This is a genomic window from Streptomyces boetiae, assembly GCF_031845405.1.
GTDB classification, from domain to species: Bacteria; Actinomycetota; Actinomycetes; order Streptomycetales; family Streptomycetaceae; genus Streptomyces; species Streptomyces boetiae.
The window spans coordinates 114,307-228,448 of sequence record NZ_JAVREN010000002.1 but is presented as its reverse complement, the minus strand read 5'-3'; the positions used below and the strand labels follow the sequence as shown (position 1 = coordinate 228,448).

The 114,142-nt window shown below is 75.9% G+C and carries 95 protein-coding genes and 3 pseudogenes (1 of these 98 cut by a window edge); 44 read left to right on the top strand and 54 right to left on the bottom strand.

From position 1 onward, the window contains the following. Together alc and allB are read right to left on the bottom strand one after the other, a co-directional pair. Positions 1–33, bottom strand: partial view of an allantoicase gene (gene alc, locus RM780_RS02175; protein WP_311628676.1) — the 5' portion only. Its footprint begins 1,113 nt before the window's first position; the window shows 33 of its 1,146 coding nt (coding positions 1–33); its start codon is at positions 31–33; the stop codon falls past the left edge of the window. Beyond that, a complete protein-coding gene (allB, locus tag RM780_RS02170) occupies positions 30–1,430 on the bottom strand; it encodes an allantoinase AllB (RefSeq protein WP_311628675.1) in 1,401 nt (466 codons plus the stop codon). The genes alc and allB overlap by 4 nt, the downstream gene beginning before the upstream one ends. 161 nt (positions 1,431–1,591) lie before the next feature. On the opposite strand from allB, the gene RM780_RS02165 reads away from it, so the two are divergent. Further along, the gene (locus RM780_RS02165; RefSeq protein WP_311628674.1) at positions 1,592–2,419 is read left to right on the top strand and encodes an IclR family transcriptional regulator; all 828 of its coding nucleotides are present in this window, start codon (positions 1,592–1,594) and stop codon (positions 2,417–2,419) included. Positions 2,420–2,770: 351 nt separating this feature from the next. Here RM780_RS02165 and RM780_RS02160 read toward each other — a convergent pair whose 3' ends face one another. Further along, entirely contained in the window at positions 2,771–3,586 is an 816-nt protein-coding gene (locus RM780_RS02160) for a putative protein N(5)-glutamine methyltransferase (protein WP_311628703.1), read from the bottom strand. Positions 3,587–3,653: 67 nt separating this feature from the next. On the opposite strand from RM780_RS02160, the gene RM780_RS02155 reads away from it, so the two are divergent. The 3 genes from RM780_RS02155 (at position 3,654) to aceB (ending at position 6,423) form a co-directional block, all read left to right on the top strand. After that, entirely contained in the window at positions 3,654–4,106 is a 453-nt protein-coding gene (locus tag RM780_RS02155) for a GNAT family N-acetyltransferase (RefSeq protein ID WP_311628673.1), read from the top strand. Next, positions 4,103–4,708 (top strand): nucleotidyltransferase family protein, encoded by a 606-nt coding sequence (locus RM780_RS02150; RefSeq protein ID WP_311628672.1) that lies wholly within the window; start codon positions 4,103–4,105, stop codon positions 4,706–4,708. Before RM780_RS02155 ends, RM780_RS02150 begins: the two co-directional genes overlap by 4 nt. Positions 4,709–4,803: 95 nt before the next feature. Then, positions 4,804–6,423, top strand: a complete 1,620-nt coding sequence (gene aceB, locus RM780_RS02145; RefSeq protein WP_311628671.1) for a malate synthase A — start codon at positions 4,804–4,806, stop codon at positions 6,421–6,423. Positions 6,424–6,718: 295 nt separating this feature from the next. Here the strand turns inward: aceB and RM780_RS02140 are convergent, their stop codons facing one another. From RM780_RS02140 to RM780_RS02115, 6 genes are read right to left on the bottom strand one after another with little or no spacing between them, the layout of a single operon-like run. Beyond that, complete coding sequence (locus RM780_RS02140) at positions 6,719–8,104, bottom strand: 8-oxoguanine deaminase (RefSeq protein WP_311628670.1); 1,386 nt, start codon at positions 8,102–8,104, stop codon at positions 6,719–6,721. A 29-nt stretch (positions 8,105–8,133) separates the two neighbouring features. After that, complete coding sequence (gene pucL, locus RM780_RS02135) at positions 8,134–9,054, bottom strand: factor-independent urate hydroxylase (RefSeq protein ID WP_311628669.1); 921 nt, start codon at positions 9,052–9,054, stop codon at positions 8,134–8,136. Between the two features lie 7 nt (positions 9,055–9,061). Next, a complete protein-coding gene (uraD, locus tag RM780_RS02130; RefSeq protein WP_311628668.1) occupies positions 9,062–9,952 on the bottom strand; it encodes a 2-oxo-4-hydroxy-4-carboxy-5-ureidoimidazoline decarboxylase in 891 nt (296 codons plus the stop codon). Between the two features lie 31 nt (positions 9,953–9,983). Then, a complete protein-coding gene (locus tag RM780_RS02125) occupies positions 9,984–10,352 on the bottom strand; it encodes a helix-turn-helix domain-containing protein (RefSeq protein WP_311628667.1) in 369 nt (122 codons plus the stop codon). After that, the gene (locus tag RM780_RS02120; protein ID WP_311628666.1) at positions 10,349–10,645 is read right to left on the bottom strand and encodes a hypothetical protein; all 297 of its coding nucleotides are present in this window, start codon (positions 10,643–10,645) and stop codon (positions 10,349–10,351) included. Before RM780_RS02120 ends, RM780_RS02125 begins: the two co-directional genes overlap by 4 nt. 32 nt (positions 10,646–10,677) lie before the next feature. Further along, the gene (locus tag RM780_RS02115; protein WP_311628665.1) at positions 10,678–11,037 is read right to left on the bottom strand and encodes a DUF5955 family protein; all 360 of its coding nucleotides are present in this window, start codon (positions 11,035–11,037) and stop codon (positions 10,678–10,680) included. Positions 11,038–11,462: 425 nt separating this feature from the next. Here RM780_RS02115 and RM780_RS02110 point away from each other — a divergent pair, with 425 nt between their 5' ends. After that, positions 11,463–12,089 (top strand): hypothetical protein, encoded by a 627-nt coding sequence (locus tag RM780_RS02110; RefSeq protein ID WP_311628664.1) that lies wholly within the window; start codon positions 11,463–11,465, stop codon positions 12,087–12,089. Positions 12,090–12,143: 54 nt separating this feature from the next. On the opposite strand, the gene RM780_RS02105 is transcribed toward RM780_RS02110, so the two are convergent. The 5 genes from RM780_RS02105 to RM780_RS02085 are packed head-to-tail and all read right to left on the bottom strand — an operon-like array spanning position 12,144 to position 18,241. Further along, positions 12,144–13,253, bottom strand: a complete 1,110-nt coding sequence (locus RM780_RS02105; protein ID WP_311628663.1) for a winged helix DNA-binding domain-containing protein — start codon at positions 13,251–13,253, stop codon at positions 12,144–12,146. Beyond that, positions 13,198–14,406, bottom strand: coding sequence for an XdhC family protein (locus RM780_RS02100; RefSeq protein WP_311628662.1), 1,209 nt, complete (start codon positions 14,404–14,406; stop codon positions 13,198–13,200). The genes RM780_RS02105 and RM780_RS02100 overlap by 56 nt, the downstream gene beginning before the upstream one ends. A 3-nt stretch (positions 14,407–14,409) precedes the next feature. Beyond that, positions 14,410–16,860 (bottom strand): xanthine dehydrogenase subunit D, encoded by a 2,451-nt coding sequence (gene pucD / locus RM780_RS02095; RefSeq protein WP_311628661.1) that lies wholly within the window; start codon positions 16,858–16,860, stop codon positions 14,410–14,412. Positions 16,861–16,862: 2 nt separating this feature from the next. Further along, on the bottom strand, positions 16,863–17,348 hold the full coding sequence (locus RM780_RS02090; protein ID WP_311628660.1) for a (2Fe-2S)-binding protein: 486 nt from the start codon (positions 17,346–17,348) through the stop codon (positions 16,863–16,865). Beyond that, entirely contained in the window at positions 17,339–18,241 is a 903-nt protein-coding gene (locus RM780_RS02085) for an FAD binding domain-containing protein (RefSeq protein WP_311628659.1), read from the bottom strand. Before RM780_RS02085 ends, RM780_RS02090 begins: the two co-directional genes overlap by 10 nt. Before the next feature lie 257 nt (positions 18,242–18,498). Between RM780_RS02085 and RM780_RS02080 the strand changes: the two genes are divergently transcribed. Continuing rightward, positions 18,499–20,298, top strand: a complete 1,800-nt coding sequence (locus tag RM780_RS02080; RefSeq protein WP_311628658.1) for a PucR family transcriptional regulator — start codon at positions 18,499–18,501, stop codon at positions 20,296–20,298. A gap of 27 nt (positions 20,299–20,325) precedes the next feature. Here RM780_RS02080 and RM780_RS02075 read toward each other — a convergent pair whose 3' ends face one another. After that, positions 20,326–21,381 (bottom strand): DUF3533 domain-containing protein, encoded by a 1,056-nt coding sequence (locus RM780_RS02075; protein ID WP_311628657.1) that lies wholly within the window; start codon positions 21,379–21,381, stop codon positions 20,326–20,328. 197 nt (positions 21,382–21,578) lie between these two features. Between RM780_RS02075 and RM780_RS02070 the strand changes: the two genes are divergently transcribed. After that, positions 21,579–22,364: a hypothetical protein gene (locus RM780_RS02070; RefSeq protein ID WP_311628656.1), complete on the top strand. Its 786-nt coding sequence runs from the start codon at positions 21,579–21,581 to the stop codon at positions 22,362–22,364. A 470-nt stretch (positions 22,365–22,834) separates the two neighbouring features. Here RM780_RS02070 and RM780_RS02065 read toward each other — a convergent pair whose 3' ends face one another. Then, positions 22,835–23,611, bottom strand: a complete 777-nt coding sequence (locus RM780_RS02065) for a GntR family transcriptional regulator (RefSeq protein ID WP_311628655.1) — start codon at positions 23,609–23,611, stop codon at positions 22,835–22,837. 159 nt (positions 23,612–23,770) lie between these two features. Between RM780_RS02065 and RM780_RS02060 the strand changes: the two genes are divergently transcribed. Further along, on the top strand, positions 23,771–24,604 hold the full coding sequence (locus tag RM780_RS02060; protein ID WP_311628654.1) for a (2Fe-2S)-binding protein: 834 nt from the start codon (positions 23,771–23,773) through the stop codon (positions 24,602–24,604). Positions 24,605–24,774: 170 nt separating this feature from the next. Further along, on the top strand, positions 24,775–25,794 hold the full coding sequence (locus tag RM780_RS02055) for a DUF2637 domain-containing protein (protein ID WP_311628653.1): 1,020 nt from the start codon (positions 24,775–24,777) through the stop codon (positions 25,792–25,794). Positions 25,795–25,912: 118 nt separating this feature from the next. On the opposite strand, the gene RM780_RS02050 is transcribed toward RM780_RS02055, so the two are convergent. The 4 genes from RM780_RS02050 to RM780_RS02035 form a co-directional block, all read right to left on the bottom strand. Further along, on the bottom strand, positions 25,913–26,398 hold the full coding sequence (locus RM780_RS02050; protein WP_311628652.1) for a methylated-DNA--[protein]-cysteine S-methyltransferase: 486 nt from the start codon (positions 26,396–26,398) through the stop codon (positions 25,913–25,915). Next, on the bottom strand, positions 26,398–27,957 hold the full coding sequence (locus RM780_RS02045) for an AlkA N-terminal domain-containing protein (RefSeq protein ID WP_311628702.1): 1,560 nt from the start codon (positions 27,955–27,957) through the stop codon (positions 26,398–26,400). The genes RM780_RS02050 and RM780_RS02045 overlap by 1 nt, the downstream gene beginning before the upstream one ends. Before the next feature lie 165 nt (positions 27,958–28,122). Further along, a complete protein-coding gene (gene lon / locus RM780_RS02040; protein WP_311628651.1) occupies positions 28,123–30,534 on the bottom strand; it encodes an endopeptidase La in 2,412 nt (803 codons plus the stop codon). 717 nt (positions 30,535–31,251) lie between these two features. Beyond that, on the bottom strand, positions 31,252–32,178 hold the full coding sequence (locus RM780_RS02035) for a helix-turn-helix domain-containing protein (protein ID WP_394812863.1): 927 nt from the start codon (positions 32,176–32,178) through the stop codon (positions 31,252–31,254). Positions 32,179–32,275: 97 nt separating this feature from the next. Here RM780_RS02035 and RM780_RS02030 point away from each other — a divergent pair, with 97 nt between their 5' ends. From RM780_RS02030 to RM780_RS01970, 13 genes and pseudogenes are all read left to right on the top strand, one after another. Continuing rightward, positions 32,276–33,928 carry an acyl-CoA dehydrogenase family protein gene (locus RM780_RS02030; RefSeq protein WP_311628650.1) on the top strand — a complete coding sequence of 551 codons (1,653 nt, stop codon included), beginning with the start codon at positions 32,276–32,278 and terminating at the stop codon, positions 33,926–33,928. A gap of 67 nt (positions 33,929–33,995) precedes the next feature. After that, entirely contained in the window at positions 33,996–34,616 is a 621-nt protein-coding gene (locus RM780_RS02025) for a GNAT family N-acetyltransferase (protein ID WP_311628649.1), read from the top strand. Between the two features lie 338 nt (positions 34,617–34,954). Then, positions 34,955–36,649 (top strand): nitrite/sulfite reductase, encoded by a 1,695-nt coding sequence (locus RM780_RS02020; RefSeq protein WP_311628648.1) that lies wholly within the window; start codon positions 34,955–34,957, stop codon positions 36,647–36,649. Continuing rightward, on the top strand, positions 36,646–36,861 hold the full coding sequence (locus RM780_RS02015) for a hypothetical protein (protein WP_311628647.1): 216 nt from the start codon (positions 36,646–36,648) through the stop codon (positions 36,859–36,861). Before RM780_RS02020 ends, RM780_RS02015 begins: the two co-directional genes overlap by 4 nt. 22 nt (positions 36,862–36,883) lie before the next feature. Further along, the gene (locus tag RM780_RS02010) at positions 36,884–37,606 is read left to right on the top strand and encodes a phosphoadenylyl-sulfate reductase (RefSeq protein WP_311628646.1); all 723 of its coding nucleotides are present in this window, start codon (positions 36,884–36,886) and stop codon (positions 37,604–37,606) included. A gap of 218 nt (positions 37,607–37,824) precedes the next feature. Beyond that, positions 37,825–38,370 (top strand): adenylyl-sulfate kinase, encoded by a 546-nt coding sequence (cysC, locus tag RM780_RS02005; RefSeq protein WP_311628645.1) that lies wholly within the window; start codon positions 37,825–37,827, stop codon positions 38,368–38,370. A gap of 56 nt (positions 38,371–38,426) precedes the next feature. Continuing rightward, positions 38,427–39,365, top strand: a complete 939-nt coding sequence (gene cysD / locus RM780_RS02000) for a sulfate adenylyltransferase subunit CysD (protein ID WP_311628644.1) — start codon at positions 38,427–38,429, stop codon at positions 39,363–39,365. Next, positions 39,365–40,735 carry a sulfate adenylyltransferase subunit 1 gene (locus RM780_RS01995; protein WP_311628643.1) on the top strand — a complete coding sequence of 457 codons (1,371 nt, stop codon included), beginning with the start codon at positions 39,365–39,367 and terminating at the stop codon, positions 40,733–40,735. The genes cysD and RM780_RS01995 overlap by 1 nt, the downstream gene beginning before the upstream one ends. 156 nt (positions 40,736–40,891) lie before the next feature. Next, positions 40,892–42,016 (top strand): ABC transporter substrate-binding protein, encoded by a 1,125-nt coding sequence (locus RM780_RS01990; protein WP_311628642.1) that lies wholly within the window; start codon positions 40,892–40,894, stop codon positions 42,014–42,016. Positions 42,017–42,051: 35 nt separating this feature from the next. Further along, positions 42,052–42,849, top strand: coding sequence for an ABC transporter ATP-binding protein (locus RM780_RS01985; protein WP_311628641.1), 798 nt, complete (start codon positions 42,052–42,054; stop codon positions 42,847–42,849). Beyond that, entirely contained in the window at positions 42,836–43,762 is a 927-nt protein-coding gene (locus RM780_RS01980; RefSeq protein ID WP_311628640.1) for an ABC transporter permease, read from the top strand. Before RM780_RS01985 ends, RM780_RS01980 begins: the two co-directional genes overlap by 14 nt. Beyond that, positions 43,759–44,589: a sirohydrochlorin chelatase gene (locus RM780_RS01975; protein WP_311628639.1), complete on the top strand. Its 831-nt coding sequence runs from the start codon at positions 43,759–43,761 to the stop codon at positions 44,587–44,589. The genes RM780_RS01980 and RM780_RS01975 overlap by 4 nt, the downstream gene beginning before the upstream one ends. 221 nt (positions 44,590–44,810) lie before the next feature. Next, a pseudogene (locus tag RM780_RS01970) lies at positions 44,811–45,005 on the top strand (rhodanese-like domain-containing protein); the annotation flags it as partial. Here RM780_RS01970 and RM780_RS01965 read toward each other — a convergent pair. From RM780_RS01965 to RM780_RS01955, 3 genes are all read right to left on the bottom strand, one after another. After that, entirely contained in the window at positions 45,002–46,042 is a 1,041-nt protein-coding gene (locus tag RM780_RS01965) for an NAD-dependent epimerase/dehydratase family protein (RefSeq protein ID WP_311628638.1), read from the bottom strand. The pseudogene RM780_RS01970 and the gene RM780_RS01965 overlap by 4 nt on opposite strands. 90 nt (positions 46,043–46,132) lie before the next feature. Then, positions 46,133–46,690: a DUF1697 domain-containing protein gene (locus tag RM780_RS01960; protein ID WP_394812868.1), complete on the bottom strand. Its 558-nt coding sequence runs from the start codon at positions 46,688–46,690 to the stop codon at positions 46,133–46,135. Then, complete coding sequence (locus RM780_RS01955) at positions 46,663–47,904, bottom strand: SAV2148 family HEPN domain-containing protein (RefSeq protein ID WP_311628700.1); 1,242 nt, start codon at positions 47,902–47,904, stop codon at positions 46,663–46,665. Before RM780_RS01955 ends, RM780_RS01960 begins: the two co-directional genes overlap by 28 nt. A gap of 138 nt (positions 47,905–48,042) precedes the next feature. Between RM780_RS01955 and treY the strand changes: the two genes are divergently transcribed. After that, the gene (treY, locus tag RM780_RS01950; RefSeq protein ID WP_311628636.1) at positions 48,043–50,469 is read left to right on the top strand and encodes a malto-oligosyltrehalose synthase; all 2,427 of its coding nucleotides are present in this window, start codon (positions 48,043–48,045) and stop codon (positions 50,467–50,469) included. A gap of 34 nt (positions 50,470–50,503) precedes the next feature. Here treY and RM780_RS01945 read toward each other — a convergent pair whose 3' ends face one another. Further along, entirely contained in the window at positions 50,504–51,070 is a 567-nt protein-coding gene (locus RM780_RS01945) for a DUF1707 and FHA domain-containing protein (RefSeq protein WP_311628635.1), read from the bottom strand. 336 nt (positions 51,071–51,406) lie between these two features. Between RM780_RS01945 and RM780_RS01940 the strand changes: the two genes are divergently transcribed. Together RM780_RS01940 and treZ are read left to right on the top strand one after the other, a co-directional pair. Further along, complete coding sequence (locus tag RM780_RS01940) at positions 51,407–52,330, top strand: GNAT family N-acetyltransferase (protein WP_311628634.1); 924 nt, start codon at positions 51,407–51,409, stop codon at positions 52,328–52,330. Positions 52,331–52,432: 102 nt separating this feature from the next. After that, on the top strand, positions 52,433–54,244 hold the full coding sequence (treZ, locus tag RM780_RS01935) for a malto-oligosyltrehalose trehalohydrolase (RefSeq protein ID WP_311628633.1): 1,812 nt from the start codon (positions 52,433–52,435) through the stop codon (positions 54,242–54,244). A gap of 13 nt (positions 54,245–54,257) precedes the next feature. Here the strand turns inward: treZ and RM780_RS01930 are convergent, their stop codons facing one another. Further along, positions 54,258–54,899 (bottom strand): LysE family translocator, encoded by a 642-nt coding sequence (locus RM780_RS01930; RefSeq protein ID WP_311628632.1) that lies wholly within the window; start codon positions 54,897–54,899, stop codon positions 54,258–54,260. Between the two features lie 74 nt (positions 54,900–54,973). Beyond that, positions 54,974–55,570, bottom strand: coding sequence for a helix-turn-helix domain-containing protein (locus RM780_RS01925; protein WP_311628631.1), 597 nt, complete (start codon positions 55,568–55,570; stop codon positions 54,974–54,976). 92 nt (positions 55,571–55,662) lie between these two features. Between RM780_RS01925 and RM780_RS01920 the strand changes: the two genes are divergently transcribed. After that, complete coding sequence (locus tag RM780_RS01920) at positions 55,663–56,640, top strand: NAD(P)/FAD-dependent oxidoreductase (RefSeq protein ID WP_311628630.1); 978 nt, start codon at positions 55,663–55,665, stop codon at positions 56,638–56,640. A gap of 44 nt (positions 56,641–56,684) precedes the next feature. Here RM780_RS01920 and msrB read toward each other — a convergent pair whose 3' ends face one another. The 4 genes from msrB to RM780_RS01900 form a co-directional block, all read right to left on the bottom strand. Next, complete coding sequence (gene msrB, locus RM780_RS01915; protein WP_311628629.1) at positions 56,685–57,092, bottom strand: peptide-methionine (R)-S-oxide reductase MsrB; 408 nt, start codon at positions 57,090–57,092, stop codon at positions 56,685–56,687. A gap of 68 nt (positions 57,093–57,160) precedes the next feature. Further along, positions 57,161–58,588, bottom strand: a complete 1,428-nt coding sequence (murC, locus tag RM780_RS01910) for a UDP-N-acetylmuramate--L-alanine ligase (RefSeq protein ID WP_311628628.1) — start codon at positions 58,586–58,588, stop codon at positions 57,161–57,163. Positions 58,589–58,675: 87 nt separating this feature from the next. Next, positions 58,676–59,143: an indole-3-glycerol phosphate synthase gene (locus RM780_RS01905; RefSeq protein ID WP_311628627.1), complete on the bottom strand. Its 468-nt coding sequence runs from the start codon at positions 59,141–59,143 to the stop codon at positions 58,676–58,678. Positions 59,144–59,264: 121 nt separating this feature from the next. Further along, positions 59,265–60,047 carry a pyrimidine reductase family protein gene (locus tag RM780_RS01900; protein ID WP_311628626.1) on the bottom strand — a complete coding sequence of 261 codons (783 nt, stop codon included), beginning with the start codon at positions 60,045–60,047 and terminating at the stop codon, positions 59,265–59,267. Between the two features lie 75 nt (positions 60,048–60,122). On the opposite strand from RM780_RS01900, the gene zapE reads away from it, so the two are divergent. From zapE to RM780_RS01885, 3 genes and pseudogenes are all read left to right on the top strand, one after another. Next, positions 60,123–61,214 (top strand): cell division protein ZapE, encoded by a 1,092-nt coding sequence (zapE, locus tag RM780_RS01895; protein ID WP_311628625.1) that lies wholly within the window; start codon positions 60,123–60,125, stop codon positions 61,212–61,214. Positions 61,215–61,345: 131 nt separating this feature from the next. Further along, positions 61,346–62,627: pseudogene (locus RM780_RS01890) on the top strand (multinuclear nonheme iron-dependent oxidase). A 5-nt stretch (positions 62,628–62,632) separates the two neighbouring features. Beyond that, positions 62,633–63,541, top strand: a complete 909-nt coding sequence (locus RM780_RS01885) for a TIGR04222 domain-containing membrane protein (protein WP_311628624.1) — start codon at positions 62,633–62,635, stop codon at positions 63,539–63,541. Between the two features lie 175 nt (positions 63,542–63,716). Here the strand turns inward: RM780_RS01885 and hemQ are convergent, their stop codons facing one another. From hemQ to hemE, 3 genes are all read right to left on the bottom strand, one after another. After that, positions 63,717–64,430 carry a hydrogen peroxide-dependent heme synthase gene (gene hemQ, locus RM780_RS01880; protein WP_311628623.1) on the bottom strand — a complete coding sequence of 238 codons (714 nt, stop codon included), beginning with the start codon at positions 64,428–64,430 and terminating at the stop codon, positions 63,717–63,719. 4 nt (positions 64,431–64,434) lie between these two features. After that, positions 64,435–65,838: a protoporphyrinogen oxidase gene (gene hemG, locus RM780_RS01875; RefSeq protein WP_311628622.1), complete on the bottom strand. Its 1,404-nt coding sequence runs from the start codon at positions 65,836–65,838 to the stop codon at positions 64,435–64,437. An 88-nt stretch (positions 65,839–65,926) separates the two neighbouring features. After that, complete coding sequence (gene hemE / locus RM780_RS01870; RefSeq protein WP_394812867.1) at positions 65,927–66,976, bottom strand: uroporphyrinogen decarboxylase; 1,050 nt, start codon at positions 66,974–66,976, stop codon at positions 65,927–65,929. Positions 66,977–67,173: 197 nt separating this feature from the next. Between hemE and RM780_RS01865 the strand changes: the two genes are divergently transcribed. The 6 genes from RM780_RS01865 to RM780_RS01840 all read left to right on the top strand — a co-directional run bounded on the left by RM780_RS01865 (position 67,174) and on the right by RM780_RS01840 (position 74,431). Then, a complete protein-coding gene (locus RM780_RS01865; RefSeq protein ID WP_311628621.1) occupies positions 67,174–67,764 on the top strand; it encodes a DUF3000 domain-containing protein in 591 nt (196 codons plus the stop codon). A gap of 203 nt (positions 67,765–67,967) precedes the next feature. Then, complete coding sequence (locus RM780_RS01860) at positions 67,968–68,627, top strand: helix-turn-helix transcriptional regulator (protein WP_311628620.1); 660 nt, start codon at positions 67,968–67,970, stop codon at positions 68,625–68,627. 132 nt (positions 68,628–68,759) lie between these two features. After that, entirely contained in the window at positions 68,760–70,016 is a 1,257-nt protein-coding gene (locus RM780_RS01855; RefSeq protein ID WP_394812862.1) for an HRDC domain-containing protein, read from the top strand. 422 nt (positions 70,017–70,438) lie between these two features. Further along, a complete protein-coding gene (locus RM780_RS01850) occupies positions 70,439–71,653 on the top strand; it encodes a thiolase family protein (protein WP_311628619.1) in 1,215 nt (404 codons plus the stop codon). Further along, on the top strand, positions 71,650–73,788 hold the full coding sequence (locus RM780_RS01845) for a 3-hydroxyacyl-CoA dehydrogenase NAD-binding domain-containing protein (RefSeq protein ID WP_311628618.1): 2,139 nt from the start codon (positions 71,650–71,652) through the stop codon (positions 73,786–73,788). The genes RM780_RS01850 and RM780_RS01845 overlap by 4 nt, the downstream gene beginning before the upstream one ends. Positions 73,789–74,023: 235 nt before the next feature. Beyond that, positions 74,024–74,431, top strand: coding sequence for a VOC family protein (locus RM780_RS01840; protein WP_311628617.1), 408 nt, complete (start codon positions 74,024–74,026; stop codon positions 74,429–74,431). A 58-nt stretch (positions 74,432–74,489) separates the two neighbouring features. On the opposite strand, the gene dxs is transcribed toward RM780_RS01840, so the two are convergent. The 7 genes from dxs to RM780_RS01805 all read right to left on the bottom strand — a co-directional run bounded on the left by dxs (position 74,490) and on the right by RM780_RS01805 (position 85,204). Continuing rightward, a complete protein-coding gene (gene dxs, locus RM780_RS01835) occupies positions 74,490–76,406 on the bottom strand; it encodes a 1-deoxy-D-xylulose-5-phosphate synthase (RefSeq protein ID WP_311628616.1) in 1,917 nt (638 codons plus the stop codon). 302 nt (positions 76,407–76,708) lie between these two features. Beyond that, the gene (locus RM780_RS01830) at positions 76,709–77,926 is read right to left on the bottom strand and encodes an ROK family transcriptional regulator (RefSeq protein WP_311628615.1); all 1,218 of its coding nucleotides are present in this window, start codon (positions 77,924–77,926) and stop codon (positions 76,709–76,711) included. A 127-nt stretch (positions 77,927–78,053) separates the two neighbouring features. Next, positions 78,054–78,899 (bottom strand): carbohydrate ABC transporter permease, encoded by an 846-nt coding sequence (locus RM780_RS01825; protein ID WP_311628614.1) that lies wholly within the window; start codon positions 78,897–78,899, stop codon positions 78,054–78,056. A 41-nt stretch (positions 78,900–78,940) separates the two neighbouring features. Next, on the bottom strand, positions 78,941–79,948 hold the full coding sequence (locus RM780_RS01820; RefSeq protein WP_311628613.1) for a carbohydrate ABC transporter permease: 1,008 nt from the start codon (positions 79,946–79,948) through the stop codon (positions 78,941–78,943). A 17-nt stretch (positions 79,949–79,965) separates the two neighbouring features. Further along, on the bottom strand, positions 79,966–81,393 hold the full coding sequence (gene ngcE, locus RM780_RS01815) for an N-acetylglucosamine/diacetylchitobiose ABC transporter substrate-binding protein (protein ID WP_311628612.1): 1,428 nt from the start codon (positions 81,391–81,393) through the stop codon (positions 79,966–79,968). 193 nt (positions 81,394–81,586) lie between these two features. Then, positions 81,587–84,307, bottom strand: coding sequence for an aconitate hydratase AcnA (acnA, locus tag RM780_RS01810; protein WP_311628611.1), 2,721 nt, complete (start codon positions 84,305–84,307; stop codon positions 81,587–81,589). Positions 84,308–84,556: 249 nt separating this feature from the next. After that, positions 84,557–85,204, bottom strand: coding sequence for a TetR family transcriptional regulator (locus tag RM780_RS01805; RefSeq protein ID WP_311628610.1), 648 nt, complete (start codon positions 85,202–85,204; stop codon positions 84,557–84,559). Between the two features lie 92 nt (positions 85,205–85,296). On the opposite strand from RM780_RS01805, the gene RM780_RS01800 reads away from it, so the two are divergent. The 5 genes and pseudogenes from RM780_RS01800 to RM780_RS01780 form a co-directional block, all read left to right on the top strand. Then, positions 85,297–86,505 (top strand): cytochrome P450, encoded by a 1,209-nt coding sequence (locus RM780_RS01800; RefSeq protein WP_311628609.1) that lies wholly within the window; start codon positions 85,297–85,299, stop codon positions 86,503–86,505. Positions 86,506–86,633: 128 nt separating this feature from the next. Further along, positions 86,634–86,843 (top strand): DUF2191 domain-containing protein, encoded by a 210-nt coding sequence (locus RM780_RS01795; RefSeq protein ID WP_311628608.1) that lies wholly within the window; start codon positions 86,634–86,636, stop codon positions 86,841–86,843. Positions 86,844–87,088: 245 nt separating this feature from the next. After that, complete coding sequence (locus RM780_RS01790) at positions 87,089–88,618, top strand: helix-turn-helix domain-containing protein (protein WP_311628607.1); 1,530 nt, start codon at positions 87,089–87,091, stop codon at positions 88,616–88,618. Positions 88,619–88,749: 131 nt separating this feature from the next. Continuing rightward, positions 88,750–89,028: a hypothetical protein gene (locus tag RM780_RS01785; RefSeq protein ID WP_311628606.1), complete on the top strand. Its 279-nt coding sequence runs from the start codon at positions 88,750–88,752 to the stop codon at positions 89,026–89,028. 62 nt (positions 89,029–89,090) lie between these two features. Beyond that, positions 89,091–89,279 (top strand): annotated as a pseudogene (locus tag RM780_RS01780) (DUF3099 domain-containing protein); the annotation flags it as partial. 22 nt (positions 89,280–89,301) lie between these two features. Here RM780_RS01780 and RM780_RS01775 read toward each other — a convergent pair. Then, complete coding sequence (locus RM780_RS01775) at positions 89,302–90,591, bottom strand: Nramp family divalent metal transporter (RefSeq protein WP_311628605.1); 1,290 nt, start codon at positions 90,589–90,591, stop codon at positions 89,302–89,304. Positions 90,592–90,726: 135 nt separating this feature from the next. On the opposite strand from RM780_RS01775, the gene RM780_RS01770 reads away from it, so the two are divergent. The 4 genes from RM780_RS01770 (at position 90,727) to argF (ending at position 97,207) form a co-directional block, all read left to right on the top strand. Beyond that, the gene (locus tag RM780_RS01770) at positions 90,727–92,202 is read left to right on the top strand and encodes a 3' terminal RNA ribose 2'-O-methyltransferase Hen1 (protein WP_311628604.1); all 1,476 of its coding nucleotides are present in this window, start codon (positions 90,727–90,729) and stop codon (positions 92,200–92,202) included. Further along, complete coding sequence (locus RM780_RS01765; RefSeq protein ID WP_311628603.1) at positions 92,199–94,763, top strand: polynucleotide kinase-phosphatase; 2,565 nt, start codon at positions 92,199–92,201, stop codon at positions 94,761–94,763. Before RM780_RS01770 ends, RM780_RS01765 begins: the two co-directional genes overlap by 4 nt. A 97-nt stretch (positions 94,764–94,860) precedes the next feature. Then, the gene (locus tag RM780_RS01760) at positions 94,861–96,096 is read left to right on the top strand and encodes an arginine deiminase (protein ID WP_311628602.1); all 1,236 of its coding nucleotides are present in this window, start codon (positions 94,861–94,863) and stop codon (positions 96,094–96,096) included. A 109-nt stretch (positions 96,097–96,205) separates the two neighbouring features. Then, complete coding sequence (gene argF / locus RM780_RS01755) at positions 96,206–97,207, top strand: ornithine carbamoyltransferase (RefSeq protein WP_311628601.1); 1,002 nt, start codon at positions 96,206–96,208, stop codon at positions 97,205–97,207. Between the two features lie 22 nt (positions 97,208–97,229). On the opposite strand, the gene RM780_RS01750 is transcribed toward argF, so the two are convergent. The 13 genes from RM780_RS01750 to RM780_RS01690 all read right to left on the bottom strand — a co-directional run bounded on the left by RM780_RS01750 (position 97,230) and on the right by RM780_RS01690 (position 114,116). Then, entirely contained in the window at positions 97,230–97,940 is a 711-nt protein-coding gene (locus RM780_RS01750) for a YqeB family protein (RefSeq protein WP_311628600.1), read from the bottom strand. Positions 97,941–98,099: 159 nt separating this feature from the next. Continuing rightward, positions 98,100–99,335, bottom strand: coding sequence for a DUF5685 family protein (locus RM780_RS01745; RefSeq protein ID WP_311628599.1), 1,236 nt, complete (start codon positions 99,333–99,335; stop codon positions 98,100–98,102). Positions 99,336–99,858: 523 nt separating this feature from the next. Beyond that, on the bottom strand, positions 99,859–100,752 hold the full coding sequence (gene mmuM, locus RM780_RS01740; RefSeq protein WP_311628598.1) for a homocysteine S-methyltransferase: 894 nt from the start codon (positions 100,750–100,752) through the stop codon (positions 99,859–99,861). Then, positions 100,749–101,672, bottom strand: a complete 924-nt coding sequence (locus RM780_RS01735) for an LLM class F420-dependent oxidoreductase (protein ID WP_311628597.1) — start codon at positions 101,670–101,672, stop codon at positions 100,749–100,751. Before RM780_RS01735 ends, mmuM begins: the two co-directional genes overlap by 4 nt. A 24-nt stretch (positions 101,673–101,696) precedes the next feature. Beyond that, positions 101,697–102,392 (bottom strand): hypothetical protein, encoded by a 696-nt coding sequence (locus RM780_RS01730; protein ID WP_311628596.1) that lies wholly within the window; start codon positions 102,390–102,392, stop codon positions 101,697–101,699. 130 nt (positions 102,393–102,522) lie between these two features. Beyond that, the gene (locus RM780_RS01725) at positions 102,523–103,788 is read right to left on the bottom strand and encodes a type VII secretion protein EccE (protein ID WP_311628595.1); all 1,266 of its coding nucleotides are present in this window, start codon (positions 103,786–103,788) and stop codon (positions 102,523–102,525) included. A gap of 101 nt (positions 103,789–103,889) precedes the next feature. Then, positions 103,890–105,314 carry a type VII secretion protein EccB gene (gene eccB / locus RM780_RS01720; protein ID WP_311628594.1) on the bottom strand — a complete coding sequence of 475 codons (1,425 nt, stop codon included), beginning with the start codon at positions 105,312–105,314 and terminating at the stop codon, positions 103,890–103,892. Positions 105,315–105,323: 9 nt separating this feature from the next. Continuing rightward, positions 105,324–106,568, bottom strand: coding sequence for a S8 family serine peptidase (locus tag RM780_RS01715; protein WP_311628593.1), 1,245 nt, complete (start codon positions 106,566–106,568; stop codon positions 105,324–105,326). A 713-nt stretch (positions 106,569–107,281) separates the two neighbouring features. After that, positions 107,282–108,709, bottom strand: a complete 1,428-nt coding sequence (eccD, locus tag RM780_RS01710; protein ID WP_311628592.1) for a type VII secretion integral membrane protein EccD — start codon at positions 108,707–108,709, stop codon at positions 107,282–107,284. Next, positions 108,706–112,749, bottom strand: a complete 4,044-nt coding sequence (eccCa, locus tag RM780_RS01705) for a type VII secretion protein EccCa (RefSeq protein ID WP_311628591.1) — start codon at positions 112,747–112,749, stop codon at positions 108,706–108,708. The genes eccD and eccCa overlap by 4 nt, the downstream gene beginning before the upstream one ends. A 169-nt stretch (positions 112,750–112,918) precedes the next feature. Further along, a complete protein-coding gene (locus RM780_RS01700) occupies positions 112,919–113,233 on the bottom strand; it encodes a hypothetical protein (RefSeq protein ID WP_311628590.1) in 315 nt (104 codons plus the stop codon). Between the two features lie 46 nt (positions 113,234–113,279). Beyond that, complete coding sequence (locus RM780_RS01695) at positions 113,280–113,621, bottom strand: WXG100 family type VII secretion target (RefSeq protein ID WP_311628589.1); 342 nt, start codon at positions 113,619–113,621, stop codon at positions 113,280–113,282. Positions 113,622–113,774: 153 nt separating this feature from the next. Continuing rightward, positions 113,775–114,116, bottom strand: coding sequence for a hypothetical protein (locus RM780_RS01690; RefSeq protein WP_311628588.1), 342 nt, complete (start codon positions 114,114–114,116; stop codon positions 113,775–113,777). Positions 114,117–114,142 lie beyond the last annotated feature (26 nt).

Sequence of the window (114,142 nt, the reverse complement as noted above, 5' to 3'; positions counted from 1 at the left end):
GGGCGTGTGCCGGGCGGTGTCGCCGGAGGTCATGCGGGGGTCCTCTCCTCGGGGGCGGAGCGCGCGAGGCCCGCGGCCGGGGTGCGCTCCGGGCGCAGCAGCGTCCCCGCGCGCTCCAGGGCCCGGCCGTCCGCGGCGATCAGCCGCCCGCGCAGCCAGGTGGCGCGGACGACGCCGCGCAGGGTGCGCCCGGCATAGGCGGTGACGGGGTTGCGGTGGTGCAGGGCGGCGGGGTCGACGGTGAAGGAGGCCTCGGGGTCGAGGACGGCGAAGTCGGCGTCCATGCCGGGGGCGATGGCGCCCTTGCGGGCGAGGCCGGCCAGGCGGGCGGGGCTGGTGGCCATCCAGCGGGCGACGTCGGCCAGGCCGTGCCCGCGGGCGCGGGCGGCGGTCCAGACGGCGGGCAGGCCGAGCTGGAGGGAGGCGATGCCGCCCCAGGCGGCGCCGAAGTCGGGCACCTTCAGGTCGGCGGTGCACGGGGAGTGGTCGGAGACGACGCAGTCGATGACGCCCTCGGCCAGGCCCCGCCACAGCAGGTCCTGGTTGGCCGCCTCCCTGATCGGCGGGCAGCACTTGAACTCGGTTGCTCCGTCCGGGACTTCCTCGGCGGTGAGGGTGAGGAAGTGAGGGCAGGTCTCGGCGGTGACGCGCACGCCCTCGGCCCGGGCGGCGGCGATCAGCGGCAGCGCCCCGGCCGCGGAGAGGTGCAGGACGTGCACCCGGACCCCGGTCTCGCGGGCCAGGCGCAGCAGCAGCGCGATGGCCTCGGTCTCGGCGCGCTCGGGGCGCGAGGCGAGGAAGTCGGCGTAGCGGGGGCTGCCGTCGGCGGGCGGGGCGGCGGCGAGCTGGCCGGGGTCCTCGGCGTGCACGATCAGCAGGCCGTCGAAGGCGGCCAGCTCGGCGAGTGCGGCGGCCAGGCCGTCCGCGTCCAGCTCGGGGAACTCCTCGACGCCGGAGGGCGAGAGGAAGCACTTGAACCCGAAGACCCCGGCGTCGTGGAGGGCGCGCAGGCCCCCGGCGTTGGCGGGCACGGCGCCGCCCCAGAAGCCGGTGTCGGTGTGCACCTGGGGGCGGGCGACGTCCCGCTTGATCTCCAGGTTGGCGGGGGTGGTGGTGGGCGGGACGCTGTTGAGGGGCATGTCGAGCAGGGTGGTGATCCCGCCGGCCGCGGCGGCGCGGGTGGCGGTGGCGAAGCCCTCCCAGGCGGTGCGGCCGGGGTCGTTGACGTGCACGTGGGTGTCGACCAGGCCGGGGAGCAGGGCGGCGTCCCCGTAGTCCACGACGCGGGCGCCGGGCGGGGCGGGGGCGTCGTGCGGGAGAACGCCCGTGACGCGGCCGTCCTCGACGGCGACGGCCGCCGGGCGTTCTCCCTCGGGGGTGACCACGCGCCCGGCGCGCAGCAGCAGCCGCGCGCTGTCGTTGCCCGTCACACGCCCTCCTTCCCGCCCGCCTCCGGGCTTCGCCGGGGCCCTCCCGGGCCTTCTTCAACTTTCTGTTGAAACCGCTCCCTCCCGATCCTCAGGCGGCTCAGGCGCCCAGTCAAGGGCGGGTAGGCTGCGGTGGTCCGCTACTACCGAATGAGGAACGCGACGTGCCGCCGTCCGACGTGCGCAAGTCCTCCGCCAGCGGCGGGGTTCAGTCCCTGGAGCGCGCCTTCGCGCTGCTTGAGCACATGGCCGACGCCGGCGGCGAGACGGGGCTGAGCGAGCTGGCCGCCAGCAGCGGGCTTCCGCTGCCCACGATCCACCGGCTGATGCGCACGCTGGTGGCCTGCGGCTACGTCCGGCAGCAGCCCAACCGCCGCTACGCCCTGGGCCCGCGCCTCATCCGGCTGGGCGAGGCCGCGGCCCGGCCGCTGGCCACCTGGGCGCGCCCGCACCTGGCCCGGCTGGTGGAGGCGACCGGCGAGACGGCGAACATGGCCCTTCTGGACGGCGACGAGGTCGTCTACGTCGCGCAGGTGCCCTCGCGCCACTCGATGCGGATGTTCACGGAGGTCGGCCGCCGGGTCCGCCCGCACGCCACGGGCGTGGGCAAGGCGCTGCTGGCCGGGCTGCCGGACGCGGAGGTGCGGGCGCTGCTGGGCCGCACGGGGATGCCGGCCGCCACGGAGCGGACCCTGACCACGCCGGACGCGTTCCTCGCGGCCCTGGCGACCGTGCGGGAGCACGGCTTCGCCGTGGACGACAACGAGCAGGAGATAGGCGTCCGGTGCATCGCCGTGCTGGTGCCCGACTCCCCCACCGCGGCGGCGATCTCCGTCTCGGGCCCGGCCGGGCGCCTGACGGACGCGGCCACCGAGAAGATGGTCCCCCTCCTCCAGGAGGTGGCCCGCGAGCTGTCCGCGGCCCTGGCGGGCGCGGCGCTCCCCGAGACCGAGGGCCCCGGGGAGCCGGACCCCGAGGCGGCCCCGGGCTGAGCCGGCGGGCCCTCGCCCGATCCCCCGGCGGCGGGCCTTGGCACCATCGCCCGGCGGCCGGATGCGCCGTCGCCGCGCCGGCGAGCGCGCGCGGCGCCCCGGACGCTCCGCGGGGCCGCCCGGCCCGCGCCCGCCGGAGGGCCGAGGGGCCCGGCGGGCGAAGCCGAACCACCCCGCCGACGGCGGAGGCCGGGCGTTCCCGCCGCCGCAGGGGCACCGACCGCGGCCGGGTCGGCCGGCCCGGCCCGGCCCGGCCCCCGGAGTCCGGGTGATCGGCCCGGCGACGGAAAGCGTGCCCACGCACCGCCCCTCGCCCTCCCGCGCGGGAGGGCGAGGCCCCCGCACGGCCGGTCAGGGCGCGGAACGCCCCGCGCGGGGGGCCGTGGCGATCAGGATCGTCGCGTCCAGGTCGGGGTCGGTGGCCGGGGTGGCCTTCAGACCGGCGGCGGTGAGGGCCGCGAGGGCGGCCGGGGTCTGGCGTTGCGTGGTCTCGCTCAGCAGGGAGCCGCCGGGGGTCAGCCAGGCGGGGGCCCCGGCGGCGACGCGGCGCAGGAGGGCCAGGCCGTCCGGGCCGCCGTCCAGCGCGTGCGCGGGCTCGTGGTCCCTGGCCTCGGGCGGCAGCAGCGGGATCTCGCCGGTCGGGACGTAGGGAACGTTCGCCACCAGCACGTCGATCCGGCCGCACAGCGCGGCGGGCAGCGCCTCGAACAGGTCGCCCTCGTACACGCGCGCGCCGAGGTTGCGCCGGGCGCAGCGGACGGCGGCCGGGTCGAGGTCGGCGGCGTGGACCTCGGCGGCGGGAACGGCCGCGGCCAGGGCGGCGGCCACCGCGCCCGACCCGCAGCACAGGTCGAGGGCGACGGGCGCGGGGCCGGCCGCGCCCAGCAGGGCCGCCGCCTGGCGGGCCAGGAACTCGGTGCGGCGGCGCGGGACGAAGACGCCCGGCTCCAGGACGAGGCGCAGGCCGAGGAACTCGGCCCAGCCGACGACCTGTTCGAGCGGGTGCCCGGCGGTGCGGCGCTCGACCAGCGCCTCCAGCTCGGCCGGGGTGCGGGCGGCCCGAAGCAGCAGCGCAGCCTCCTCCTCGGCGAAGACGCAGCCGGCGGCGCGCAGCCGCGCCACGACGGAGGCGGGGACGGAAGGGGCGGGGTTCTCGTGCGGGGACATAAGATCGCCGGTCACCCTAGCGGACCCCCGTCGGGAGCACCCTCCCCGGGCATGCATACTGCGGGTCATGACTGCTGCACAGGGCGAGGGCACGGTGCTGACCGTGGGCGGACGGGACGACGAGCTGAACCAGCGGCTGGGGGACGAGCTGGAGGCGTTCAACGACACCGCGACCGGCACCGGTGACCACGGGGCGCTGTCGGTACGGGTGACGGACGGGAAGGGCGGGCTGATCGGCGGGCTCGCGGGGTGGACCTGGGGCGGGCTGTTCGAGATCGAGCTGCTGTGGGTGCGCGCGAGCAGCCGCGGCGAGGGCTGGGGCGGCAAGGTGCTGCGGGCCGCCGAGGAGGAGGCCCTCCGGCGCGGCTGCGACCGGGTGGTGCTGGCCTCGTACACCTTCCAGGCCCCTGAGTTCTACAAGCGCCACGGCTACATCGAGACCGGCCGCACGCCGGGCATCCCGGGGGGACACGCGGACGTGACGCTGTACAAGGCGCTGCGGCCTACAGTGGCCGCATGACGCCACGCCCCGGAACGGCCGTCGCCGGGCTGCTTCTCGCGGCCGGCGGCGGCCGGCGGCTCGGGGGGCGCGCGAAGGCGCTGCTGGAGCACCGGGGGACGCTTTTCGTGGAACGCGCGGCGCGGGCGTTGCTCGTGGCCGGGTGCGCGCCGGTGCACGTGGTGCTCGGGGCGCAGGCCGAGGAGGTCCGCGCGCGGGCGCGCCTGCCGGGGTGCGTGCTGGTGGAGAACCCGGGGTGGGCCTCGGGCATGGGCTCCTCGCTGCGGGCCGGGCTCGCGTCGCTGGAGGAGCGCGGCGCGGGGGGTGCGCTGGTGGCGCTGGTGGACCAGCCCGGCGTCGGCGCGGAGGCGATGGCCCGGGTGCTGGGGGCGTACCGCTCCCCCGCCACCCTCGCGGCGGCGGCCTACGGCGGCCTGCGCGGGCACCCGGTGCTGCTGGGCGCGGCCCACTTCGCGGCGGTGAGGGAGGCGGCGCGGGGTGATCAGGGGGCGCGCGGGTACCTGCGGGGGCGGGAGATCGCGCTGGTCGAGTGCGGGGACGTGGCCTCGCCGGAGGACATCGACGCCCCCGCGGATCTGGCCCGGTTCCTCGATCGGCCCTGAAGCTGATTGATCTTCCATGATGAGAAAACTAATATCCATTTCCAGACTCGCCCCAGGCTCGTCCCGTTGAAGGTCCGATGAAGGAGTGACCGCCCATGTCCGCCGTCACCGTCGCAGCATCGCGCGCCCTGCCCCGGCAGGACGAGGTGCTCTCCGAAGAGGCGCTGGCCTTCGTGGCCGAGCTCCACCGGCGGTTCACCCCGCGCCGCGACGAACTGCTGGGCCGCAGGCAGGAGCGGCGGGCCGAGATCGCCCGCACCGGCCGCCTGGACTTCCTGCCGGAGACCGCGGACCTCCGCGCGGACGACTCCTGGCGGGTGGCCCCCGCCCCGCCCGCCCTCCAGGACCGGCGGGTGGAGATCACCGGCCCCACCGACCGCAAGATGACCGTCAACGCCCTCAACTCCGGCGCCCGCATCTGGCTCGCGGACTTCGAGGACGCCTCCTCCCCCACCTGGGAGAACGTGATCGGCGGGCAGCTGAGCCTGTCCGACGCCTACCGCCGCCGGATCGACTTCACCGACGAGCGCGGCAAGGAGTACGCGCTGCGCCCCGACGAGGAGCTGGCCACCGTGGTCATGCGCCCGCGCGGCTGGCACCTGGACGAGCGGCACCTGACCGTGGCCGGGCGGCCCGTGCCCGGCGCGCTGGTGGACTTCGGGCTGTACTTCTTCCACAACGCCCGGCGGCTGATCGAGCTGGGCAAGGGCCCGTACTTCTACCTGCCGAAGCTGGAGTCGCACCTGGAGGCGCGGCTGTGGAACGACGTCTTCCGCTTCGCGCAGGGCGAGCTGGGCCTGCCGGACGGGACGGTCCGGGCCACGGTCCTGATCGAGACGATCACGGCGGCCTTCGAGATGGAGGAGATCCTCTACGAGCTGCGCGAGCACGCCTCCGGGCTGAACGCCGGCCGCTGGGACTACCTCTTCTCGCTGGTGAAGAACTTCCGCGACGGCGGCGAGAAGTACGTCCTGCCCGACCGGAACTCCGTGACCATGACCGCGCCCTTCATGCGCGCCTACACCGACCTGCTGGTGCGCACCTGCCACCGGCGCGGGGCGCACGCGATCGGCGGCATGGCGGCGTTCATCCCCTCCCGCGACGCCAAGGCCAACGCGGTGGCCTTCGAGAAGGTCAGGTCCGACAAGGACCGCGAGGCCGGGGACGGCTTCGACGGCTCCTGGGTGGCGCACCCGGGCCTGGTGCCGGTGGCGCGGGCGGCCTTCGACGCGGTGCTCGGGGAGCGCCCGCACCAGAAGGACCGGCTGCGCGAGGACGTCGCCGTCAGCGCGGACGACCTGCTGGCCATCGACTCGCTCAAGGCCCGCCCCTCCTGCGACGGCCTGAAGAACGCCATCCAGGTCGGGACCCGCTACCTCCAGTCCTGGCTGGCCGGGCGCGGGGCGGTCGCCGTCTTCAACCTGATGGAGGACGTGGCCACGGCCGAGATCTCCCGCTCCCAGATCTGGCAGTGGATCAACGCCGGGGTGGAGCTGGAGGACACCGGCGAGCGGGTCACCCGCGAGTACGTCCGCCAGGTGGCCGCCGACCAGCTCCTGGCGATCCGCGACGAGGTCGGCGAGGACGCGTACGTCTCCGGCGGCTGGGAGCGGGCGTTCGACCTGCTGATGCGGATCTCCCTGGCCGAGGAGTACGTCGACTTCCTCACCCTCCCCGCCTACGAACTCCTGGCCGAGCCCCCGGCGTTGCCCTGAGGCCGGGCGGGCGCGACGGCCGGCCACGGCCGGCCGCCCCGGCCGGCGGGCGGGCGGGCCCGTCGGTGTGCTGCGGCCACGGCCGGCCGACGGGCGGTCCGCGGGCCACGGCCGAGCAGGCGTCCGCCGGACGGAAAAGGCGGCCCCAGAACGCAGCGCCCGCCGGGCCAGAGCCCGCAGGTGCCCGCAGGGCGCAGTGGCTGCGGGGCGCAGCAGCGCTCCCAGGCCGGGCGGGCCCCGCGGGCAGCGGGGCCTCCCCGGCCCAGGTCCTCCCGCCTCCCCCGCCCGGGAAGGGCTACGCGTCCGCGGCCAGGCGCGCCAGGCGGCGGGACTGGGTGCGGGCCTCGGCGGCGATGGTGTCCTCGTCTGCGGTGCGCAGGCGGCCGTTCTCCACGACGGGCAGGCCGTTGATCAGGGAGAGCGTGACGGGGGCGGGCGGGCCGAAGACCAGGGCGGCGACCGGGTCCGCGATGGTGGAGTGGCCCAGGCCGTCCAGGCGCCACAGCACGAGGTCGGCCAGCTTCCCCGGCTCCAGCGAGCCGATCTCCGCCTGGCGGCCCAGCACCCGCGCGCCGCCGGCCGTGCCCAGGCGCAGCGCCTGGCGGGCGGTCAGGGCCTTCTCGCGGTGCGGGCCCAGACGGCTGATCAGCAGGGCGTTGCGCAGCTCGGTGTGCAGCTCGCCCGCCTCGTTGGAGGCCGTGCCGTCCACGCCCAGGCCCACGGGAACGCCCGCGGTCAGCATGTCGGGCACGCGCGCGATGCCGGCGGCCACCCGGGCGTTGGAGGAGGGGCAGTGGGCCACGCCCGTGCCGGTGCGGGCGAAGGCCGCGATGTCGGCGTCGGACATGTGCACGCAGTGGGCCATCCACACGTCCTCGCCGAGCCAGCCGGTGGACTCGAAGTAGTCGGTGGGGCCCATCCCGAACAGCTCGTGGCAGTACTTCTCCTCCTCCACGGTCTCCGAGCCGTGGGTGTGCAGCCGCACGCCCAGGCGGCGGGCCAGGGCGGCGGCCTCGCGCATCAGCTCGGTGGAGACGGAGAACGGCGAGCAGGGGGCCACGGCCACGTGCAGCATCGAGCCGGGCGAGGGGTCGTGGTGCTCGGCGACCGCGCGCTCGCTGGCGGCCAGCGCCTCCTCGGTGGTCTCCACGGCGAAGTCCGGGGGCAGGCCGCCGTCGGAGGCGCCGCGGTCCATGGAGCCGCGGGTGGCGGTGAAGCGGACGCCCAGCTCGCGGGCGGCGCGGATCTCCGCGCCGAGCAGGTCGCCGGCGCCGCGCGGGAAGACGTAGTGGTGGTCCATGGCGGTGGTCACCCCGCCGCGGGCCATCATCGCCAGGGAGCCGCGGGCGGCCGCGTGGACCATCGGCTCGTCGATCCGGGCCCAGATGGGGTAGAGGGTGACGAGCCAGTCGAAGAGGTTGCAGTTCTGGGCCAGGCCGCGGGTGAGCCACTGGTAGAAGTGGTGGTGGGTGTTGACCAGGCCGGGGGTGGCCAGGTGTCCCGCCGCGTCCACGCGGCGGGCGACGCCGGGCAGGTCGCGCGGGGCGGGGCCGGGGCCCACGGACTCGATGCGGTTGCCCGCCACGACGAGGTGGCCCTCGGCGTGCTCGGTGCCCTCGGCGTCCACGGTGGCGATGGCGCAGTTCTCGATGACGATCCGCCGGGCGGTGGCTGCGGTCACGTCGGCCTCCTCGGGTGTCGGGCGTCGCGTCAGAGGTTGGTCAGGTCGGCGGGGATGCGCGCCGGGGCGCCCTCGCGCAGCACCGTGGCCTCGATGAGGCCGTAGGGCCGGTCGGCCGCGAAGTAGACGGCCCCGTCGGGTCCCTCGTTCTTCATGCCGAAGGGTTCCAGGTCCACCACGAAATGATGCTTATTGGGCAGGGAGAGCCGTATCTCGTCCACGCCCGGCAGGTTCTCGATCACCTGAGAGCCCATCCGGAAGAGGGTCTGCTGGAGGGAGTACGAGTAGGTGCGGGCGAACGCGCCGAGCACGTGGTCGCGGGCGGAGGCCCAGGCGGCGTCCCAGTCCGCGGCCGGATCGGCGTCGGGGGGCGTCGCGGCGCCGTGCCGCCACACGGCGGTGACGTCGGTGGCCAGGATGCGGTCGCGGGTCTCGGGCAGCGTGGTGTAGCGGTCCCTGAGGTAGCCGTGGAACTCGGAGTCGGTGGTGTTCATGACCGTCAGGCCGGTGACGCCGGAGAGGGTTTCCCACTCCGGGGCGTCGCCGGTGGCGTCGTGGGTGATCTGCGCCGTGCGGGTCTCGCGCCCGGCGCGGACGAAGGAGTGCGCGCCCTCGCCGGGGGTGGGGATGCGGTCCCAGGCGTACTCCTGGACGCGGATGCGGGCGCGGTGGATCGTCGGCTGGGAGGCGACGAAGTGGCGGGCGAGCAGGGCGGCGAACGCCTCGGGCGAGGCGATGCCGTGCTCGCGGGCGAAGGCGAAGACGGTGTTCTTGGCGGTGTCGGTGGTCAGCACCGCCGCGTTGGAGCCGGAGCGGTGGACGTCCTCCATCGCTCCGGAGAGGGCGACCGAGACGTTCAGGTCGCGCACGTGGTGCGTGGCGCCGTCCCGGAGGACGCGGACGACGCGCACCTCCGCCTTGCCGTACTGGTTCTGGCCGAGCGTGGGCATGGGCGGGTCAGCTCCCTCGGTAGACGGAGTAGCCGTACGGGCTGAGCAGCAGGGGGACGTGGTAGTGCTCGCCGGGGACGACGGCGAAGGACACGGCCGCCTCGGGGAAGAAGGCCGGGGGCGCCTCGCGGCCGGGCGCCAGGTGCGCTCCCGTGGCGAAGGTGAGCCGGGCCAGACCGGCGCCGCCGGGCAGCGGGGGCAGGCCGGCGCAGCGGCCGTCCGCGTCGGTGCGGGCGGCGGCGTGCGCGATCCAGGCGGGGCCGCCGCCGGGCCCGGGGGCCGCGCCCTCGACGGCCACGGCCAGGGACACGGCCACGCCGGCGGCGGGGCGCCCGGCGGCGGTGTCCAGCACGTGGGTGGAGACGGTGGCGGCGGAGTCGGCAAGGCGGGTCAGCCGCAGGGCGTTGATCTTGGCCAGCTCGGCGCGGACGACCTCGCGTTCGGCCTCGGGCGGGTTGGCCATCCGGGCGCGCAGGGCGTCGCGCATCCGCTCGCCGCTCAGGCCGGTGGCGCAGATCAGGAAGACGTGGCCGAAGCGCTCCTGGTAGGCGAGGTTGAGGTCGGTCATCTCGGCGCGCAGGGCCTCGGGGGCGTCGGCCATGCCGCGCTGCTCGCGGGCGGAGGCCGGGTCGCCGGGCTCGGGGCGGCCGATGGGCGGGTGCGCGGCGAGGGCCTCGGCGAGCGCGGCGGGGTCCAGGGCGGCCGTGGCGGCCTCGTTGGCGGCCAGCAGGGCGGCGGCGTCGGGGAACGGGCGCGCGGCGGCGAGGCGTTCGGCCCAGGCGCGGGAGGCGCACACCCGGCGCAGGGCGGCCAGGACCGCGGGCCGGCCCGCGGCGTTGAGCCAGGCCAGGCCGCGGTGGGGGCCGGGTTCGGGCGGGGTGGCCGGGGGCTGGGTCATGAGGACAGCTAAGCCGCAGCCGCCCCACTCGTCAACATTTTGTTGAACGATTGAGGTAGTTGTAGACCGTGAACCGGCTGACGCCCAGGGCGCTCGCCACCGTCTCCACGCCGTGCCGCATCGCGAAGGCCCCGCGGGTCTCGAGGCTGCGCACGACCTCCTGCTTGGCCGCCCGGTCCAGCTCGGCCAGCGGCCTGCCGTGCCGCCGCTCCAGGTCGGCCAGGATGTGCTCCAGGGAGTCCGACAGGTGCGGCAGCCGCACCGCGACCACCGCCGCACCGGCCCAGGCCAGCACCACGTCGTCCTCCCCGGCCTGGCCCGGGCCCACCAGCTCGCCGCCGATGGCGTCCACCAGCGGCTTGATCGCGGCTATGAACGCCTGGCCGTCGGTGCCGCTCATGTCGCTCCCTCCTCGTCCCCGGCCTCCTCGTCACCGGCCGGGCCGTCCCCGGCCCCGCCGAGGACGTTGACCTGGAGGGTGATGCGGGTCGCCCCCACCGCCAGGGTCCGGCGCAGCAGGTCGTTCACCGCGCCGAGCACGGCCTCCGCGGGGCCTTCGGCCGTATTGCCGAACGGCCCCACGTCCACCGCGCCCAGCCGCGCGTCGCGCACCACCTCGCGCGCCACCAGGGCGTGCGGGGGCGGGCTGTCCAGGTCGAACGGCTCGGTCGTGAACTCTATTCTCAGGCGCACGCCGCCAACCTACGCCGCCGCGCGCGCGACGCTCACCGCCCCCACTCCGTGGACCGCCCCGCCCCCAGGGAGGAGGGGTGCGGCCGGGCGTACGCGGTGTGCTGGTGCGGGACGCCGAACAGCTCGACGGCCTTGCGCAGCTGGTGCACCGCCGGGGCCAGGGCGCTGACCGAGCCGACCGCCGCGGCGATCAGCAGCAGCGCCTGGCCCAGCGCGGCCGTGTCGGGAATCTCGGCGGCCAGGATGCCGTCGAGCGTGCTCAGCTCTCGGTCGGCGACCTCGCGATCGGCGAGCGCCGCCTGGTATCCGCGCAGGTCCCTGCGCAGCCGGTCCACGGCCGCGCGCAGGGACAGCAGACGGGGATCAGTCCCGCGGGACGGGACACTCCGCATGATGTGGGCGGTCTCAGCTTCTCCTGCCGACACTCGACCCTCCCCTGCCGTCTTCATCGACGCTGGAAGCGTCCGCCGGCGACCGCGCCGCGGGTGGGCGACGGGACGGCCGGAGGACCGAACAAGGAAAGTAAATATCACCGTGCGCGCATCGCGCCATACAGAGGGCGAGTCGCCTTGTCACCCGCTGATGAGGAGGGGTCGTCCCGGCGGGGTGGTCCCGCCCGGAATCCGTACGTCGAGCATATGCCTGCGGAACGCCGGGGGCGTCGGCGAGACTGTGTGGATCTCGTCGACAAGTTCCTTGCCTGGAGCGCCAGATGACGAAAAGTGTGCCATCGCGGTGTCCGCTGTGCCGCCGGGAGCACAGCTACGTCCCGCCGGAGTACCCGTGTGCGTGCGGAGCCTCCCTCACCGTCCCCCCGATGCCCGAGAGTTCACTCGTTCCGGTGCGTCACCGGTCCTGGGACGGACTGTGGACGGAGGTGGAGTGCGCGGCCTGCGGGCGGCGCGGGCAGCGGCCCCGCCCGGAGTTCCCCTGCGGCTGCGGGGCGCTGCTCCGGCTGGTGCCGGCCGTTCCCGGCCCGGCGCAGCCGCCGCCCGAGGAGGAGGGGCCCCCGGACGACGGGGCCCCGGCGGAACGGCCGCTGGTGGAAGGGCCGCTGGGCGGGCCAGGGGACGCGGTGGCCCGCGCGGCGCGGTTCCTGCGGCGGCTGGGCTTCCGGGAGGTGCGCGGGGGCGCGGCGCCGCGCGCCGGGGCGGGTGTGGACCTGCGCGGCCCGGCCGTGGTGGCGCAGGTCAACTCCTCGGCCGCGCCCACCGGGGAGCGGGCGATAGAGACGCTGTGGCTGCACGGCCTGGTGGAGCCGGCCGTGGCGGTGGCGTTCTCCGTGCCCGGGTACGAGCCGGGGGCCGTGCGGCGGGCCGGAGTCCTGGGGCTGCCGCTGTTCGCCCTGGGCCCGGCGGGCGGGCCGCGCCCGCTGAACGCCCCCGCCGAGGCGCTGATCCGGGACGGGGCGCGCGAGGAACGGGAGGAGCGCGAAGGGAGCTGACGCGCCGCGCGCCCGGCCGGAGGGCGGGCGGCAGCGCGGCGGGGAGCGCGGGCCTCAGCCCGCCTCCCAGCGCAGGTCGTGCGCGGCTCCCGGGGCGTGGAACGCCAGCAGCCGCACGCCCTCTTCCTCCAGGCCGGCGCGCTCCCCGGCGGTCAGGGGGCCGAAGGGCGTGAGGGAGAGCGTTGCCGAGCCCGCCTTGGCGTCCGCCTCCAGCCGCCAGAGGCCGCGCACGAAGCCGTCGGCCAGGAAGACGGGGAAGGCGCGGTTGGCCGCCCAGGTGCGGGACTTGGCCTCGTCGGAGATGACGCGGGTGCGGTCCGCGTGCCCGATGAGGAGATTGTCGTACTCGGGGAGGAAGCGGGCGGGCGCCGGGCCGTCCTCCCCGGGGCGCGGCGCGTCGGGCAGGTCGTACAGCTCGACGCCGGCCGCGTCCCGGTAGCGGACAAGGCCCGGGGCGAGGCGGTCGAAGACCTCGCGCAGCCGCGTCAGGCCCGACCAGGTCTGGGCGTCCTTGACCGAGGCGGGCCCGAAGGCGGCGAGGTAGCGCAGGACGAGGGCGTCGGGCGCAAGGCCGGCGGCGAGCGGGGCGCCCAGCCAGGACTCGGCGGTGGTGTGCCGGGCCGCTCCTCCGCGCCGCCACAGGCCGCGCGGAGGGACCTGCACCAGGGGAAGGTGGTGGCGGGCGCACTGGGCGAGGGCCTGCGGGTCGGCCCCTGGCCACTCGGGGGCCAGCGCGGCGCCCAGCTCCTGGAAGGTGCGCGGGCTCTCCTCCACCAGCGCGCGGGCGCGGCGGGCGACGGCCTCCTGGTCGACGCCGGGCAGCTTGCGGCCCCAGTTGGAGCGGAACGGCCGCTCGTGCGCGGCGCGCAGCACCGGCCGCAGGGCCAGGCAGTCGGCGGCGGTCACGGTGTGGATGGTGGAACGCAGGAGGCTGACGCGGACGAACTCCCGCGCCTCCAACCGGCGGGAGAAGTCCTCCGGGTCGAAGCCGGCCAGCCGCGCGAAGAGCGCGGTGTAGTGGGTGCCGGGCACCTGGGTCTGGAGCCCGACGAGGTGCTCGACGGCCTGCGCGGCGGTCAGGGAGGAGCGCCGCAGGAGCATCTGCCGGTCAAGCAGCGCGCGGTTGAGCGCGCGCAGGGAGATCAGAGGGGCGTCCGTGGTCATGTGCCGACCCTACGGTGGCGTCCGGGATCCGGGGGTGGATGGGCCTGCTGGTGGCGGTGAGGGGCGCGCCGGTGCCGCCGCGGCGGAGGGCGACGATCTCGGCGGCGATGGACAGCGCGGTCTCCTCGGGGGTCCTGGCGCCCAGGTCCAGGCCGATCGGCGAGCGCAGGCGGGCGAGTTCGGCGCCGGTCAGGCCGGCCTCGCGCAGCCGCCGCAGCCGGTCGTCGTGGGTGCGGCGGGAGCCCATGGCGCCGACGTAGGCCAGCGGCAGCCGCAGGGCGCGGGCCAGCAGCGGCACGTCGAACTTCGGGTCGTGGGTCAGGACGCACACGGCCGTCCTTCCGTCGGGGCGCGCGGGGCCCGCGAACTGCGCGTCGAGGTAGCGGTGGGGCCAGTCCACGACCACCTCGGCGGCGGCGGGGAACCGCTCGGGCGTGGCGAAGACGGCCCGCGCGTCGCAGACGGTGACCCGGTAGCCGAGGAAGGAGCCTGCGCCGGCCAGGGCGGCGGCGAAGTCGACGGCGCCGAAGACCAGCATCCGGGGCGGCGGGAGGCTGGACTCCACCAGCAGCGTCACCGGCTCCCCGCACCGGCCGCCCGCGTCGCCCAGCTCCACCGTCCCGGTGCGCCCGGCGGCCAGCAGGGCGGCGGCCTCGGCGGCGGCGGTGCGGTCCAGCTCCCGGCCGCCGCCCAGGGTGCCCTCGGCCGTGCCGTCCCCGCGGACCAGCAGCGCGCCGCCCGCCGCCGCGGCGGGCCCGGTGACCACGCGCGCGAGGGCGGCCGTTTCCCCCGCCGCGGCGCACTCCAGGGCCGCGGACAGCAGCGGGCGGGCGGGGCCGTCGCCGCGGACAGGGGTGACCAGGACGTCCAGGGCGCCGCCGCAGGTCAGGCCGACGGCGAAGGCGTCGGCGTCGCTGTAGCCGAAGTGCCCGGTGCGGGGGGCACCCTCGGCCAGGGCCTCCTGGCACAGCTCGTAGACGGCGCCTTCCACGCAGCCGCCGGAGACGCTGCCCAGGGCGGTGCCCGCCGCGTCCACGGCCAGAGCCGCGCCCGGGGGGCGGGGGGCGCTGCCGCGGACGGCGACGACGGTGGCCACGGCGAAGTCGCGGCCCTCGCGGCACCAGGCGGCCAGCTCCCGCGCGATCTCCAGCACGGCTCAGCCCTCCCGTTCCGGGCCGCCGGCGGGCCCGAGCGCGGCGGGGTCCTCGTCGATGAGGTGCTCGGGCCGGACGGGGACGCGGGCCAGGGCGCGGCCCGTGGCCTGGCGGATGGCGGCGACGACGGCCGGGGTGGAGGAGAGGGTGGGGGCCTCACCGACGCCGCGCAGGCCGTAGGGGGCGTGGTCGTCGGCGAGTTCGAGGACGTCCACCGGCATGCTCGGGGTGTCGAGGATGGTGGGGATGAGGTAGTCGGTGAAGGAGGGGTTGCGGATGCGGCCGTCCGGGCCGACGACGATCTCCTCCAGCACGGCCAGGCCCAGGCCCTGCGCCGAGCCGCCGTGGATCTGGCCCAGGACGGCGCGGGGGTTGATGGCCCGGCCCACGTCCTGGGCGGCGGCCAGCTCGACGACCCTCACCAGCCCCAGCTCCGTGTCCACGTCCACCACGGCCCGGTGGGCGCAGAAGGAGTACTGCACGTGCCCGAAGCCCTGCCCGGTCTCCCGGTCGAAGGGCTGGGTCGGCCGGTGGCGGAACTCCAGCTCCAGCTCGACGGCCCCGCCCGGCCCCTCCCCCAGCACGTCCGCCAGGGCGGCCAGCGCCTCGCCGTCCCGGGTGACGACCTTGCCGCCCTCCAGGCGCAGGCCCTCGGCGTCGGGCAGCCCCAGGCGCTGGGCCGCGCGCCGCAGCACCTCGGCGCGCACGTGCCGGCAGGTGTTCCGCACCGCGCCGCCGGTCATGTAGGTCTGGCGGGAGGCGGAGGTGGAGCCGGCCGAGCCGACGCGGGTGTCGGCGGGGAGGATGACGACCTGGGTGACGCCCAGCTCGGTGCGGGCGATCTGGGCGTGGACGGTGACGCCGCCCTGGCCGACCTCGGCCATCGCGGTGTGGACGGTGGCGACCGGCTCGCCGCCGCTGACCTCCAGGCGCACGCGGGCCGTCGAGTAGTCGTCGAAGCCCTCGGAGAAGCCGACGTTCTTGATGCCGACGGCGTAGCCCACACCCCGGACGACCCCCTCGCCGTGGCCGCTGTTGGACAGGCCGCCCGGCAGGGCGCGGATGTCGGTGGAACGCTCGCCGGAGGGCCCGGCGCTCTCCCAGGGGCGCTCGGGCGGCAGGGGCCGTTCCTTGACGCGGCGCAGGAGTTCGGCGACGGGGGCGGGGGCGTCGATGACCTGGCCGGTGGGCATGGACGAGCCCTGGGAAACGGCATTGAGCTGCCGCAGCTCGACGGGGTCCATGTCCAGGGCGGCGGCCAGCCTGTCCATCTGGGCCTCGTAGGCGAAGCAGGCCTGGACGGCGCCGAAGCCGCGCATCGCTCCGCAGGGCGGGTTGTTGGTGTAGAGGGCCAGGGCCTCGACGTGGGCGTTGGGCACCTCGTAGGGGCCCAGGGCCAGGGAGGCGGCGTTGCCGACGACGGCCGGGGAGGAGGAGGCGTAGGCGCCGCCGTCCAGCACGATCCTGGCGCGGACGTAGAGGAGGCGGCCCTCGCGGGTGGCGCCGTGCTCGTAGGCCAGGCGGGCGGGGTGGCGGTGGACGTGGCCGAAGAACGACTCGTGCCGGTTGTAGACGATCTTCACCGGGCGGCCGGTGCGCAGCGCGAGCAGGCAGGCGTGGGCCTGCATCGACAGGTCCTCGCGGGCGCCGAACGCCCCTCCGACCCCGGCGAGGGTCAGGCGCACCTTCTCGGGGGGCAGGCCCAGGACGGGGGCGAGCTGGCGGTGGTCGACGTGCAGCCACTGGGTGGCGATGTAGAGGTCGACGCCGCCGTCCTCGGCGGGGACGGCGAGCCCGGACTCGGGGCCGAGGAACGCCTGGTCCTGCATGCCGACCTCGTAGGTGCCGCTGACCACGACCTCGGCGCGGGCGGCGGCGGCCTCGGGGTCGCCGGTGAGGACGGGCTGGCGGTGGACGACGTTGGGGTGCGGGACGTGGAGGTCGCCGACGAGTACGCGGTCGGCGCGGTCGGGATGCAGGACGGGGGCGTCGGGGGCGGTGGCCGTGGCCTCGTCGTGGACGACGGGCAGTTCCTCGTAGCGGACCTCGATGAGCGCGGCGGCGCGGCGGGCCGTCTCGGGGTGGTCGGCGGCGACGAGGGCCACGGGCTCGCCCTCGTAGCGCACGACGTCGCGGGCCAGCACGGGCTGGTCCTGGATCTCCAGGCCGTAGTGGGTGGCGGCGGGCAGGTCCTCGTGGGTGAGGACGCAGCGCACGCCGGGCACCGCGAGGGCGGCGGAGACGTCGATGCCCAGGAGGCGGGCGTGGGCGTGCGGAGAGCGCAGGGTGTGGCCCCACAGCATGTCCTCGTGCCACAGGTCGGAGGAGTAGGCGAACTCGCCGGTGACCTTCAGCGTTCCGTCGGGGCGGGGCGCGGAGTCGCCGACGCGCCCGCCGGCGGGGCCGGTGCCGGCGCGCTGGGTCAGGCCCGTGGGGGCCGGGACGACGCCCATGGTCAGGCCGTCCCGGAGGTGCGGGCCGCGGCGAGGCGGACGGCGTCCAGGATGGCCTCGTAGCCGGTGCAGCGGCAGAGGTTGCCCGAGAGGGCCTCGCGGATGTCGGCGTCGGCGGGGTGGGGGTTGCGGGCCAGCAGGTCGTCGGCGGCCATCAGCAGGCCGGGGGTGCAGAAGCCGCACTGCACGGCGCCCGCGTCGACGAAGGCCTGCTGCACCGGGCCGAGCCGGGTCTCGCCGCCCTCGCGCGCGGCCAGGCCCTCGACCGTCTCGACCTCCCGGCCCTCGGCCTGCCCGGCGGCCACCAGGCAGGCGCAGACCAGGTCGCCGTCCAGGCGGACGGTGCAGGAGCCGCACTCGCCCTGCTCGCAGGCGTTCTTGGAGCCGGGCAGGCCCAGGCGCTCGCGGAGCACGAACAGCAGGCTCTCGCCCTCCCAGACGTCGTCGGCCGTGCGGGGCCGGCCGTTCACGGTCAGGTTCACGCGCACGCGGCGTCTCCCCTCGGTGCCGGGTCCGCGGCGTGCGCGGCCCAGGTCCAGTGAAGGGTGCGGCGGGCCAGCACCCGGATGGCGTGCCGCCGGTAGGCGGCGGTGCCGCGCACGTCGTCGATGGGCGCGCAGGCGGTCGTGGCCAGCCGGGCGAACTCCCCGGCGGCGGCGGGCGGGACGGGGCGGCGGCTCTCCCAGTGGCCGCCCTCCTCCAGCACCCCGGTCAGGAACTCCTCGGCGGCCGTGGCCCGCACGGGGGTGGGCGCGGCCGAGCCGATGCCGGTGCGGACGGTGCGGGCGGCGGGGTCGAGCGCGAGGGAGAAGGCGCACACGGCGATCACCATGGCGTTGCGGGTGCCGACCTTGGCGAACTGCTGCGGGCCGCGCGCCGCGGTGACGTGGACGGCGCGGATCAGCTCGTCGGGCGCCAGGGCGTTGCGCTTGGGCCCCAGGAAGAACTCCTCGACGGGGATCAGCCGGGTGCCGCGCACCGAGGCCGCCTCCACGCGGGCGCCGGAGGCCAGCAGCGCGGGGTGCGCGTCGCCGGCCGGGGAGGCGGTGCCGAGGTTGCCGCCGACGCTGCCGCGGTTGCGGATCTGCGGGGAGCCGACGGTGTGGGAGGCCAGGGCGAGGGCGGGCAGGCGGGGGCGCAGGCGGGCCACGATCTCGCTGAAGGGGACGGAGGCGCCGAGGACGACCGTTCCGGCCTCCCGGTCCTCGTGCCAGGAGCGCAGGCCGGGGACGCGGCCGAGGTCGAGCAGCCGCTCGGGGCGGCGGCGGGCGAAGTTCAGCTCGACCATCAGGTCGGTGCCGCCGGCCAGGGGCACGGCGTCGGGGTGCGCGGCCTTGAGGGCCAGCGCCTCCTCCCAGTCGGCCGGGCGGAGAAAGTCCATCGAAGCGGGCTCCGGGTCGGTGCGGATCGGTCGGGGTGCCTCCAGTACAGCGGGCGCCCGGCCCGTGACGGCAGTCACGGAAGGACCGAAGCTCTCCGTCGGCACGGTGCTCATTCTTGTAGATTCGTACGAAGAAATGGCGTCGGCAACCACAAGGCCCCCGGCGCGCAACGTCCGGGACATCCTCCGGCGCCCGGGAGACCCGCGCCGCCGGGGGCCTCCGGGCCGGAGGCGGGCCGGAGGACGGAGGCGGCGGCGTGCGACTGCGGGCCCTGCGCGAGGAGCCCTGGCCCGGCCTGCGGCTGCTGAGCGGGGACGCCGCTTCGCTGGAACGGCCGGTGCGGGGCGTGATGACCACCGACCTGCGCGACCCCAGCCGGTACCTCAACGGCGGGGAGCTGGTGCTCACCGGCCTGGCCTGGTGGCGCGGCCCGGCGGACTCCGAGCCGTTCGTGCGCATTCTGGCCGCGGCCGGGGCGGCCGGACTCGCCGCCGGGGAGGCCGAGTTCGGGCCCGCGCCCGACGACCTGGCCGCCGCCTGCCGGCGGCACGGGCTGCCGCTGTTCGCGGTCCCCGAGGAGGTCGGCTTCGCGGACCTGACCGAGTACGTGGTCCGCCGCGTCTCCGCCACGCGGGCCGGCGACCTGGCCGCGGTGGTCGACCGCCACCGCCGCCTGATGTCCCCCGCGCCCGGGGGCGGCGGCCCGCAGGCCGTCCTCGACCTGCTGGCCTCCGACCTGGACCTGCGCGCCTGGCTCCTCTCCCCCACGGGCCGGGTGATCGCCTCGGGCGGCGGCCCGGCGGACGAGCGGACCGCCGGCGGCGCCGCCGAGGAGGGCAACGCCGGCGGCGGGGCGCCGTTCCCCGCCTGGTGGCCCGGGGCCGCCTCCGTCGTGCGGGCGCGGGGCGGGCGGCCAGGGCCCTACCGGGCGGTCGTGGAGGGCGTCGTCCACTCCGTGTTCCCGGTGGCCTCTCCCATGGCCGCGCCCGCGCGGCTGACGGACCTCCCGCACCTCCCGGACCTCCCGGACCTCCCGGACCTCCCGGAGCGGGCCGAGCCCGCCACGCTTAGCGACTGGCTGCTCATCGTGCGGGCCGACGCCCGGGACTGGCCGGGCGAGCGGCTGGGGCTGCTGGAGGGCGTGGTCCGGCTGATCGAGGCGGAACGCGACCGGCGGGAGGCCGCGCGCGGCGTCCCCCGGCGGCTGGCGCAGGAGGTGCTGACGCTGCTGCGGGCCGGCGCGCCCGCGCCCGAGGTGGCGGCGCGGCTGCTGGTCGCCGGGCCCGTCCTCGTCCCGGGGGCGGGCCGCGCGGCGGCGGGCTGGCAGGTGGTGACGGCCCGTCTGGAGCCGGCGCCGGAGGGAGGGTCCCTTCCCCCGGCTGCCCGGACCGGCGGCCTGGCGCGCTCCCTGCTGGAGGAGCTGCTTCCGGCGCCGCCCGGCTCCCCGCCCGAGGCCGGCGCCGCCGTGGCGCACGAGGACGGCGAGGCCGTGGCCCTGCTGCCGCTCGGCGCCGCGGCCCCGGACGGCGAGGAGGCCCTGAGCGCGGCCCGGCTGCTCGCCCCCGCCCGCGAGGCGCTGGCCGAGGCCCTGGCCGCGGCACCGGGCGGGTCCTGGCGGCTGACGCTCGGCGTCTCGGCCGGGGTGCCGGGCGCGGAGGCGCTGCGCGGCGCGCTGGAGGAGGCGCGGCACGCGCGGCGGGTGGCGGCGGCCGGACCCGGGGCGGTCGCGGGCGCCGGGCACGAGGAGCTGGCCTCGCACGTGCTGCTGCTGCCGTTCGTGCCCGACGACGTGCGGCGGGCCTTCGCCTCCCGGCTGCTGGAGCCGCTGCGGGCCTACGACCGCAGACACCGGGCGGACCTGGTCGGGACGCTGCGGGCGTTCCTGGCCTGCGACGGCTCCTGGACCCGCTGCGCGGCCCGCCTCCACGTGCACGTCAACACCCTGCGCTACCGCGTCGGCCGCATCGAGCAACTGACGGGCCGGGACCTGACGCGCCTTGAGGACACGGTCGACTTCTTCCTCGCCCTGCGCATGGACCTCCCCGCCGGGGACTGAGGCCGGGGCGTGCGACCGGACGGGGCTTCAGACGAAGCTGAGCTCGTCCAGCGAGGAGCGCGGGGCCGAGCGGAAGCGGGCCAGGAGCAGGGTCAGGGCGGTCCCGGCCACCGCCCAGGCGGCCAGCACGAGCAGCGGCCCGAGCACGGCGTGGCCCTCGAAGTAGGCCACCGAACGGGCCGTCCACGTCCCGGCGCCCGGGATCAGCACCGGGCCGATGGCCTGCCAGAACGCCGGCAGCAGCGGGTAGGCGTACGGCCCGCCCGCGCTGGGGTTGCCCAGCACGACGACCAGCAGCAGCGCCAGGCCGATGCCGAACATTCCGAACAGCCCCTGGAGCGCCAGGGTCAAAGCCCCGGTGGCGAAGACCACCAGCGCGCCGGTGCCCGCGAGCGCCAGCACGCGCCCCGGAAGCGCCCCCAGCACCGGCCCGGCGATCACCGCCCCGGCCAGCCCGGCGGCCACGGCGTACCCGGCCAGCACCAGCAGCCGCCGGGCGGCCCGCCGCACGGTGGCCGGGCGGGCTCCGGCGCTGACGGCCAGGGCCGCGGCGACCAGGTAGCCGCCCACGCACCAGCCGATGATCAGGTAGAAAGCCGACAGGCCGCGGCTGTCGCCCCCGGCCGCGGGCGCCACGTCCCGCACCTCCACCTCGCGCCCCTCGGCCTCCGCGGCGCGGGTGACCGTCTCGCGCACCGCCTCGGCCAGGGCCGTTCCCCCGCCGGAGGCGACGTAGAGGGTGTCGGAGCGGCCCTCGGCGTCCACCACGTACGCGCCGTCCACCTCGCGGCGCTCCACCAGGCGCCGGGCCGCGGCGGCGTCGGAGGCGGTGCGCTCGGCCTCCAGCGGGTGCCCGGGCAGCTCCTCCAGGCCCCGGACGACCTCCGCTCGCCGGTCACCCGGGGCGGCCACGGCGATCGGCACCCGGTCGGGCCGCGGGTCGTGGAGGGCGCCGAGGTAGGAGGCGATGAACGCCAGGTGCAGCAGGAGGACGCCGAGCACCAGCAGCCCCGCCCGCAGTGTCACGGCGCCGCGGGCGTCGCCGGGGCCCGGGGACGGGCCGTATCCGGGTATCCGGTCCATACCCGGCATCCTGGGTGGCCGGGGGGCGGGGCGCACCCGCGGCGGGGCCGTTCGGCGGATGCTGCGCGAAACGCCTCGGACACCCTCCGTCTTGTGAACTCTTTCACTCACCCCTCTTCCGGGCGCGGGCGGGGACGTGCTGAGATGCATGCACACCAGGCACGGCCAGCCGTTCGACAGAGCGCCGGGAGGGCGATGTGACGGAGACCGCCGCACCACATCCAGCGAGGAGCACGGGCGGCGACCCGCTCGGCCATGCGGTGTGGCGGCTGCGGTCCCGGGGCTGCTGGGAGGACGCCGCGGCCCTGCTCGACGCGCTGGCCGGGAGCGAGCCGCCCGCGGCCCTGCTGCGGGCCGAACTGCTCGTCGAGCGCTGCATGTTCACCGGCGACGGCTGGGGCAGGGCGGAGGAGGCGCTGCGCGCGGCCGAGTCGCTGTCCCTGACGGACGAGGAGCGCGGCGCGGCGGCCTGCGAACGCGGCTACCTGGCCTACGCGGCCACGCTGCTGCGCGTGCGGGACCGGGCGGACGAGGCGCGGGCCGCGCTGGGGCGGGCGGCGGCGCTGCTGGCGCCGGATTCCCCCGGCCGGGCGCTGCTGGACTTCCGGCGCGGCCTGATGGCCCAGCACATGGCGGGCAACGCGCAGGCCGCGGAGGCCGCCTACCGCCGGGCGCACAATGCGGCGCTCTCGCGCGGGGACGCGCTGCTGGGCTCGTACACCTGGCGGCACCTGGCGGCGCTGGCGCTGGAGAACGGCGACGTGCCGGAGGCGCGGCACGGGTTCGCGGAGTCGCTGCGGCTGCGCGAGGAGGCCGGCTTCCTCGTTGGCATCGCCCCGGCACTGGTGGCGCTGGCCGAGGTCCAGCCCGAGCCGGAGGCGACCCGCCTGCGCGCCGAGGCCACCCGCCTCTTCCGCCTCCTCGGCGAGGTCCCCCGCTGGCTCTCGGCCCAGCTCACGCCCCCACCTTCGCCGACGGCCTGACGGCCCTGGGCGACACGGCGGCGGCTGGTCCCGTGGCGCCGGGAGCCGCCAGGCCCGCCGCGCGCCGGGGCGACGCCCCGTCACCCTGTGTCCGGAGCCCGCCGTTCCGGGGGCCACGCCCCGCCCTTCGGAGGGCCCGCTCCGCGCCGCGACGCCCGGCCTACGGGACCCTCCGCGGAGTGCCTTCCGGGGTCCCCCGGCGGGGCCCCCGGGGGATGAACGCCCGGCGCGCCGCGGGCGTTCGCCCTCGGACGGGTGGTCGCACGGCCGGTAGCCCGTGGCCGCGCGGCCCGTGAGCTGAACGGCCGGTGACCCGCGGCTCGTTGCCACACGCCCGTGGCCCGTGGCCCGTGGCCCGTGGCCCGTGGCCCGTGGCCCGTGGCCCGTGGCCCGTGGCCCGTGGCCCGTGGCCCGTGGCCCGTGGCCCGTGGCCCGTGGCCCGTGGCCCGTGGCCCGTGGCCCCAGGGACGCTACAGCCCCGGCCGGTTCGGGTCAGGGCCGAGGCCCGTCAAGTGTTCGCGGGCCAGGCGTTCGGCCGTGGTGAGGTCGCCGGCGCGGAGGGCGTCCAGGAGGGCCGTGTGCTCCAGCGCGTCCGCCAGCAGCTCGGCCGGGCCGGGGAGCGTGCCGTGGTCGGCGGGGCACTGGGCCTTGCGCTGGAGGTCCTCGGCCACCTGCACCAGGTGCCGGTTCCCCGTCATCCGCAGCAGCGCCAGGTGGAAGCAGCGGTCGGCCTCGGCGTAGGCGGAGCGGTCCCCGACCGAGGCGGCCGTGACGGTGGCGTCGGCCACCGGCCGCAGCTCCTCCCAGCGCTCGGGCGGCAGCGTGCGCCCCAGCCGCAGGATCGCGGGCACCTCAAGGGCCGCCCGCACCTCGGCCAGCTCCGCCAAGTCGCGGCGGCTGCGCCCGCAGACGCGGAACCCCCGGTTGGGCACGGTCTCCACCGCGCCCTCCACCGCCAGGCGCTGCATCGCCTCGCGCACCGGCGTGGCCGAGACGCCGTAGCGCTCGGCGAGCGCGGGGGCCGAGTACGTCTCGCCCGGCTCCAGCTCGCCGCTGGCCAGCGCGTCGCGCAGGGCGGCCAGCACCTGGGCGCGGACCGAGTGCCGCTCGGGCAGCGAGCGCGGCCGGACCGGGAGGGGCGGGCGTCCGGGGGCGGCGTCGGAGGACGGCCGGGCGGGCCGGTCGGCGACGGCGACCGGCGGAAACGACACCGGGAAGTCGACCGCGTCCGTTCGGGTGGGCTCCATGTGTCCGCTCCGTCCCCTCCTGCCCCTGATTCCAAGCGGTGTCTGCACCCTAGGGGCACGGGGCACCCCGAGGACACCCCCAACTTCCTTGATCGGCCGCCGGACCCTTCGGGTAAGGTAAGCCTTACCTGTCCGCAACGCCCCACGAACGGTGTCCCCATGACCGTCCCCGCTCTCGCCGCCGAGGCCCCCGCGACCCCGCTCGCGCCCGCCTTCGTGCGCGTCACGGAGGTGCTGCCCGAGCTGCGGATCACCGAGGAACGCCCGCGGCGCGGGCCGGGCTGGATCAGCGCGGCCGGACTGGCGGCGGGGGGAGCGGAGTTCGAGGCGTTCCTGGCCGCGGAGGACGCGCGGATCGAGGAGGAGTACGGCCGGCGCGCCCGCCCGGACGTGGTGGCCGCCTTCGCCCTGCACCGGTACGCCTGGCAGGCGGCCGTGCTGCTGACCATGCCGTGGTTCCTGCTGCGCCGGGTGCCCTCGGTCGCCCCCGGGGACGTGTCGTTCCACCGGGAGGGCGGGCGGGTGACGGTGCGCGCGGGGGCGTTCGCCTGCCTCCCGGACGACCCGGCGGCCGGCCACCCCGGCGCGCGGGTGGCCGGCGGCGAGGCGGCGCTGCGGAAGGCGGTGCGGGAGGCCGCGGTGGCGCACTTCGGGCCGCTGCTGGCGGCCTTCGGGCCCCGGATGCGGCGGGGGCCGCGGGCGCTGTGGGGCGCGGTGGCGGACGAGCTGACCGAGGCGCTGTGGTATCTCGGCGGGCTGCTGGACGAGGAGCGGCGGGCCGTCGAGGAGGCCACGGCCCTGCTGCCCGCCGGCACCCGGCCGTTCGGGCGGGGCGCGGCCTTCCGCGAGCTGCTCTCCCCGCGGGGCGAGGCGCTGCTGACGCGGGACCGGGCGAGCTGCTGCTTCTACTACACGCTGCGGCCGGACGACGCCTGCCTCACCTGCCCGCGGACCTGCGACAGCGAGCGCGTTACCCGCCTGACGGCGGGTTGATGCGGCAAGGAGATAACATTTATCGCCACAACGGCGATCAACTCTCCCCGCAATCTCACCCGTTGGGATGATTCCTTCCGAATTGGGCTGACGGCGGCTCGGGTAGAGTCGGGCCGCTCCTCCAAATCGCCACGTGCGCCCACCAATTCAGCACCACCCAGGCAGGGGGCTTGACGTTGACCGACACAGGAATCTCTTGGGTGCTTGCCGCGGCCGTACTGCTGTGCGGGGCGATGGTCGCGGTGACCATGATGTCCCGCAGCCGCAAGCCCCAGAGCGAGGGCGCGGACTCCGACTCCTGGGAGCGCCTGGAGGCCGCGCGTCGACGGCGTGAGCGGATGTACGCCTCGCTCTCCTACACGCTGCTCTTCTGCTGCGCGGGCGTGGCCGCGGCCCTGTCGTTCCAGGGCCTGGTCGGCTTCGGCCGGGAGAACCTCGACCTGGCAGGCGGCTGGGAGTACCTCGTCCCCTTCGGCCTCGACGGGGCGGCCATGTTCTGCGCCGTCATCGCGGTGCGCGAGGCCAGCCACGGCGACTCCTCGATGGGCTCCCGGATGCTGGTGTGGCTCTTCGCCGGCGCCGCCGCCTGGTTCAACTGGGTCCACGCACCCCGCGGCATGGGCCACGCCGGCGCCCCGCAGTTCTTCGCCGGGATGTCGCTCTCGGCGGCCGTCCTCTTCGACCGGGCGCTGAAGCAGACCCGCCGCTCCGCGCTGCGCGAGCAGGGCCTGGTGCCGCGCCCGCTGCCGCAGATCCGCTTCGTGCGCTGGCTGCGCGCCCCGCGCGAGACGTACGGCGCCTGGTCGCTGATGCTGCTGGAGAACGTCCGCTCGCTGGACGAGGCCGTGGAGGAGGTCCGCGAGGACCGCAGGGCCAAGGAGAAGCAGCGCACCCTGCGCCGCGAGCAGCGGAAGCTGGAGCGGGCCCGGATGAAGGCGATCAGCCGCCACGGCCAGCTCCCGCCCGGCGCGCAGCCGCTGGAGCTGACGGCGGCGGCCCCGCAGCCCACCGACCCCTCGACGCTCGCGCCGGCCGCGGCCCCCCGCCCCCTGCGGACCCGCCCCCCGGAGCAGCCCGAGCCCGCCCCGGGCCCGGCCGCCCCGGGCGACCCGGCCTCGATCGGGCAGGCGAGCCCGCTGCTGGACTCGCTGGAGGAGCAGATCGCGCGCCTGGAGCAGCGGTTCAACTGACCGCCCGCCGACCCTGGGGTCGGCCGCACGGACCGGTGCCCCGGGCGTTCCCCCTTCATGGGGAACGCCCGGGGCACCGGCGTTTCGCGGGCCGTTGCGCCCGCAGGGCGCCGCGGGGTCAGGCGCCGAGGAGAACGCCCTCCAGCGACAGGAGGTGCCGCTTGCGGTCCAGGCCGCCGGCGTAGCCGGTCAGGGAGCCATCGGCGCCCAGGACGCGGTGGCAGGGGCGGATGACCGTCAGCGGGTTGGCGCCCACGGCCCCGCCGACCGCGCGGACCGAGCGCGGCGGCAGGCCGGCGAGGGCGGCCAGCCGGCCGTAGGTGATCGTGGACCCGTAGGCGACGCGGTCCAGCGCGGACCACACCCGCTGCCGGAACTCCGTGCCCCGCGGGGCGAGTTCGAGCTCGAACTCCTTCAGCTCCCCCGCGAAGTAGGCGTCGAACTGGCGGCGGGCCCCGGCGAAGGCCGCGTCCTCACGCCTCCAGCCGGGGCCGACCGCGGCGCCGCCCTTCTGGCCGGGCACGGTGACCGAGGCGAGAACGCCGGGCCGCGGGCCCGCGATCAGCAGCTCGCCGAGCGGGCTGGGGTGGGTGGTGTACAGCATCAGTGGCTTCCCTTCCGGTCGGCCCGCGCGGGGCCGGGGGTGTCGGGGGTGGTCGTCTCGGGGGTGCTCCCGGGGGCGGAGCCGGCGGGCGTCCCGGGGCCCGCGGTCGCCGCCCAGAGGTGGTGCACGGCGTAGGAACGCCAGGGGGCGGCGCGTCCGGCCGCCTCGGGCCCGGCGTTCAGCAGCCGCAGCCCGTGGCGGACGCCGGCGTCCCCGGGCAGGAACACGTCGGGGTCGCCCAGGGCCCGCATCCGCACGTAGCCGGCGGTCCAGGGCCCGACCCCGCGCACCGCGAGCAGCGCGCGCTCCGCCTCCGCGCGGTCCGCGCCGGGCCCCAGGTCGGCCGTTCCGTCGGCGAGGGCGGCCCCGATCGCCCGGAGGGTGGCGCGGCGGGAGCCGGGCATGCCCAGCTCGGTCAGGGCGGCGCCGGCCAGCGCGGCGGGCTCGGGAAAGAGGTGGGTGAGAGCGCCGTCCGGGGCGGGCAGGGGCTTGCCGTGGGCGGCGACCAGCGTCGCGGCCAGGGTCCTGGCGGCGGCCACGGTCACCTGCTGGCCGAGCACGGCCCGCACCGCCAGCTCGGCCGGGTCGGCCGCCCCGGGCGAGCGCAGTCCGGGCCTGGCCGCCACCAGGGGCCCGAACACCGGGTCGGCGCCGAGGCGTTCGGCCACGGCGTAGGGGTCGGCGTCCAGGTCGAACAGCCGCCGCACCCGCTGCACGGCCGCGGTCAGGTCGCGCGGGTCGGACAGCCGCAGGCGGCACGGCAGCCACCGGCCGCCCCGCGGCCCCGGCCACTCCCCCACCTCGGCCACGCCCGTGCCGTGTGGCAGCGCCAGCGTGCGGCGGTAGGTGCGCCGGCCCGGGGCGCCCGTGACCTCCTCGATCCCGGGGATCGCCCGCAGGGCGAGGAAGCCGAAGACCTGCCGCGCGTCGTAGGGCCCCCGGTAGGCCAGCCGCAGCGGGATGCCGGCGCTGTGGGGCGCCGCGCCCGCCTGCTCCCGGCCGCCGCGGGCGGCGGCCCGCAGCTCGGAGGGGGTGCGCGCGTACGTCTCCCGCATCGTGTCGTTGAACTGCCGCACGCTGGAGAACCCGGCAGCGAAGGCCACCTCCGTGACCGGCAGGCCCGTGCCGGTCAGCAGGATGCGGGCGGTGTGCGCGCGCTGGGCGCGGGCCAGCGCGACCGGGCCGGCGCCCAGCTCATCCGTGAGCTGCCGCTGCACCTGCCGGGCGCTGTAGCCCAGGCGCCGGGCGAGCCCGGCGACGCCCTCCCGGTCCACGACCCCGTCCGCGATCATGTGCATGGCGCGGGCGACGGCGTCGGCGCGGGCGTTCCACTGGGCCGAGCCGGGCACGGCGTCCGGGCGGCAGCGGCGGCAGGCCCGGAACCCGGCGGCCTGCGCGGCGGCGGCCGAGGGCAGGAAGCGGACGTTCTCCCGCTTCGGCGTGGTCGCCGGGCAGCTCGGCCGGCAGTAGATTCCCGTCGTCACGACGGCAGTGAAGAAGACGCCGTCGAAGCGCTCGTCCCGGCTGCGCACCGCCTCGTACCTGCTGTCATCGTCCATCACGCCCCCCAGTCTGCCGCGCGGCGGGGGCGGCGACTGGCGGGAATCGGACATTGCGGTGGGCGGGGCGTTCGGCGCGTCGCGGTCGGCGGGCGTTCCGCGCAGGGGACGGCCCCCGGTCCGCCGGGGGGCGGCGGGCCGGGGGCCGTGGTGTGGGGGGCGGGGTCAGGCCGCGGCCGGGACGGCCGGGGCCGCGGCGGGGGCCAGGGCCAGGTCGAGCACCTGGCGCACGTCCGTGACCGGGTGGACGTCGAGGTCCCGCAGGATCTCCGCGGGGACGTCGTCCAGGTCGGGCTCGTTCCGCTTCGGGATGATGACGGTGGTCACCCCGGCACGGTGGGCGGCGAGCAGCTTCTGCTTCACGCCGCCGATCGGCAGCACCCGCCCGGTCAGCGAGACCTCGCCGGTCATCGCCACGTCGGGCCGCACCTGCCGCCCGCTGAGCAGCGAGGCCAGGGCGGTCGTCATGGTGATGCCCGCGCTGGGCCCGTCCTTGGGCACGGCCCCGGCGGGGACGTGCAGGTGGACGCCGCGCTCCTTGAGGTCGCCGACCGGCAGCTCCAGCTCGGCGCCGCGCGAGCGCAGGTAGGACAGGGCGATCCGGCCGGACTCCTTCATCACGTCGCCAAGCTGGCCGGTCAGGGTCAGCCCGGCGCCGCCGGTCTCGGGATCGGCCAGCGAGGCCTCGATGTAGAGGACGTCGCCGCCCGCGCCCGTCACCGCCAGGCCCGTGGCCACGCCGGGGACGGCCGTGCGCCGGGCGTTCGGCTCCTGCGCGGCCTCCGGGGTGTGGTGCGGGCGGCCGATCAGGTCGCGCAGGCCGTCGGCCGTGACGGTGAACGGCAGGGTCAGCTCGCCCAGTTCGGCGCGGGCCGCGACCTTCCGCAGCAGGCGGGCGACGGTCCGCTCCAGGCCGCGCACCCCGGCCTCGCGGGTGTACTCGCCGGCGAGCCGGCGCAGCACCTCGTCCTCGACCGTGACCTCGCCGGGGGCCAGCCCGGCGCGCTCAAGCTGCCGGGGCAGCAGGTGGCCGCGGGCGATGGTGACCTTCTCCTCCTCGGTGTAGCCGTCGAGCCTGACCAGCTCCATGCGGTCGAGCAGCGGCTGCGGGATGGCCTCCAGGACGTTGGCGGTGGCCAGGAAGACCACGTCCGAGAGGTCCAGCTCGACCTCCAGGTAGTGGTCGCGGAAGGTGTGGTTCTGGGCGGGGTCCAGGACCTCCAGCAGCGCGGCGGAGGGGTCGCCCCGGTAGTCGCTGCCGACCTTGTCGATCTCGTCCAGCAGGACGACGGGGTTCATCGACCCGGCCTCCCTGATCGCGCGGACGACGCGGCCGGGCAGGGCGCCGACGTAGGTGCGGCGGTGGCCGCGTATCTCGGCCTCGTCGCGGACGCCGCCCAGGGCGACGCGGACGAATTTCCGGCCCATGGCGCGGGCCACGCTCTCCCCGAGGCTGGTCTTGCCGACGCCGGGCGGACCGGCCAGGGCGAGCACGGCGCCGCCGCGGCGGCCCCCGATAACGCCCAGGCCGCGGTCCCCGCGCCGCTTGCGGACGGCCAGGTACTCGGTGATCCGGGCCTTCACGTCCTCAAGACCCGCGTGGTCGGCGTCCAGCACGGCCTTGGCGCCGGGGATGTCGTAGGCGTCCTCGGTGCGGACGTTCCACGGCAGGTCCAGGACGGTGTCCAGCCAGGTGCGGATCCAGCCGCCCTCGGGGCTGGCGTCGGAGGACCGCTCCAGCTTGCCGACCTCCTTCAGCGCGGCCTCGCGCACCTTCTCGGGCAGGTCGGCGGCCTCCACGCGGGCGCGGTAGTCCTCGCCCTCGTCGGCGGCGTCGCCGTTCAGCTCGGCCAGCTCCTTGCGGACGGCCTCAAGCTGGCGGCGCAGCAGGAACTCCCGCTGCTGCTTGTCCACGCCCTCTTGGACGTCCTTGGCGATGGTCTCGGCGACGTCCTGCTCGGCGAGGTGGTCGCTCAGGAGCCGGGTCGCCAGGCGCAGGCGCTCGACGGGGTCGGTGGTCTCCAGCAGGGAGACCTGCTGGTCCGCGGTGAGGAAGGGCAGGTAGCCGGCGTTGTCCGCGAGCTGGCCCGGGTCCTCGATCTGGGCGACCCGGTCCACGACCTGCCAGGCGCCGCGCTTGCGCAGCCAGGTGGTGGACAGGGCCTTGTACTCCTTGACGTATTCCTTGACCTGCTCGGCGACGGGGCCGGGCAGGGCGCTGGGAACGGCCTCCTCGACCGGGGTGCCCTCCACCCACAGCGCGGCGCCGGGGCCGGTCGTGCCGGCGCCGATCCGCACGCGGCGCAGGCCGCGCACGAGGGCGCCGGGGTCGCCGTCGGCCAGCCGCCCGACCTGCTCCACCCGCCCCAGCACGCCGAGCGCCCGGTAGGCGCCGTCCACGCGGGGCACGAGCAGCACGCGCGGCTTCTCCCCCCGCGGCGCGGCGGCCTGAGCGGCCTCGACGGCGGCCCGCACCTCGGAGTCGGACAACTCCAGCGGAACCACCATCCCCGGCAGCACCACCGAGTCTCCGAGCGGCAGCACCGGCAGGGTGAGTACATCGAACGACGAAGTCATGACGTCTCCCTCGGCAGGCAAATTGAGCTATGCCGACTCAATGCACGACCCCTCCGGGATGTTCCCGCCCCGCCACCCCGTTCGCTGTGAGCGATCACCCTCCGGGGCCGGCCCCGGCTCCCCGCGGGACGGCCACCGCGCCCCGGCTGCGCCGCGCAGCCCGCACGGGAGGATTCTTCTGCCGGGCCGGGGCAGCCGCCGCCCCCGCCTGCACCGCGCACCGCACGACCCGAGTCCGGAGCCAGTCCGCCCTCCGCCGGCAGAAGCCGGGGGCCGGGAGAGCGGACGCCGCGGCGTCGGGCACCGCGTGCGCGGCCCGGCCTGGGAACGCGCCTCCGGCGGTAGCCCGGGGCGGCGCCCCGGGTGCGAGCGCCGCGCGCGGCCCGGGATCGGGGGCGCCTGCGGCAATAGCCTGGGGCCCGGCTCAGCGCTCCGGGAGCAAGCGCCGTACCCGGGCCGGGCCCGCCGCCCCACACCGCCGAAGGCGGGACCCGCACGGTCCACGCCCCGCGTCCGAAGCCCGGGGCGTAGCGGCGCCCCGGCTGAGGCAGGTGCGGGCCCCGTAGGCCCGGGGCAGCGCCCCGACAAGAACGGGGCGGGGCAACACCCCGGTCAAGCGCCGTGCGCAGCGTCCGGGGTCGGAGCGGTCCCCGGGAGGAGCCCCGGGCCCGGAGCAGCGCCCCGGCCGAGGGGGGGGCGGGGCGACCGCCGGAGGCGCTACGTTTCGCGGAGGACGCGGAAGAGGAAGTCGCGGGTCGCCGTGGGGGGTTCGGATTCGATGACCAGGCGGTTCATGATGTGGCGGTACTGCTCGACGTCCTGGGGTTTGTCGGGGAAGATGCCGCCGGTGGGCTGCTCCAGGTAGACCACGTCCGGCAGGTCGCCGCCCGGCGGGCGCAGGATCGTGACCGGGCCGGCGATCGCCGCGTGGCCCCCGGCGTGGAAAGGGATGACCTGGATCGTGACGTGCGGCAGGTCGGACAGCTCCAGCAGGCGGCCAAGCTGACGCCGCATCAGCGGCGGCCCCGCCATCGAGCGGCGCAGCGCGGCCTCGTCGATGACGACCCAGACGTGCGGCGGACGTTCGCGGAAGAGGATGCGCTGCCGGGCCATCCGCAGCTCGACGCGGCGCTCGATCCGCTCGCCCGCGTCCCCGAAGCCCAGCCGCAGCACCGCGTGCGCGTACTCCTCGGTCTGGAGCAGGCCGGGGACGAACTGCAGCTCGTACCCCCGGATGACCGTGGCCGTCTGCTCCAGGCCGAGGTAGACGTTCAGCCAGCTGGGAACCAGGTCGTGGTAGACGTGCCACCAGCCGGGGCTGCCGGACTGGCGGGCGAGTGCGAGCAGCGTGGCCCGCTCGTCCTCGTCGGTGACGCCGTAGAGCGTGAGCAGGTCGGCGACATCGTGCGTCTTGAAGCCGGTGCGGCCCATCTCCAGGCGGCTGATCTTGGAGTGCGAGGCACGGATGCGGGCCCCGGCCTCGGCCCCCGTGATGCCGCGGGCCTCGCGCAGCCGCCGCAGGCGGGCGCCGAGGATCATGCGGGGAACGGTCGGCCCGGTCTGCCGGTAGTCGACGGTGCGGGGAAAGACCTCCTCGCGGACGGCTCTCCCGGCGGCTTCGCTCGCGATCGGCTCCACGCCCATGTACGCTCCCCTGCCGTCGTCGCGCCCGCCCAACTGTACTAGACCGCTTCAAGGCGGGGACTGGATCGGCGGCGAGCAAACCTCTTACCGTAGCCGCATGACGCGCAGCACCCACGCGGTGACGAATCAGGCCCCGCCCCTGGTGGGTTACGACCTCTTCGCCCGGGACGTGGCCCTCTCCGAGGGCTTCGCCCGGCACGTGGACGGGGCGGTGGCGGCCGAGGCGACGGCGGAGCTGAGCGAGCTGGGCCGGCTGGCCGGCGGCCACGAGGCGCAGGAGTGGGGACGGCAGGCGAACGCCCACCCGCCCGTGCTGCGCACCCACGACCGGTACGGGAACCGGATCGACGAGGTCGAGTTCCACCCCTCCTACCACCTGCTGATGGAGCGGGCCGTGGCGGCCGGCCTGACGGACGCCTGGTCGCGGCCGAGCGGGCAGCTACGGCGGGCGGCCGGGTTCCTGGTCTGGTCGCAGGTGGAGTCGGGGCACGGGTGCCCGGTGTCGATGACGCACTCGGCCGTTCCCGCGCTGCGGGCCGCCCCGGAGCTGGCGGCGGTGTGGGAGCCGCTGCTGACCTCGCGGGTGTACGAGCCGGGGCTGCGGCCGGCGTCGGGCAAGGCCGGGGCGCTGGCGGGGATGGGCATGACGGAGAAGCAGGGCGGCTCCGACGTGCGGGCCAACACCACGCGCGCCGAGCCGGTCTCCGACGCGCCGGGGGCGTACGTCCTGACCGGGCACAAGTGGTTCTGCTCGGCGCCGATGTGCGACGCGTTCCTGGTGCTGGCGCAGGCGCCGGGCGGCCTGACCTGCTTCCTGCTGCCCCGGGTGCTGCCCGGCGGCGAGCGGAACGCCTTCCTGGTCCAGCGCCTGAAGGAGAAGCTGGGCAACCACTCCAACGCCTCGGCCGAGGTGGAGTTCGACGGCACGACGCTGGCCTGGCGGGTGGGCGAGGAGGGCCGCGGGGTGCCGGCCATCATCGAGATGGTGGCCGCGACCCGGCTGGACTGCGTGGCCGGCTCGGCCGCGGTGATGCGGCAGGCGGTGGCCCAGGCCGTGCACCACGCCGCGCACCGCTCGGCCTTCGGGGGGCCGCTGATCGACAAGCCGCTGATGCGCAACGTCCTGGCCGACCTGGCGCTGGAGTCGGAGGCGGCGACCGCGCTGCTGCTGCGGCTGGCCGCCGCGGCGGACGCGGCGGCGGCAGGCAGCGCCCAGGAGCGGCACCTGCTGCGCCTGGCGGTGCCCGCCGCGAAGTACTGGGTGACCAAGCGCTGCACGCCCGTGGCGGCCGAGGCGCTGGAGTGCCTGGGCGGGAACGGGTACGTCGAGGAGTCGGGCATGCCGCGGCTGCTGCGCGAGTCCCCGCTGAACTCCATCTGGGAGGGCTCGGGCAACGTGCAGGCGCTGGACGTGCTGCGCGCGCTGCAACGCGAGCCGGGCGCGCTGAACGCCTTCCTGGCCGAGGTGGGGCGCGCGGCGGGCGCGGACCACCGGCTGGACGCGGCGATCAAGGGCGTGCTGGCCGAGCTGTCGGACCTGGAGGGCATCGAGGCGCGGGCGCGGCGGCTGACGGAGCGGCTGGCGCTGGTGCTCCAGGGCTCCCTGCTGGTGCGGCACGCCCCGGCGGAGGTGGCGGACGCGTTCTGCGCCTCGCGGCTGGGCGGGGACTGGGGAACGGCCTTCGGCACGCTGCCGCACGGCGCGGCGCTGGAGGCGATCGTGGAGCGGGCCCGGCCGCACGCGGGCTGAGCCCGCCGCGGGACCGGGAGGCCCCGGCGGAAGGCCCCCCGGCCAGAGGGAGGGGCACTGTGGTGGAATGCGGGGCATGCAGGTGACGACCTGGTCGCTGGAGCAAATCTCCCCGGACGACCTCATCCCGGCCTCCGGCCTCGCGAGCGCCCCCGGCGCCGACCCCGGCGTCCGCGAAGAGGACGGGGTGTCCGGCATCCGGACCGTGCGCGCCGGGGTGCCGAGCCCCGAGTTCAGCCGGTTCCTCTACACGGCCGTGGGCGGGGACGTGCACTGGACGGACCGCCTGGGGTGGAGCCACGCGCGGTGGCGGGCGTTTCTGGAGCGGCCCGGCGTGGAGACCTGGGTGGCCTGGGACCGCGGCACGCCCGCCGGGTTCGTGGAGCTGGACCCGCAGGACGAGGGCGCGGTGGAGATCAGCTACTTCGGGCTGCTGCCGGCGTTCCGGGGGCGCGGGATCGGCGGCCGGCTGCTGACGCTGGGCACCGCGCGGGCCTGGGACCTGGCGGAACGCTGGCCCGGCCGCGCGCCCACCCGGCGGGTGCGGGTCCACACGTGCAGCATGGACGGGCCGTACGCGCTGGAGAACTACCGGCGGCGCGGCTTCCGGGTCGTCGCCACCGACGTGGCCGAGGAGGAGCCCTCGAAGGCCCCCGGACCCTGGCCCGGAGCCTTCGACCCTGCGTGACCACATCCTCACAGCTTCCACATATTGAGACAATGGCATCCACATAGTGGATAGCGGTGGACTGACGCGTCACCGCGTGCCACGCTGCCGTCATGTCGCGAGCTGGAGAAGTCCTGGTGAGCCGGTGCCCCGCCGGCCTCTGTCGCACGTCCAGCGCCATGTGCCGGGCGTGTTAAGAGCCTGACACCGGCCCCCGGAGGGCCCGCACCGGCAGCCGCCGGACGGGACCCGCCGCGAGCCGCCCCGCCGACCGGCCCGCGCCGTACCCCGCATGGCCGCGCGGCCCCCTGCCACGACCGCCCCCGCCCGACTCTGCCGCGCAGAAGGAACTCGTGACGATGTCCGACTCCCCGAAGAAGCCCGCCGCCCCGACCCGGCGGAAGGCCGGCCGCCACCGCGGTGAAGGACAGTGGGCCGCCGGGCACTTCACGCCCCTCAACCCCAACGAGCAGGTCAAGAAGGACGACGACGGTCTCAATGTGCGGACGCGCATCGAGACGATCTACGCCCACCGCGGGTTCGAGGCCATCGACGGGCAGGACCTGCGCGGCCGGATGCGCTGGTGGGGGCTGTACACCCAGCGGCGGCCCGGGATCGACGGCGGCAAGACGGCCGTTCTGGAGCCGGAGGAGCTGGACGACGAGTACTTCATGCTCCGGGTGCGGATCGACGGCGGGCAGTTGACCACCGTGCAGCTGCGGGTCATCGCCGAGATCTCCCAGGAGTTCGCGCGCGGCACGGCCGACATCACCGACCGGCAGAACGTGCAGTACCACTGGATCCGCATCGAGGACATGCCGGAGATCTGGCGCCGGCTGGAGGCCGTGGGCCTGTCCACCGCCGAGGCCTGCGGCGACACCCCGCGCGTGATCATCGGCTCCCCCGTCGCGGGCATCGCCGAGGACGAGATCATCGACGGCACCCCGGCCATCGAGGAGATCCACCGCCGCGTGGTGGGCAACAAGGCGTACTCCAACCTCCCGCGGAAGTTCAAGACCGCCGTCTCCGGCTCCCCCCTGCTGGACGTGGCCCACGAGGTCAACGACGTGGCCTTCGTCGGCGTCGTCCACCCCGAACTCGGCCCCGGCTTCGACGTCTGGGTCGGCGGCGGCCTGTCCACCAACCCGCGCTTCGGCGCCCGCCTGGGCGCCTGGGTCCCGCTGGAGGAGGTGGCCGACGTCCACGAGGGCATCGTCGGCCTCTTCCGCGACTACGGCTACCGCCGGCTGCGCACCCGCGCCCGCATCAAGTTCCTCGTCGCCGACTGGGGCCCGGAGAAGTTCCGGCAGGTGCTGGAGGACGAGTACCTGCTGCGCAGGATGGCCGACGGACCCGCGCCCGCGCAGCCCCCGCACGCCTGGCGCGACCACGTCGGCGTCCACCGGCAGAAGGACGGCCGTTACTACGTCGGCTTCGCGCCCAAGGTGGGCCGCGTGGACGGCACCACGCTGGCGAAGATCGCCGACCTCGCCGAGGCCCACGGGTCCCAGCGGGTGCGCACCACCGTCCAGCAGAAGATGCTCATCCTGGACGTGGCCGAGGAGCAGGTCGCCCCGCTGACCGAGGGCCTGGCCGCGCTGGGCCTGACGGCCGCGCCCTCCTCGTTCCGCCGCGGGACGATGGCCTGCACCGGCATCGAGTTCTGCAAGCTGGCCATCGTCGAGACCAAGGGCCGCGGCGCCTGGCTGATCGAGGAGCTGGAGCGCCGCCTGCCCGGCTTCGACGAGCCGATCACCATCAACATCAACGGCTGCCCCAACTCCTGCGCCCGCATCCAGGTCGCGGACATCGGACTCAAGGGCCAGCTCGTCACCGACGACGACGGCCGCCAGGTCGAGGGCTTCCAGGTGCACCTCGGCGGCGCCCTCGGCCTGGACCCCGCCTTCGGGCGCAAGGTCCGCGGCCTGAAGGTCACCGCCGAGGGCCTGGCCGACTACGTCGAGCGGGTGCTGCGCGCCTACCAGGACCAGCGCGAGGACGGCGAGCGGTTCGCCCAGTGGGTGGCCCGCGCCGACGAGGGGGCCCTGTCATGAGCGAGCGCGCCGCCCCCTTCTACTGCCCCTACTGCGGGGACGAGGACCTGCGGCCGAACGAGGAGGGCCACGGCGCCTGGGAATGCGCCTCGTGCAACCGGGCGTTCCGGCTGTCGTTCCTCGGCCTGCTGGCCCGGGGACTGGCGCGTCCGGGAACCCCCGCGGGGGACGGCGAAGGCGGCGACGCGGACGCGCGCCGACCGCATGCCTGAGAGAGCCTGAGGAAGGGGCACCATGACCACTGTCACCGCCACCACCCCTCCGCGCAGAGCGGAGGACGAGCTGCGCGCGCTGGCCGAGCGGGCCGGGCGCGAGCTGGAGGACGCCGACGCGCAGGAGATCCTGCGCTGGGCGGCCGACACCTTCGGGGCCCGCCTGTGCGTCACCTCCTCCATGGAGGACGCGGTCGTCGCCCACCTCGCCGCGCGCGCCCGGCCCGGCATCGACGTCCTGTTCCTGGACACCGGCTACCACTTCGTGGAGACCATCGGGACCCGCGACGCCGTTGCCGCGGTGATGGACGTCAACGTCATCACACTCACCCCGCGACAGTCGGTGGCCGAGCAGGACGCCGAATTCGGCCCCCGGCTGCACAACCGGAACCCCGATCTGTGCTGCGCCATGCGGAAGGTTGAGGTGCTTCGGGACGGTTTGGGCCCCTACGATGCGTGGATCACGGGACTGCGCCGCGACGAATCACCCTCGCGCGCCGACACGCCGGTCGTGGGATGGGACGCCCGGTGGGGAAAGGTGAAGATTTCCCCCCTGGCCCGCTGGACCCAGGCGGATGTGGAAGCCTATGTCACCGAACACGGCGTGCTCACCAACCCGCTCCTCCAGGACGGTTACGCGTCCATAGGCTGCGCCCCCTGCACCCGCCGGATAGCCCAGGGCGAGGACGTGCGGGCGGGCCGCTGGGCCGGCCTCGGCAAGACCGAGTGCGGTCTGCACGGATGAGATGACGGCAGCGACCACACCCCGGGGCAGCGCCCCGGCGCGGCCACGGGCAGGGCGCGCCGGAGGCCCGTCCCCTCGACCCCACAACCCCACACCGACGACGGCCCGCGCCGCCCCCGGCGCCGGGAAGACTCCCCCCCCACCGGGACGACCGAAGAAGCCCACCCCACCGGGACGGACCAGCCGGCCGGGACGAACGACAGGACAAGGAGCCGGAGATGAGCGAGCACGGCCAGGGCGCCACCATCTGGCTCACCGGCCTGCCCAGCGCGGGCAAGACCACCATCGCCCGGGCCCTGGCCCGGCGGCTGGCCGAGGAGGGCCACCGGGTCGAGGTGCTGGACGGCGACGAGATCCGCGAGTTCCTCTCCGCGGGCCTCGGCTTCGGCCGCGAGGACCGCGACACCAACGTCCAGCGCATCGGGTTCGTCGCCGAACTCCTCTCCTCCCACGGGGTCAAGACCCTGGTCCCCGTCATCGCCCCCTACGCCGACAGCCGCGAGGCGGTGCGCAAGCGCCACCAGGCCGCCGGCACCGGCTACGTCGAGATCCACGTCGCCACCCCCGTCGAGGTCTGCTCGGAGCGCGACGTGAAGGGCCTGTACGCCAAGCAGGCCGCCGGGCAGCTCACCGGGCTGACCGGCGTGGACGACCCCTACGAGGAGCCGGTCGAGCCGGACCTGCGGATTGCCGCCCATGAGCAGTCCGTCGCCGAGTCCGCCGACGCCGTGCACGCTCTCCTCGCCGCACGGGGGCTGCTGTGAGCCCCGCACCCTCTCCGAGCACAGCGACGAAATCAAAGCGACGAAAGGAGCACGGCGTGACCGTCACCGCACGCCGGCCCGCCGGCAGCGCCGGCAGCCCGTACGCACTGTCGCACCTGGACGTCCTGGAGTCCGAGGCCGTCCACATCTTCCGCGAGGTCGCGGGCGAGTTCGAGCGGCCCGTGATTCTCTTCAGCGGCGGCAAGGACTCGATCGTCATGCTGCACCTGGCGCTGAAGGCGTTCGCGCCCGCACCGCTGCCGTTCGCGCTGCTGCACGTGGACACCGGGCACAACTTCCCCGAGGTCATCGCCTACCGCGACCGGGTGGTGGCCCAGCACGGGCTGCGCCTGCACGTGGCCTCCGTCCAGGAGTTCATCGACCGAGGCGAGCTGCGCGAGCGCCCCGACGGCACGCGCAACCCCCTCCAGACCGTGCCGCTGCTCGACGCGATCCGCGGCGGCCGTTTCGACGCGGTCTTCGGCGGCGGGCGGCGCGACGAGGAGAAGGCCCGCGCCAAGGAGAGGGTGTTCTCGCTGCGCGACGAGTTCGGCGGCTGGGACCCGCGCCGCCAGCGCCCCGAGCTGTGGCAGCTCTACAACGGCCGCCACGCCCCCGGCGAGCACGTGCGCGTCTTCCCGCTCTCCAACTGGACCGAGCTGGACGTGTGGCAGTACATCGGCCGGGAGAAGATCGAGATCCCGGAGATCTACTTCGCCCACGAGCGGGACGTCTTCCTGCGCAACGGCATGTGGCTGGCGCCCGGCGAGTGGGGCGGGCCCGGGGACGACGAGCGCGCCGAACGGCGTCTGGTCCGCTATCGCACGGTCGGGGACATGTCCTGCACCGGGGCCGTGGAGTCCGACGCCGCGACGATCGAGCAGATCATCGCGGAGATCGCCGCTTCCCGGCTCACGGAGCGCGGCGCGACCCGGGCGGACGACAAGCTGTCCGAGGCCGCGATGGAGGACCGCAAGAGGGAGGGGTACTTCTGATGAGCCCCGACTCCCCGGCGTCCTCCGCCGTGACCGCCGCGGTCGACCGCGCCACCGAGACCTCACTGCTGCGCTTCGCCACCGCCGGCTCCGTGGACGACGGCAAGTCCACCCTCGTCGGCCGCCTCCTGCACGACTCCAAGTCGGTCCTCGCCGACCAGCTCGAAGCCGTCGAGGCCGCCTCCCTCAGCCGCGGCTCCGAGTCCGTGGACCTGGCCCTGCTGACCGACGGCCTGCGCGCCGAGCGCGAGCAGGGCATCACCATCGACGTGGCCTACCGTTACTTCGCCACCCCCCGGCGCCGGTTCATCCTCGCCGACACCCCGGGCCACGTGCAGTACACGCGGAACATGGTCACCGGGGCCTCCACCGCCGAGCTGGCCATCATCCTGGTGGACGCCCGCAACGGCGTGGTCGAGCAGACCCGCCGCCACGCCGCGGTCGCCGCCCTGCTGCGCGTCCCGCACGTGATGCTCGCGGTCAACAAGATGGACCTCGTCGGCTACGCCGAGGCCGTCTTCGCCACCATCGCCGGGGAGTTCTCGGACTACGCGGCCTCCCTGGGCATCCCCGAGGTCACCGCCATCCCCATCTCGGCGCTGGCCGGGGACAACGTCGTCACGCCCTCGGGCGCGATGGACTGGTACGGCGGCCCGACCGTCCTGGAGCACCTGGAGACCGTGCCGGTCGCGCACGACCCGGCGGCCGACCCCGCGCGTTTCCCCGTGCAGTACGTCATCAGGCCGCAGACCGCCGAGCACCCCGACTACCGCGGGTACGCCGGGCGGATCGCCTCCGGCGTGCTGCGCGTGGGCCAGCGCGTGGTGGTCCAGCCCTCGGGGCGGACCACGACCATCCGCCGCATCGACGCCCTGGGCCAGTCCGTGGACGCGGCCTGGGCGCCCCAGTCGGTGACCCTCACCCTCGCCGACGACCTCGACGTCTCGCGCGGCGACCTCATCGCGCCGGCCTCCCCCGGCGACGCGGCCGAGCCCACCCAGGACGTCACCGCGACGGTCTGCCACCTCCACGACCGCCCCCTGGCCCCGGGCGCGCGGGTGCTGCTGAAGCACGCCACGCGGACGGTCAAGGCGATCGTCAAGGAGATCCCCTCGCGGCTGACGCTCGACGACCTGTCGCACCACCGCGACCCCGGCGAGCTGGCGCCGAACGACATCGGCCAGGTCGTCCTGCGCACCTCCGAGCCCCTGGCCATGGACGCCTACGCGCAGTCCCGGGCCACCGGCTCCTTCCTGCTCATCGACCCGGCAGACGGCTCCACCCTCACCGCCGGCATGGCCGGCGCGGCCTTCGCCGACCCGTCCGCCGCGACCGCCGCGGACGACGCCCCCGGTGAATGGGACTTCTGACCGTGACAGGGGAGGTCTTCTCGACGTTCGCGAAAGAGGGCGGCCGCGTCGGCAGCGGCACCCTCGGCAGCGGTGAGGGCGGCATGGGGCGATGTGCCGGCTGACACAGCCGCCGCTCGTCCCTTCCCGCCCCGCCCCCCGAGAGGACCTTTCCGTATGCACATCGCTCTCGCGCGTGCCCGCGCCAGACGCCCCGGACGCCGGCTGGCAGCCGCCGCCGCGGCTCTGGTCCTGGGAGTCCTCACGGCGTGCGGCTACGGCTCCGAGGCAAGGAACGACGACAGGGACCGGGCCGTCGGCGGCGAGCCGCTCTCCGCGGAGACCGTCGACGTGGGCTACTTCGCCAACATCACCCACGCCACCGCCGTGGTCGGCCTCCAGGAGAACGGCCTGATCCGGCAGGAGCTGGCCGGCACCAGGGCCAGCACGCAGGTCTTCAACGCCGGCCCCTCCGCCATCGAGGCCCTGAACGCCGGCGACCTGGACGTGGCGTTCCTCGGGCCCAGCCCGACGATCAACGGCTTCGCCCAGTCCGGCGGCGAGAGCCTGCGGATCGTCGCCGGTGCGGCCTCCGGGGGCGCCTCGCTGGTGGTGAACCCGGACCGCGTCTCCGGCCCGGAGGACCTGGAGGGCGCCCGGATCGCCTCCCCCCAGCTGGGCAACACCCAGGACGTGGCGCTGCTCAGCCATCTCGCCGACGAGGGCTACCAGGTGGACCCGCAGACGGGCGAGGGGGACGTGCAGGTCTTCCGGATCAGCAACGCGGAGATCCCCGCCGCCTTCTCCGGCGGCGACATCGACGGCGCCTGGGTGCCCGAGCCCACGGCCGCCACCCTGCTCAGCCGTGGCGCCGAGACGCTGCTGGACGAGGGCGAGCTGTGGCAGGACGGCCGTTACGTGGTGACCCACGTGATCGCCGCCCAGGACTTCCTGGCGCAGCACCCGGACGTGGTCGAGGCCATCGTCCGCGGCGTGGTGCGCACCAACGCCTGGATCAACGACAACCCGGCCGACGCCCGGGAGATCTTCAACGCCGAGCTGGCCCGGCTGCCCGGCGGCGGCGAGCTGCCCGCGGAGGTCCTCGACCCGGCCTTCGAGCACGTGGAGTTCCTCGACGACCCACTGGCCGAGACGCTGCGCGCCGGAGCCGAGAACGCCGTGGAGGTCGGCCTGCTGGACGAGCCCGACCTCACGGGCATCTACGACCTGTCCATCCTCAACCGCGTGCTCGCGGACCAGGGCCTGCCGGAAGTAACCGACGCCGGCCTCGGCGCCCGGTAGCCGACCACCCCCACGTCCCCCAGGAGGTGACGCAGATGGCCATCACCGTCTCGAAAGCCGGCAGCGCCGTGGACACCGCGAAAGCCGACTACGCGGTCCGGCTCGACCACGTCTCGAAGTCCTTCGGCCGGCCGGGCCGGCAGCAGCTCGTGCTGGACGACATCAGCCTCGACGTCGGCCCCGGAGAGTTCGTGACCCTCCTCGGGGCCTCGGGGTGCGGCAAGTCGACGCTCCTCAACCTCGTCGCGGGCCTGGACGCGGCGTCCTCGGGCACCATCACGGTGCCCGACGGGCGCCCGGCCCTGATGTTCCAGGAGCACGCCCTCTTCCCGTGGCTGACCGCGGGCAAGAACATCGAACTCGCGCTGCGGCTGCGCGGCGTGCCGAAGTCCGAGCGCCGCCCGGAGGCCGAGCGGCTGCTGGCCCTGGTCCGCCTCCAGGGCTCCTACGGCAAGCGGGTTCACGAGCTGTCGGGCGGCATGCGGCAGCGCGTCGCGCTGGCCCGCGCGCTCGCCCAGGCCAGCCGCCTGCTGCTGATGGACGAGCCCTTCGCGGCGCTGGACGCCATCACCCGGGACGTGCTCCACGAGGAGCTGACCCGGATCTGGCAGGAGACCGGCGTCTCGGTGCTGTTCGTCACGCACAACGTCCGGGAGGCGGTCCGGCTCGCGCAGCGCGTCGTGCTCCTCTCCTCCCGCCCCGGCCGGATCGCCGCGACCTGGGACGTGGGGATCGAGCAGCCGCGCCGCATCGAGGACGCGGAGGTCTCCGCCCTCTCCGTGGCCATCACCGAACGCCTCCGGGAGGAGATCCGCCGCCATGGCCAGCAGTGACACCAGGGGACTCGCCAATTCCCCCGGCGGGCCCGCCGCCGAGGGCGGCTCCACCGACCTCGCCGGCCTGGAGGCCGGCCTGGACGCGCTGGACAGCGCTCCCGCCTCCGAGCGGCTCCCCCTGGGCCGCATCCTCGTCGGCAAGGTGCTGCCCCCGCTGGTGGCCATCGCCCTGGTCCTGACGGTCTGGCAGCTGGTCTACCTCGCCGACGTGCAGCGCGACGACCTCCTCCCCGGCCCGCTGGACGTGTGGGAGGAGTACGCGGAGATGTGGCGGCAGGGAACGCTCTTCGAGTACGTCTGGACGAGCGTCTCCCGCGGCATCCTCGGCTTCGCCATCGCCATTTTGGCCGGCACCCCGCTGGGCCTGCTCGTGGCCCGGGTCAAGCTGGTGCGGGCCGCGATCGGGCCCGTGCTGACGGGCCTGCAGTCGCTGCCCTCCATCGCCTGGGTCCCGGCCGCCATCATCTGGTTCGGCCTGAGCAACGGGGCCATCTACACCGTGGTGCTGCTGGGCGCCGTGCCCTCCATCGCCAACGGCATCGTGGCCGGCGTCGACCAGATCCCGCCGCTGTACCTGCGGGCGGGGCGGATGCTCGGCGCCCGGGGCCTGGCGAGTGTCCGGCACGTGCTGCTCCCCGCTGCGCTGCCGGGCTACCTCGCCGGGCTGAAGCAGGGCTGGGCGTTCTCGTGGCGCTCGCTGATGGCGGCAGAACTGATCGTGCAGTCCCCGCAACTCGGCACCGGGCTCGGCCAGCTCATGGAGGGCTACCGCAACCTCTCGAACATGGCGGGAATCCTCGGCTCGATCATCCTGATCCTCGTCGTCGGCGTGGCCATCGACCTGCTGTTCTTCTCCCCGCTGGAACGCCGGGTGCTGCGCAGCCGCGGCCTGCTGGCCCGCGCGTCGTGACCGGCCTCCACCCCCCGGGCCCCGCGGGCCGGGGGGATGCCCCCGGGGCGCTGCTGATCGTCGCGCACGGCAGCCGCGACCCCCGGCACGCCGCGGCCGTCTCCGCGCTCACCGCGCGGGTGCGCGCGCTCGCGCCGAACCTGCGGGTCGCCACCGGCTTCCTGGACTTCAGCATCCCCGGCATCGGCGAGGCGCTGGACGGGCTCCACGCGGCGGGCGAGCGGCACGTGGTCGCCCTGCCCCTGCTGCTGAGCCGCGCCTTCCACGCCAAGACCGACATACCCGCGGCCCTGGCCGCGCACCGCGACCGCCTGCCGGGACTCACCGTCCAGCAGGCGGACGTTCTCGGCCCCCGCACCCCCGCCGGAACGCCCGCGGGCGCGGCCGAGGCCCTGCTGACCGCCGCCCTGGAGCGGCGGCTGGCCCAGGCCGGGCTGCGGGCCGAGGACCGCTCCCGCACCGGGGTGGTGCTGGCCGCGGCCGGCTCGACCGACCCCGAGGCGCTGGCCGGGATCGCCCGGCTGGCCCGCCACTGGCGCCGCACGGGCCGCTGGTGCGCGGTCCGCCCCGCGTTCGCCTCCGCCTCCTCCCCGACCACCGCGGAGGCGGTGCGCGCGCTGCGCGCCGACGGCATCGACCGGGTGGCGGTCGCGCCGTATGTCATCGCGCCCGGGCGGCTGCCCGACCGCATCCTGTCCGGCGCCCGGGAGGCCGGCGCGGACCTGGTCGCCGCCGTCCTCGGCCCCTCCCCCGAACTGGCCCGCCTGATGCTCCTGCGCTACCGCGCCGCGCTCGCGGCCGACTCCCGCACCCGCCTCGCGGGCTGACCCCGCCGCGGCGCACAGCCCTTGGCGCCCGCTGCCCGCGCCCGCCGCGTGCCGGGCGGGACGCCCGCCACGCGGCGTCGGCCCGACGCCGGGCACGGCAGCCGAGCCGTCCCGTGGCGGCATCCCCGAGCCCCCGGGGCAAACAGGGGCGGACGCGTGAACGCGGGTCCGTGGGAATGCGGAAGAACGCCGGAGGGCGGTGCCCGGGGGCACCGTCGCCAGGAGAAGCGACGGGGACGGACGTGCGCTGGATCGCCTTCTGCGACGAGGGGTACGCCTCCTCGCTGGCCGCCGCCTCGCTGCGGGCGGTCGGCCTGTCCCGGGCCACCGACCTGGCCGGCGGCTTCCAGGCGTGGCGGCGGGCCGGCCTGCCGGTCACCCCGCCGCCCGCGGGCCGGCCCCGGGGCCTGTCCTAGTCGGTCTCGGGGACGCGGGGGTCCGCGCCGCCGAGGATCGCGGCCTCGGTCTCCGGAGGCAGGCCCACCGGGGACCGGGCCGGGTGGGCGGCGGGGCGGGCACCCTCGGCCCGCATCCAGGCCCAGGTGTCGGCGACGGTCGCGGCGACCGGGCGGCAGCGCAGCCCGGCGGCCAGGGCCCTGGAGACGTCCGAGCGGTGCAGGGCGTCGTGGAGCGGCCCCGGCGGGGTCCACACCGGCAACTCGGTCCAGCCCTGCACCCCGGCGGCGGCGATCACCTCCGGTTCGGTCCAGCGCAGTTCGGCCTCGGCGCCGGTGACCTCGGCGCAGGCGTCGAGCAGTTCGCCCATGGTGGCGTGGCCGGAGGGGCTGACGAGGTCGTAGGGGCCGGCCAGGCCGCGGGCGGCGGCGTCCAGCGTCCAGCGGGCCAGGTCGCGGGCGTCCACGTACTGCAACGGCAGCTCCCGGGGCCCCGGGGCCAGGACCGGGCCGCCGCGGGCGAGGCGGGTCAGCCACCAGGGCAGGCGGCCGACGTCCTCGTGCGGGCCCAGGATCAGGCCCGCGCGGACCAGGAGGGTGCGGTCCTCGCCGAAGGCGCCGAGCGCGGCCAGCTCCCCGCCGCGCTTGTCCTCGGCGTAGGCCCTGGCGGGCGCGTCGGGCGAGCCCCCGACCAGGGGGCCGTCCTCGGCCTGTCCGGCGGGAGGCGGCCAGGCGTAGACGGAGCGGCTGGAGACGTAGGTGAAGTGGCGCGCGCGGCCGGCCAGCAGGCGGGCGGCGTCGCGCACGGCGGTGGGCGCCTCGCTCCAGGTGTCCACGACCAGGTCCCACCGCCCGCTCTCCAGGGCCGCGAGGCCGCCTCGGGAGGCGGCGGTGCGGTCCCCGCGCAGGGCGTTCACCCCGGGCGGCGCGGAGGCGCTGCCGCGGTTGAGGACGGTGACCCGCCAGCCGCGGGCGGCGCCTTCCTCGGCCACGGCCCGGCCGACGAAGCCGGTGCCGCCCAGGACCAGGAGGGAGGGGAGGTGCTGTTCGCCGTTCATGCGCCCACCCTGCCGCGCGCGGGGCCGGGGAGGGAAGCGGACCTGCCGACAGCAGAAAGCCCCCCGCGCAGCGGGGAGGGGCGCCGGGAGTCAGTCGAGCAGCGCGAGCAGGGCGGCGACCGTGCGCCAGTTGCGGACCGTGGTCCGCGTGCCGGGGACGGGGGCGGCCAGAACCGCGCCCAGGCGGCTGCGACCCATGCCCTCGGGGAACCACGCGAAGATCTCGCGTTCGCCCAGCCGGAATTCCTCGGGCGCCCACGCGGCCGGGTCCTCACCGGCCAGGCGGTGCGAGGCCGCGGGGCGGTCGAGGAAGAGGACGGCGAGCCGGGCCGGGTCCAGCTCGGCGGCGGGGAAGGGGCAGCGCGCGGCGGCGGCGCGCAGCTCCACGCCGGTGAGGACCAGGCAGGGGACGGCGAAGCCGAAGCGCTCCTCGATCGCCGCCTCCACCGCGGCGGCCAGCTCGCCCGGGTCCTGCGCGGGGGCGGTGAAGACGGCGTTGCCGCTCTGGAGATGGGTGCGCACGTCCGCGTGCCCGAGCCCGGTGAGCAACGCCCGCAGCTCGGCCATCGGGACCCTCTTGTGGCCGCCGACGTTGATCCCGCGCAGCAGGAGGACGTACCTCAGGACACCGGGCGGGACTGCTCCCACACCCACTCGAACTCCTCCCGGTAGGTCTCGAACAGGCTCAGCTCCCCCGCCGGCAGCTCGGGGCCGCCGGGCACGATGTCCCGCCCGGCGCGGCGCAGCACGAGGGCGGGCGTCTCCATGCCGCGGCTGCGCCGCAGGTAGGACTGGACGACGGCCACGCCGTCCGGGCCGTCGGCGTCCACGAAGTAGGCGCTGAAGCGCGGGGTGTCGTCGGAGACGTGGATCTCGAACGCCTCGGTGTCCCGCACCCGGCCGCGCACCCGCCGCACGTGCAGGATGTTGGTCTCCACGGAGCGGGCCAGCTCGCCGCGCTTGAGGCCCAGCTCGCGCTCGCGGCGGCGCATGGCCGCGCTCGCGGGGTTGAGGAAGAGAAGCCGCAGCCGGCAGCCGCCCTCGGCCAGCCGGATCAGGCGGCGGCCGGGGAAGTTCTGCACCAGCAGGCCGAGTCCGGTGCCCACGGCATCCAGGCGCCTGGCGCCTGAGAACAGATCCTCGGCGGGGAGCTGGCGTTGCAGCCGCACCCGGTCGGGGTGAACGCCCGCCACGTCCGTGAAGCGGTCGCCGACCAGGTGCTCGACGGCGTCGGCGGGGAGGCGCCCGGCCGCGGCGGGGGCGCCGGAGTCGAGCATCCGCAGCAGCCGGCGGCAGCCGCGTTCCGCCTGCTCGGAGACGGCCCTGCTCAGGCCGCGGTTGCGGCTGACGGCGCTGCGGGCGACCTCCAGCTCGTCCAGGGTCAGCTCCAGCTCGCGCCGGTTGGCCAAATACGGGGAGAACAGCGGCCAGTGCTGCACCATGAGTTCACGCAGTTGCGGAAGGGTCAGGAAGGCGAGGACGGTGTCATCGGCGGGATCGAGCAGGTGCCCCTTGCGGCGGCTGACCTCGCGGAGCGCCGCGGCCCGCTGCACCCACTCCTGGCCCGTCGGCCCGGCCGCCGCCGTTTCCCACTCCTCGCCGTGCACCGGCTCGTACACCGGGCGCAGCACGGCGGAGACGACGGAGCGCAGCCGCTGCTCGACGAGGTTGAGCCAGACGTACGCCCGCCCGGCGCGCTCCACCCGGGTGCGGACCTCGGCCCAGTCCTCGGGCGTCCAGTCCAGGTCGGCGCCGATCTCCACCGGGCGCGGCACCGGGACCGCCGTCCCCGGGGGCGCCTGGGCGGTGTCGTTGCCGTTGCCCGAAGCCCCCGAGGGCAGTTCCAGCCCCGAAGAGCTCACCACCTGCACCGCCTTCCGCAGCCCCACCGATGGATCAAGGAAGCCTACTGCGGCTCCGCGCCCCCGTGCAGCACGGACCGGGACCGGATTCCGGTCCCGCGCCGGCTTCGCGCGGCGCCGCCCAGGCAGAGGGAAGCCATGACCCCAGCGCGCCGCCCCCCCACGTCAACCTACCGGGTGCAGCTCCAGCCCGACTTCCCCTTCGCAGCGGCGGCCGGGCTCGCCCCGTACGCGGCGGCGCTGGGCGTCACACACCTGCACCTCTCGCCGGTGCTGGAGGCGGTGCCGGGCTCGCTGCACGGCTACGACGTGACCGACCACGGCCGGGTGCGCGCCGAACTGGGCGGCGAGGAGGGCCTGCGGGAGCTGTCCGCGGCGGCGCGCGAGCACGGCCTGGGCCTGGTGCTGGACATCGTGCCCAACCACATGGCCGTGCCCGAGCGCCTGGAGCTCAACGCCCCGCTGTGGGAGGTGCTGCGGGACGGGCCCGGGGCCGCGCGGGCGTGCTACTTCGACATCGACTGGGACGCGGGCGGCGGGCGGGTGCTGCTGCCGGTGCTGGGCGGGCCGCTGGGCGCGGAGCTGGAGCGGTTCACGGTGGACGGGTCCGTGCTGCGCTACGGCACGCGGACGTTCCCGCTGCGGCCGGGCACCGAGGACCTGCCGCTGCCCGAGCTGCTGGACGCCCAGCACTACCGTCCGGCCTGGTGGCGCCTGGGCCGCACGGAGCTGAACTACCGCCGTTTCTTCGCCGTTTCGGAGCTGATCGGGCTGCGCGTGGAGGACCCGGAGGTCTTCGAGGCCACGCACGCGACCGTGCTGCGCCTGCTCGCGGAGGGCGTGGTCGACGGGCTGCGGGTGGACCACCCGGACGGGCTGGCCGACCCCTCGGGTTACGTCCGGAGGCTGGCCGATCGCGCGGACCGGGCGCGGGGCGGGGAGCGGACGTGGATCGCCGTGGAGAAGATCCTGGGGCCGGGCGAGCGGCTCCCGGCCTCCTGGCCGGTGGCGGGCACCACCGGGTACGACGCGCTGCGGCACGTGGACGCGGTGCTCACCGACCCCGAGGGCGCGGCCGGACTCACCGAGCACTACCGGGCGTTCACCGGCGCCCCGCCCGCGCTGGGCGGGGAGTGGACGGCGACGGTGCGGCGCGCTGCGTACCGGATGATCACGCACGAGCTGGCGGCCGAGGGCGAACGCCTGGCGCGGATCGCCGCGCGCGTGTGCGCGGACGTTCCCGAGCTGCGGCTGCGCGACCACGCGCCCTCCGCGCTGCGCACGGCGCTCGTGGAGCTGCTGGTGCGGCTGCCGGTGTACCGGCCGTACGTCACGGCCGACGCGCCGCCCTCGCCGGTGGACGAGGCGCTGCTGGTGACGGCGGCGGACGGGGCGCGGGACGCCTTTCCGGTGCGGGAGGAGGCGGCGGCGGTGGACACGGTGCGGGAGCTGGCGCTGGGCCGCTTCGGGGAGGGCCCGGGGCTGAGCGACTTCCGGGTGCGGTTCGGGCAGGTGTCCTCCGCGCTGCGCGCCAAGGCCATGGAGGACACGGCCTGTTACCGGTACGCGCCGCTGCTGTCGGCGGCCGAGGTGGGCGGGGACCCGGGGCGCCCGGCGCTGCCGCCGGCGGACTTCCACGCGTTCTGCGCGCGGATTCAGCGGGACTGGCCGCTGACGGGGACGGTGCTGGCCACGCACGACACCAAGCGCAGCGGGGACGTGCGCGCGGCGGTCGTGGCGCTGGCCGAACACCCGGTGGGCTGGGCGGAGTCGGTGTCCCGGCTGACGGAGGAGACGGCGGCGGCCGGGGTGCGGGCCCCGGATCCGCACGTGGCGTGGATCGCGTGGCAGACGGCGTTCGCCTTCGACTTCCCCGAGCGGGAGCGGCTGGTGGCGGCGCTGCTGAAGACCGCGCGCGAGACGGCCCTGCACACGACGTGGACCGAGCCGGACGAGGCGTACGAGGCGGCGCTGGAACGCTTCGTGCTGGGCGGGCCGTGCGGCCCCGCGTTCTACCGGCTGGCCGAGTTCGCCCGCGAACTGGGGCCGCAGATCCGGGCGAACGTCCTGGGCTCGGCGCTGCTGCACCTGACGATGCCGGGGGTCCCGGACGTCTACCGGGGCAGCGAGCGGCACTACCTGGCGCTGGTGGACCCGGACAACCGGCGGCTGCCCCGGCTGCCGGTGGCCCAGCTCGCGGCGCTGGACCGGGAGCCGGCCACGGGCTACGACCTGGCCACGGAGAAGCTGCGGCTGACGGCGGCGGCGCTGCGGCTGCGGCGGGAGCGGCCGGCGTGGTTCGGCCCCGAAGGGGCGTACGAGCCGCTGGCGGCGGCGGGCCCGGCGGCGGAGCACTGCCTGGCGTTCGCCCGGGGCGGGGGAGCGGTGACGGTGGTCTCGCGGCTGACCCGGCGGCTGGAGGGGGCGGGCGGCTGGGACGCGACGGAGCTGCCGCTGCCGCCGGGCACGTGGGAGTCGGCGCTGACGGGGCAGGGCTTCGCCGGGCGGGCCCGGCTGGCGGAGCTGCTGGCGGCCTCGCCGGTGGCGTTGCTCGTGCGGGGCTGAGGCCGGGGGGCGAGGCGGGCGCGGGTCCTGGGGCTCAGCGGGGCAGTTCGCGGGCCGCGAGGCGGAAGGACATCGCGCCGAAGCGGACCTGGTCCCCCGGTCCGACGGGCACGGCGTCCGCGACGCGGCGGGCGTTGACCCAGGTGCCGTTCGAGGAGCCGAGGTCGCGCAGCAGCCAGCCGGTGCCCGTGCCGCGCAACTGCGCGTGGTGGCGCGAGACGCTGGGGTGGCTCAGCCGCAGGGCGCTGCCCGGGGCGCGGCCGATGGTCAGGGGCGCGGGGCCCGGCGCGGGGAGCACCAGCTGCGGGAGCCGCCCGGCCTGGAGGGCCAGCCGCAGGCGCCGGGGCAGGGCAACGGCCCGCGTCAGCCCGTCGATCAGGCGGCCAGGCGGGCGCGAGGGCGGGGTGCGGGCGGGCAGGTCGGCCAGCAGCGCGTGCAACTGCTCGGGGAAGCGGGCGGCGAGGACCAGCTCCATCCGGCGCAGGAAGGTGTCGTGCGAGACCCGGCCGTCCACCGCGCTCTCGCGCAGCACCATCAGAGCTGATTCGCGGTCCGCGTCCGATATGCGGGGCGGGTGCGCGCCGGAGTCGACCGAGGCCATGCGCGCATTGTCCGCGAGCCGCCGCGCGCCTGTCCAGCGGCGGAGGGGGCGGGCGGGGAGCCGGCGGGAAATCCGCTGGACGGCCCTGGGGCCCGTGGCTAAGGTCGCGGTCACGCTCACGAGTTGAGGGAGGGAGGCGAGGCACGTGGACAGCAACGCCCAGCACGGCACGGCCCAGCACAGCACCGGCGCCTCGCGCCGCCGCCGTCCCTCCGCGGTCCCCCGGCCGCCGCGTCCCTGACGCACCGGGCGTTCCCCCGAGGGGCGGCCCCGCTTCCGCGGCGCCCACGACGGCTCTCGCAGCCGGCCCACCACCACCCTTCGGGAAAGGACCCCATGACCGGCGATCTGGTCATCCGCGCGCTGCGCCAGGACGAGGCGCGCGCCCTGTTCACCTCGCTCCCCGACCCCGGCCTGCTCGGCCGGGCCCTCCTCGACCCGCCGCGCGACGCCTACCTGACGGTGGCGGAGGGCGGCGAGTACCGCCCCGAGTGGACCTGGGTCGCGCTGCGCGGCCCGCGCGTCGTGGCCCGCGCCGCCTTCTGGGGCGGGCCGGGTGACGCCGAGCCCGTGGCGCTCGACTGGTTCGACTTCACCGAGCCCGCGGCGGGCCGGGAGCTGCTGCGGCGCTCCCCGCTGCGCGCCGAGTACGTGATGATCCTGCCGCCCGCCTGGCGCGAGCGCCCCGCGGTGCGCGCCGCCGCCAGCGCCCGCGCCGAGGCCGCCGCGGACGCCGGCTACCGCCCGCTGGTGGAGCGCTACCAGTACCGCTGGACGCCCGCGGCGGGGTTGCCGGAACGCCCCGGGCGGCTGGAGTTCCGGCCCGAGCCCGACGACGCGGCGATCCTGGACCTGCTGTGCCGGGTGCACGCCTCCACGCTGGACGCGCACGCCCGGCGGGCGGCGGCCGGGGGCGGGGCGCGGCGCGCGGCGGAGGAGGAGCTGGCGTTCTTCCGCTGGTGCCCCTCGCCGCGCGAGTGGTGGCGCGTGGCGCACACGCCCGACGGCCGCCCGGCCGGCCTCGTGATCCCGGCGCGGAACCGGGCCGCGCCGATCGTCGCCTTCGCCGGGGTGCTGCCCGAGGCTCGGGGGCGCGGCTACGGCTACGACCTGCTGGCCGAGTGCACGCACCTGCTGGCCGCGGAGGGGGCGGAGCGGATCGTGGCCTCGACGGACATGGGCAACGTCCCGATGGCGCGGGCGTTCGAGAGGGCGGGCTACCCGGTGGTCGAGCACCGCTTCTGCATGAGCCCGCCCTGACCGGCGGCCCCGGGGCCCGCTCCGTGACCGACCTGCCGAAGTCGTACGCGATCGCCGCCGTCGGCGCGCGGAGGGCGAGGGGGTGGCGGCACCATGGTGACCATGTCCGACGAGGCAGACCAGGTCAACGCGGTCAACGAGGTATTCGAGGTGTGGGCGCCCCGCGCGGAGCGCGTCACGCTCCGGCTGGAGGGCGCGTCCCTGCCCATGCGCCGGGAGGCCGGCGGCTGGTGGCGGGTCCAGGCCCCGGCGGGGCCGGGGGCGCGCTACGGGTTCGCGGTGAACGACGGCCCCGTGCTGCCCGACCCGCGCGGGCGGCGGCTGCCGGACGGGCCCGAGGGGCTGAGCGCGCTCGCCCGGCCCGGGGCGTTCCCCTGGCGGCACCCCTGGCCCGGGCGCGGGCTGCCCGGCGCGGTCCTCTACGAGACGCACGTGGGGACGTTCACCCGCGAGGGCACCTTCGACGCGGCGGCCGGGCGCCTGGGGCACCTCGCGGCCCTGGGCGTCACCCACGTGCAGCTGATGCCGGTCTCCCCCTTCCCCGGGCGGCACGGCTGGGGCTACGACGGGGTGGCGCCCTGGGCGGTGCACGAGCCCTACGGCGGGCCCGAGGGCCTGGCCGGCTTCGTGGACGCGGCGCACGGCCACGGCCTGGGCGTGGTGCTGGACGTGGTCCACAACCACCTGGGGCCCTCGGGGAACCGGCTGCCGGAGTTCGGCCCGTACTTCACCGAGCGCCACCACACCCCCTGGGGCGCGGCGGTCAACCTCGACGGCCACGACTCCGACGAGGTGCGCTCCTACTTCGTCGGAAGCGCCCTGGCGTTCCTGGAGGAGTTCCGGCTGGACGGGCTGCGCCTGGACGCGGTGCACGAGCTGGCCGACGACCGGGCCGAGCACCTGCTGGCCGAGCTGTCGGCGGCGGTGGACGGCCTGGCGGAGCGGCTGGGCCGCCCGCTGTTCCTGATCGCCGAGTCCGACCGCAACGACCCGCGCACCACCGCCCCGCGCGCGCTCAACGGCCTGGGCCTGCACGCCCAGTGGAACGACGACTTCCACCACGCCCTGCACGCGGCGCTGACCGGCGAGTCCCAGGCGTACTACGCGGACTTCGCGCGCGCCCCTCTGGGGGCCGTGGCCCGGACGGTGACCGGCGGCTTCTTCCACGACGGCACGTACTCGGGCTTCCGCGGGCGGCGGCACGGCCGGGCGCTGGACCGGGCGGCGACCCCCGCGCGGCGGCTGGTCGGCTACGCCCAGACGCACGACCAGATCGGCAACCGCGCCCTCGGGGACCGGATGGCCGCCCTGGCCGGGCCGCGGCGGGCGATGCTGGGGGCGGCGCTGGTGCTGTGCGGGCCGTTCACGCCGATGCTCTTCATGGGCGAGGAGTGGGGGGCGAAGACGCCCTGGCAGTACTTCACCGACCACCAGGACCCGGGGCTCGCGGCGGCCGTGCGGGACGGCAGGCGCTGGGAGTTCGGGGCCCACGGGTGGTCGGCCGAGGACGTTCCCGACCCGCAGGACCCCCAGACGCGGGACCGCTCCTGCCTGGAGTGGCCCGACGAGGCGGCCAAGGACTCGGACGAGGCGCGCGTGCTGGACTGGCACCGCCGCCTGATCGCCATCAGGGCCGCGCACCTCCCCGAGGACCTGCGGCTCTCCGAGGTCCGCGCCGACCACGACGAGGCCGCGGGCTGGCTGGTGGTGCACAGCGGCCCGGTGACGGTGGCGGCGAACTTCTCCCGCACCGCCCCGGCGGACGTCCCCCTCGGGGAGGGCCGCTTCTCCCCCCTGGCCGCCACCGACGACGCCCTTCACCCCGCCGACGGCCCCCTGCACCTTTCCCCGGAGACGGCCAGGGTCCTGCTGCGCTCGGACTGGGTCCGGGAGGAGGCGGCCCGGAGCCTGTAGCCCGGGACGCGCCCTAGCCCTCCACCGCCAGGCGCACGCCCAGGGCGATGAGGACGCCGCCGGAGACGCGCTCCAGGCGGCGGCGGGCGCCGGGGCGGGCGAAGAGGGACTTCAGGCGGGCGACGCCCCAGACGTAGGTGGCGTAGTAGCCGACCTCGAAGACGGCCCAGATCGCGGCCAGCGCCAGCATCGCCGGCAGGTGCGGGGCGCCCGCGGGGACGAACTGCGGAAGGAAGGCCATGGCGAAGAGGCCGGCCTTGGGGTTGGCGAGGTTGAGCAGCAGGCCGGAGCGGTAGCTGCGCCAGGCGGGCTCGGGCGCGGGCCCGGCGGACCCGGCCGGCCCGGGCCCCTCGGCGAGAGGCAGGTCGCCGGCGCGGCGGGCCGCGCGCAGCGCCTGGATCCCGAAGCCGACGAGCACGACCGCGCCGACGAGGCGCATCACGTCGTAGGCGGCCTCCGAGGCGTCCAGCAGGGCGGTCAGGCCCAGGGCGGCGAAGACGCCCCACACGAAGACGCCGGTCTCGTTGCCCAGCACCGTGAACATGCCGGAGCGGCGGCTGCGCAGGGAGTTGCGGATGATGAGGACCGAGCTGGGCCCCGGTGACACGGCGACCAGCAGGCAGGCGCCCAGGAAAGCCGGAAGAGTGCTCCACATCCCGCCCATCCTGCTGGGGCCGGGCGGGGCGTGCCACGGCTTTTCCGCGGGGCCGTGGGCGGGGCCCCCGCGCCTCAGCCCTTCCGAGGCCGGGCCCGCACGTGCATGCGTTCGCCCTGGCGCCCGAAGAGGCTGAGCACCTCCACGGGGTGCTCGTCCGCGCTGGCGAACCAGTGCGGCAGCCGCGTGTCGAACTCCGCCGCCTCCCCCGCCCGCAGAACCAGGTCGTGCTCGGCCAGGATCAGCCGCAGCCGCCCCGAGAGCACGTACAGCCACTCGTAGCCCTCGTGCACGCGCGGCTCCGGCGGCTCGGGGCGCGGCGGGATGACCATCTTGAACGCCTGGATCGGCCCGGCCGCCCGCGTGAGGGGCAGCACGGTCATGCCGTGGATCTCCCGGGGCGCGATCCGCACCCGCGGGTCCCCCGCCTCCGGCGCGCCGACCAGCTCGTCCAGCGGCACCTGGTGCGCCTGGGCGATGGGCAGCAGCAGGTCGAGGGCGGGCCTGCGCCGCCCGGACTCCAGCCGGGAGAGCGTGCTCTTGGAGATGCCGGTGGCCTCCGCGAGCCCGGCCAGGGTGACGCCCCGCTCGACGCGCAGCCGCCGCAGGCGGGGGCCGACCTGCCGCAGCACTTCGGGGATGCCGGCCGCGCCGGCGGGCTCCTCTTCCATGCCGGCCATGCCATCACGGCTTCCCGGGAATGGCAACAGGAGTTGCTTGAACGGCCCGGGCCGCCGCAGTCTCGGCCCCGGAGGTGGTCGCGATGAACGCGCAGACGAACGCACAGGCGAACGCTCGGGTGGCCGTACGAGGGGACGAGGAGTCCTACGACGTCCTGGTGGTGGGCGGCGGGGCCGCAGGGCTGAGCGCCGCGCTCAGCCTGGCCCGGGCCCGGCGCCGGGTGGCGGTGGTGGACGACGGCTCCCCGCGCAACGCCCCGGCCGAGGGCGTGCACGGCTTCCTGTCCCGGGACGGCATGCCGCCGCGGCACCTGCTCGCCGCGGGCAGGGCGGAGGTCACCGGGTACGGCGGCGAGCTGATCAACGACCGGGTGACCGCCGTCGAGCCGGGCTTCGCGGCGCGCCTGGCGAGCGGGCGGACCCTGCGCGCCCGGCGCCTGCTGGTGGCCACCGGGCTGCGGGACGAGCTGCCGGAGGTGCCGGGCCTGCGCGAGCGGTTCGGCCGGGACGTCCTGCACTGCCCCTACTGCCACGGCCACGAGGTCGCGGGGCGGGCGCTGGGGGTGCTGGGCACCCAGCCGCTCTCGGCGCACCAGGCGCTGCTGATCTCCCAGTGGTCGCCCGACGTGACCTACTTCCCCGGCGGTCCTGGCGGCTCCGCGCCGACCGAGGAGGAGCGGGCCCGGCTGGCGGCCCGCGGCGTGCGGATCGCGGAGGGCGAGGTCACCGGCCTGGCCCTCGGGGAGGACGGGCGGCTGCGCGGCGTGCGCCTGGCGGGCGACCGGCTGGTGCCGCGCGAGGCGCTGTTCGTGGCGCCGCGCTTCGTGCCGAACGACGCGCTGCTGGTGGCGCTCGGCTGCGAGCGGAACGCCGAGGGCTGGGCCGTCGCCGACCCCTCCGGCCGCACCACCGCCCCGGGCGTCTGGGTGGCCGGGAACACCGCAGACGCCCGCGCCCAGGTCGTCACCGCGGCCTCCCAGGGCGTCGCCGCCGCCGCGGCCCTCAACCAGGACCTCCTGGAGGAGGACGTCACGGCCGCCCTGACGGCCCCGGCCCGATGAGGGGGTGGCGCGCGGCGGCGCCCGCCGCGCGCCACCCGGCGCCGTTACTCCGCCGGGTCCAGGCGGACGGCGATGGAGTTGATGCAGTAGCGCAGGTCCGTGGGGGTGCCGTAGCCCTCGCCCTCGAAGACGTGGCCCAGGTGGGAGCCGCAGGTCGCGCAGCGGACTTCCGTGCGGGGGCGCCCCGGGAGTGAGTGGTCGGGGCGGGTCTCCACGGCCTTCGTGTCGGCCGGGTCGTAGAAGGAGGGCCACCCGCAGTGGGAGTCGAACTTCGTCTCCGAGCGGAACAGCTCGGCCCCGCACGCCCGGCAGTGGTAGACGCCCACGGTCTTGGTGTCGGTGTACTCGCCGGTGAACGCCCGCTCGGTGCCGGCCTGGCGCAGCACCCGGAACTCCTCCTCCGTCAGCTCCCGGCGCCACTCGTCGTCGGACTTGTCGACCTGGTAACCCATGCTGCTGCCTCCTCGGGAACGGCTCGGAACTTCTCGGTGCGTTGCGGACCAGTTGCGGAAAGGGCGCCTCACCCGCCCAGGCGGGCGAGGATCGCCGGGCCGAGGTCGGTGACGTCGCCCGCGCCCATCGTGAGAACGACGTCCCCGGGCCGGGCGATTCCCGCGACCATCCCGGGCACGGCCTCCTTGCCGTGCCCGGCGTGCACCTCGGCGCCCTGTGCGCGGGCGGCGTCGGTGATCAGCTCGCTGGTGACGCCGGGGATCGGGTCCTCGCGGGCCGGGTAGATGTCCAGGACGACGCAGGCGTCGGCCAGGGCCAGGGCCCGGCCCATCTCGGCGCCCAGCTCCCGGGTGCGGCTGTAGAGGTGCGGCTGGAAGACGACCAGCAGCCGCCCGTCCGGCGTTCCGCCCCGGATCGCCTCCAGGTCGGCGGCCATCTCGGTGGGGTGGTGGGCGTAGGAGTCGATGACCCGGACGCCGCCCGCCTCGCCCTTGAGCTGGAGGCGCCGGCGCGCGCCGGTGTACCCGGCCAGGGCCGGCGCCAGGCCCTCGGCCGGGACCCCGGCGGCGATCCCCGCGGCGAGGGCGGCGACGGCGTTGTGCGCGTAGTGCCGCCCGGGCACCGAGACGGTGAACGTCAGCTCCCGCGGCGCCGCGCCGGGGGCCGCGGGACCGTGCGCGACGGTGACCTCGCTGGTCAGCCCCCGGGGCCGGACGGCCAGGACCCGCACGTCCGCCTCGGCCGCCTCCCCGTAGGTGACGACCCGGAGGCCCGAACGCCCGGCCAGGCGCGCGGTCAGCTTCCGCGCGCCCTCCTGGTCGGCGTTGATCACCAGCGTTCCGCCGGGCACGACCCGCTCCACGAAGGTCTCGAAGGAGTCGTAGATCTCGTCCATCGAGGCGTAGTTGGCGTGGTGGTCCAGCTCGACGTTCAGGACGATGGCCACCTCGGGGGCGTACCGGTGGAAGCTGCGGTCGCTTTCGTCGGCCTCCGCCACGAACAGGTCCCCGGAGCCGGCCTCGGCGTTCGAGCCCGGCGCGTCGAGGTCGCCGCCGATGGCGTAGGCGGGCGCGAGGCCCAGGCCGGTGAGGGCGACGGCCAGCATGGAGGTGGTCGTGGTCTTGCCGTGGGTGCCGGCCACCGCGATGGCCCGCTGCCCCTCCATCAGGGCGGCCAGGGCCTCGGAGCGGTGCACGGCGGGCAGGCCGCGCCGGGCGGCCTCGGCGAGCTCGGGGTTGTCCTCGCGGATGGCGCTGGAGACGACGACGCAGGTGGCGTCGGGGGCCAGGTGCCCGGCGTCGTGGCCGACGTGCACGGTGGCGCCCAGGGTGCGAAGCGCGGAGGCGGTCGGGGAGTCCTTGGCGTCGCTTCCGGCGACGCGGGCGCCGCGCTGGGCGAGGATCTTGGCGACGCCCGACATGCCCGCGCCGCCGATGCCGATGAAGTGCGGCCGTTCCAGGGGGGCGGGGACGGCGGTCGGGCGCGCGGGTGTCATGCGTCGTGTCTCCCGGGTCGTGGCTGGGTGCCGGCTAGTGCCGCAGAGTTTTTAGTGTCGCACCCGGCCCCGGCCCGGGTGGTCCGCTCACTCGGCGTGGGCGAACAGCTTGAGCACGGGAACGCCCACCTTGTGCCGGGCGCGCGAGGCCCAGTCCCGGTGGAACAGCTCCTCGACGTAGTGCGGGGCGGTCAGCACCACGACCTCGTCCGCGCCGGTCTGTTCCACCACCGAGGTGAGCAGTTCCAGCGGGTGGTCGTCGACCAGGCGGCCCACGGCCTCGGCGCCGGCCGCGCGCAGCGCGGCCAGGGATCTGTCGAGGGCGCGCTGGGCGGGGGCGTGGGCCTCCGCGCCGGCCGGCCGCTCGCGTTCGCGGACCGCTTCCCCGAACTCGCCGAGGGCCACGTCGTCCACGGCCCGCAGCAGCCGGTCCTGGTCGCCGCGGGGCTGCATCAGCACCACGAAGGACTGGCTCTCCTCGCCGTGCAGGGTGGTGACGAGTTCGACGTCGGTGGGCGCCATGGGCTTTTCGATCATGAGGACCGTGGTGATCATGAGGAGCGCCCTTCGTCGGGCCGGGTCCCGCGCTGCCCCGGCGGCAGAAACCATCCTTCCGCGTGGGCGCACGGGACGTTGCGCTTTTTCAGTCTGCCCACATCAGGATAAGCGGAACGTCTCATTCCGCAGCGTGCGAAGCCTGGGGGGCGCGCTGGTAGCGGCAGAAGAGGAAGCCGGACTCCTCCAGCAGCCCCGCCAGCCGGAACTCCTGGGGCACCTCGGTCTTCGGGCCGCTCATCACCCGGGGCGCGGTGCCCACCGCCACCCGCGGCGAGATGGCCAGGCACAGCTCGTCGAGCACTCCGGCCCCGGTCAGGCCGCCCAGCAGCCGGGGGCCGCCCTCGGTGAGCAGCCGGGTGTGGCCCAGGGCCGCGAGCGCGGGCTTGATCCGGGCGGGGTCCACGTGCGCCTCGGGCCCGGCGAAGACGATCCGGGCCCCGGCGGCCTCGGCCGCGCGCAGGCCGCTGCGCGGGGCCTTCTCGCCGGTGAGGATCAGGGTGGGCTCGGCGGCCTCGGCGAACAGCGGCAGCGAGTAGTCCAGGCGCAGCCCCGCGCTGACCACGGCGATGGGCGGCACCGGCCGCTGCCCGGCGGCCTCCCGCCGCTCCGCGAACTCCTCGCGCCGCCGGGCGGGCCGGTACCCCTCCTCCCGCACCGTCTCGGCGCCGACGATCACCACGTCGGCCAGGGCGCGCAGCACCCCGAAGATCCGCATGTCGGCCGGTCCTGAGAGCGGGCGGGAGCGGCCGCCGTGGTGGGCGGCGCCGTCGGCGGAGGAGACCATGTTGGCGCGCAGCCAGCCGGGGGCCGCGGCGGGGTAGGCGTAGGCGTCGGCCAGTTCGGTCAGGTCCCAGGCGCGGTCCTCCGCGGACCCCTCGGCGGGGGGGAACAGGCGTCGCATGGGGCGCAGTGTGGCACAGGGAGGCGTCCACGGCGCGGCCGGGCGCGCCCCCCGGGCCGCGTACAGTGGAAGACTGTGTCCACGACCAGTGCCCACGATCCCGGCGGCGCCCCGATAGCCGGCGCCCCCACGGCCCTGACCGCCCGCGAGCCCCACGTCCCGGCCGAGCGGCTGGTCGCCGAGCTGGTCCCGCCGCCGCGGTTCGGCGGTGTCCGCTTCGACACCTATATCCCCGACCCCGGGCAGCCGAGCCAGGCCGCGGCCGTGAAGGGCCTGGCCGAGTTCGCCTCCGGCCTCGGGGACGCGGCCGGAGCGGGAAACGCCCGGCGCGGGCTGTGGCCGCGCCGCTCCCGCCGGCCCCAGCCGCCCGAGCCGCGCGGGGTGTACCTGGACGGCGGGTTCGGCGTCGGCAAGACGCACCTGCTGGCCTCGCTGTGGCACGCCGCGCCCGCTCCGGCGGAGCTGAAGGCGTTCGGCACCTTCGTGGAGCTGACGAACCTGGTGGGCGCGCTGGGCTTCCAGCAGACCGTCCGGACGCTGGCGGGCCACCGGCTGCTGTGCATCGACGAGTTCGAGCTGGACGACCCGGGCGACACGGTCCTGGTCTCCTCGCTGCTGGGACGCCTGGTGACCGAGGGCGTGGCGCTGGCCGCCACCTCCAACACGCTGCCCGGGCGGCTGGGCGAGGGCCGCTTCGCCGCCGCGGACTTCCTGCGCGAGATCCAGGGCCTGGCCGCGCACTTCCGCACCCTGCGCGTGGACGGCGAGGACTACCGCCACCGGGGCCTGCCCGAGCCCCCCGCGCCGCGCACCGACGAGGAGGTCACGCGGGCGGCCCGCTCCCGGCCCGGCGCCTCGCTGGACGACTTCACCGCCCTCCTGGACCACCTGGCCCGCATACACCCCAGCCGCTACGGGGCGCTGTGCGACGGGGTCACGGCCGTCTGCCTCACCGGCGTGACCCCGGTCCCCGACCAGACGACGGCGCTGCGCCTGGTGGTGCTGGCCGACCGCCTCTACGACCGCGAGATCCCGGTCGTCGCCTCCGGCGTCCCCTTCGACCGCCTCTTCTCCCCCGAGATGCTGGCGGGCGGCTACCGCAAGAAGTACTTCCGCGCCGTCTCCCGCCTCACGGCCCTCACCCGCGACGCCCTCCCCGGAGCCTGAGCCGCCGAAACCTCAGATGCAGCTCTGAACCGGCCCGGAGGGTGGTTGCGGCGTGTCCGGGGCGGACACAACGCCTTCACGTGGCGGGCGTCGCGCCCCTACCGTCGGATCAGCACACCGGGGGAGGTCACATGGTCGCGTTGGGGACGGGGATCGGCTGGAGGCCCGAGATCGCCGAGGCCGTCGAGGAGTTGGAGGGCGTCGACTGGGTCGAGGTCGTGGCGGAGAACGTCCGTCCCGACCGCCTCCCGGACGGCCTGGCGCGGCTGCGGGCGCGGGGCACCACGGTCGTTCCGCACGGCGTCTCGCTGGGCCTGGGCGGCGCGGACCGGCCCGCGCCCGGGCGGCTGGCGGCCCTGGCGCACCTGGCCGAGACGCTGGAGGCGCCGCTGGTCACCGAGCACATCGCGTTCGTCCGGGCCGGGGGGCCGCTGACGGGAACGCCCGCGCTGGAGGCCGGCCACCTGCTGCCCGTGCCCCGCACCTGGGACGCGCTGGACGTGCTGTGCGAGAACGTCCGCATCGCGCAGGCGGCGCTGCCCGCGCCCCTGGCGCTGGAGAACATCGCGGCCCTCTTCCGCTGGCCCGGCGAGGAGCTGACCGAGGGCGAGTTCCTCTCCGAGCTGGTGGCCCGCACCGGCGTCGGCCTGCTGATCGACGTCGCCAACCTGCACACCAACCACGTCAACCGCGGCGAGGACCCGGCCGAGGCGCTGGACGCCCTGCCCCTGGAGGCCCTGGCGTACGTGCACGTGGCCGGGGGCGTGGAGCGGGACGGGATCTGGCACGACAGCCACGCCCACCCGGTGCCGCCGGAGGTGCTGGCCGTCCTCGACCGGCTGTGCGCCAGGACGGCGCCGCCCGGCGTCCTCCTCGAGCGCGACGACCACTTCCCCCCGGCGCCCGAGCTGGCCGCCGAACTGGCCGCCATCCGCGGCGTGGTGGAGGGGGTGCGCCATGGCTGACACGGACGCGGCCCGCCGCCGCCTGGCGCTCGCCCAGGCCGCGCTGCTCACCGCGCTGACCGCGGGCGGCCCGGTGCCCGAGGGCTTCGACCGGGCCCGGCTGCGGGTCCAGCGCGAGGCGCTGGCCGCCAAGCGGGCCGGGGTGCTGGCCCGCGTCGCGCCGGAGCTGCGCGCGCTCCTCGGCGACGGCTTCCGCCCGGCCGCGCTGGAGTACGCCGCCCGGCACCCGATGGCCGGCGGCTACCGCCAGGACGCCCTGGCCTTCGCCGTCTTCCTCCTCGACCGCGGGCGCCTGCCCGACCGCGCCGCGCGCCGCCGGGTGGCGGCGTGGCTGCGGGCCCGCGGCGCCCGCCGCCCCGGGCTGCTGCCGGGGCGCCTGCGCACTCCCCGGAGCCCGCGGGGCCCCCGCGCCCCCCGGCTCCCCGCGACCAATCGAAAGGCCGGGTGAGGCCGGTGTCCACCCTGATCGTCCTGCTCGCCGCGTGCGGGCTGCTCGCCGCCGTCGCGCGCCTGCTCGCGCGCCGCTCCCGCGCCCTGCGCGGGTCGCGCGCCCCGGGGGAGATCCCGGCCGGGAGCGCCGTGGAGACCGTCCACGAGGCCGCGTTCCTGGCCGGAGGCCCGGCCAGGGTCGCCGACACGGTGCTGTGCGCCATGGTGGAGAAGGACAGGATCCTCATCGACGACCGGACCGTGCTGGTCGTCACCCCCGTCGCGGACGACGACATGGAGCGCGCCGTGCTGGACCTGTGCGGCACGTGGGAGGCGCGCCTGCCGGACATCCGCGCGGGGCTCGCCGCCTCCGCGCCGGTGCAGGAGGTCGGCGACGCCCTGGCCGCGCGCGGGCTGCTGTGGCGGCCGGAGCACCACGGGCCGTGGCGGTCCGCGGTGCTGCTGACCGTCGTGGCCGCGCCGGCCGCGCTGCTGCTGTCGCTGGCCGTCCTGCTGTTCTCCGGGGCGCCGGCGGCCATGGCGCTGGCCGCCGGGGCGGTGGCCGCGTTCGTCCTCGGGCTCGCCCTGGGCCCGGGCCGCAGCCGCCTGACCGCCCCCGGCCGGGCCGCGCTGGCCGACCTCGAGGCCGACCCGCGCTGGGCCGCCGCCGGGCTGGCCGGCCTCGTGGCCCTGGGCGGCACGGCCGCCCTGACGGATCTGGTGCTGCGCGAGCAGTTCGCCACCGCGGGCGTGGCCGCCGCCTCCGGCAACGCCGCGGCCTCCACCACGTGGGGCGCCGCCTGCGGCGCCCTTCCGGCCGTGGACACGGGGAACGACCGCGGCGGCGGGGGCTGCGGAAGCGGAGGAAGCGGCGGCGACGGGGGAAGCGGCTGCGGCGGCGGGGGCTGCGGGGGCGGCTGCGGCGGGGGCTGAGCCGGCCCGGGGGTGAGCCGGGAGCAGGGCCAGCCGGCCGCGACCGGGCGGGAACCCGCCGCCGTCCGCCCCGGACGAGGGCCGGGCGGCGCCGCGCGGCCGGTGCCGCGCGCCCCGCCGGGCCGAGCGTCCGGACACGCCCGACGCCGGTCCACGCCGCCGGCCGTGCCGGGCGTCAGGCGAGCTGGGCCACCAGCTCGGCGACCGGCTTGCGGCGGCCGGTGTAGAAGGGGACCTCCTCGCGGACGTGCCGCCGGGCCTCGGAGGCCCGCAGGTGCCGCATCAGGTCCACGATCCGGTGCAGCTCGTCGGCCTCGAAGGCCAGGATCCACTCGTAGTCGCCCAGCGAGAACGAGGCGACGGTGTTGGCCCGCACGTCCGGGTACCCGCGGGCCATCTTCCCGTGGTCGGCCAGCATCCGGCGCCGGTCCTCCTCCGGCAGCAGGTACCAGTCGTAGGAGCGGACGAAGGGGTAGACGCTGACGTAGTCCCGGGGCGTCTCGTCGGCGAGGAACGCCGGGATGTGCGACTTGTTGAACTCGGCCGGCCGGTGCAGCGCCATGTTCGACCACACCGGCTCCAGGGCGCGGCCCAGGCGGGTGCGGCGGAAGAGGTTGTACGCCTCCTGGAGCGCGTCGGCGGTCGCCGCGTGCCACCAGATCATCAGGTCGGCGTCGGCCCGCAGGCCCGAGACGTCGTAGGTGCCGCGCACGGTGACGTCCTTGGCGGCGAGCTGCTCGAACAGCTCCGTCACCTCCTCGGCGAACCCGGCCCGGTGCTCCGGCAGGGGCTCGCGCAGCCGGAAGACCGACCAGAGGGTGTAGCGGATCGTGGCGTTCAGCTCGTTGGCCCGCTTGCCCACGGGCCTGTCGTCGGGTGCAGCAGTCATGGGGCTATTCTCGCGCCTCCTCGGCGGGCCCGGCCGGGAGGGTGCGCAGCAGCTCGGATGCCGCCTGCTCGGCGCTCCCCACACACGCGGCGATGCCCACCCCGTCGTACGCCGCCCCGGCGACCCGCAGGCCGGGCAGCCCCGCGAGGAAGCCGCGGACGCGCTCCACCCGGGCGTGGTGGCCGACGTCGTACTGCGGCAGGCCGTGGAGCCAGCGCGTGACGACGGCGTCCACGGGCTTGGCGGACAGGCCCGCCGCCTCGCCCAGGTCCATCAGCGCCGCCCGCACCAGCTCGGCGTCCTCCCACCGCAGCGGCCCCTCGTCGCCCAGCCGCCCCACGGAGGTGCGCAGCACGAACAGGTCCGGGTCGGCCGCCGCCGCCCAGTCCCACTTGCCGCTGGTGAAGGTGGCGGCCTTGATGACGCGGCCGTCCACGGCCGGCACCAGGAAGCCGCTGCCCCGCGGCAGCCGGGCCAGGTCGGCGCGGCGGAACGCGAGGGTGACGATGGCCATCGAGGCGTACTCGACGGCGGCCAGCTCCCCCGCGGCGGCCGGGGCCTCGGCCGCGAGCAGCCGGGCGGCGGCGGGGGCGGGCACCGCGAGGAGGACGCCGTCGGCGGCCAGCGAACGGCCGTCGCCGAGCGCCGCGGCCCAGCCCCGGCCGGTGCGGCGCAGGCCCGTGACGGCGACGCCGGTCTCCAGCGCGGCCCCACGGGCCGTCAGGTCCGCGACCACGGCCGCGGCCAGCGTTCCCACGCCGCCCTCAAGACCGGCGAACACCGGCTCGCCCGGGGCGCGGCCCGCGGACTCCCGCTGCACGGCGCGGACGGCGGCCAGCAGCGTGTCGTGGGCGCGGGCGGCCTCCCAGAGCCGGGGCACGGCGGAGCGCAGCGAGATGCGGTAGGCGTCGCCCGCGTACACGCCGCCGAGCAGCGGCTCCACGAGCCGGTCGACGACCTCGGGGCCCATCCGCTCGGCGACCAGGCGGCCGACGGCCTCGTCCTCCCCTACGGCCAGCGGCGGCAGCTCGGAGTCGCGGGCGATCTGGGCCAGCCCGGCGTCGGAGAGCACCCCGGCCAGGGAGGCGGCGGTGGAGGGAACGCCCATCACCTGGCCCTGGGGCATGGGCCGCAGCGCGCCGCGGGTCCAGATCGCGGCGCTGCTCACGGCCGGGGGGCGCAGGGCGTCGCCCAGGCCGACGGCGCGTGCCAGGCCCACGCCCTCGGGGCGGCGGGCCAGGATCGACTCGGCGCCCAGGTCGACCTGGACCCCGGCGACGTGGCCGGTGCGCAGCTTGCCGCCGAACGCGCCCGAGGACTCCAGCAGGGTGACGCGCGCTCCGGCGCCCACCAGCCGGTGAGCGGCGGCGAGGCCCGCGATCCCGCCGCCGACGACGATGACATGCATGGGTTCACTCTCCCAGACCGGGGCGGGCCCCTGACCTCGGGGATCGGCGCGGACGCGGGCGTCGGACGGGCCCGGGACCGGCGCCGGGTCAGCGCGCGGTGCGCTCGTGGACGTGCGCGACCAGGCGCGTGAGGGCGTCCGGGTCGGTGTCGGGGAGAACGCCGTGGCCGAGGTTGAAGATGTGCCCCGGCAGCCCGGCGGCGGCCTCCAGCACGCGGTCGGCCTGGGCGGCGACGGCCTCGGGCGGCGCGAAGAGGACGGCCGGGTCGAGGTTGCCCTGAACGGCCCGCTCGGTGCCGTCGGCCGAGGCGCGGCGGGCGGCCTCGTCCAGCGGCACCCGCCAGTCCGCGCCGACGACCTCCGCTCCGGCCTCCCCGAGCAGGCCCAGCAGCTCGCCGGTGCCCACGCCGAAGTGGATGCGCGGCACGCCGTAGTGCGCGGTGGCGGCGAAGACCTTGGCGGAGGCGGGCATCACCGAGGCGCGGTAGTCCGCCGGCGCCAGGGCGCCCACCCAGGAGTCGAAGAGCTGGACGGCCGAGGCGCCGGCCTCGATCTGCACGGCCAGGAAGGCGGCGGTGATCCCGGCCAGGCGGTCCAGCAGCTCGGCCCACAGCTCCGGGTCGCCGTACATCAGCGCCTTGGTGTGCTCGTGGTTGCGCGAGGGGCCGCCCTCGACCAGGTAGCTGGCCAGGGTGAAGGGGGCGCCGGCGAAGCCGATCAGCGGGGTGTCCCCCAGCTCGGAGACGACCGAACCGACCGCCTCCGTCACGTACTTGACGTCGTCCGGCTCCAGCGGGCGCAGCTGCGCCAGGTCGGCGCGGGAGCGGATGGGGCGCGCGACGACCGGCCCGACCCCGGGACGGATGTCCAGGTCCACGCCGATCGCCTTGAGCGGGACGACGATGTCGCTGAAGTAGATGGCCGCGTCCACGCCGTGGCGGCGCACCGGCTGGAGCGTGATCTCGGTGACCAGGTCGGGCCGCATGCAGGACTCCAGCATGGGGATGCCCTCCCGCAGTCTGCGGTACTCGGGCAGCGAGCGGCCGGCCTGGCGCATGAACCACACGGGCGTGTGCGGCACCGGCTCGCGACGGCAGGCCCGCAGGAAGGGTGAGTCGGTCACAGTCACGCCTGGCAGTCTGTCACGCCGCGGCCCTCCCCCGGTCGGCGGCCCCGAGGGGCCCCGCCGCGGGGCCGGAAGGGGCCGCGGGCGGGCGGCGCGGGGCGACGGGGCGCGCGGCCGGGGCCAGAATTCCGACCGGATCGGCCGGATTGGCCCTAGGGTTACCGGCCATGGCAGCGTCTTCGACCCATCAGGCGGAGGAGTCGGGAGATATGGACGACCCCAGTTCCGGGGTTCCCTTCGCCTTCCGGGAGGCGGTGACGGCCCTGGGCGCGGCCCGCCCGCGCGCGGAGGTGCGCGTGACGGGGCTTCCGGCCCCGCGGCGGCTGGCGCCGTTCGCCCACGCCGTCGGCGCCACGGTGGGTGCGGACGGGGAGGAGCTGGCCGACGGGCGCTTCGTCCTGCTGCACGACCCGGCCGGCGACGAGACCTGGCGCGGCGACTTCCGGGTGGTGACGCTGGCCCGGGCCGAGCTGGAGCCGGAGCTGGCCACGGACCCGCTGCTGCCTGAGGTGGCCTGGTCCTGGCTGACGGAGGCCCTGCACGCCCACGGCGTGGCCTGGCGGGAGCCCAACGGCACGGTGACCAGGGCGGGTTCGATGTTCTTCGGGGGCCTGGCGGAACGCCCGCCGCGGGCCGAGCTGGAACTGCGCGCCTCGTGGACCCCCGCCGATCCGGCCCAGGCCGCGGGCCACCTGCTGGCCTGGTGCGGGCTGCTGGCCCAGTGCGCGGGCCTGCCGCCGGAGACGAGCGGCCCCGCGGTGACGGCCCTGCCGCGCCGCCGCGGGCCCGGCCCGGCCTGAGGGACGGGCGGGGGGAACGCACGATGGCCCCCCGGGCGGCCGGGGGCAACGCGGCGCGACGCGGAATCACCGGTTCGTGATCATTCCCTAAAGGCCCCGGGACTTCGTGCCGAAGGAGTCAGTGACCCTTCCATCCGGATCGCCCCGACTCCTCCTGCGGAGTCTGGATCCGTCCGTCCCCACCCCCACCCCGGGAGGCACCGGTGTCTGTTCTTCTTGAGCACCCCACAAGCCTCGTCGCCTACCGCCCCAACAAGCCCACCGCCATGGTCGTCGTGGCCGACCCCCGGGTCCGCTCCACCGTGACCCGTCACCTGTGGGCTCTCGGCGTGCGGGATGTCATCGAGGCGTCGTCCGTCGCGGAGGCCCGGCCCCGCGTCGCCAACCCCCGTGACATCTGCGTCGCCGAGGTCCATCTCCCCGACGGCTCGGGGCTGACCCTCCTGTCCGAGACGAGAGCGGCGGGCTGGCCCAACGGGCTGGCCCTCTCCGCGGCCGACGACATCGGCGCGGTGCGCAACGCCCTAGCGGGCGGCGTCAAGGGCTACGTCGTCACCGGCACCCGCAACAGCCTCGGCCCGCCCACCCGGCACGGCGCCGCGCACATCGGCGCCCGCTCCCCGATGCACCGCGGTCGCCCCGGCGCCCCGGGGCACCAGGGCGGGTACCGGGAGCTTTCCGGGCGCGAGGTGGAGGTGCTGCGGCTGGTGGCGGAGGGCCAGTCGAACAAGGCCATCGGCGTGTCCATGGGGCTTTCGGCGCTGACCGTCAAGAGCCACCTGGCACGCATCGCCCGCAAGCTCGGCACGGGCGACCGGGCCGGAATGGTGGCGGTGGCCCTGCGCACCGGGATCATCCACTGATGCCGCCGTTATCCCCGTCCCCGCCCCTTCGCCCACGACCCCCGGCGCCCGGCCCCACGGCCGGTCGCCGGGGGTTTTCCGTGTGCTATCACCCCAGGTCACAGGAGTGAGCCGAACAGTTACCCTTGACTGGTGACCGACGCCCCGCAGACCGCAGAAGCCGCATCAGGAGTCTCCGCGCCCGAGCCGGCCGGTCCGGCCCCGGTCCCGCTGCTGGCCCCCCGCGAGGGCGTTCCCCCGGTCACCGCGGACGCGCGGGCCCTGGACGAGGTGGTGGCGGCCTTCGCCGCGGGGAGCGGCCCGGTCGCGGTGGACGCCGAGCGCGCCTCGGGCTACCGGTACGGCCAGCGGGCGTATCTGGTGCAGCTGCGGCGGGCGGGCGCGGGCACGGCTCTGATCGACCCGGTGGCCTGCCCGGACCTGTCCGCGCTGGGCGCGGTGCTGGCGCCCGAGGAGTGGGTGCTGCACGCGGCGACGCAGGACCTGCCGTGCCTGCGCGACATAGGCATGGTTCCCGCACGCCTCTTCGACACCGAGCTGGCCGCCCGGCTGGCGGGCTTCGCCCGGGTCGGCCTGGGCGTGATGGTCGAGACGGTCCTGGGCTTCAGCCTGGAGAAGGGGCACTCGGCGGTGGACTGGTCGAGCCGGCCGCTGCCCGACCCCTGGCTGCGGTACGCCGCGCTCGACGTCGAGCTGCTGGTGGACCTGCGGGACGCGCTGGAGGCGGACCTGGAGCGGCAGGGGAAGCTGGAGTGGGCGCTGGAGGAGTTCGCGGCCATCGCCGCCGCTCCGCCTCCCCCGCCGCGCAAGGACCCCTGGCGCCGCACCTCGGGCGTGCACAAGGTCCGCAGGCGGCGGCAGCTTGCCGTGGTGCGGGAGCTGTGGGAGGCGCGGGACCAGATCGCCCAGCGGCGCGACCTGTCGCCGGGGAAGGTGCTGGCGGACGCGGCGATCGTGGCGGCGGCGCAGGCGATGCCCGCGGACACGCGCGCGCTGGCCGCGCTGCACGGCTTCGGGCCACGGATGGGGCGCCGCCAGCTCCAGCTGTGGCAGGCGGCCGTGGACCGGGCGCGGGCCATGGAGGAGGCGGAGCTGCCGCAGCCGGCCCAGGCCGCGGCCGGGCCGCCGCCGCCCCGGGCCTGGGCGGAGAAGGACCCCGAGGCGGCGGCCCGCCTGTCCGCGGCCCGCGCCGCGGTGACCTCGCACGCGGAGGCCCTGCGGCTGCCGCAGGAGAACCTCCTGGCCCCCGACGTGGTCCGACGCCTGTGCTGGGAGCCCCCGGCCGACCAGAGCCCCGCCGCCATCGGCGAGGCCCTGCGGACCCTGGGCGCCCGCGAATGGCAGATCGCCCAGACCGTTCCCCTCCTGACGAAGGCCCTGGCCGACTGACCACGCCCTGGCTCCGCAGGCCGAACGCCCGGCACGCGCACGCCCGTTCCGCGCGAGCCCTGCGCCGGGCGACGCCTGCCGCCAGGTCCCCGTCCTGGGCCTGCCCGGCGGCGCACACCTGCCCCGGCGCGTTCCGGCGTTCCCCGCCGCCCTGGGCCGACCGGCACGCCCCCGGCCCGACCGGGGCCGGCCCGGCCCTCCCGGGGCGGTCATCCGGCCCGGCGCGGCTCTGGCTCCCGCAGTCGCGGGCGGCCGGACCGCGCATCTCGCGGCGCGTCCCGTCTTCTGGCCGCGCGGGCCCGGGGGCGCGCGAGCGGGCGTTGTGACGTTGCCCCCTCCCCGTGAGCAAGCCTTGCCACGCGGTTACCGGCGAGTAGCATGGGCAGTGGTCCGCATTTTTCTCGGCGTGGAGGAGAGCCATCGTGCCCCGTACCGTCAGGGACGTCGTCTTTGTCGACGGCGTCCGCACCCCGTTCGGCAAGGCGGGTCCCAAGGGGATCTACCACGAGACCCGTGCCGACGACCTGGTCATCAAGTGCATCCGCGAGCTGCTGCGCCGCAACCCGCAGCTCCCGCCCGAGCGGATCGACGAGGTGGCCGTGGCGGCCACGACGCAGATCGGCGACCAGGGCCTGACCATCGGCCGCACCGCCGCGATCCTCGCCGGGCTGCCGAACACCGTTCCCGGCTACGCCATCGACCGGATGTGCGCCGGGGCGCTGACCGCCGTGACGACGACGGCCGGCGCCATCGCGTTCGGCTCCGCGGACATCGCCATCGCGGGCGGCGTGGAGCACATGGGCCGCCACCCGATGGGCGAGTCCGTGGATCCGAACCCCCGCTTCGTCGCGGAGAAGCTGGTCGACGAGTCCGCCCTGTTCATGGGCATGACCGCCGAGAACCTGCACGACCGCTTCCCGCACCTCACCAAGGCCCGCGCCGACGAGTACGCCGTGCGCAGCCAGGAGAAGGCCGCCAAGGCGTACGCCGACGGCAAGATCCAGGCGGACCTGGTCCCGATCTCCGTGCGGCGGACCAACGCGGAGGGCGGCGAGACCGGCTGGGGCCTGGCCACGGCCGACGAGCCGATGCGCCCGGGCACCACGCTGGAGAACCTGGCCACGCTGAAGACCCCGTTCCGCCCGCACGGCCGGGTCACCGCGGGCAACGCGGCCGGCCTCAACGACGGCGCCACCGCCTCCGTCATCGCGTCCGAGGACGTGGCCCGCGAGCTGGGCCTGCCGGTGAAGATGCGGCTGGTCAACTTCGCCTTCGCCGGCGTGGAGCCCGAGGTGATGGGCTACGGCCCGGTGCCCGCCACCGAGAAGGCGCTGGCCAAGGCCGGCCTGACGATCGACGACATCGGCCTGTTCGAGATCAACGAGGCGTTCGCCGTGCAGGTGCTCGCCCTGCTGGACCACTACGGCATCGCCGACGACGACCCGCGCGTCAACCAGTACGGCGGCGCGATCGCGTTCGGCCACCCCCTGGCCTCCTCCGGCGTGCGGCTGATGGCCCAGCTCGCCCGCCAGTTCGAGGACCACACGGAGGTCAGGTACGGCCTGACCACCATGTGCGTGGGCTTCGGCATGGGCGCCACCGTCATCTGGGAGAACCCCCACTGGGAGGGCAAGTGAGCACCACGACCACCGCTGAGCTGCTGGCCGGCGCGGCCGAGGTCTTCCCCGACGAGGTGGTGACCCAGGCGCACGTGCGGCACCTGGACCTGCCGCAGGGTGCCGGGCGTTTCGCGCTGATCACCCTGGACAACGGCTTCGACCACACCAAGCCGACGACGTTCGGCCCCCAGTCGCTGATCAACCTCGACCGGGCGCTGGACCAGGTGACCGCCGAGGCGGAGGCCGGGGAGATCAAGGGCGTCGGCGTGACCGGCAAGCCCTTCATCTTCGCGGTGGGCGCCGATCTCAAGGGCGTCGAGGTGCTGACGACCCGCGAGCAGGCCCTGACCATCGGCCTGGGCGGGCACAACGTCTTCAAGCGGCTGGCCGCGCTGCCGGTGCCCACCTTCGCGTTCTACAACGGCGCGGCCATGGGCGGCGGCGTCGAGGTCGGCCTGCACTGCACCTACCGGACGATCTCCCGCTCGGTGCCGGCCTTCGCGCTGCCCGAGGTCTTCCTCGGCCTGGTGCCCGGCTGGGGCGGCTGCACGCTCCTGCCGCACCTGATCGGCGCCGACCGCGCGGTCACCGTGATCATCGAGAATGCCCTCAACCAGAACCGCATGCTCAACGGCACCAAGGCCTTCGAGCTGGGCATCGCGGACGCCCTCTTCGACGGCGCGGACTTCCTTGAGCAGTCGCTGCACTGGGCCTCGGCCGTGCTGCGCGGCGAGATCGAGGTCTCCCGCGACGAGGTGGACCGCGGCGAGGCCTGGGACCAGGCCGTGGCCCGGGGCCGCAGCATCGCGGACGAGAAGGTGCACGGCGCGGCCCCGGCCGCCTACCGCGCGCTGGACATCATCGCGCAGGCGCGCAACGGCGACCTGCGGGCGTGCTTCGCCGCCGAGGACGAGGCGCTGGCCGACCTCATCATGAGCGAGGAGCTGCGCAGCGGCCTGTACGCCTTCAACCTGGTGCAGCGCCGGGCCAAGCGCCCGGTGGGCGCGCCGGACAAGTCGCTGGCCCGCAAGGTGACGAAGGTCGGCATCGTCGGCGCGGGCCTGATGGCCTCGCAGCTTGCGCTGCTCTTCGCGCGCCGCCTCGAGGTGCCGGTGGTCCTCACCGACATCGACCAGGAGCGGGTGGACAAGGGCGTGGCCTGGGTCCACGAGCAGTTGGACATGCAGCTCCTGAAGGGCCGGATCAACCACGACAAGGCCAACCGCCTCAAGGCCCTCGTCACGGGCGAGCTGGACAAGGCGGTCGCCTTCGCGGACGCGGACTTCGTCATCGAGGCCGTGTTCGAGGAGATGGGCGTCAAGCAGAAGGTCTTCGCGGAGCTGGAGGCGGTGGTGCCCGCGGAGGCGATCCTGGCCACCAACACCTCCTCGCTGTCGGTGACCGAGATGGCCTCCCAGCTCAAGCACCCCGAGCGGGTCGTCGGCTTCCACTTCTTCAACCCGGTGGCCGTGCTGCCGCTGCTGGAGATCGTGCGGGCCGAGCAGACGGACGACGCCTCGCTGGCCACGGCCTTCTCGGTGGCCAAGACGCTCAAGAAGTCGGCCGTGCTGGTGAAGGACGCCCCGGCGTTCGTGGTCAACCGCATCCTGACCCGCTTCATGGGCTCGGTGCTCGGCTCGATCGACGCGGGTACGCCGGTGGAGGTCGCCGACCGGGCGCTGGAGCCGCTGGGCCTGCCGATGTCCCCGATCGTGCTGCTCGACCTGGTGGGCCCGGCCGTGGCGCACCACGTGGCGGGCACGCTGCACGCGGCCTTCCCCGACCGGTTCGCCACCTCGGCGAACCTCGGCCGGGTGGTGGCCGCCGGCAAGCGGACGCTGTACGTCCACGACTCGGGCAAGCCGGAGCTGGACCCCGAGGTGGCCGCGCTGTTCGAGGTCGGCGACACCGTGCTGTCCGAGGAGCAGGTGCGCACGGCCGCCCTGGAGGCCATCACCCAGGAGATCGGCCTGATGCTGGAGGAGGGCGTGGTCGCCGAGCCGCAGGACATCGACCTGTGCCTGATCACCGGCGCCGGCTGGCCGTTCCACCTCGGCGGGATCATCCCCTACCTGGACCGCGAGGGCGTCTCCGAGCGGGTGCTGGGCAAGCGGCTGCTGCCGGTGGGCGTGGCCGGCGTCCCGCAGGGCTGAGGGTCAACGCCCTCGGCCGGGAAGGCCGTTGACGGCGCGTGTGGCGCCCGGTTCCGCTCCGGCGGGCCGGGCGCCGCGTGCTTTTGCGCCGGGCGCGCGGGGCCGCGTGGGGGCCGCGTGGCGGCCGGGAAAAAATCTCCGCGCGGGGGCGATGAGTTTCCGGCGGGGCCGGGGTCTTCATGGGTGCAAGGCAAGCGACCAACCCGGAAAACCCGAGAGGCAAGGTGCGGCTCCCATGTCGACCAAGATCTTCGTGAACCTGCCCGTGAAGGACCTGGAGCGCTCCAAGGAGTTCTTCGGCCGCCTGGGCTACTCCTTCAACCCGCAGTTCTCCGACGAGAACGCCGCCTGTCTCGTCATCAGCGACGACATCTTCGCGATGCTGCTGGTGGAGCCCTTCTTCAAGAGCTTCACGACCAAGGAGATCGCGGACACCTCCCGGTCCACCGAGGCGATCCTGGCGCTGAGCGCGGACAGCCGGGCCGAGGTGGACGAGATCGTGGACCGGGCCCTGGCCGCCGGCGCGACGACGAACCGCGACCCGATGGACGAGGGCTACATGTACGGCCGCAGCTTCGAGGACCTGGACGGGCACCAGTGGGAGTACATGTGGATGGACGCCTCCGCCGTGCAGGGGAGCTGAGCGCCGGGCGGCCCGGCCCCGGGGCGCGGGGCCGGGCCGGCACGGGCCGTGGGCGGTGTCAGTCCTCGCCGCCGAGGCCGGCGGTCGCGGCCTCGTAGCGGCCGTCGAGGCGGGAGACGAGGCCGGTGACCTGCCGGGCGATGTCGGGGGCGGTCAGGCCGGCCCCGGCCAGCACCTGGTCGCGGCTGCCGTGCGGCAGGAAGCGCTCGGGCAGGCCGAAGTCCCGCAGCGGAATGTCGACCTCGGCGTCCCGCAGGGCCTGGGCGACGGCGGAGCCGACGCCGCCGGAGCGGCAGTTGTCCTCGACGGTGACCACGACGCGGTGGCCGGCCGCCAGGCCGGGCAGCTCCGGATCCACCGGCTTGACCCACCGGGGGTCCACGACGGTGCTGGTGATGCCCTGGCGCTCCAGCAGCTCGGCGGTCTCCAGGCACAGGGGGGCCAGCGCGCCGACGGAGACGATGAGCACGTCGGGCCGCTCGGTCCCGGCCGCGCGCAGCACGTCCATCCCGCCGACGGTGCCCACCGCGGGGACGGGCGGGCCGACCTTGCCGCGGGAGTAACGCACCACCGTGGGCGCGTCCTTCACCTGAACGGCCTCGCGGAGCTGGGCGCGGAGCTGGTCGGCGTCGCGGGGGGCGGCCAGCCGCAGGCCCGGTACGCACTGGAGGATCGACATGTCCCACATGCCGTGGTGCGAGGCTCCGTCCGGCCCGGTGACACCGGCCCGGTCCAGGACGAAGGTGACGCCGCACCGGTGCAGGGCGACGTCCATCAGCAGCTGGTCGAAGGCCCGGTTGAGGAAGGTGGCGTAGACGGCGAAGACGGGGTGCATCCCGCCCGTGGCCAGGCCCGCGGCGGAGACCGCGCCGTGCTGCTCGGCGATGCCCACGTCGTAGACCCGGTCGGGGAACGCCTGGGCGAAGGCGTGCAGGCCCACCGGGCGGAGCATGGCGGCGGTGATGGCGACGAGGTCGGGGCGGTCGTGGCCCAGCTTCAGCAGCTCCTCGCCGAAGACGGCCGTCCAGTCCTGGCCCGAGGCGGCCACGGGGGCGCCGGTGTCGGGGTGGATGACGCCCACGGCGTGGAACTGGTCGGCCTCGTCGTCGCGGGCGGGCTGGTAGCCGCGGCCCTTCTCGGTCAGGCAGTGCACGATGACCGGGCCGCGGAACCGTTTGGCCCGGTGCAGGGCGGACTCCAGGGCCTGGATGTCGTGGCCGTCGATGGGGCCGACGTACTTCAGGCCCAGGTCCTCGAACATGCCCTGCGGGGCGATGACGTCCTTCAGGCCCTTCTTCGCGCCGTGCAGCGTGCCGTACAGCGGGCGGCCGACCACCGGGGTGCGGTTGAGGACCTGCTTGCCGCGGGCGAGGAAGCGCTCGTAGCCGTCGGTGGTGCGCAGGGTGGCGAGGTGGTTGGCCAGGCCGCCGATGGTGGGCGAGTAGGAGCGCTCGTTGTCGTTGACGACGATGATCAGGGGGCGGTCCTTGGCGGCGGCGATGTTGTTCAGCGCCTCCCAGGCCATGCCGCCGGTCAGGGCGCCGTCGCCGGTGACGGCCACGACGTGGTCGGTGCGGCCGTTGAGCTGGTTGGCCTTGGCCAGCCCGTCCGCCCAGCCCAGGACGGTCGAGGCGTGAGAGTTCTCGATCACGTCGTGCTCGGACTCGGACCGGGAGGGATAGCCGGAGAGGCCGTCCTGGGCCCGCAGCCGGGAGAAGTCCTGGCGGCCGGTGAGCAGCTTGTGCACGTACGCCTGGTGGCCGGTGTCCCACAGGATGCGGTCGGCGGGCGAGTGGAAGACCCGGTGCAGCGCGATGGTCAGCTCGACCACGCCGAGGTTGGGCCCCAGGTGCCCGCCCGTCCTGGCCACCGCGGCGATGAGAAACGATCGGATCTCATCGGCCAGCTCCTCCAGTTGCCCGTGGGTGAGCCGGTCGAGATCGCGCGGTCCCGAGATGCGGGTCAGCAGCGGCACCGTTCCTCCTAGCTGTGGCGTGCGGCGGCCGTCCGCAGGCCGGAAATACGGGCGCGGCGGCCGTGGTCGAGTCTAATGTTCCCCCTTTGGCCTCAGCCTTGCCGGGGAGCGAGATACGTCACGCGGTGGACGGGTCCGGGCCACGAAGGCGGAGAAAGCAGCGGAAAACGAGCGGAAAATGACCGGTTACGGTCGTTCTCGACCCCTTGGCGCGCGCCGGCGGACTGGATCGCGCACGGCCGCGATCGGACTCGCCCGTTGGAGGTGCCGCCCCCGGAACGGTGCCCGGACCGCCGCCGCCCTCAGCCGCCGGCGGGACCGGGACCGGGCGCGGGTGCTGCCGGGGGCCGGGGAGCGCCGAGCAGCGGGGCGTCCCCCATCGCCCGCAGCGCGAGCGCGAGGGCGCCCAGCACCTCGGCCCGCTCCCCCAGGGCCCCGCAGGCCAGCTCCAGCCGTCGGGCGGCGCTGGGGATGGCGTTGCGCCCGACCGAGTCGCGGATCGGCCCCAGCGCGATCTCCCCCGCCTCGGCCAGGTCCCCGCCGAGAATGACCCGGTCGGGGTTGAGCAGGTTGCAGAGCTGGGCCACGGCGGTGCCGATGTGGCCGGCGATGTCGCCGACCACCCGCCGGCAGCCCGGGTCGCCCTCCCCGGCCAGCCGGATGACCCGCTGCATCGTCAGCCCGGGCCCGTGGCTGGCGTGCAGCAGCGGCAGGACGTACCGGGCCGCGGTAAAGGTCTCCAGGCAGCCGCGGTTCCCGCAGCGGCACACCGGGCCCGAGGGGTCGAGCGTGACGTGCCCGATCTCCCCGGCCGTTCCGCCCGGGCCCCGGTAGATCCGGCCGTCGATGACCAGCCCGGCGCCGACGCCGCTGGCCACCTTGATGTACGCCAGGTCGCGGCAGCCGCGCCCGCTCCCCCACACCAGCTCGCCGAGCGCGCCGAGGTTGGCGTCGTTGTCCACGTGCACGGGAACGCCCGTCCTGGCCGCCAGCTCCTCCCGCGGGTTGGTGCCCTGCCAGCCCGGGAGGATGGCCGTGGAGCCCAGCGCCCCGGTCTCCTGGTCGATGGGGCCCGGCACGCCCAGGCCGATGCCGACGACCTTGGAGCGGTCCACGCCGGCCGCGGCCAGCAGCGTGCGCACCAGCTTCTCGGCCCGGTCCAGGCCCTCGCCCGCCGAGGCGTCCACGTCGATCGGCTCGGCGTCCTCGGCCAGCACCCGGTGCGCCAGGTCCCCCACCGCCACCCGCAGGTGGGAGTGGCCCAGGTCCACGCCGACGACGATGCCGGCGTCCGCGGCCAGCGAGACGCTGCGGGCCCGGCGCCCGCCGGCCGAGGTGGTGCGCACGTCCACGGTGCCCAGGCCCGCCAGCTCGCGGACGATGTTGGAGACCGTGGCCGCGGACAGCCCGGTGGCGCGGGCGATCTCGGCCTGGGTGAGCGCTCCGGCGGCCCGCACGGCGCGGACCACGCGTTCCAGGTTGGCGCGGTGCAGTGAGGACTGCGACCCCGGAGTCTGCACGGATCACTTCACTTTCGTCTCCCGGGCGGGCGCGGCACGTTCACCCGCCGGTCACCCCGGCTGCGGGCGCCGCGCCCACTATAGGAACTCGGGGCCGGGCCGTCAGGACGCCGTACGCCCCAGGACGTCACCGGACGGCCCCGGCGGTCAGGCCCTCGCGCACCTGGCGCTGGAACGCGGCGTAGACGACGAGCACCGGCAGCATGGCCAGGGTGACCCCGGCGTAGAGCGCGCCCCAGTCCCCCTCGTAGCCCTGCTGGACCATCAGCGCGGCCAGGCCCTGGGGCAGCACGGCGTCGCTCTCGTCGCCGACGTTGAGGACCCGGGGCAGCACGAACTGGTTCCACTGGCCGAGGAAGTTGAAGATGCCGACGCTGACCAGGCCGGGGCGGGCCATCGGCAGCATGACCTGGAAGAACGTCCGGGTGTGCGAGGCGCCGTCCAGCTCCGCGGCCTCCTGCACGGCCGTGGGCAGGGTGCGGAAGAACGCCACCAGGAAGAAGGTGGTGAACGGCAGCGAGTAGGCGATGTAGACGAGGATCAGGCCCTGCCGGGTGTTGAGCAGGCCGGCGTTGTCGAGGATGAAGAACAGCGGCACCAGGGCGAGGAAGACGGGGAACATCATGCCCCCGGCGAAGAGCAGGTGGATCGTCCGGCTGCCGCGGAAGGAATAGCGGGCCAGCACGTAGGCGGCCATGGCTCCCAGCAGCATCGTGCCGGTGAGCGAACCCGCCAGGACGATCAGGGAGTTGAGGGCGTAGCGGCCGATGTCGGCCTGCGCCCAGGCGTTGGTGAAGTTGGCCCACTCCGCCTCGGTGGGCAGCCCGAAGGGGTCGGTGACCAGGTCGGCGTGCGGGCGCAGCGCGGAGAGCGTCACCCAGACGAGGGGCCCGGCGGCCAGGGCCGTCCACAGGATCAGGAAGGAGTGGGCGAAGACGTTCAGGGCGCCGGAGGCGGCGGGTGATGCACGCATGGCGTGGACTCCGGGAGGTGGGGGCGGGGCCGTGCCGGGGGTCAGTACTCGTGGCGTTCGCGCGGGCCCAGGCGCAGCAGCAGGGCCGTGAACAGCAGGGTGACGAGGAAGAGGACGACGCCGATCGCGGTGGCGTAGCCGGCCTGGCTGTCGCGCATCGCCGTCTCGTAGAGGTAGGTGGGCAGCACGTCCATGCCGTGCGCGGGCACCATGACCGCGACCAGGGCGAAGCAGTCCAGGGCCTGGATGCCCATGTAGATCCAGCCGGTGCGCACGGTCTCGCCGATCAGCGGCAGGGTGATCCGGAAGAACGCCGTGCCGCGCCCGGCGCCGTCCAGCAGGGCCGCCTCGTGGATCTCCCCGGGCACCGCGCCCATCGCGGCGGAGAACAGCACGACGTAGAAGCCGGTGAACGACCAGCACAGCACGCCCAGCACGCACCACAGGGCGAGGTCGCCGCCGAGCCAGTCGTCCTGCCGCCAGGAGCCCAGGCCGACGGCGCCCAGCCCCTCGTTGAGGATGCCGCCGCGCGGGCTGAGCACCCGGTCGAAGATCACCGCCACCACGGCCAGCGAGAGCACCTGGGGGAAGAACAGCACGACGGCGTAGAGGCGGGCCCCGGCCACGCCCGTGAACGCCCGGCCGCGGCGCCGCCGCCCGCCGGCGTGGAGCATCCCGGCCAGGAACAGGCCAAGACCCAGCGTGATCAGAGGGGCTGCGGCCAGCAGCAGGAGGCTGTTGCGGGTGGCGGACCAGAAGTCCTCGTCGTGCCACAGGCGGCGGTAGTTCTCCAGCCCCACGAGGCGGTACTCGGGGCTGGTGCCGGTCCAGTCGGTCAGCGAGTAGTAGAACGCCTGGAGGAACGGCGAGACGACGAGGACCGCGTACACCAGCAGCGGCAGGAAGAGGAACCAGGCGATGAAGCGCCCGCGCTCCAGCGCCCGGTAGCGCCGGTCGCGCCGCACCCGGGCCGGGGTCAGCCGGGGCGGCAGGAAGAAGGCCGCCGCGAGCAGCGGCAGCGGGGCGTCCGGGGAGGGGTGGGCCGTCATGGCGCGCCTTCCCCGGCTCACGCGTGCCGGAACTTCGGGACGGAGTCGTCGCGCGCCACGGCGTCGGCGGCGCGCTGGCAGGCGGCGACGGCCTCCTCCGGCTCCATCTCGCCGGCCATCATCCGCGCCACGGCGCCGCCGATCTCCACGTCGTGCAGCTGCCGGTACCAGTCGCGCAGGCGGGGGTTGACGGTGTTCTCCCCGGCGGCGTCCAGGGCCTGCGTGGCGGAGGCCAGGCCGGGGGGCAGGTCGAGGCCGTCGGCGGCGCCGGAGACGCAGGACAGGGAGGAGACCAGCTCGGTGAAGTTCCGCGCGGAGTCGCGGCCGAGCATGATCCGCAGGAACTCCAGCCCGCCGGGGAGGTTGTGGGCGTCGGCGGGGACGAGGAACGGCTCGTCGGCGCAGGCCCACAGGGTGCCGAAGGGCAGCGCGTCCCCCTCGTCCAGCCCGGTGGGCGGGCCGACGGCCATGTCGAAGCCGTCGGGGGTGGTCTCGCGGGACTCGTTCTCCACCCAGGAGCCGTTGGGGATGAACAGGGCGCGCCCGGCCGTCCATTCGGCCTGGGACTCCTCGTGGCTGAGGCCGGGCGTCCCGCGCAGGACGTACCCGCGGGCGGTCAGCTCGTGGTAGGCGGAGAACGCCGCCGCGACGGCCTCGTGGCGCCAGGCGTTGGGCTCCAGGTTGTCGATGGCTCTGAGCACCTCGGCCCCGCCGATCTTGGCGATGAAGGGGTAGAGGGTGAACGCCAGGTAGTACGGGTACTGCCCGGCGTAGGTCCACCCGGCCATCCCGGCGCGGCGGGCGGCCTCGCAGACGGCGAGCATCTCCTCCCAGGTGCGGGGGTATTCGGCGTCGAGGCGGGCGAGCGCGGCCCGGGAGTACCACTGGCCGTGGACGGTGAAGGCGTAGTTGAGCTGGTAGAAGCCCTCCCCGAAGTCCCCGCCGAACTGCCCCTTCTCCACGGTGCCGGGCCGCAGGGTCTCGCGGACGGTGACGGCGGGGTCGTCCAGGGAGGGGGCCTCCAGCAGCTCGGTGAGGTCGTGGACCTGGCGGTTGGCCAGGAGGCCGGCGATGGCCATGGCGTCGGCGCCGCCGTTGTTGACGACGTCGGGCGGGTCGCCCTGCACCATGCGGGGCTGGAGGCGGGAGGCGATCTCCTGGGTGGCGCTGTGGTCGACGGGCCCGTAGCTGCCCTGGTAGATCTGCTCGGCGTCCAGCGCGTACTGCTCGCCGAACCCGCCGTTGAAGATGACTACTTCCAGGCCGGCGTCGGAGCTGACGCCGAAGGGGTTCGCGTCGGTGGCCGCCTCGCGCTCGACGGCGCCCTCGTTCCCGCCGCCGCTGGCGCAGGCGGCGAGCGCGCTCACGCCCGGCAGGGCCAGGAGCCCGGCGGCGGCGGAGCGGCGGAGGAGGGAACGGCGGTCGGGGTGGGAACCGGATGGCACAGGGGTACCTCGCCTTCCTCGGGCGCCGGGCGGCGTGGGGGTGAAGTCCCGCCCGGTCGCCGACAGGTATAGTCCACCCGGCGCGGCGGCGGAAGATCGCCTGCGCGAATCCGGAACGACGGCGGGGCGCCCCCGGGCCTGGCGGCCGGGGGCGCCCCGTGCGTTTCCCCAAAGGTGCGGCGCGGGCCGCGGGTTACTTGCGCAGCAGCGAACGCAGCACGTACTGCATGATGCCGCCGTTGCGGTAGTAGTCCGCCTCGCCGGGGGTGTCGATGCGGACGACCGCGTCGAACTCCACGCCGGTGTCGGTGGCCACCTTCACCGTGCGGGGGGTGCCGCCCTCGTTCAGCGCGGTGATCCCGCTGATGGCGAAGGTCTCCTCGCCGGTGAGGCCGAGGGAGGCCGCGGTGACCCCGGCGGGGAACTGCAGCGGCAGCACGCCCATGCCGATGAGGTTGGAGCGGTGGATGCGCTCGTAGGACTCGGCGATGACCGCGCGCACGCCCAGCAGGGCGGTGCCCTTGGCGGCCCAGTCGCGGGAGGAGCCGGAGCCGTACTCCTTGCCGGCCAGGATCACCAGGGGCACGCCCGCGGCCTGGTAGTTCTGCGAGGCGTCGTAGATGAACGACACCGGCGCGCCCTCCTGGGTGAAGTCGCGGGTGTAGCCGCCCTCCGTGCCCGGGGCGATCTGGTTGCGCAGCCGGATGTTGGCGAAGGTGCCGCGGATCATCACCTCGTGGTTGCCGCGGCGCGAGCCGTAGGAGTTGAAGTCCCGCCGCTCCACGCCGTGTTCGGTGAGGTAGCGGCCGGCCGGGGTGTCGGCCTTGATGGCGCCGGCCGGGGAGATGTGGTCGGTGGTGACCGAGTCGCCGAGCTTGGCCAGCACCCGCGCGCCCGCGATGTCGGTGACGGGGGACGGCTCGGTGGTCATGCCCTCGAAGTAGGGGGGCTTGCGGACGTAGGTGGACTGCGGGTCCCACTCGAAGGTGTCGCCGGTGGGGATGGGCAGGGCGTTCCACTGGGCGTCGCCCGCGAAGACGTCGGCGTAGCTCTGGCCGAACATCTCCTGGCCGATGGCGGAGGCGACGACCTCCTCCACCTCCTGCTCGGTGGGCCAGATGTCGCGCAGGTAGACCGGCTTGCCGTCCTGATCGGCGCCCAGCGGCTCGGAGGTGATGTCCACCTTCATCGAGCCGGCGATGGCGTAGGCGACCACCAGGGGCGGGGAGGCCAGGTAGTTCATCTTCACGTCGGGGTTGATCCGGCCCTCGAAGTTGCGGTTGCCGGACAGGACGGAGACGACGGCCAGGTCGTTGTCGTTGACGGCCTTGGAGACCTCCTCCGGCAGCGGGCCCGAGTTGCCGATGCAGGTGGTGCAGCCGTACCCGACGAGGTTGAAGCCGAGCTTGTCGAGGTAGGGCGTGAGGCCGGCGCGGTCGTAGTAGTCCATGACGACCTTGGAGCCGGGCGCGAGGGTGGTCTTGACCCAGGGCTTGCGGGTCAGGCCGCGCTCGACGGCCTTCTTCGCCAGCAGGGCGGCGCCGACCATCACCGAGGGGTTGGAGGTGTTGGTGCAGGAGGTGATGGCCGCGACGGTGACGGCGCCGTGGTCGAGGTCGAACGTGCTGCCGTCGGCGGCGGTCACGGTGACGCGCTTGGTGGGCACGCCGTTGGAGACGGCCGGGGAGTCGGAGGCGGGGAAGGACTCCTTGCCGGCCTCGTCCGCGTCCGTGACGGGCACGTGGGCCCGGACGTCCTCGCCGAACTTCCGCGCGGCGTCGGTCAGCGCGATGCGGTCCTGGGGGCGCTTGGGGCCGGCCAGCGAGGGCACCACGGTGGAGAGGTCCAGCTCCAGGTACTCGGAGAACTCCGGCTCGCGGGCCGGGTCGTGCCACAGGCCCTGCTCCTTGGTGTAGGCCTCCACCAGGGCGAGCTGCTGCGGGTCGCGGCCGGTCAGCCGCAGGTAGCTGATGGTCTCCGCGTCGATGGGGAAGATCGCGGCGGTGGAGCCGAACTCCGGCGACATGTTGCCGATGGTGGCGCGGTTGGCCAGCGGCACGGCGGCCACGCCCTCGCCGTAGAACTCCACGAACTTGCCCACCACGCCGTGCGCGCGGAGCATCTCGGTGATGGTGAGGACCAGGTCGGTGGCGGTGGTGCCGGTGGGCAGCTCGCCGGTGAGCTTGAAGCCGACCACGCGCGGGATGAGCATGGACACCGGCTGCCCGAGCATGGCGGCCTCGGCCTCGATGCCGCCGACGCCCCAGCCCAGCACGCCCAGGCCGTTGACCATGGTGGTGTGCGAGTCGGTGCCGACGAGGGTGTCGGGGTACGCCTGGCCGTTCCTCACCATGACGGTGCGGGCCAGGTGCTCGATGTTGACCTGGTGCACGATGCCGGTGCCCGGCGGGACGACCTTGAACTCGTCGAACGCGGTCTGGCCCCAGCGCAGGAACTGGTACCGCTCGCGGTTGCGGCCGTACTCCAGCTCGACGTTCTGCTGGAACGCGTCGGGCGTGCCGAAGCGGTCGGCGATGACGGAGTGGTCGATGACCAGCTCGGCGGGGGCGAGCGGGTTGATGCGGGCCGGGTCGCCGCCCAGCTCGCGGACGGCCTCGCGCATCGTGGCCAGGTCAACGACGCAGGGCACGCCGGTGAAGTCCTGCATGATGACGCGGGCGGGGGTGAACTGGATCTCCTGGCTGGGCTCGGCGCTCGCGTCCCAGCCGCCGAGGGCACGGATGTGATCGGCGGTGATGTTCGCCCCGTCCTCGGTGCGGAGCAGGTTCTCCAGCAGGACCTTCAGGCTGTACGGGAGGCGGTCGGACCCCTGCACCGTGTCCAGCCGGAAGATCTCGTACGACTCGTCGCCCACCCGCAGGGTGCTGCGGGCGTCGAAGCTGTTCGCCGACACGACTGTCTCCTTCAAACATGAATTCGCGCGTACTACCGCAATCCTGCCGCCCGCTCCCGCCCCCGGCTCGCTAAGGCGACCCTAAGCAAGCCACGACGACGGGGCGCCGGCGGCGCCGTCCTGCCCTTAGATATCTCGATGTCGAGATAACCCTAACTCATGACGGGCCCCGGGGGCATGCGGGCCCGCCGCCCGGGCCGTTACGCCGGGGAGGGCCAGGGGGCCCGGGGGGCGGGGCCGGGCGGGGCCTCAGGCGCGGTCGGGGGCCGGCGGCCCGGGGGCGGGGGGTGCGGGGCGGGAGCGGAGGCCCGAGAGGAGGCGGTCGATGACCTCGGAGTACTCGGCGCGCACGCGGGGCTTGTCCGCCTCGGCGGCCTCGGCCAGGGCCATGCCCGCCGCGCCGAGGACGTGGAAGGTGACGCGGGCGGCTGCCTCCATCGGCAGGGGCGCGATGTCCCCGTGCTCCATCAGCGCGGCCATCAGGCGCTCGATCAGGCCGAGGGCGTACTCCTCCTCGCACTCCTTCCAGCGCCGCCAGCCCAGCGCCAGGGGCGCCTCCTGCCAGACCACCCGGCCGTAGACCGGGTCGCAGGAGCGGTCCAGGAACGCCTCCATCGCGGCCCGCGCCGCCTCCCAGGGGGTGCCGGCGTGCGCGCCCGCCTCCGAGACAAGGCGGACCATCTCGGTCTCCTGGGCCTCCAGCACCGCCTCGAACAGCGCGGTCTTGCTGGCGAAGTGGTGGTAGACGGCGCCCCGGGTGGCGTGGATGTCGGCGGCGATGCCCCCCAGGGAGGTTCCCGCGAAGCCGTCCTCCGCGAACCGGCGGGTGGCCGCCTCCAGCAGAGCGGCCCGGGTGGCCTCCGAGTACTGCTCGCGCCGGCTCTTGACAGAAGACATGCGCGAAGTCTACGAACATACACAGCGTATGTTTCCAACAGTGAGTACGTCCCAAGCCGCCGAACCGTCGAACCGCCGCCTGGAGGACACCGATGACCGACACGGAGCTGCTGTTCAACCCGCTGGAGCCCGGCTTCACCGACGACCCGTACCCCGCCTACCGCCGCCTGCGGGCCGAGGACCCCGTCCACGAGCACCCCTTCGGCTTCTGGCTCCTGACCTCCCACGAGGACGTCTCCGCCATCCTCCGCTCGGGCCTGTCCGTGGACGCCCGGCACCTGGGCGACGGCGTCGTCCGGGAGCAGATCGACACGCTGGACGAGGACGGCCTGCGCGTGATCCGGATGTCGATGCTCGACGCCGACCCCCCGGACCACACCCGGCTGCGCTCGCTGGTGACCAAGGCGTTCACCCGCCGGGCCGTGGCCGCCCTGGAGCCGCGCATCACCGAGCTGGTGGACGCGGCGCTGGACACCCTCGCGGACGCCGGGCACGGCGACCTCGTGGAGACGCTGGCGTTCCCGCTGCCGTTCGAGGTGATCTCCGGGATGCTCGGCATGCCGCCCACCGACGCCGAGCGCATCCGGCGGCTGAGCGGCAAGCTCGTGCTCTCGCTGGAGGCCGTCCTGGAGCCCGAGGTCCTGGAGGAGATATCCCGCGCCGGCGAGGAGCTGACCGGGCTGACCCGCGAGCTGATCGCCTGGAAGCGCGCCAACCCCGCCGACGACCTGCTCACCGCGCTCATCGCCGCCGAGGAGGACGGCGACCGGCTCAGCGACGACGAGCTGATCGCCCAGGTGATCCTGCTCTACGTGGCGGGCCACGAGACCACCGTCAACCTCATCGCCAACGGCACGGTCGCCCTGCTGCGCCACCCGGACCAGCTCGCCGCGCTGCGCGAGAACCCCGTCCTGGCCGCCAACGCCGTCGAGGAACTGCTGCGCTACGACAGCCCCGTCCAGCAGACCCGCCGCATCACCCTGGCCCCCTACTCCGTCGGAGGCCGGGAGATACCGGCGCACTCCTTCGTCATCGCCTGCCTGGCCTCCGCCAACCGGGACGAGAGCGTCTTCGGCCCCGACGCGGAACTGCTGCGCCTGGACCGGGAGAACGCCCGCCAGCACGTCTCCTTCGGCGCCGGCCCGCACCACTGCCTGGGCGCGATCCTGGCCCGCCTCGAGGGCCGCGTCGCCCTGGAGCGCCTGGTGCGCCGCTTCCCGCGCCTGTCCCTGGACGGCGAGGTGGAGTGGAACGGCCGGATCAACCTGCGCGGCCCGGCGCGGCTCCCCGTCGCGGTCTGAGCCGCCGGGGCGGTCCGCCGGGCGCGCCGCCGGAACAACCGGCCCGGGGCGGTCGTTCACCCCGGGCCGGACACGCAGCGCGCACGGGGCCGCCCGCCCCGGCCCGAAGGAGCAGCAGGAGGCCCGCGATGGCCAAGGTCAGCGTCAGCCTGGACGCCGAGCTCGTGGTGGAGGTCATGGTTCTGGCGGGCGCCGGCTCGCCGCAGGACGCCGTGGAGCTGGTGATCCGCGACTACATCGAGCGCGGCCACCGCACCGAGGCGCACGCCGAGCAGCCGGCCCGCCGGCTGCTGGACGACCGCGCCGCGGCCGATACCCGCGACACGCAGGGCGGCTGAGCCGCCCGGCTCCGGGCCGCCGGCCGATTGGCCTCCGGGGCCCCCGGGGTGAGACGATGCGCGTCGGTATCCGGTGACGACAGGGGCGGCCCGACCCCTCACCGGGGTGACAATCCGGACGCCGGCGCGGGGCCCTCCGGAGGGCTCGGCCGGCCGGGTGCGACACGCCGCGCCGACCTGGGACTCCTCACCCGGACGGACCCACCCGAGATGCGGCATCTCATATGTGAGATAAGCTCGGTCACATGATCGATGACTACCTCGCCCGGATCGGACAGCTCATTCGGGACGCACGTCAGCATCGCGGCTGGACACAATCCCAGCTTGCCGAGGCGCTCGGGACCAGTCAGAGCGCTATCAACCGCATCGAGCGGGGGAATCAGAACATCAGCCTTGAGATGATCGCCCGCATCGGAGAGGCGCTGGACAGCGAGATCGTCTCGCTCGGCTACGCCGGCCCGATGCACCTGCGGGTCGTCGGAGGGCGCCGCCTGCACGGCAGCATCGACGTCAAGACGAGCAAGAACGCCTGCGTCGCCCTGCTGTGCGCCACCCTCCTGAACTCCGGCCGCACCGTCCTGCGGCGCGTGGCCCGCATCGAGGAGGTCTTCCGCATCCTGGAGGTCCTCTCCTCGATCGGCGTGCGCAGCCGCTGGATCAACGAGGGCGCCGACCTGGAGATCATCCCCCCGGCCGAGCTGGACCTGGACGCGATCGACCACGAGGCCGCGCGGCGCACCCGCAGCATCATCATGTTCCTCGGGCCGCTGCTGCACCGGATGGACCAGTTCAAGATCCCCTACGCGGGCGGCTGCGACCTGGGCACCCGGACCGTCGAGCCCCACATGATGGCGCTGCGCCGCTTCGGCCTGGACGTCACCGCCACCGAGGGCGTCTACCACGCCACGGTGGACCGGAAGATCACGCCCACGCGCCCCATCGTCCTGACCGAGCGCGGGGACACCGTCACCGAGAACGCCCTGCTGGCCGCCGCCCGGCACGACGGCGTCACCGTGATCCGCAACGCCTCCTCCAACTACATGGTCCAGGACCTGTGCTTCTTCCTGGAGGAATTGGGCGTGCGGATCGAGGGCGTGGGCACCACCACCCTCACCGTCCACGGCGTGCCCGAGATCGACCGGGACGTGGACTACTCCCCCTCCGAGGACCCGGTCGAGGCGATGAGCCTCATCGCCGCCGCGGTCGTCACCGAGTCCCAGCTGACGATCCGGCGGGTGCCGCTGGAGTTCCTGGAGATCGAGCTGGCGGTGCTGGAGGGCATGGGCCTGGACCACGACCTGGGCCCGGAGTACGCGGCGGACAACGGCCGCACGCGGCTGGCGGACCTGACCGTGCGGCCCTCCAAGCTGGAGGCGCCGATCGACAAGATCCACCCCATGCCGTTCCCCGGCCTGAACATCGACAACGCGCCGTTCTTCGCCGCCATCGCGGCCTCCGCGCACGGCTCGACGCTGATCCACGACTGGGTCTACGACAACCGCGCCATCTACCTCACCGACCTCAACCGCCTCGGCGGCCGGCTCCAACTGCTGGACCCGCACCGGGTGCTGGTGGAGGGCCCCACGCGGTGGCGCGCGGCCGAGATGATGTGCCCGCCGGCCCTGCGCCCGGCCGTGGTCGTCCTGCTGGCGATGATGGCCGCCGAGGGGACCTCCGTCCTGAGGAACGTCTACGTCATCAACCGCGGCTACGAGGACCTGGCCGAGCGTCTGAACTCGGTGGGCGCGCAGATCGAGACCTTCCGCAACATCTGACGGACGCGCATCAGCGCTCCCGGCCGGTGCACGGGGAACGGCGGATTCCGCCGCCCGGCATAGCCTGTGGCCGAACTGGGGACAGTGATCACAGGACCCGTGAACGCCCGGCCGCTGGGAGGAGTTCCGTGATGGACCACGCACTGGACAACAGGCTGGAGCGGCGGCTCGACCGGCGGGCCAGCCGGCGCACCTCCGTCCTCTTCGGCGCCACCGTCGTGGCGGCCCTGGCTGCCTCCCCCTTTTTCGTGCTGTACGAACTGCTGCTCGGCGCGGGCGGACTGGCCGGCACGGCCCTGCTCCCCCGCCGCTTCCGTGACGGCACGGCCGGGATGACGGCCACCGTGATCTTCGCGGGCATCCTGGCCGGGAGCCTGCCGTACCTGGTGGCGGCGCCGTTCCTGTTCTAGCCCCGCCCGCCGTGGCCGTGTCGCTGTGGCCCGACGCCGGCCCCGCGGCGTAGACCGGACTCATGGACCAGCGAGGGACGTACCGGGGCCGCCGACGCCGCTACTTCATCCTGATGGGCGTCTGCCTGACGCTGTTCGTGGGGGCCTGGGCGGTGGTCCGCCTGTGGTCCGTTCCGGTGGCCATCGCGATGTGCGCGGTGGCGGCGGCGCTGCCGCCCGTCGCGGCGATCGTCGCCAACCGCCGCGGCCCCGGCGAGGGCTGAGCCGGCCCGGCTACCAGGGCAGGTCGCGGATCTGCTCCACGCACAGTACGAGGAAGAGGACGCCCGAGCCCAGCAGCATGACGTTGCTCAGCGGGCCGTTGCGCCAGAGGCGGGGCACGCGCGGGGAGTTCAGCAGCCACAGCAGGGTCAGCGCCAGGAAGGGCATGAACAGCGCGCCCAGCACCCCGTAGGCGAGGATCAGGCCCACCGGCTCGTCCAGGAACAGCAGGCCCATGGGCGGGAACGTCAGCCACAGCAGGTAGCCGCGGAAGGCCCAGGACCGCTCGGCGCGGGCCGGGCGCGCCTCCCCGGCCGTTTCCCCTGCTCGCCCGCGGGCCGCCAGGTGGGCCGTGAAGTCCGCGAAGAGCAGGCTGACGCCGTGCCAGACGCCGATCACCGAGCTGAAGGACGTCGCGAAGAAGCCGACCAGGAACAGCCGCGCCGTGGCCGTCCCGAAGCGGTCCTCCAGCACCTCCCCGACGTCCAGCAGGCCCCGGTCGCCCGTGGCCAGCGCCACGTCCGCCGCGTGCGTCAGCTCCGCGCCGATCACCAGCATGGCCACGACGAACAGGCCGGTGGTGGCATAGGCCACCCGGTTGTCCAGGCGCATCACCGGGATCCAGGACGGCCCCGACCAGCCCTTGGCCGTCACCCAGTACCCGTACGCGGCCAGCGTGATGGTGCCGCCGACGCCGCCGACCAGGCCGAGCGTGTAGACCACCGAGCCGTCCGGCAGCACCGGCAGCAGACCGGCGCCCATCGCGGCGGCGTCCGGGCCGACGCGGACGGCGAGGCCGACCACCACCAGGAACATCACGCCGACGAACAGGGTCATCAGCCGCTCCACGACGGCGTAGCGGTTGAACCACACGCAGGCCAGGCCCAGCAGCCCGGAGAGGATGCCCCAGGTGCGCAGCGAGGGCCCGTCCGGGAAGAGGGCGGCCAGCGGCAGGGCGCTGGCGGACATCGCGGTGGCGCCGTAGACGAAGCCCCAGACGACGATGTAGACGCCGAAGTAGGCCACGGCCCACCGGCCCAGGGACCGCCAGCCGTCGAAGACGGTGCGGCCGGTGGCCAGGTGCCAGCGGCCGGTCGCCTCGGCCAGCGAGATCTTGATCAGGCAGCCGAGGACGGCGGCCCACAGCAGGGTGTACCCGTACCGGCCGCCGGCCACGGCCGTGGCGACGAGGTCGCCCGCGCCCACGCCGGTGGCCGCGACCACGAGCCCGGGCCCGATCAGCCGCCAACGGGCCCCCGGAGGACGGTCGTTCTCCTGCCGCGCCCGCGCCGTCTCCGCCACCCCCGGAGTCTGCCCAGCGCGCCGCCGGGAATGCGCGGGTGCGAACGTGCGGACGGGCGCCGGGCGTTGGTTCCGCCGCGCGCCGCGCCGGAAATCGGGTGAGTGCGGGCCGGGGCCGCGACGATACTGGGCCGGGTGTTCCTGACCCTCTCCGCCGCCGGCGACGCCCGGCGCCCCGCAACGGACCTCGGCTTCCTGCTGCACAAACACCCCGGCAGGGCACAGGAGTTCTCGACCTCCGCCGGGACCGCGCACGTCTTCTACCCCGAGGCCGGGGAGCGCCGCTGCACCGCGGCGCTGCTGCTGGACGTCGACCCCGTGGCGCTGGTGCGCGCCCGCGGCCGGGGCGCCGCGCCGGACGCCGCCCTCGACCGCTACGTCAACGACCGCCCCTACGCCGCCTCTTCGCTGCTGGCGGTCGCGCTGGGGCAGGTCTTCCGGACGGCGCTGCGCGGCGTGTGCGCGGCGCGGCCCGAGCTGCCGGGGCGGCCGATGCCGCTGCGGATCGAGGTGCCGGCGCTGCCCGCGCGGGGCGGCCCCGAGGAGGTGCGGCGTCTCTTCGCGCCCGCGGGCTGGGAGGTGAGCGCCGAACCGGTGCCGCTGGACCCGCAGTTCCCCGGCTGGGGCGCCTCGCGGTACGTGCGCCTGATCCTGGAGGGCGAGGCGGTGCTGTCCGCGGCGCTGCGGCAGCTCTACGTGCTGCTGCCGGTGCTGGACGCCGCCAAGCACTACTGGATCACGGAGGAGGAGGTGGAGAAGCTGCTGCGGGCCGGGGACGGCTGGCTGGAGCATCACCCCGAGCAGCGGCTGATCGCCGGGCGGTACCTGGCGCACCGCTCGGCGCTGACCCGCCGGGCGCTGGAACGGCTCGAGCTGGCGCGGCTGGCGGCGGCCGACGACGCGGAGGCGGCGGAGCTGGACAACGCGGTGGAGGACCCGGCCGCGAGCGCGGAAGGCGAGGCCCCGGCGCCGCCACCGCTGGCCGCCCTGCGGCGGGAGGCGATCCTGGCGGCGGTGCGGGAGACCGGCGCCTCCCGGGTGATCGATCTGGGCTGCGGGGACGGGCAGTTGCTTGCCGCGCTGCTGAAGGACGGCGCGCTGTCGGCCGTTGCCGGGATGGACGTGTCCGTCCGGGCGCTGACCGTGGCGCGGCGGCGGCTGCGCGTGGAGGAGATGCAGCCGCGGCGGCGCGAGCGGCTGACGCTCTTTCAGGGCTCGCTGGTGTACACCGACGAGCGGCTGCGGGACTGGGACGCGGCGGTGCTCAGCGAGGTCGTCGAGCACGTGGACCCGCCGCGGCTCCCCGCCCTGGAGCACGTGGTGTTCGGCGCGGCCCGGCCCGGCGCGGTCGTGGTGACCACGCCGAACGCCGAGTACAACGTCCGCTATCCCTCGCTGCCCGCCGGGGAGTTCCGGCACGCCGACCACCGCTTCGAGTGGACGCGGGAGGAGTTCCGCGCCTGGGCGGAGGGGGTCGCCGCCCGCAACGGCTACGCGGTGGCCCTGCGCCCGGTCGGCCCGCGGGACCCTCAGGCCGGATCGCCCACCCAGCTCGCCCTGTTCACCCGACTTCCCGGCCCCGGCGCCGGGACGAAGGAGGTCGCGGCATGACGCGCCTCGACATACCCGACCTGTCGCTGGTGGTGCTGATCGGCACCACCGGCTCGGGCAAGTCCACGTTCGCCCGGCGGCACTTCCTGCCGACGCAGGTCGTCTCCTCCGACGTCTGCCGCGGCCTGGTCGCCGACGACGAGAACGACCAGGCCGCCACGCCCCAGGCGTTCGCCCTGCTGCACTACCTCGCGGGCCTGCGCCTGGCCGCCGGGCGCCTGACGGTGGTGGACGCCACCAACGTGCGGCGCGAGGCCCGGCGGAAGCTGGTCGAGCTGGCCCGGGAGCACGACGTGCTGCCGGTGGCGGTCGTGCTGGACATCCCGGAGCGGGAATCCGCGCGGCGCAACGCGGCCCGCCCCGAGCGCGCCTTTCTGCCGGGGCACGTGATCCCCCGCCAGAGCCGGGAGTTGCGGCGCTCGCTGCGCGGCCTGGAGCGCGAGGGCTTCCGGCACGTGCACGTGCTGCGCGGCACCGGGGCGGTGGAGGAGGCGGAGATCCGCCTCACCCGGCGGTACAACGACCTGCGGCACCTGGCGGGGCCGTTCGACCTGATCGGCGACGTGCACGGCTGCCGTTCGGAGCTGGAGACGCTGCTGAGCGGGCCGCTGGGGTACGTGCTGGAGCGGGACGAGCACGGGCGGGCCGTGGGCGCGCGGCACCCGGAGGGCCGCACGGCCGTGTTCGTCGGCGACCTGGTGGACCGCGGCCCGGACACCCCGGGCGTGCTGCGCCTGGTGATGGGCATGGCGGAGGCCGGGACCGCGCTGTGCGTGCCGGGCAACCACGAGAACAAGCTGGCCCGGCACCTCGCCGGCCGCAAGGTCCAGCTCACCCACGGCCTGCCGGAGACGGTGGAGCAGCTGGCGCGGGAGGAGGAGCGGGACCCTACCTTCCGGGAGCGGGTGCGGGCGTTCCTCGACGGGCTGATCTCGCACTACGTGCTGGACGGCGGCGCGCTGGTCGTCAGCCACGCCGGGCTGCCGGAGCGCTATCACGGGCGGACCTCGGGCCGGGTGCGCTCGCACGCGCTGTACGGGGACACCACGGGCGAGACGGACCAGTTCGGGCTGCCGGTGCGCTACCCGTGGGCGGAGGAGTACCGGGGGCGGGCGGCCGTGGTGTACGGGCACACGCCCGTGCCGCGCGCGGTCTGGCTGAACAACACGCTGTGCCTGGACACCGGGTGCGTCTTCGGCGGGGCGCTGACGGCGCTGCGCTGGCCGGAGCGGGAGATCGTGGACACCCCGGCGGAGCGCGTGTGGTACGAGCCGGTGCGCCCGCTCGCCCCCGCCTCTGTCTCGGACGGGGCGGCGGCGCGGCCTCCGGCCATCGACGACGTGCAGGGGCGGCGGGTGATCACCACCGCGCACGCCGGGCGGCTGGCGGTGCGGGAGGAGAACGCGGCGGCGGCCCTGGAGGTGATGAGCCGCTTCGCGGTGGACCCGCGGCTGCTGATGTACCTGCCCCCGACCATGGCGCCCTGCGCGGCCTCGGCCGAGGAGGGGTACCTGGAGCACCCCGCGGAGGCCTTCGCAGCCTACCGGGAGGCGGGCGTGCGCGAGGTGCTGTGCGAGGAGAAGCACATGGGCTCGCGGGCCGTGGTGCTGGTGTGCCGGGACGCGGAGACCGCGGCGAAGCGGTTCGACGCGCCGCCGGGCGTGTCCGGCGCGGTGCACACCCGCACCGGGCGGCCGTTCCTGAGCGACGCCGGGCCGCTGCTGCGGCGGGTGGCGGACGCGGTCGGGGCCGCCGGGCTGTGGGAGGAGCTGGGGACCGACTGGCTGCTGCTGGACGCGGAGATCCTGCCGTGGTCGTTCAAGGCGGGCGGGCTGGTGCGCGGCCAGTACGCGGCGGTGGGCGCGGCGGCGCGGGCGGCGTTCCCCGGCGCGCTGGCGGCGCTGGAGGCGGCGGCCGGGCGGGGGGTTCCGGTGGAGGGGGTGCTGGCGCGCCAGCGGGAGCGGGCCGAGGACGCGGGGGCGTTCGCGGCAGCGTACCGGCGCTACTGCGGGCCGGCCGAGGAGGAGGGGCTGGCGGGGGTGCGGCTGGCGCCGTTCCAGGTGCTGGCGGTGGAGGGGCGCTCGCTGGCGGCGGCGCTGCCCCACGATGAGCAGCTGGCGCTGATCGACCGGCTGGTGAGCCGCGATCCGCTGCTGGCCCCGACGCGGCGGCTGGCGGTGGACACCGGCGACCCGGCCTCGGTGGCCGAGGGCACCCGGTGGTGGCTGGAGCTGACGGAGGCCGGGGGCGAGGGGATGGTCGTCAAGCCGCGGGCGGCGTTCGTGCGCGGCGCGGACGGGCGGCCGGCGCAGCCGGGCCTGAAGTGCCGGGGCCGGGAGTACCTGCGGCTGGTGTACGGCCCGGAGTACGCCCGGCCGGCGCACCTGGCGCGGCTGCGGGAGCGGAACCTGGGCCATAAGCGGTCGCTGGCGCTGCGGGAGTACGCCCTGGGGCTCGAGGCGCTGGAGCGGCTGGCCGTGGGCGAGCCGCTGTGGCGCGTGCACGAGGCGGTCTTCGCGGTGCTGGCGCTGGAGTCGGAGCCGGTGGACCCGCGGCTGTGACCCCGCCGTCACCGCCTGTCGTCACCGCGGGTGCGCGCCCGGGCCGGGCCCGGTGGCCGGCGGCGCGCACCCGCTCACGCGCCCGCAGAATGGGGCCATGACGTTCCATGTCGACTCCGAGACCGGGCGGCTGCGCCGGGTGATCCTCCACCGCCCGGGCCTCGAACTGAAGCGCCTGACGCCGAGCAACAAGGACGAGCTGCTCTTCGACGACGTGCTGTGGGCGCGCCGGGCGCAGCAGGAGCACGACGTCTTCGCGGAGAGCCTGCGCTCCCGGGGGGTGCGGGTGTACCTGTTCGGGGAGCTGCTGGCCGAGAGCCTGGACGTGCCGGCCGCGCGGGCGCTGGTCCTGGACCGGGTCTTCGACGAGCGGGAGTACGGGCCGCTGGCGACGGACCGGCTGCGGGCGGCGTTCGACGCGCTGCCGACCGGGGAGCTGGCCGAGGCGCTGATCGGCGGGGTGACCAAGCGGGAGTTCCTGGCCGCGCACGCCGAGCCGTCCTCGGTGCGGTTCCACGTCATGGGCATGGACGACTTCCTGCTGCACCCGCTGCCCAACCACCTCTTCGCACGCGACACCTCGGCCTGGGTCTACGACGGGGTGGCGATCAACGCCATGCGCTGGCCGGCGCGGCAGCGCGAGAGCGTCCACTTCGAGGCCGTGTACGGGTACCACCCGCTGTTCACGGGCCCGGAGGCGGGGGGCTTCCACGTGTGGGCTGACGGTCAGGGCGCCCACCCCTCCACGATCGAGGGCGGGGACGTGCTGGTCCTGGGGAACGGCGCGGTGCTGGTGGGCATGAGCGAGCGGACCACGCCGCAGGCCGTGGAGCTGCTGGCGCGGCGGCTGTTCGAGGCCGGGTCGGCGCGGACCATCGTGGCGCTGGACATGCCCAAGCGGCGGGCGTTCATGCACCTGGACACGGTGCTGACGATGGTGGACGGCGAGACGTTCACGCAGTACGCGGGGCTGGGGATGCTGCGCTCCTACACGATCGAGCCGGGCGGGGACGGGCGGGAGCTGAAGGTCACCGACCACGCGCCGGAGCACATGCACCGGGCGATCGCGGCGGCGCTGGGCCTGGGGGCGATCCGGGTGCTGACGCCGGTGCAGGACGTGCACTCGGCCGAGCGGGAGCAGTGGGACGACGGGTGCAACGTCCTGGCCGTCGAGCCGGGCGTGGTCCTCGCCTACGAGCGGACGGTCACGGCCAACGCGCACCTGCGCGACCACGGCTTCGAGGTGATCGAGATCCCCGGCAGCGAACTGGGCCGAGGCCGCGGCGGCCCCCGCTGCATGAGCTGCCCCATCGAACGCGACCCGGTCCCCTGACGGGCACCGCCCCGGCCCCCGCCGGTCGGCTCCGGGAAAAGGGGATGCATAGCCATGAGGACATTCGTATATAATTCCAACCCATACCCGCGCGACATACGGAGCCGCCATGCCGTCCGAGCTCACGGGCCGCCATCTGCTGAGGGAACTGGACCTTTCTCCCGAGGAGTTCCGGTCGCTGACCGGGCTTGCCGCCGAGTTGAAGGGGGAGCGGCGGGCGGGGGTGGAGGTGCCGCGGCTGGGGGGGAAGCATGTGGCGCTGATCTTCGAGAAGAGCTCGACGCGGACCCGCTGCGCCTTCGAGGTGGCCGCCGCGCACCAGGGGGCCGCCACCACCTACCTGGACCCGGCCGGCTCGCACATCGGCTACAAGGAGTCCGCACGGGACACCGCCCGGGTGCTGGGGCGGATGTTCGACGCCATCCAGTACCGGGGCAGCGAGCAGCGGGTGGTGCAGGAGCTGGCCGCCCACGCGGGAGTGCCGGTCTACAACGGGCTGACCGACGACTGGCACCCGACGCAGATGCTCGCCGACGTGCTCACCATGACCGAGCACAGCTCCAAGCCGCTGGAGTGGATCGCCTTCGCCTACCTCGGCGACGCGCGTAACAACATGGGCAACTCCTATCTGGTGACCGGCGCGCTGCTCGGCATGGACGTGCGGATCGTGGCGCCCCGGGCGCTGTGGCCCGACGAGGCGGTGCGGGCCGAGGCGCGGACGGTGGCGGAGCGGACCGGGGCGCGGATCACGCTCACCGAGGACGTCGCCGAGGGGGTCTACGGCGCGGACTTCGTGGCCACGGACGTGTGGGTCTCGCTGGGCGAGCCGAAGGAGGTGTGGGAGGAGCGGATCGCGCTGCTGCGGCCGTACGCCGTCACCATGGACGTGCTGCGGGCCACGGGGAACGCCGACGTCCGCTTTCTGCACTGCCTGCCGGCCTTCCACGACCTGGGCACCCAGGTCGGGCGGGAGATCCACGAGCGGTACGGGCTGGACTCGCTGGAGGTCACGGACGAGGTCTTCGAGTCCGGGCACTCGGTCGTCTGGGACCAGGCGGAGAACCGCCTGCACACCATCAAGGCCGTCCTGGTCGCCACGCTCGCCGGCTGAGCCGGGCGCCCCGGGCGGGCGCTCAGGAGGGTATGAGGGGCCTCCAGTACTGGCGGTGCCCGGAGCCGTCGCGGACGACGGCGCCCAGCTTCTGGACCTCCTCGCGCAGCTCCTCCGCGTCCTGGCGTGACTTCTTCCGCAGCGCCGACTCGCGGGCCTTCAGCAGGGCGTTCACCCCCGCCGGGGCCTCGGGGGCGCCGGGGACCCAGCGGCGGAAGTGCTCGGCGTAGGGGTCGCCGCCGTCCCGCCAGGGGTAGCCGTGCGCCGCGAAGGCCGCCGCCAGGGCCTCGGCCCCGCCCTCGGGCTCCTCCCGCAGCAGCTCGCGGGTGTCCGGGGCGAGGACGACCAGCCGCTTCCCGTCGAGGAAGACGGCCGCCACGTCCTCCCGCCGGAGGGTGCGGGTCCGGCCGTCCTTGTCCAGGCGTATCCGGTCGTCGGTGAGGGTGATCCTCAGGCAGGTGAGGACCGCCAGGAACGCGAGACCCGCACCCAGCAGCAGCCCGGTGCCGGCCAGCGCCGCGGCCACCCACGGCCCCTCCCAGGAGGCGATCAGCTCCAGCGGGCCCTCCAGCGGCGCCCAGGGCAGGCCCGTGGCCCCGTCCGCGACCGGCGGCAGGAGGAAGCCCAGCACGATCCCCAGCGCGGGCAGCCCGGCCCACAGCAGCAGCCGCTCCCCCGGGGTGAGCCCCACCACGGTGACCCGGCCCTCCTCGGCGCCCGCGGCGGGCCCCATGCCGGTGTCCGGCTTCTCGCTCGACCTCGACCTCGACCTCGACCTCGACCTCATGCGATTACGCTAAGCGACGATCTCGCCCCAGAACAGTCACCGAAAGGTGGATTTCCCGGTCGCGGAGGCCGACTTTAGTCGTACACGAGGGCCCCGGCGCGGCGCTCAGCAGTCGCAGGAGCAGTCGCAGCCGCCCCCGTCGCCGCCGCCCTCGCCGCCGCAGGTGCAGCAGTCGGCGCACTGGGAGCAGCAGTCGCAGCACTCGCAGCAGTCCGAGCACTTCTGGCACCAGGACTGGCGCTCCTCGCCCGTCCACGGGTCGTGGTAGGGGTCGCGGCAGCACATCTGGCAGGAGCAGCACATCAGCGCCCACACCGTGCAGCCCCCGATCAGGCCGCGGCGCCTGCCCCGGCGCGGCGGCGGGGGCGGGTCGCCGCCCGGCGGGACGAAGCCCGGCGGCACGTGGCCGGGCGGGACGTACCCCGGCGGGACGTGGGAGGCCGTGCCGTGGCCGACGGCCCCGTGCCCCGCCGCCCCGTGGGGGCAGGCGGGGCCGAAGACGCGGTCGACGGCGCGCCGCAGCTCGTTGCCCAGCAGGGCCCGCGTCAGCCGCCGGTCGGTGAACTCCGCCTCGCGCAGCGCCAGCCGGACGCCGAGCACCGCGTCGTCGCACAGCCGCCGCACCTCCTCGCGCGGGGTGCCGGTGGCGGTGACCGGGTTCCACGCGCCGGCCGCCGCGTCCCGCCCCTGGTCCTCCACCGCGTCCAGCAGGTGCGCGATCCGGCCGAACAGCCGCCCGGCCTCGGCCAGTCGCGGGGCGTTCGCGGGCCGCCCGGCCAGGTGTGCGGTGTGCGCGAAGGCCGCGGCCGTGGCGGCCTCGGTGGGCGCGGTGACTTCGAGAATCGGGGTGCCCGGCCCGGCCAGGGCCTCGACCTCCGGCTGCCGGTCCACGGCCTCGACCAGCACCGCGGTGTCGAAGCCGACGCCCGCCCCGCCGCGCGCCCCGGCCGCGTCCCAGCCCCTGGCCACCCGGCGCGCCGCCGCGGCCATCGTCCGGCGCGCGAACACCCCGTCCCCGTCCGCGACATGGTCGCGCAGCTTCGCGGAGGCCAGCACCAGGGACACGGACGCGGCCAGCCGCGCCCCCTCCCCGTCGGCGACCGTCGCGGACCGCATCCCGCGCAGCGCGCAGGGGCCGGCCTTGCGCCGCCCGAGCGTTCCCGGCTCGCGCTGCGCGTCGTGCAGCACGGATATCAGCAGGCCGTCGTAGTTGGTGGCGATCCGCGCCGCCTGGCCGTGGGTACCGCGCAGCGCGAGGCAGAGCCCGCAGAGGTGGCCGAGCCACTCGGCCCCGAGTCCCCCGGGCAGCCGGTGCCGGCACGGTCTGATGATTCCGAACACGAACGTCCCCCTGTGGCGCGCCTTTTCGGCCGGTCATGCTACGGCACGCCCGCGGCCGGGCTCCGGCCCGTCCACCGCCGCGGGAAACGCCCGCCAGGGCCAACGCCCGCCGCACGCACCGGCGGAGGGGCCGGCGTTCCCCAAGGGATGCGGGAGGAGAGGGAGAAGGAGGGGGACCGCGGGCCGGCTTCTGTAACGCGGGGAAGCGGTGGCCGCCGGCGCGCGGTCCCTCCGGAGACGTGGCACCTCTGCCCTGCACAGCGGAGGTACCGGCGACTCGTGAGGGAAGTCTGCCCGTCGCGCGCCCCGCGCGCCATCACCGCACGTGCGATTTCGGTCGCGATGCGTGGCGTTCTTGCTCGCGAGCGGTGACCGATCCCTCACGCCGCGCAGCCGTCACCTGCACGTTCATACGGAGACGGGGGTGCGGCGCCGCGCCCCCGCCGCCCGTCAACACGGCCTGAATTCACGGTTTCGACGTGTTCCTCGCCACAGAACCCCAGGTCAGGGACATATGCCATGGCTAACTCCCCGCCAGGGCGGTCCGTATCCGGGCGATCAGCTCGGGCCCGACCCGGCAGCAGCCCCCGATCAGGCGGGCCCCCGCGCCCCGCCACACCAGCGCCAGGAGCGGGTCGAAGACCGCCTCGCCCCGCCACTCGCCCGTCTCCGCGTCCCACTGCTCGCCGCTGTTGGGGTAGGCCACCGCGGGCTTCCCCGTCACCTCGGCGGCGAGCCGTACCGCGGCCGTCACCTCGCCCGGGGCGCAGCAGTTGACGCCCACCGCGATCACGTGGTCCGCCTCGGCGGCGAGCGCGAACGCCTCCGCGAGCGGCTGCCCGGCCCGGGTCCGCTCCCTCTCCGCGGTGAACGACAGCCACACCGGGATGCCGCAGTCCCGCGTCGCGCGCAGCAGCGCCCGCGCCTCCTCCGCGTCCGGGACGGTCTCCAGCGCGAGCACGTCGGGAGCGGCGGCGGCCAGGGCCTCGACGCGCGGGCGGTGGAAGCGTTCCAGCTCCGTGACGGAGAGCCCGTAACGCCCGCGGTACTCGCCGCCGTCCCCGAGCACCGCCCCGTAGGGGCCCACGGAGGCCGCCACGTACGGGGCGCCCGCGGCGCGCGCCAGGCGCACGCTCTCCCCGAACAGCCGCGCGGCGGCGGCCCGTCCGATCCCGTGGCGGGCGAAGCCCTCGAAGGAGGCCTGGTAGCTGGCGGTGGTGATCACCTCCGCCCCGGCCCGGACGTGGGCGGCGTGCGCGGCGGCGACGCGCGCCGGGTCCTCGGCGAGCGCGCGGGCCGTCCACAGGCCGCCGGAGAGGTCGCAGCCCTCGGCGCGCAGCGCGTCGGAGAGGCCGCCGTCCAGCACGAGGGTGTGCTCGTGCAGGGGCGGCGGCCCGGGTGGCGGGCTCGCGTTCACGGCAGTTGGGGCCTCACCTGGTTGGCGATCAGTTCGAGGTGGTCCAGGTCGGGGAGGTCGAGGATCTGGAGGTAGATCCGCGAGGAGCCGGCCTCCAGGTACCGGCCGATGCGGTCGACGACCTCGTCCGGGCTGCCGGCCAGGCCGTTCCTCCTCAGCTCGGGCACCTCGCGGCCGATGGCGGCGGCGCGGCGGGCGATCTCGGCCTCGTCCCGGCCGACGCAGGCGACCAGGGCGTTGGAGTACACCAGGTCGTCCCCCTTGCGCCCGGCCTCCTCGGCGGCCCGCCGGACGCGGGCGAACTGCGCGGCGCTGTCCTCGGCCGAGGCGAAGGGCACGTTGAACTCGTCGGCGTAGCGGGCCGCGAGGCGCGGCGTGCGCTCCTTGCCGGTGCCGCCGATGATGACCGGCACGCGCCGCTGGACGGGCTTGGGCAGCGCGGGCGAGTCCGTGAGCCGGTAGTAGGTGCCCTCGAAGGTGAACGTCTCGCCGGGCGGCGTCTCCCACAGTCCCGTGACGACGGCAAGCTGCTCCTCGAACCGGGGGAAGCGGGCGGCGGGGAACGGGATGCCGTAGGCCGTGTGCTCGGCCGCGAACCACCCGGCACCCAGGCCGAGTTCGATCCGGCCGCCGGACATGGCGTCGACCTGCGCGACCTGGATGGCCAGCACGCCGGGCAGCCGGAAGGTGGCGGCGGTCATCAGGGTGCCCAGGCGGATGCGGCTGGTCTCGCGGGCCAGGCCGGCCAGGGTGATCCAGGCGTCCGTGGGCCCGGGCAGGCCGTCCACGCCGCCCATCCTGAGGTAGTGGTCGGAGCGGAAGAAGGCGTCGTAGCCCAGCTCCTCGGTGGCCCTGGCCACGGCCAGCAGGGTGTCGTAGTCGGCGCCCTGCTGGGGCTCGGTGAAGATGCGCAGTTCCATGTCCGCCATTCTCGTCCGGTCTTCTCACGGGTGCCCGGCGCGGGGCGGGGGCGCGGCGTCGGCGGGGGTGAGCAGGGCCGTCTCGCCGGGCGCGATGTCGGGCCGCAGGACCATCGGGCCGGCGCCGGGCCGGAAGAGCAGGATGTCGCCGGGGGCCAGGGCGGCGGTGGCGCGGGCGGCCTCCTCGCCGAGCGCGGCCCCGGCGCCCTCGGCGAACCGGGCGTCGAGCGCGAGCAGCGCGTCGGGCGCGGTCCAGAACGCGGAGCGGCGCGGCGCGGCGGGCGCCACGTGCACGGCGGTGCGCCAGGCCCCGGCGGCCGACGCGGCGGAGGGGGGCCGGCGCAGCTCGCTGACCAGGGCCTGCGGCCCGTCGTCCACGGCGGGCGGGGCGGGCGGCGGGACGGGCTGGGCCTCCGCCTCCTCGGCCACGGTCAGGCGCTCACCGGCCGCCGTCTGCAGGGCGCGCCAGGGGCCGGGGGCCCGGGTGGCGGCGGTGACGCGGGCGCCGACGGCGAGCAGGCGCAGCGCGACGAGGCGGGCGAAGAGGGGGTCGCCGAGCACGGCGATCCTGCTTCCCGCGGGCCCGGGGCCCGGCAGCGCGACGGGCCGCCCGTCGCGCGCGGTCCCGAGGTGCACCCCGGCGAAGGCCGGCTCCAGCGGGACGGCCCGCTCGGGCCGCTCGTCGTCCCGCCACTCCACGGCGGACAGGCCGCCGCTCACCTCGCGGCTCCCGTTGGGTGAACGGCCGGGGCGGGCGTGGCGCGGTGCCCTGCGGGCGGCCGGGGGCCGGGCGGCAGCGCGAAGGCGTCGCCGTTCCCGGGCGCTGCGGGCTGCGCGGGCGGGTGCGGGGTCATCGGGCGGCTCCCGTTGGGTGAACGGCCGGGGCGGGCGTGGCGCGGACACGTGCGGCGGGCGGGGTCGTGAAGCCGGTCGCCTGGGCGAGGGTGTGGGGTGGGTAGGCGACCGGGAGGGTGGCCAGGAGGCCGGCGGCCTGGTCGGGGACCGGGGGGCCGGCCGCGCCCGAGGCGGCCAGCCGGTCGCGTTCGCCCGCCGCGTGCTGGGCGAGCGTGGAGACCACGCGCACGGCCGTGCGCACCCGCAGGGACCGGCCCTCGCGGGTGAGGGTGGCGGCGGCGACGGCCCGGTCGGCGGCGCAGGCCGCCAGCGCGGCCAGCAGGCGGGACCACTCCTCGCGGGTGCTCACGCGCGCGCCCAGCGTGCAGTGGGTGGCGGCGGAACCGGCCCAGCCCCCGGGCAGGGCGCGGCCCGCGCCGGAGGCGTCGCCCGCCTGGCGCAGCAGTTCGCGCAGCGCGTCCGCGCCGAGCGGGGTGGTGGGCGCGCCGGCGGCCCTGAGGCGGGCACGCAGCCGGCCCGTCGCGGCGGCGACGGCGGCCCTGGCCCCGGCCGCTCCCCCGCCGCGCCGCGCGGCGGCCTCGGGCGCCTCGAACGGCTCGTGGCGCACGACGAGGAAGGCCCGGACGGCGACGGGCCGCCCGCCGGTGGGTAGCTGCCGGTAGGCCACGGTCGGGGCGTAGCGGTAGTGGAAGTCCCAGGGCGGGACGCCGAATTGCTCGACCAGGAGCTGGGCGGCGGCCGGGCGGGCGGGGTCCTCGTCCAGCCAGCGGCCGATCAGCCCGGCCGGCAGCGGGGGGAGCGTTCCGCCGGGGAAGGCCAGGACGGCGGCGTGGCCGCGCCCGTCCGACAGGACGCCCAGCGGCGGGCCGTTGCGGTCGGGGGTCTCCACGACGTCCAGGGCGGGCAGCAGCGCGTGGACGAGGCCGAGGCCGCTCCCCGGGGGCGCGGCGCCCGGGGCGTCCTCGGCCACGGCCGTCAGCCGCCGGTCCACGCGGGCCAGCGCCCCGGCCACGACGGCCGCCCCGGCCCCGGCCAGGGTCCAGCCCCAGGCTCCCTGCCACGCCGCACCGGCGGCGACGCCGCCCAGCCCGGCTTCCACGGCGACGACCCGCCCCCGGCCGAACGCCCGTGCTCGCGGCGCCCGTTCGGGCTCGGGAGCGCCGCGCCGGGCCCGGCGGCGCCCGGCCGCGCCGCCGGGCCCGGCCTGGACGGGAGCCGCCGCACCGGGCACGCCGCCGGAAAGGCTGGTGGGTGGGGTCACGGGGTGTCCTCCTGTGTGCTGCGCCGCCGTGTACGGCCGGGCGGCGGCGCCGTCGCCCGGCCTCGGCGCCGCCGGTGGGGGCGCGGGGTCGCGGTGGCGGGTCATCCTGCGGCCTCCGTGTCGCCGGGGTCCGTGCCGCCGGGGTCCGTGCCGCGCTGTTCGCGGGAGGCCGCGTCCGGGTCGAGGACCGGGCCCGTGGGGAGGAGGGCGACGAAGGTGCGGGGGACCGAGGGGGCGTCGGCGGGCGCGTAGCCGAGGCGTTCGACCGCGTCGGCTGAGGCGAAGGCGTAGGCCGTGCCGCCGTCGGTGACCAGGGTGTGCGTGCCGCCGGCGCCCGCCGAGGTCGTGGCGCGGACCACGGCGCCCGAGCCGGGCGGGAGGTAGATCGCGTCGAGCAGCCCCAGGCGTTGCCCGTCCGCGCTGCGCACCGGGGTCAGGCCCGCCGGCTCGGGCATGGCGGGCGGGAGGTGGACGGTGGCCTGCCAGGGCGCGTCGCCCGGGCGGCCTCCGGGCGGGGTGGAGACGCACACCGGCTGGTCGCGCCCGGGGTCCTCCGCGGCGGGCAGCGCGTCGGGCCAGGCCGGGTCGCCGGGGGCCGCGGCGGCGGAGCGGGGCGCGCGGGCGGCGCCGGTGGCGCCGATGGCGTGGTCGGCCGCGGCCCCGGCGGTGAGCAGCGCGTGGACCAGCGGCGAGACCGAGACCAGGCCGTCCGAACGCACCAGGTAGTACTGCGGGTTGGGCCCGCCCGTGTCGGTGTGCGCGAGGTCGCCGACCGCCGCCGCGAAGGGCAGGGCCGCGGCGGGGGCCCGCCCGGCGTCCCGGGGCGGGGGCGGAGTGGCCAGGGCCGGACCCTCGGGGAGCGTGGCGAGGATCGCGCGCGGAAGCTGGACGGGCGTGACCCGCTGAAGGCCGAGGAGTTCCGCGACGGGGGCCTCAAGGGCGTAGCGGCGGCCCTCGGTGAGCAGCCACAGCCCGCCGTCCTCGGCCTGCGTCAGCACCGTGGCGCCGGGGCCCCGGGCGGGGACGCCCGCGAGGTAGAGGGCGGTGGCGGTCGGGGCGCCGCCGGTCTCCGAGGGGGTGGCGCACAGGGTCCAGTCCTCGGAGAGCAGGTCGTCGGGGCCCGGCAGGGCGTCGGGCGCGCCGGGGATGCCCACGGGCAGGCCGCGCGGCGCGTCGTCCAGCACGGACTGGCGCACCTCGGTCAGCCGCCCGCCGCCCACCAGCAGGGCGGAGGCGAGGTTGAGGGCGGGGTGCACGGTGCCGTCGTCCACGACGTAGCGGTCGCCGTCGCCGCCCGCGACGACGGCCCCGTTGTCGGGGAGGGCGGGGCCACGGCCGCCGCCGAGCCAGCCGGCGATACCGAAGCCGGCCATGACGAGGATGCCGATGGCCACGCCGCCGCCCAGCGCGCGGTTGAGGCGGCGCCGGGGGTCGAGGCGGGCCTCGTCGGCGCCGCGCAGGAGGCTGGTGGTGCGGCGGCGGTGGTCGTAGGCGTACGCCTCGGCCTGTTCGCGGGTGGTGGCCATGGATGGGATCTATCGCTTCCGTTCGGGAGAACGCCCGGGGTCGGCGCCGGCCAGCCAGTCCAGGGCGGGCGGGGCGGTGGGCCGGGCGGCCGGGGTCGGGGCGGCGTCGGCCGGGCCGGGACCGGCGCGCCAGTCGCGGCGGGCGGCGCGGCGGACGGCGGGCGCGCCGAGCAGGCCGAGGAGAACGGCCAGCAGCAGGCCGCCGGACCAGGCCAGGGCGGTTGCGGCGGCCGGGCTCAGCGGCGGCTCCTCCTCGGGGAGGGCCTGCACCGGGATGTGGCCGGGGAGGGCGGGGCCGCCGGGGCGGCCGGGCTCCGCGAGCAGGGTGAGGGCGCCGAAGGGGTCCACGAGCCCGGCGCCGGTGCGGTCGTTGGGTCCGCCGCCCACGGGGGTGGCGGCGGCGGTGAGGCGGGCGGCGACCTCGGCCGCGGGCAGCTCGGGGAACCGGGAACGCACCAGGGCCGCCGCGCCCGAGACCTGGGCGGCGGCCACGCTGGTTCCGGACTCGACGCGGTAGCCGGAGCCGCCGGGGGCGGCGACGGCCAGCTCCTGGCCGTAGGCGGCCAGGTCCACCCAGGGGCCGGAGTTGGAGGAGTCCAGGGGCTGCCCGTCCTCGCCGACCCCGCCCACGGCGAGGACGCCGTCGTAGGCGGCCGGGTACATGCGGCCTCCGGCCGCGCCCTGGTTGCCCTCGTTGCCCGCGGCGGCGACGAGGAGGACGTCGGCGGCGACGGCGCGGGCGACGGCCTCGCGCAGCTCGGGGTAGTCGGTGGGGACGGCGAGGGAGAGGTTGACGACCTGGGCGCCGGCCTCGACCGCGTCGTCCAGGGCGGCGGCCAGCAGCGCGGCGGTGGCCTGCTCGACGCCGTCCGCGATCCGGACCGGGTAGACGGCCGCGCCGGGGGCGACCCCGGCCATCCGGTCGCCCTCGGCGCGGCGGGCGGCGATCAGTCCGGCCACGGCGGTGCCATGCCCCTCGCAGTCCTGGGCGGGTTCGGGGCTCGCGCGGGTGAAGCCGCGCTCGTCCGCGACCAGGGCGAACTCGCTGCCGCGCCGCACCGAGGCGGCCAGGTCGGGGTGGCGGGCGTCCACCCCGGAGTCGACGACGGCGACGGTCACGCCCTCGCCGGTGGCCAGGTCCCACGCCTGGCGCAGCCCGAGCTGCGCGATCAGGGGGTACGGCCCGAGCCCGTCCGGCAGCTCCTCCCCCACGACCTCCCGCCGGCACGGCGCCGCCTCCGCGGTCTCGGCCACGGCCCCGGGCCCGAGGACCCCGACGAGGGCGAGCCCCGCGACGAGCGCTCCGCGCGCGGCGGCTCGCCGCCCGGCCGGGACCGGCTCTCGCAGGTCCCGGCCCGCGCGCGGGGCTCCCGGCACCGCCGGGCACGGCTGCGTCGGTTCCGGCACCGGATCGGCGGCCTGCCGGAGCACGTCGGCCGCTCGGCCCCGCGGCACGGTCAACGGCCGTGCCGCCACCCTGACGCGCCGTGCCATCGCCCGCAGCCGGGCAGCGAGGTGAGGCGCGCGGCCTCCTGGCGGCCGGCGGCGCCCGGCCCCGTCAGCGCCCGGCCCGGAGGCGCACGCCCCGGGACGGCCGAAGCCCGGCGGCGCGACGTGCCCGGGCGGCGCCCCGGCCGTCGGCCGGGGCACGTCGTCGGGCTCGCCGGACGGCACGGTCAACGGCCTCGCCGCAGGACGTTCAGCAGGACGTTCAGCAGGACGTTCAACGGCCCGGCCGGGCGGCGCCCCGGGCGACAGCCGTGCTTCGGCGGGACGTTCAACGGCTCCGCCCGGTGCCGCGTTCGACGGCCCCACCGTGGCAGGACCTTCCTCGGGCCGACGCGGTGACACGGTCACCGGCCGTGGCGCGGCGGCGCGTTGCGGCCCGGCCTGGGCCCCGGCCGTCCGGGGACGGCCGGGGGCGGCGTTCGGCCCGGCCGTGCCGGGGAATTCGTGTCCCACTCCGCTCACGCCCTCAGGTCCAGGAGGGCCGTGTAGACCTCCCAGGCGGCCAGGGTCAGGGGGACGACGGCCAGCAGGAGGGCCGTTTCGAGGAGGTCGAGGGCGCGGGAGGCGCGGGGGTTGGTGCGGACGCGGCCGGCGAAGAGGGCCGTGGCGCCGGAGATCAGGGCGACGGCCAGGGCGGCGGGGAGGAGGGCCCCGAGCAGCGGTGCGGTCTCGCCGCGCGCGTCCAGCACCGTGAACGCGGCGGCGCCCGCCGCCCCGGCCAGGGCCGTGGCCAGGGGAACGGCCGTCTGCGCGGCGTCGCGGAAGAGGCGCGCGCGCAGCAGCGTCAGCAGCACCAGCGTTCCGCCGAGCACGCCCGGCCACAGGCCGTCGTCCGCGAAGAGCACCAGCGTTCCGCCTCCGGCGACGACGTGGCTGCCCGTCAGCAGGCCGGCCAGCAGGCGGCGGGCGCGGGCGACGCGGGCGGCGAGCTGGTCGTGGGCGAGCTGGCTGGGCAGGGCCTTCAGCTCGTCGGGGGTGGCCGCGACCTGCGGCGCGGGAATGCGGGCCACCCGCAGGGCCACGGCCGGCCAGGCCGTGGTCAGCGCGAGGGCGAGCGGGGCGGCGACGGAGGCGGCCCGCGCGGGGCCGGCGTCGCTCAGGGCGCAGATCAGGGGTCCCGGCGCGGCCAGGGCCCCGGCCGTCACCAGGGCGGTGAACGTCCCGTCCCCGCCGCCGATCAGGACCGGGCCGAGCGCGCCGACGGCGGCCAGCACCGCGCAGGCCAGCAGCAGGTGGCCCGCGCCCCAGCCGTCGCCGGTGCCCAGCAGCCGGGCCGCGCCGAGCATCGCGGGCGGGGCGGCCAGGACCCCGGCGAACGTCCCCGCGCCCGTGTCCGCGAAGGCGCGGGAGGCCAGGACGCCGACGGCCAGGGCGAAGGCGGCGACGGCCAGTCCGAGCCAGCCGGGCAGCCGCCCGGGGGCGGCGGCCAGCGCGCCGCAGGCCGCGAGGGTGGCCAGGGCGGTGAGCGCGGCGGCGGCGCGGCGGGTGGCGGCGGCCGGCCAGGGGGCGCGGACGGCGCGCTCGCCGATGACCTCGACCACGTCGTCGTACAGCGGCTCGGGAACGTCCTCGGCGCCGTGGCCGAGGAAGAGCAGGTCGCCCTCGGCCACGCCCTGGGCGGCGAGCCCGGCGGCGGGGTCCAGGCGCGTGCCGTCGGCGCGGCGCAGCACCCAGCCGCCGTGCCGCGTGCCGCCGTCGGGGCCGGGGTCCTGCCCGGCGTGGGTCAGCAGGGTGGGCAGGAGGCGGGCCAGGGGCACCGAGGCCGGGACGGCCAGGTCGGCCCGCCCGGCCGGCCCGGCCAGGCCGATCCGGACGAACTCGACGGCGGGCGGCGCGCTCCCGGTGGCCGCGGCGGGTCCGGGGGGCGTGGTGGCGGAGGTGGTCATGGCGCCTGCGTTCCGGTGGAGGCGGTCAGGGGCGAGTCGGCGCGGGCGAGCTGGACGGGGACGTTGCCCAGGCGGCGGTGGAGGAGGAGGCCGCGGCCCTTGCGGCGCCGGGCGGACTTGACGCCCCAGATCGGCATCTCATCCTGCGGGACGGACAGCAGCACGGCGGGGACGTTCAGCTCCTTGAGGCGGCCGAGGACCGGGTCGGTGACGGCCCGCGAGGCGCCGCCGGCCTGGCGGGCGAGGTAGAGGTGCAGGCCGATGGACCGGGCGGAGGGCAGGAAGTCCAGCAGGTGGCGCAGGGGGTTGCCGCGGCTGGTGGCGACGAGGTCGTAGTCGTCCACGAGAAGGTAGATCTCGGGGCCGGTCCACCAGGAGCGGTCGCGCAGCTGCTCGGGGGTGACGTCGGTGCCGGGCAGGCGCTTCTTCAGGCCCTCGGCCAGCCCGCCGATCACCTCCATCGACCGCTCGTGGGTGGTGGAGTACCCCAGCAGGTGCGGGCCGTCGAACTCCCGCAGCAGGGTCATCCGGTGGTCGAGCACGATCAGCTTGGCCTGCTCGGGCGCGTAGGCGTCGACGACCTGGCGGGCGACGGCGCGCAGCAGGGAGGTCTTGCCGGACTCGGTGTCCCCGATGGCCATCAGGCCGGCCTCCTCGCCGGGCGCGAAGACGACGGGTTCCAGCCGGCTGGCCTCGATGGCGACGGTGACCCCGGGGCGCGAAGCCCCTGCCGGGGCGGCGGGCACGGGGAACGAGGTGGGCAGCAGCCGGACCTTCGGGGCGCGCGGCCCCTGCCACGCGCCGTCCACGCGCCGCACGAGGCCGGCGACGCCCTCGGCCAGGCCCTCGTCGGAGGGAACCCCGTCGACGCGGGGCACGGCGGTGAGGAGGTGCAGGGAGTCCTCGGTGATGCCCCGGCCGGGCCGCCCCGCGGGGATGGTGCGCTGGGCCTTGCGGTCCATCTCGGAGTCCAGCGCGTCCCCGAGCTTCAGCTCGACCTTGGTGCCGATGAGGTCGCGCAGGCCCATCCGCATGTCCAGCCAGCGGTTGCCGGTGACCACCAGGTGGATGCCGTAGGTGAGCATCCGCCCGGCCACGGACATCAGGACGGCCTCCAGGTCGGGGTAGCTCTGCCGCAGCACGGCCCAGCCGTCCACGACGAGGAACACGTCGCCCTCGGGAGCGCCGGTCCCGTCCCCGGCCCCGCGGGCGCGGTAGGCGGCCATGGACTCCACGCCCAGGTCGCGGAAGCGGGTCTCGCGGGCCTCCATCAGCTCCAGCACCTCGGCCACGGTGCGGTTGACGGTCTCGGCGTCCAGCCGCCCCGCGACCCCGCCGACGTGCGGCAGCCCGGCCAGGGGGAAGAGGGTGCCGGAGAAGTCCAGGCAGTAGAACCGGACTTCGGCCGGGGTGTGGCGCAGCGCGAGGGAGGCGATCAACGCCCGCACGGCCGTTGACTTGCCGCTGCGCGGGCCGCCGACGACGGCGACGTGGCCCCCGGCGCCGGAGAGGTCCAGCTCCAGCGGGTCGCGCCGCTGGTGGAAGGGCCGGTCCACCACCCCGATCACGGCCGTCAGCGCGGGGCGGTCGGGGGAGGCGCCGAAGCCCCGCCCCGGGCGTTCCGCCAGGTCGCCCAGCAGGGCGTCCAGCGGCTCGGGGGCGTCCAGCGGCGGCAGCCACACCTGGTGCGCCCGGTGCCCGTGCCCGGCCATCTGCTCGACCATGACGCTGAGCACGGTGGTGCCCAGTTCCTCGCCGTCGCCGAACTCGTCCGCGCCCGGCCAGGGTTGCGGCTCGGGCGGCAGCTCCTCCGCGGGCAGCGGCACGTACCCGGCGGGGAACGGGCGAACGTCCGCGGTGCCGGCCAGCGCGCCGCCGCCGGCCGTCTCCCCGCCGCGGTAGGGCCCGGAGACGTAGGCGACGCGGAAGCGCTTGAGGGTGGCGGTGTCCGTGCGCAGGAAGCCGTGGCCGGGCGCGGAGGGCAGGTGGTGGGCGTCGGTGACGCCGATCGCGGTGCGCGACTCGCTCTCGGAGAACGTCCGCAGCCCGATCCGGTACGACAGGTGCGCCTCGAGTCCGCGCAGCCGGCCCTCGTCCAGGCGCTGGGAGCCGAGCAGCAGGTGCAGGCCCAGGGAGCGGCCCAGCCGCCCGATCTGCACGAACAGGTCCGCGAAGTCCGGCTTCTGGGCGAGGAGTTCGGAGAACTCGTCCACCACGATGAAGAGGCTGGGCAGCGGTGCGAGGGCGGCGCCGCGCTGGCGGGCGCGCTCGTAGTCGCGCACGGAGACGAGGTTCCCGGCGTCGCGCAGCACCTCCTGGCGGCGGTTCATCTCCCCGGAGAGGGCCTCCCGCATGCGGTCGACCAGGGTCAGGTCGTCCTCCAGGTTGGTGATGACGGCCGCGACGTGCGGCAGTTCGGCCATCCCGGCGAAGGTGGCGCCGCCCTTGAAGTCCACGAGCACGAAGTTGAGCTGATCGGGGGCGTGGGTGGCGGCCATGCCGAGCACGAGGGTGCGCAGCAGCTCGGACTTGCCGGAGCCGGTGGCGCCGACCAGCAGGCCGTGCGGGCCCATGCCGTTCTGCGCCGACTCCTTGATGTCCAGCTCCAGCAGGCCGCCGTCCGCGGAGACGCCCACGGTCACGGCGAGGCGGTCCCGCAGCGGGCGCGGGCGCCACAGGGCGTCCAGGTCCAGGGCCCCGGGGTCGGGGATGCCGAGCAGCGCGGGGAGGGTGTTGACGGCCGTGGTCAGGTCCTCTGGCCCGGCGGGCGAGGCGGTGACGTCCACGCGGTAGCGGGCCAGGAGGGCGGCCAGGGCCTCGGCCTCGGGCACGGACAGGGCGTCGGCGGCCCCGAGTTCGTCGCGGGTCTCCCCCGCGAGCACCGCCAGCACCGGCGCCTCCCCGGCCCCGGCCGTCGCCCCGGCCCGGCTTTCGTCCGGGCCGCCCTGCGGGGTGCCCGCCTGGAGGCGCACCCCGTGGGCCTCGGCCAGGGCGGGGGCCCGCCCGGACACGTCCAGCACGGTGACGGCCTGAAGGCCACCGGGGTCCAGCAGGGCCTCGGCGCCGGTGGCCAGGCCGCCGTCCAGCAGCACCAGCAGGTGCGGCAGGTCCGGGTCGGCCACGGCGTCCCGGCTGAACCGCGCCCGGCGGGTCAGCTCCGCGCCCAGCCAGTCCTCCAGCACGGCCAGGCGGGAGTGCAGCATCCGCACCGGGCCGGCGTGGTCCACCTCCTCGGGGTGGTGGGCGTGCGGCAGCCACTTCAGCCAGGACCACTCCGGGTCCTCCACGTCCCGCACGCAGGCCACCACTCGCAGGTCCCGCGGCGAGTGGAACGTCACCGCCTGGGCGATCAGCGCGCGGAACAGGCCGCGCACGGCCGGGCGTTCGCCCTCCGCGGCCACGGCGGCGAAGCGGCGCAGCGCCACCTGCACCGGCAGGCCGGGAACCACCGCGTGCGCCTCGATGAACCGCTTCAGCGCCACCGTGCACAGCGGGTCCAGGTCCTCCACGGGGGCGGACTCGCCGGGCACCAGGGGCGTCGCCAGGTAGCGCGGCCCGGTCCCGATCCGCACCACGCCGAAGTCGGCGTCACCGGCCCGCCGTTCCCACAGCCGCCGGCCGGCGGCCACCGCCCACAGCGCGCCCGGCTCGGGGAAGTCCCAGGCCAGCGCCTGGCGTTGTGCCGCTGCCGTGGAACGCGCGCGGTCGCGGGTGCGCTCCAGGTAGCGCAGGTACTCGCGGCGGCCGTCCCGGGCGGCGCTCCTGGCCGAGCCGCGCTGCCGCAGCACCGAGCCGGCCACCATCGCCAGGCAGGAGACCAGGAACATCGTGCCGACGATGTACCCCAGCGGGCCGCGGCCCATCGTGAGCATGTAGAGGACCGAGCCGAGGCCGGAGAGGGCCGGGAGCGCGGTCATCCAGACGTTGTTGTCCTCCGGGCGGGGCAGCTCGGGCGGCGGCTTCAGCACCAGCTCGCCGGTGGGAACGGGCGGGCGGGAAGCGCGCGCGGGGCGCCGGAAGACGGTGGTGGGGCGGGTCACGGTCGGTGGTTCCTTCGCGGCGCGCGCGGGCCGCCGCCTGTCGCGGGTGGATCCTGGTGCGCCCCGGCCCGCGGGCCGAGGGGGCGGAGGGTGGCCGGTCGCGGCGGGACGCCCGCTCACCGTTCCTCCGCCGGGAACGGTGAGCGCCGCGTCGCGTCCGCCGCGTCGGTCAGCGGGCGCCTCCGGCGGCGGCGCGGACCATGGCCGCGCCCCCCTCGTTGCCGATCGTCTGCACGTCGCGCAGCGCGGTGTTCTGCGCGGTGACGCTGTCGTCGAATCCGGCCGCCTCGCGGCGGAACTGCGCGTCCCGCTCGGTCAGCACGGTGCCGATCTGGGCGTCCACCTGGCCCGCCTCGATCAGCTGGGTCAGCTGGGTGCGGACGGTGTTCCAGATCTCGACGTACCGCTCCTGCTGGCCGGCCGTCTGGGACTGGATGGCGTCCAGGCCCTCGTTCCTGAAGTGGATAACTCCCTCGTAGCCCATGGTCTGCGTGTCTCCCCTCGGTGGCTGTTCGGTGCTGGTGAAGCGGTCAGATCTGCGCGGCGATCGACAGGTCCGCGGGGACCGTGGGCACGGTCACGCGGTTCAGCGCGCCCTCCGCGTCCAGGTCCGTCTCGCGACCGGTGTTCGCGGTCAGCCCCAGGTCCTGGGAGAGCCCGTCCAGCGCGCGGGCCAGCGCCTCGCCGGCGCGGCCCAAGTCCTCGTAGGTCTCCACGGCGCGGGCGGTGCCGCCGCCGGTGTAGGCGGTGCCCACGGTCGCGCCGTGGCCGCCGAGACCCGCGGCCACCTCGCCCATGTCCGTGTAGGCCTGGTTGACGATCCCCATCACCCGGTCGACTTCCTCGGGCGAGAGCTTGATCTCCTCGGCCATGAATCCGTCCTGCCTCTCTCGGTGCTCGTGCGGTGCTTGTCCGGTGCTTGTTCGGTGCTCGATCGGTGCTCGATCGGTGCTCGTTGGTGACGCGGTGGTCGGTGGTCGTGCGGTGGTCGTGCGGCGGCGGCCGGGCGCGGCCGTTCCGCGCGGTCAGATGCCGTCGGCGATCCGGCGGGAGACCTCCGTGACGGTGACGCGGCCCAGGACCGTGCCCGCGGCCACGTCGAGGTCCTCGCCGGTGGCCGCCACGTGAACGTCCGCCCGCGCCATGGCCTCCCGGCCCTCCCCGGCCCCGGCCACGCCCCGGACCTGGGTGTCGCGGGTGGAGACGACCGCGTGGACGAAGGCGTCCGCGCCGGCGTAGCCGGCGGCGTTGGGCGTGGCCCGGCTCAGGTAGTGCCGGGTGCTCTCGGCGGCGTCGGCGGCCTCGGTGGAGCCGCGCGCCGAGCGGCGGAAGCCGTCGGGCAGGTAGTACAGACCGTCCTGGGACACTGCTTCTCCTCTCCTGGTCCTGGGCC

Bases quoted from the DNA above. Each gene is read 5' to 3' on its own strand.
- RM780_RS02060 (WP_311628654.1), top strand. From the start codon at position 23,771: ATGACCGTCCCCGCTCTCGCCGCCGAGGCCCCCGCGACCCCGCTCGCG.
- RM780_RS01965 (WP_311628638.1), bottom strand. From the start codon at position 46,042: ATGAACGGCGAACAGCACCTCCCCTCCCTCCTGGTCCTGGGCGGCACC.
- RM780_RS01900 (WP_311628626.1), bottom strand. From the start codon at position 60,047: ATGCGACGCCTGTTCCCCCCCGCCGAGGGGTCCGCGGAGGACCGCGCC.
- RM780_RS01840 (WP_311628617.1), top strand. From the start codon at position 74,024: ATGTCGACCAAGATCTTCGTGAACCTGCCCGTGAAGGACCTGGAGCGC.
- RM780_RS01805 (WP_311628610.1), bottom strand. From the start codon at position 85,204: ATGTCTTCTGTCAAGAGCCGGCGCGAGCAGTACTCGGAGGCCACCCGG.
- RM780_RS02075 (WP_311628657.1), bottom strand. From the start codon at position 21,381: ATGGACCGGATACCCGGATACGGCCCGTCCCCGGGCCCCGGCGACGCC.
- RM780_RS02105 (WP_311628663.1), bottom strand. From the start codon at position 13,253: ATGACCACGGACGCCCCTCTGATCTCCCTGCGCGCGCTCAACCGCGCG.
- RM780_RS02150 (WP_311628672.1), top strand. From the start codon at position 4,103: ATGACGCCACGCCCCGGAACGGCCGTCGCCGGGCTGCTTCTCGCGGCC.
- hemG (WP_311628622.1), bottom strand. From the start codon at position 65,838: ATGCATGTCATCGTCGTCGGCGGCGGGATCGCGGGCCTCGCCGCCGCT.
- RM780_RS01765 (WP_311628603.1), top strand. From the start codon at position 92,199: ATGACGCGCCTCGACATACCCGACCTGTCGCTGGTGGTGCTGATCGGC.
- RM780_RS02110 (WP_311628664.1), top strand. From the start codon at position 11,463: ATGCCCGAGAGTTCACTCGTTCCGGTGCGTCACCGGTCCTGGGACGGA.
- RM780_RS01760 (WP_311628602.1), top strand. From the start codon at position 94,861: ATGACGTTCCATGTCGACTCCGAGACCGGGCGGCTGCGCCGGGTGATC.
- cysC (WP_311628645.1), top strand. From the start codon at position 37,825: ATGAGCGAGCACGGCCAGGGCGCCACCATCTGGCTCACCGGCCTGCCC.
- RM780_RS02030 (WP_311628650.1), top strand. From the start codon at position 32,276: ATGACGCGCAGCACCCACGCGGTGACGAATCAGGCCCCGCCCCTGGTG.
- hemQ (WP_311628623.1), bottom strand. From the start codon at position 64,430: ATGACTGCTGCACCCGACGACAGGCCCGTGGGCAAGCGGGCCAACGAG.
- RM780_RS02160 (WP_311628703.1), bottom strand. From the start codon at position 3,586: ATGTCCCCGCACGAGAACCCCGCCCCTTCCGTCCCCGCCTCCGTCGTG.
- RM780_RS01735 (WP_311628597.1), bottom strand. From the start codon at position 101,672: ATGGAACTGCGCATCTTCACCGAGCCCCAGCAGGGCGCCGACTACGAC.
- RM780_RS01825 (WP_311628614.1), bottom strand. From the start codon at position 78,899: ATGCGTGCATCACCCGCCGCCTCCGGCGCCCTGAACGTCTTCGCCCAC.
- RM780_RS02125 (WP_311628667.1), bottom strand. From the start codon at position 10,352: ATGAGCGGCACCGACGGCCAGGCGTTCATAGCCGCGATCAAGCCGCTG.
- RM780_RS01925 (WP_311628631.1), bottom strand. From the start codon at position 55,570: ATGGAAGAGGAGCCCGCCGGCGCGGCCGGCATCCCCGAAGTGCTGCGG.
- RM780_RS01905 (WP_311628627.1), bottom strand. From the start codon at position 59,143: ATGATCACCACGGTCCTCATGATCGAAAAGCCCATGGCGCCCACCGAC.
- lon (WP_311628651.1), bottom strand. From the start codon at position 30,534: ATGACTTCGTCGTTCGATGTACTCACCCTGCCGGTGCTGCCGCTCGGA.
- RM780_RS02065 (WP_311628655.1), bottom strand. From the start codon at position 23,611: ATGGAGCCCACCCGAACGGACGCGGTCGACTTCCCGGTGTCGTTTCCG.
- treZ (WP_311628633.1), top strand. From the start codon at position 52,433: ATGTCCGACGAGGCAGACCAGGTCAACGCGGTCAACGAGGTATTCGAG.
- RM780_RS02050 (WP_311628652.1), bottom strand. From the start codon at position 26,398: ATGCTGTACACCACCCACCCCAGCCCGCTCGGCGAGCTGCTGATCGCG.
- eccB (WP_311628594.1), bottom strand. From the start codon at position 105,314: ATGGCCACCACCCGCGAACAGGCCGAGGCGTACGCCTACGACCACCGC.
- aceB (WP_311628671.1), top strand. From the start codon at position 4,804: ATGTCCGCCGTCACCGTCGCAGCATCGCGCGCCCTGCCCCGGCAGGAC.
- RM780_RS01795 (WP_311628608.1), top strand. From the start codon at position 86,634: ATGGCCAAGGTCAGCGTCAGCCTGGACGCCGAGCTCGTGGTGGAGGTC.
- RM780_RS01750 (WP_311628600.1), bottom strand. From the start codon at position 97,940: ATGGGGCCCGCCGCGGGCGCCGAGGAGGGCCGGGTCACCGTGGTGGGG.
- RM780_RS01930 (WP_311628632.1), bottom strand. From the start codon at position 54,899: ATGTGGAGCACTCTTCCGGCTTTCCTGGGCGCCTGCCTGCTGGTCGCC.
- RM780_RS02045 (WP_311628702.1), bottom strand. From the start codon at position 27,957: ATGGACGATGACAGCAGGTACGAGGCGGTGCGCAGCCGGGACGAGCGC.
- RM780_RS02115 (WP_311628665.1), bottom strand. From the start codon at position 11,037: ATGCGGAGTGTCCCGTCCCGCGGGACTGATCCCCGTCTGCTGTCCCTG.
- RM780_RS01985 (WP_311628641.1), top strand. From the start codon at position 42,052: ATGGCCATCACCGTCTCGAAAGCCGGCAGCGCCGTGGACACCGCGAAA.
- RM780_RS01865 (WP_311628621.1), top strand. From the start codon at position 67,174: ATGGACGACCCCAGTTCCGGGGTTCCCTTCGCCTTCCGGGAGGCGGTG.
- RM780_RS02035 (WP_394812863.1), bottom strand. From the start codon at position 32,178: ATGGGCGTGGAGCCGATCGCGAGCGAAGCCGCCGGGAGAGCCGTCCGC.
- RM780_RS02010 (WP_311628646.1), top strand. From the start codon at position 36,884: ATGACCACTGTCACCGCCACCACCCCTCCGCGCAGAGCGGAGGACGAG.
- RM780_RS02085 (WP_311628659.1), bottom strand. From the start codon at position 18,241: ATGGACTTTCTCCGCCCGGCCGACTGGGAGGAGGCGCTGGCCCTCAAG.
- treY (WP_311628636.1), top strand. From the start codon at position 48,043: ATGACCCCAGCGCGCCGCCCCCCCACGTCAACCTACCGGGTGCAGCTC.
- pucD (WP_311628661.1), bottom strand. From the start codon at position 16,860: ATGGGCGTCGTCCCGGCCCCCACGGGCCTGACCCAGCGCGCCGGCACC.
- RM780_RS01800 (WP_311628609.1), top strand. From the start codon at position 85,297: ATGACCGACACGGAGCTGCTGTTCAACCCGCTGGAGCCCGGCTTCACC.
- RM780_RS01940 (WP_311628634.1), top strand. From the start codon at position 51,407: ATGACCGGCGATCTGGTCATCCGCGCGCTGCGCCAGGACGAGGCGCGC.
- RM780_RS01820 (WP_311628613.1), bottom strand. From the start codon at position 79,948: ATGACGGCCCACCCCTCCCCGGACGCCCCGCTGCCGCTGCTCGCGGCG.
- argF (WP_311628601.1), top strand. From the start codon at position 96,206: ATGCCGTCCGAGCTCACGGGCCGCCATCTGCTGAGGGAACTGGACCTT.
- RM780_RS01920 (WP_311628630.1), top strand. From the start codon at position 55,663: ATGAACGCGCAGACGAACGCACAGGCGAACGCTCGGGTGGCCGTACGA.
- msrB (WP_311628629.1), bottom strand. From the start codon at position 57,092: ATGGGTTACCAGGTCGACAAGTCCGACGACGAGTGGCGCCGGGAGCTG.
- RM780_RS01945 (WP_311628635.1), bottom strand. From the start codon at position 51,070: ATGGCCTCGGTCGACTCCGGCGCGCACCCGCCCCGCATATCGGACGCG.
- murC (WP_311628628.1), bottom strand. From the start codon at position 58,588: ATGACACCCGCGCGCCCGACCGCCGTCCCCGCCCCCCTGGAACGGCCG.
- RM780_RS02155 (WP_311628673.1), top strand. From the start codon at position 3,654: ATGACTGCTGCACAGGGCGAGGGCACGGTGCTGACCGTGGGCGGACGG.
- RM780_RS01990 (WP_311628642.1), top strand. From the start codon at position 40,892: ATGCACATCGCTCTCGCGCGTGCCCGCGCCAGACGCCCCGGACGCCGG.
- RM780_RS01700 (WP_311628590.1), bottom strand. From the start codon at position 113,233: ATGGGCTACGAGGGAGTTATCCACTTCAGGAACGAGGGCCTGGACGCC.
- RM780_RS01980 (WP_311628640.1), top strand. From the start codon at position 42,836: ATGGCCAGCAGTGACACCAGGGGACTCGCCAATTCCCCCGGCGGGCCC.
- eccD (WP_311628592.1), bottom strand. From the start codon at position 108,709: ATGACCACCTCCGCCACCACGCCCCCCGGACCCGCCGCGGCCACCGGG.
- RM780_RS01695 (WP_311628589.1), bottom strand. From the start codon at position 113,621: ATGGCCGAGGAGATCAAGCTCTCGCCCGAGGAAGTCGACCGGGTGATG.
- RM780_RS02020 (WP_311628648.1), top strand. From the start codon at position 34,955: ATGTCCGACTCCCCGAAGAAGCCCGCCGCCCCGACCCGGCGGAAGGCC.
- RM780_RS01995 (WP_311628643.1), top strand. From the start codon at position 39,365: ATGAGCCCCGACTCCCCGGCGTCCTCCGCCGTGACCGCCGCGGTCGAC.
- RM780_RS02025 (WP_311628649.1), top strand. From the start codon at position 33,996: ATGCGGGGCATGCAGGTGACGACCTGGTCGCTGGAGCAAATCTCCCCG.
- RM780_RS01785 (WP_311628606.1), top strand. From the start codon at position 88,750: ATGGACCACGCACTGGACAACAGGCTGGAGCGGCGGCTCGACCGGCGG.
- RM780_RS01790 (WP_311628607.1), top strand. From the start codon at position 87,089: ATGATCGATGACTACCTCGCCCGGATCGGACAGCTCATTCGGGACGCA.
- uraD (WP_311628668.1), bottom strand. From the start codon at position 9,952: ATGACCCAGCCCCCGGCCACCCCGCCCGAACCCGGCCCCCACCGCGGC.
- RM780_RS02015 (WP_311628647.1), top strand. From the start codon at position 36,646: ATGAGCGAGCGCGCCGCCCCCTTCTACTGCCCCTACTGCGGGGACGAG.
- pucL (WP_311628669.1), bottom strand. From the start codon at position 9,054: ATGCCCACGCTCGGCCAGAACCAGTACGGCAAGGCGGAGGTGCGCGTC.